Origin of the sequence: Proteus sp. PR00208 (assembly GCF_016238545.1) — a bacterium.
Lineage (GTDB): Bacteria > Pseudomonadota > Gammaproteobacteria > Enterobacterales > Enterobacteriaceae > Proteus.
The window spans coordinates 115,344-230,686 of the sequence record NZ_JAEHQE010000001.1 but is presented as its reverse complement, the minus strand read 5'-3'; the positions used below and the strand labels follow the sequence as shown (position 1 = coordinate 230,686).

Here is a 115,343-nt window from a genome sequence, read left to right as displayed (position 1 = left end):
AGAATTAAAAACACAACACCAGAAATAGAAGCCATCACAAAATTATAATTAGGATCGATGTTTATATTGTGTCCTGCAATAAATGTTGCAGATGCCCAACCTAGCGATCCCCACATTCTCGCCCTACCGTATTCAAAACCACGAATACGACTAACACGCTCTGTATATGACTCTAATACACCAATCCCCGCATTAAATGTCATACCTACATATAAACCTCCCAAAATGGAGCCAACAAAAATATTCCAGCGAAGTATTGATGCGAAACCTAGAAAAAATGGTCCAGAAAGAATAAGTAATACTGCAATCACTAATAATAAATTCTTTCTTAGTCCTAATTTATCTTGAATAAAGCCATATAGAGGTTGAGCACATAACGCAATCAGAGAAATTGCAGAGAATATCAATCCAGTATCTGTCGCTTTTAATCCTACATACTGATTTAACCAAATAGAAACTAATGAAAAGGATGAAGACCAGGTAAAAAAGAAGAAAAACAACAGCGCACTTAAGATCGCATAGTATTTTTTTGAGTCTTTGTTCATTGGTTGAGCGCCTTATAAAGTCATTTCACCCTTAAATGTTAACGTTAACTTTTAAGTTCACAAACAATTATATCGTTTTAATGTGACATAAGGCACATAAGTTAACGTTAACAACTTGAGTTATGTGCTCTAGATCTACCTTTATCTTTTATTGCCATTACTGACAGTAAAACGCACGAAAAGGCATCATATAATCCCTTTTCTTTAATCTCCTTTGTTAAAATAACAATGTCCTCCATAATTCGCTTAAAACTATCTAAGACAATACTATGGATATACTTGGTTTTATTATTACGTTACTGCCGATAATTATCTCACCGGGTGCAAGTTTTACAATTGCTTTAGATAACACCTTAACCTATGGCATAAAAGGGTTATTGATCACTATTATAGGCACCGCATTAGGCATTATTACTCACGGGCTTTTGGTCGGATTAGGAATAACAAAATTATTAGTTTCGTCCCCTTCTGCTTTTATGGTATTAACTATTCTTGGTAACTTGTATTTAATTTATCTTGGAATTTCTTTGATACGTTCTGGATTAAAAGCCTCCAAAAACACCACAATTATTCATCAAAAAGTCTCTATCAAAACAGCTTATATTGCTAATGTGCTTAATCCTAAAGCAATTATGTTATATCTTGTGGTTGTTTCTAGTTATGCTGGTGCGACGCCAACACTAGGTAATTATCTTGCTTTATCTTCTATTCATATTTTCATGATGAGTATCTGGCTAATTGCTTGCTGTAGTTTTATTTTATTGTCATCACAAAAAATCAATATTGTTACTATGAAAAAAGTAATCAATATTAGCGGGGGTACGCTCCTACTTATTCTCACAGCAACACCTTATATTAAACACTACATAAGCACGCTTTGATCTGACATTTCACGTTTACCGCATTATGGTTTACCATGGTCTTAATTAAACCCAATACAACTCATTGAGTAATGATTTAAAAAAAATCATCAATAACTTTACGGTAGGAAACCTTGTCTAATTCAGCGAAAACGCCCACATTTTACGTTCATGACTACGAAACCTTTGGCACGCACCCAGCACTTGATCGCCCTGCGCAATTTGCGGGTGTAAGAACCGATATGGATTTCAATATTATTGAAGATCCTCTCGTTATTTATTGCAAGCCTAATGATGATTATCTGCCTCACCCAGAAGCAGTGATGATCACAGGAATAACGCCACAAGTTGCGGCAAAAAATGGGGTGATTGAAGCCGAATTTACTCGTCAAATTCATCAAGCTTTTAGCCAACCTAATAGTTGTATTATGGGCTATAACAACCTTCGATTTGATGATGAAGTCACACGAAATATCCTTTATCGTAATTTTTATGATCCTTATGCTTATAGTTGGCAAAAAGGAAATTCACGTTGGGATTTACTTGATGTTTTACGTGCCTGTTATGCACTGCGCCCTGAAGGTATTGTTTGGCCTGAAAATGAAGACGGTTTTCCAAGCTTCCGTTTGGAGTTATTAACCAAAGCAAATGGTATTTCTCATGAGAATGCGCATGATGCGATGTCTGATGTTTATGCCACCATTGCGATGGCAAAAAAATTAAAACAAGCTCAACCGCGCATGTTTGATTATTTCTTTAATTTACGCGATAAACGCAAAGTACAGGCGCTAATTGATATTCCAGCAATGACACCGATTGTGCATGTTTCAGGTATGTTTGGTGCCGCACGTTCTAATTTAAGCCTTGTTGCACCATTAGCGTGGCATCCTGATAATCGCAATGCAGTTATTGTTTGCGACTTAGCCGCAGATATATCGCCTTTATTAACACTCGATTCAGACCAATTGCGTGAACGTTTATATACACCACGTAGTGAATTATCAGTCGATGAGCCACCAGTTCCAATTAAATTACTGCATATTAATAAATGCCCCATTGTGGCACCGCAAAATACATTAAGACAGCAAGATGCAGATAGAATTGGTTTAGATGTTGATACTTGTTTAAAAAACCAAGCACTATTGTTTTCTCATCCTGAAATACGCAATAAAGTCGTGGAAATATTTGCACAACAAACACCTTTTGTTGTCTCTGATAATGTTGATTCACAAATTTATAATGGTTTTTTCAGTGAAAATGATCGTAGTGCGATGGAGATTATTCGCTCAACGCAACCACAGAATTTACCCGCTTTAGACTTAACATTTGAAGATGCGAGAATGGAACCTCTGTTTTTCCGTTATCGTGCAAGAAATTATCCTTCAACGCTTAATTATGACGAACAACAACGTTGGTTGGCGCATAGAAAAGAGATGTTAACGCCAGAAAAACTAACCGAATATATTAATACTATTCAGTTATTAGCTGAAGAACATGCCGATAACGAGGAAAAATTAAAACAGCTACAAGAGCTTTATTTATATGCTCAAGAGATTGCGAGCTAATTGATAAAATAAAAGGCAGGTTTTATCCTGCCTTTATTCTTTAATTTAATAAACACAATCTACAACAATTATTTTTTATTCTCTGTATTAGCATCATTATGAGCATGTCCACAGCCACACTCTTCTCCCCAATATTTTAGTTTTGAGGTTTTACCAATACCCGGGTTCATGCTATTGGTTGGATCGTTATGCTTATAGAATGCTTTTAATTGAGGTTTAGCATAATACATATGACCCACGTTATGCTCTGCGGGATATTCAGCTCCACGCTGATCTAATAGCGCCAGCATTTCTGCTTTTAATGCTTTAGCATCAACACCTTTTTTAATAATATAATCTTGATGCATAACGTGACACATAAAATGCCCACAATAGAGTTTATAAAGTAATTTACTCTCTATTTCAGGTGGTAGCTTTTCAAACCAATCTTTGTCATTACGGCGCAATGCAATATCTAATGGCAACACATCTTCTACATCATTAACATGAACGGCATGATAACGCACAGCAGCACCTGCGGCAGCAAAACGATGCAAAAAGGCTTTATTTCCCTCTTCTTCAGTACATTCAAAATAATCGCCTGATGCTAGCTTAAAGTATTCTTTTAAATAAGTTGCGGCTTCTTCAATTCCATCATCTGCCATTCTTAACATAAGATGATGTTCATATTTGTCACGAAAATCAGTCATACGCTCTGGTAAATGAGCTGGCCATAGTTTGCTCATAAACTGCATGGTTCTGTCCACCATGTTTTTAGGTAAGAAAGGCACTTTATTTAATACCGCATCTACTCGCCCTTTTACGGCAAATAATATTGGCATTTTATCTGTACCTAATTTATCAATCACCAAAAATGTGTCTTTTCCATACACTTCAGCCATTTTGTAATAGCTTCTATGCATATATTCCCCAGCAACAGGCAACTTTTTAAAATGGCTTAAAATATGACGACGAATATCTTCAAGTTCGTCCGGATTATTAGTACCAATATAAAAAACCTGAGTGCGATGATCTGCTGGGAAAGTATCTAATCTCACAGCAAATACCGATAATTTTCCTGCACTCCCTGCTGCTTCATATAAACGCCGTTCATCATTGTTAAAACGAGAAGGTGTATTAGCATCGACATCACGTATACGCTCATGATATTCATGATCAGAGGCTAGTTTTTCTGTCGTTTGTATCTGTTTCTCATGATAATGACGATTATCTAAATTAGTTAATATTTCTTCTGGTGTTTCACCTAAATCAATACCTAAATGGTTAACTAATTCAGCTTCACCTTTTTCATTAACGCGAGCATAAAGCGATAATTCGGTATAAGCAGGCCCACGGCGAACTAAAGCACCGCCCGAGTTATTACAAATTCCCCCTATCACCGACGCACCAATACAAGAAGATCCAATAACAGAATGAGGTTCTCGCCCTAATGGCTTTAATACTTTTTCTAAATGCCATAACGTACTACCAGGAAAAGCAATAACTTGATTATGCTCTGAAAGAACCTGTATTTTATCTTGGCGTAATGTACTAATAATCACGATATCTCTATCATAATCATCACCATTAGGCGTTGAGCCCTCTGTTAATCCAGTATTCGCCGCTTGCATAATAATAATTTTATCGGCTTCGACACAGGTTTTAAAAACTCGCCACTGTTCTAATAGATTAGCGGGAAAGACAACAGCCAACGCCTTACCTTGCCCTGAACGAAAACCTTTGCGATAACGTTCTGTTTTATGTGCTTGTGTTAATACTTGTTTTTTACCAACGATACCTTCAAGTTTGCGAATAAAATGTTGATTTACAGAACTATTACTCTCATTCATTTTCCCTATCCTATTCCTGTCTTGTCTGATTAATCTTTTATTTGCCCATTTTTATTATTACTCATAAGGCTATGTGCAAAATATAAACTTATCATTTATATAACTGCTTTTATACTGCTATCCGCATTTCTTAAAAAATAACATTTATTGATTTATAATCACTTTTATTATTTATAAGATAATTGCGATATTTATTTCTTAAATAGAATATAAATAAGTATTATTTTAATATTTTATTCTATTGTTAGCTTTTCTCTTGCTAACTGATTCCATGCTTGGCAACTTCGGCTTTTATAGCCATTTTTATTATTTGCTAGTGCTACTTGATATGACAATGTAGGTTCCACTACAGGAAGAACAACCAAATCATCAATAGGATTTTTATTACACATACTGTTGGGTAAAAGTGTTACTCCTACACCAGCTTTCACCATGGCAATAATTAAATCTAAATGGTTACTACGTCCCGCAATAATAGGCACTGTATTGTAAATACCACAAGCACTATAAATTAAATCATTAATACGAAAATCTTCAGAAAAGAAGATAAAAGGTTCATTAATCAACTCTTTGAAGTGAATTTCCTTTTTTATAGCTAAAGAATGAGATGGTGACATTAATAGCATTAAGTGATCTTCTGAAAAAGGTGTTAATTCAAAAATATCTTCATTAAAAGGCAATACGACGGCGGCAGTTTCAACTCTGCCTTCTCTCATGGCATCAGCCATTTGCTTAGTACCCAATTCAAATATTTTTAGTTCAACCAGAGGATGGCGAGAGCTAAATTCCATAATAATATCAGCAAAATACGTCGAAGCTATTACAGGAGGTAATCCAACATTTAATGTCCCTGTTAATGGCCCAGACTTGTCCTGTAATGCTTTATTTATATTATTAAATTGTGCAAGTATTTGTTTTGCATGTTCAAACAATATTGCACCATCATCTGTTAATCTAACGCCATCAATTTCTCTCACTAATAAAGTAACACCCAATTCATCTTCTAATTTTTTAATACTACGACTAATTGCAGGTTGAGTGATAAATAGCGCATCAGCGGCTCGGCTAAAACCATTTAATTGAACAACCTCAACAAAATAGCGCAATGTGCGAATATCCATTAGCAATGCTTACCTTATTACATTTAGTTATACCCTCAATGATAATAAACCATTTCATATCAGATAATATCCACGATAAAACATTAAGCATAATGTAAAAGCATTCCTCTACTTTCACAGACTATTATTCGGTTTTTTTGGAGATGATATGAGTAAGACTGTCGTTGAGTATATGTTAACCCGCTTATATGACTTAGGAATAAGTGATGTTTTTGGTGTTGCGGGTGATTATGCGTTTCCCATAGAAGATACTATTTGTAATAGCAATCATATGCGCTGGATTGGTAACTGCAATGAATTAAATGCAGCTTACGCTGCTGATGGTTATGCCCGAATTAAAGGTATGGCAGCATTATCGACAACATTTGGTGTTGGTGAGTTAAGTGCAATTAATGCTATTGCTGGGTCTTATGCAGAAAACCTACCTATTTTCCATTTAGTTGGTATGCCAGCAAGTGGTGTACAAAAAAGTAAGCGCCTTGTTCATCACACATTAGGTAATGGTGATTTTGATATTTTTTATCAATTAGGCCAACGCCTTGCTTGTGCTCACGCAATATTAACACCTGAAAATTGCATTACAGAAATGGAACGTTTAATTGCTACTGCATTAAAAGAACGTCGCCCAGTTTATATTGGCCTACCTTCTGATAATGCCACTATGCAAGTGATAGAACATTCACCTGTTACCTCCCCGAAAAAACCAGTGAGTGATAAAGAAATACTAGAAAAAGTGGTATCACTCATTATTGAAAAGCTTATACACAGCAATAATATCTGCGTATTACCAGGTGTTTTATCCGCACGTTTAGGGTTATCAGATAATGTCCAAGCTTTTATCGATAAAACGGGCTTACCTTATGCCACTATGTTTATGGATAAAAGTATTTTGAGTGAATCTCATCCCCAATATGTTGGTATGTATGATGGCAAATTAATGACACCTGAAGTCAGAGAATTTGTAGAAAATAGTGAGTACGTATTAGGAATTGGTGCAATGATGACCGACTTCAATACAGGAAGTTTCACTGCCAATATTAAACCAAAACAATTTATCAACATCATGCCCGAATATGTTGAGATTGATTCCGTTATCTACACATCGATTTATATGGAGGACGTACTCTCTGCACTGACTCAACGATTACCGAAAAGAAGTTATCATCAGATAAAAGCCAAAGGATTAGGCGAAGCTGTGTTATCTGATAATGGTAAAATTACTGCTCAATATCTATATCCTCATTTAGAAAAATTCTTTAAACCTAATGATATTATTATTGCAGAGACAGGGACATCATCAATGGGATTAGGTTTTGCCCTATTACCAGAAGGTGCACAATTCCATAACCAAACATTATGGGGTTCTATTGGTTGGGCTACACCAGCATCATTTGGTGCTGCACTTGCAGCGCCTAACAAACGAGTTATTTTAATTACAGGTGAAGGCTCACATCAATTAACCGTACAAGAGATTAGTCAATTTGTTCGCTTCGGATTAAAACCGATCATCCTTGTTTTAAATAATGATGGTTATTTAATTGAACGATTATTATGTGATTACCCTGAAGCTTATTATAACGATCTCGCTCAATGGAATTATCATCAATTACCTAGAGCTTTTGGCGCAAGAGATTGGCATTGTGAGAAAGTCACAACGATAGATGAATTAAATAAAGCGCTTAAAGTGGCAGAATCAACAGAAAATGCCTCTTATATAGAAATAGTAACCGAACGATATGAAGCTTCTGAATTAGCACAAAAATTAAAAGAGTCTAAAGATTCGCTTTATTCATTTTAAGTTATAAGTACGATTTAAATAACAAAACCTAGCTTATGCTGACTTAGCTTAGGCTAGGTTTTTATCAATATAACCATTTGATATAAAATGTATTAATTTAATAAATTTCTCAAGAGAAAGAGTGCGATTTTCATAATCACCAAGAAAAAAACAGCTTCATTAAATTCTGTTAGATCAATCATATCTTAATATTTTATTTATAACGATACGATTATTTATTTTTTAATGTAATTCTTATTATCAGAAAATGTGTCCCCCCTATTTATCATTTATTGTTCAATTTCCTATTTGATACAGCTAATTTAATACTGATAATTTATTGTAGGCAAAAAAAAATGGCTTCATTACTGAAGCCATTTCTACACTGATTTTTATGACAATTTTTATAGTATTACTTTTCTGGCATTTGTGGCATTGGTCGACGGAATCGACGAGTGATCCACACCATATAAAGAATACCAATTGCGCCCCAAACAAGTCCTAACTCCATAGAACCTGGTTCAAGGTTTATCCACAAGACTCCCATTGTCGCAGCACCAATGATAGGCAATATCAGGTAATTAATGTGATCCATTAATCCTTTATTACGACGCTCACGAATATAGAACTGTGAAATAACAGACAGATTCACGAAAGTAAACGCAACTAACGCACCAAAGTTAATTAATGCAGTTGCAGTCACTAAATCAAAGAACACGGCACCTAATGCTAAGAAACCAACTAATAGCACGTTAAATGCAGGTGTACGCCATTTTGGATGTACATAACCAAATGTCTTCTCAGGGAATACGCCATCACGTCCCATTACATAAAGTAAACGTGCAACACCTGCGTGAGCCGCCATACCTGATGCTAATACCGTCACACAAGAGAACACTAAAATAATAGACTGGAATAAAGCACCCGCAACATACAGCATTATTTCAGGTTGTGACTCTTCTGGATTTTTGAATCGTGAAATATCTGGGAAATACAATTGTAAAAAATAAGAAACCGCAATAAAGATGAGTCCACCAATCAGCGCCGTTAAGAAAATCGCTTTAGGGATAACTTTACCTGCATTTGGTGTCTCTTCTGATAATGTACTGATACCGTCGAAACCTAAGAATGAGAAGCAGAGTATTGTCGCTCCGGTTATCATTGGTATGACTTCAGCATCAACAGACGCAAACGGTCTAAAGGTCCATAACTCCCCTGCACCTTCTCCGTTATAAACACCGTGGATAAGCAGCCCAACAAAGACAACCATGACTGCAACCTGAACAATAACGATCGCTGTATTTAAGTTAGCAACAACGTTAATACCACGTAGGTTAAAGAACGTCATTAAAGCCACTAAAGCAAATACAAAGATCCACGGTTCAACGCCTGGGAATATTGCTTGTAAATAGATTTTCGCCAATAGAATATTGATCATTGGCATAAATAAATAGTCAAGTAAAGATGACCAACCCACCATAAAGCCAACATAAGGGCTCATGGATTTTTGAGCATAAGTATACGCAGAGCCTGCTGAAGGAAAACGCTTAACTAATTTTCCATAACTGACCGCTGTAAATAAAATTGCAATCAACGCAATCGCATACGAGGTTGCTACGTGACCATTCGTAATGCCAGAAACGATACCAAATGTATCGAAAATAGTCATAGGCTGTAAAAAAGCAAGCCCCATCATGACTACCTGCATTAGAGTCAAGGTTTTACGTAATTGTACTCGATTGTTAGCACCAGTTTGGTTAGTGCCGATAGAGGAGATGACGTTATCTGACATTAGCGAACCCTCCCATAACTTCGGTTTGAGTATTAGATAAACTCAACCGACAGTTACTGGGAAGACTTCGCATCTGCCTATAAACAGAATAGAATGAAGTTTTTAAGGATGTGTATGTGTTTAGGAGACGCCGTGCTCCGTAGTCATCATTGCCCGCAGTGCCGTTAGGCCCGACTGCGAAAGAGAATAATTGTACCATATTAGCATTCCTCTATCATGACAACCCTTTCTCTAAGGGGCTGGCTGCTAATCAAATTATGTTATCTATTCAGACTCAAATGAATCTGACCTCTTGGTGTAGTAATAAGTAAAAATGCAAAAAAAAACCGATGCACTTTAAACGCATCAGTCATATTTTTAGTGGGCGCATTTTGCACGTCTCAGACTTAAATAGCAATACATTTTCATCAAAAAGCCCCCTTTTTTTACGATCTTTTCAATTCGCAAACTAAGTCAACATATAACGCCACATTTTATTAACAATAATTGTGTTTTTATCACAACTTTTAAGTTTTAAATATTTCAAATAGTCATTACTGCAACGAAAGGAAATAAAACACAATACATTGATAAATAAGAATTAAACTTTAGATTAAAATTAATATCATTACCAAACCATCAAAATAAAGCATTTAAAATACATTAATAAGATTAATGCTAAGATTTTGTTAACTCATGCTTCTTTTATCCCCAAAAATAGACTTTTAATAAAAAGTGCCTATTTTTTAATAACCTGTTTTATATAAATAAAAAGTAAGAGAATAATTTGAGAAAAAAATGACTGGTAATAAGTAGAAATAACACTCTGATAGTCAGAATAAAACGATAGATAAGATGATTTATTGAGCTAAATATAGACCTCAATATTTAAATTTTCCAGTATTTATTTTAACCAAAAGAATGATAAAAAAAGACTCCACAAGTGGAGTCTTAATGACACAAACTGAGGGTGAAAAATTAGAAGTTATAGTTCAAACCAATGTTGTAACGACGACCTTCTAATGTGGTATTAAAGTTTTCATAATTAATGCGACGATCAAACACGTTATAAACACCACCAATCACATTAAGTTGTTTGGTTAAGCTGTAACTTGTACCAATATCAACAAACGCATAAGAAGGCGTACCCGTTGCCATACTCGTGCGTGATAAATAATCTGATGTTTTACCTCGGAAATTAATACGCGCCCATGTTTCCATTTCTGGCGTGGTTTCCCAGTTTAAGGTCGCATTTGCTATATGACGAGGCTGTTTATTAAGTGGTTTACCACTAAATGCACCACTCTTCTGCTCTGAATCAGTGAAGGTGTAGTTAGCTGCTAAGTTCCACGCAGGTGAAATCGTCCAGTTACCTGTAACTTCAATACCACGCATATTCGCTTTATCTACGTTTTCACGCGTACTGATAAAGTCATATTGGTGACCGTATCCTTGCTCTTTAGTACATGTAGGTAACACACCTTTATCATCACAAATACGACGTTCAGTAATTTTATCTTTGAAATCAGTATTATAAATAGTAACACTTGCGGTTAAGTTATCACGATTATCCCAAATAATACCAATCTCTTCGGTTACTGACTTTTCAGGTTTCAGATCTGGATTACCATAAATGACGGCATTACCACCTGAACCCCCTGTTGCCTGTCCCCATGTTTTAGTGGCTTGACGTAGATCTGGTGAACGATAGCCAGTAGAAACGCCCCCTTTTAAGGTCCACTCATCCGCCATATGCCAAACACCATAAACACGAGGTGTCCAATGTGTACCGTAGTTTTCGTCTTTATCCATACGTAAACCACCGGTTAAAGCGAAATCATTTGTTAGTGCCCATTCGTCTTCAGCAAATAGCGCCCAACTATAACGATCTAATTTATTACCGTTGTCTAAACGGTTGTTGTTATCTTTTAATTCTTCAAAACGGTACTGAGCACCAACACTTAACGTATGCGCATCTAACATAAATACTGTTTGATTACGTACTGTTGTATCGTTGTATTCCATTTTACGACTTGGGTTATTATTTTCATCACGCTGAACATAAGTATTCATCGTACCAAAGTCATAAACACCATCATGAGTCAGGGCATATTGCGTTAGCTCATATTTACTGAAATCACTGCTCTTAGATTTACGAGAACGTTCAGAGGCTGAATATTCCCAACGTGCATCTCGGTGCTGGCTGTCTTTTTTAAATTCAAAATCAATCGTATTTTTATCATCTGGTGTCCAGCTTAATGTCCCACCACCGCTTGCGGTAATCTGACGATTATAACCATTCGCAAATTTATCTTCGCTACGATGCGAATATTGTCCTTGAACTTTTAAACTTAGCAAATTATCAACTAATGGGCCCGCTGCGTAGAAACTACCTTGTTCTGTATTACCTGAATTTTGGCGTTCCGTTAATGTACTGTCTGCTCGTAAGCTAACATTCCACTCTTTTTGCGCTTTACGGGTAATAATATTGATAACCCCACCCATTGCATCTGAACCATATAAAGAAGACATTGGACCACGTACAACTTCGATACGTTCAATAGCAGGTAAAGGCGGTAACCAACCTTGTTCAATACCAGAGTTATCACTATTAGGACGCGTTTCACGCGACGCAACACGCTTACCATCAACTAAGATCATGGTATATTTTGCATCCATACCACGAATACTGATATCAGAACTACTTCCACCGCCTGTTACTAATACGCCGGGAACATCTTTTAATGCGTCAGTCACATCACGGTAAGATTTGGTTTCTAATTGTTCACGAGTGACAACAGAAACCGATGCAGGTGCATCTTCAACGGTTTGCTTAAACCCAGAAGCGGTTGTTACAAGCAATTTTTCTGCATTTTCTGCTGAAGCAGTCATTACAAAACTTGATGCAATAGCAGCAACAACGCCAAGCGCGATTTTATTTTTATTTAACACTACCATTCCCGATTCTCCAAGAATATATATTCTTTAAGTTTTATATAGATGGATATGTCGACAGTTGCTCAGAAATTAGGGTAATAAATAAACTTAATTACCCTTAGTTATTTTAATATTATTTTTATATCCCTATTTACTGCGTTCCTATATTTACTTCTTTTCTCTTTCTTTTTTACTTCTCTATATTTTATCCACTAAACCATCAATAATGATTTGAGGTATTCCTTGTGAACAATATTCCAATCGACCTTGAACACCATAAACATCGGCAAGGCTTTGTGCCGTGATAACCTTATCTGGCGTGCCTTGTGCAATTAACTGTCCTTGTTTCAACATTAATACATGTTCGCCATGTCGTAAGGCGATATTAATATCGTGGACAACGACGACAGTAATAATATTTCTACGGTGTGTTTCTTTAGCAACTAAATCCATTACATGATATTGGTAATTAAGATCTAGTGCGCTTAATGGCTCGTCCAATAATAATAAAGAGGGTTGTCTAATTAATGATTGAGCAAGCCCCACTAATTGTTTTTGACCACCCGATAATTCATCTAAATAACGTAATGCTAAATGCTCAATACCTAATTGGCGTAATAAGTGCATTACCTGAGCTTCACTATGTTCATTATGTAACCCACCTGAAGCACGCTGCGCCACAATAATGGACTCTAAAACATGTAAATGAACACCAGCAGGTAATGTTTGTGGCAAATAGACTACATTTTGAGCACGTTGTGCAAAATTCATCGATGCTAGATCGTTGCCATCTAAACTGACAACACCTGATGATTTATTTAATCCAGCTAACGCTCTTAATAATGTTGATTTTCCGCTACCGTTCGGCCCCAATAATACGGTGACCTTTCCTTTTGGCAAAGGCTCAACATCCAGTGCCTTAATGATAAGATGTTTAGCATATCCAGCACTAAAATCTCGGATCTTTAATCCTTCCATCATTAGATATTCCCCCTATGACGTAAAATCATACTGAGGAAAAATGGCACGCCCACCAGCGATGTCACAATACCGACTGGAATAATGACACCTGGTATTAAATTTTTAGAAGCAATAGATGCCAATGATAAAACTAAAGCACCAATTAATGCGCTTGCTGGCAGATAGAATCGATGGTCTTCGCCAAACATCATGCGAGCAATATGAGGGGCAACTAAACCAATAAAAGCAATTGGTCCAACAAAAGCGACTGCGAGCGCGGTTAAAATACTGATGCGCAGTAATGAGCCTAATCTTAAACGCTTTACATCAATACCAAAGCTAATCGCTCTATCTTCACCTAATCGCAATGCAGTTAACTTCCATGAACTCATCCATGAAATCGCCATAATGACAGCAAAAGCACCCGCCATAACACCGAGTTTTACCCATGTTGCACGCGTTAAACTTCCCATAGTCCAGAAAACCAAACCTTGGAGAGTGTCTTCTGTTGCAATAAATTGCATCATTGAGACTAGTGCATTAAAGGTAAACACCATGGCAATACCAAAAAGCACTACTCCAGATGTAGGAACTCGAGTCCAACGAGTTATTCCGTCTAATAATAAAGCTGATAATAATGCAAAGAGAAACGCATTCGCCGAAATAAACCATTGGTCAGGAATACCCGGAATACCAATACCTAAAACAATCGCTAATGCAGCACCAAATGAAGCCGCATTTGATAAACCTAATGTGAATGGACTTGCTAACGGGTTATTTAGAATAGTTTGCATTTCTGCACCCGCTAATCCTAGTGACATCCCTACCACAACCGCCATTAGGGCATAAGGTAAGCGGATATCCCATACAATCACTCGAGAACCTGCATCAACAAGCTCAGGTTGAAAAAGGGTTGTTAATAATTTATCAAGCGATAAACCAGAAGGTCCCATGGTGAAATCTAACACCACTGAACCACAAATAATCAAAACGATAACTCCCAACCATAACATGCGTTTATTCATCATTTTTCGATAATGGACTTTCACATTATCTGATGGATCTCTTTCATGCTCTTGTGTGGCGAGTCTATCTGACATAATGCTCATATCAATTGTTGTACCTAGTTTTTTTTCTACGTTTTTCTGCTTCTGCCAACACATTCAATAGGCAAAAACATACCGTACAACTCATCAACTGTTTCTTATGTACCAAAAGCCAGTTATTAATTTGAGACAATTCATTCAACAAAGAAGTGAGTCGCAAAATTATTATACGGTGAAACATATCCGCTGTGTAACTTATTATATGACGATAAATTGTTGGTTGGCTGTATTGAACACTAGAATGGCTAATTGTTATCAGACTCATTACATTAAGCATATTATTTACAACCAATAGCGCCATCATTTTATTTTTCAGTAAATAAATTATGCGCTAACAATAAAGCAAATAATAATTATTATCAATGCGATTACTAATATAATTAGAATTTTTGTATATTTTTTATAATTGACTGGTTAAAAAAATAAAAAAACGCCCGTTTTATAGTGATTTTGATCACAAAACGGGCGTTTTAATAACTTAATTTAGAGGTTATTTTTTATTCGCAATATGTGTTGGAAATTCCATTTCGTTATAACGAATAAAGCGGGTTTTCTTCACAATCTTATAAGTAAACCAAATTAATAAAAATAATGGGATACCAATATAGGTTGCAATGGCACCATACCAATCAATCGTATCTTCTAAGAAAGCTTGGTAATTTTGGCCTAATGTAATAATTAAACACAATATAAAGGCAAAAATAGGACCAATTGGGAAGAAGCCAGAGCGATAAGGTAAGTCATTTAAATCACGACCTTGTGCAACATACCCTTTACGGAAACGGTAGTGGCTAATCGCAATACCTAACCATGCAATAAAACCCGTCATTCCCGAGGTATTTAATAACCACAAGTAGACAGTTTGGTTTCCGTACATTGAGCTTAAGAAGCATAGACCAGCAACAACCGTTGTTGCATAAAGCGCATTGCGTGGTACACCATTTTTAGACAATTTACCAAAGCATTTTGGTGCTTTGCCTTCTCTTGCTAATGTAAACAGCATACGCGTTGATGCATACATGCCTGAGTTACCAGCAGAAAGTACCGCTGTTAAGATAACCGCATTCATGATGGCAGCCGCAGATAATAATCCCGCATTTTTAAAGACTAATGTGAATGGACTAACGCTAATATCACCTACATCATTACGCAGTAAATTAGGATCAGTGTAAGGGATAATTAAGCTAATAATTAAAATCGCGAAGATATAAAATAATAAGATACGCCAGAAGACTTTACGCACAGCTTTTGGAATATTTTTAGCTGGATCTTTAGATTCACCCGCCGCAATACCAATTAATTCTGTGCCTTGGAATGAGAAACCAACAATCATGGCAACACCAATCATGGCGGCAAATCCACCCGCAAAAGGTGCATCACCAATTTCCCAATTATGCCAACCTGCGTTTTCGGCACCTCTCATAATGCCAGTGATCATCGCAATACCCACAATAATAAAGATAATTACTGTGGAAACTTTGATTAAGGAGAACCAATATTCTGCCTCACCAAATCCTTTTACAGAAATATAGTTGAGTAAGAAAATAACGCCAAGGAATAGAGCACTCCAGATCCAACCATCAACATCAGGGAACCAATAGAGCATCACCAATTGTGCAGCAACAAGGTCAACAGCAATTGTAACTGCCCAGTTATACCAATAGTTCCAGCCTAATGCGAAACCAAAACCTTCTTCTACATACTTAGAACCGTATGTTGAGAATGAGCCGGAAACAGGCATAAATGCGGCTAATTCCCCAAGGCTGGTCATTAGAAAATAGACCATTAATCCAATTAAAGCATAAGAGAGTAATGCCCCACCTGGCCCTGCTTGAGCAACAGTTGCACCAGATGCGACAAAAAGCCCTGTACCAATTGAACCACCAATAGCGATCATCGCTAAATGTCGCGCTTTTAACTCTCGGCGCAAAGTGCGTACTGCGCCCGAATCAGCAGTACTATTTTGTTGTTCTGACATAACATTCCACTTTTATATTCACTTTTCTAACGAGGATTGTAGCAAATCTGTCGTTTGTGAATAGCAAGGATCTGGGATTATAAGATACCTTCATGATCGGGCGTCAATTATTAGCAATTTATGAAAAATTGCCGATTAAGTGTTCAGCATTACAATACGTCAGAAGTTTTTTCAATGCATCAGAGACATGTTTTTGACGATGATATACAAGATATAGAGTACGTTGTAAGGCCAGCCCTTCTACTTTTATCTCTTTTAATGAGCCATTATTGATCTGCTCTTCAATGACTCGGCGAGATAAACAGCTGATCCCCATTTCATACATCACAGCGTGTTTTATTGCTTCTGAGTTACCTAATTCCATTTCAATGCGGTAGCCCGGTAAAGAAGCAAATAGAAGATGGTTAAGTACATCTCGAGTTCCCGAACCATTTTCTCGTAAAATCCAAGGAGCCGACTGTAAATCAGTTAAAGTCACTTTTGGTGCTTTAGCTAACGGATGATCGGGTGAGCAAAAAATAACCATTTCATCTAAAAGCCATTTCTGGCTAATGAGTTCAGAGCTTTGACAAGCACCTTCAATTAACCCTAAATCAACACGGAATTCGCTCACTAATTTAACGACTTCTTCGGTATTTCCAATACTCATTTCTAGCGGAATATCAGGATAGTTACGATGAAAATTCCCCAACATTTGAGGTAAAATATAATTACCTATTGTTGTACTTGCAGCGATGCGCAAAGCACCATTTCCAGCTTGGAATAACTGCTCCACTTCCGTTGCTCGTTCAAGTAAAGATAATGCTCTGGGATAAAGTAATCGCCCATGTTCATTTGTGACAAGCCGTTTTCCCACTCTGTCAAAAAGCTGTACGCCTAGTTGGCTTTCGAGATCAGTTAAAGATGCACTGACAGCAGATTGAGATAAAGCAAGCTGTTGTGATGCTTGCGTTGTAGAACCACTCTTGAGAACTTCAGTAAAGACTTCCAGTTGCCGCAACGTAATTCGCATATCCATTCCACCTTTGAGCTGTCATTGTAATAACATACTATCCACAAACCAGTAACATACCAAGTACATTTAAGAAAATACACCTATATTAGTTTTACTGGTTATTATTATAAAAATAATGAGTTTAATAAATAAGATTGCTTGTTATATGCTTATGCAAAATTCATATAAGCAAGGTTTTTCTATGTCAGAGCAAAGTCAACCTATTACATTGGCGAAAAAATGTTTTACTCCAGTCTATCGCTGGCTTCCTGGTTTATTACTAACAGGTGTATTAACTGCGCTTGCTATTTATATTGGTGATATTCCTTGGTTTTCTAGCATGGGTTTAGGTGCATTAACACTGGCTATCCTATTCGGTATTATTGTGGGTAATACCTTTTATCCTGTTGCCAAACCTTATAGTGACGAAGGTGTCAAATTCGCCAAACACTATTTATTACGTACAGGTATTATTTTGTACGGTTTTAGACTGACTTTTCAGCAAATTGCAGATGTAGGTGCAACAGGTTTAATTATAGATGCCATTATGCTGATATCGACTTTTCTTATTGCTATGTGGATTGGTCGCAAATATTTCGGTTTAGATGAACAAACTGTCATCTTAATTGGTGCAGGTAGTAGTATTTGTGGTGCTGCGGCTGTTATGGCGACAGAGCCTGTTGTTAAAGCACAAGCAAGCCAAGTCGCTGTTGCGGTTTCTACTGTTGTGATTTTCGGGACTATTGGTATTTTTCTTTACCCTTGGTTCTATCACTTAAATGCATTTGCAGGCTGGCTACCATTTACAGAAGAAACCTTTGGTATTTTCTCAGGTTCAACAATTCACGAAGTGGCTCAAGTTGTCGCCGTCGGGCACTCAATTAGTCTTGATGCTGAAAATGCAGCGGTTATTAGTAAAATGATCCGTGTAATGATGCTAGCACCATTCTTAATTATTCTTTCAGCTTATTTAAGTAAAAAGAAAAGCAAGGCAAACAATGGCGCGCAATCTACTGAGAAAAGCCCAATTACTATTCCTTGGTTTGCCGTATTCTTTATTTTAATGGCGGGTTTTAACTCTTTGAATTTAATTCCAGCGTCTATTGTTAGTTATATTGTAACTATCGATACCATTTTATTAGCAATGGCTATGGTGGCATTAGGTTTAACAACACATATCAGTGCTATCCGACAAGCGGGCGTCAAACCGTTATTGTTAGCATTATTCTTATTTTTCTGGTTAACCCTTGGTGGGGCAATGATTAATATCTTTATTCAAACTGTGTTGATGTCTTAATAGGAATATCGATAAAAATTAATTCCCTTTAAAATTTCGCCTTGAGAAGTACTTTTCAATTGCGCAACTATTTTTAGTTGCGCTTTTTTGCTTTTATCATCTCAATATGATGTTATACGCTGTATGTTTGTTATCATGGTGTGAAATAAATCTAAGGAGAGAAAGAATGAAATTTGTTGGCGCACATGTCAGTGCTGCTGGTGGCGTCGATCAGGCGGTATTACGCGCACATGAAATAAAAGCGACTGCGTTTGCCCTTTTTACTAAGAATCAGCGCCAGTGGAAAGCTGCACCATTATCCACAGAAGTTATTGATAAATTTAAAAAGAACTGCGAACTTTATAGTTATAGCCCCTCTCAAATTTTACCCCATGACAGCTATCTCATTAATTTAGGTCACCCTGAAGAAGATGCTCTCGAAAAATCGAGAGATGCATTTTTAGATGAAATGCAGCGTTGTGAACAACTGGGTATTGAGTTACTGAATTTCCATCCAGGAAGTCATTTAAATAAGATTGATGTTGATAAGTGTCTACAAAAAATTGCCCAATCAATTAACATCACTTTAGAAAAAACTAAAAATGTCACTGCCGTAATTGAAAATACAGCAGGGCAAGGAACAAATCTAGGTTATCGTTTTGAACATCTAGCCGCCATTATTGATGGCGTAGAAGATAAATCTCGTGTAGGCGTTTGTATTGATACTTGCCACACTTTCGCCGCAGGTTATGATCTAAGAACAATTGAAGATTGCGAAAAAACATTCGCTGAATTTGAAAGGATTGTCGGCTTTCAATACCTAAAAGCGATGCACCTTAATGATGCAAAAAGTGAATTAGCCAGTCGTGTAGATCGCCACCATAGTTTAGGTGAAGGTAATATTGGTAAAGTGCCTTTTAGTTATATTATGCAAGATAAACGTTTTGATGGTATTCCGCTGATTTTAGAAACCATTAATCCTGATATTTGGCCTGCCGAAATTGCTTGGTTGAAATCACAACAATACTAATAACAGCACTAACAGTAATGAGTTTTGCGGTTTATACAATTTTCGCTTTATAACAATAAACCGCAAATTACTTTATTTAATAGGTGTTAACTCAATCTTAGTCATCATTTCAGCAAGCTGGCTTCTGTCTTTTATTCCTACATCAGGCTGACTGACTGATAACGCAGAAATAGCGGTTGCAAGGCGCAATGTATGCTCACTCGTTTGGCTCATTAATAAGCCATAGACTAATCCAGCAACCATTGAATCCCCAGCACCAACGGTACTTATCACATCACAATGTGGTGGCTTTGCAAGCCATGCTCCAGATGCATTTACCCATAAAGCTCCTCTTTCACCCAGTGAAATAACGACATGCGCAATGCCTTTATCTCGCAATTGATGAGCAGCTTTAATAATATCTGCCATTTCAGTTAATGAATGTCCAACCCACGCTTCTAATTCACGATGATTAGGTTTTATCAACCAAGGTGCCGCTTTTAACCCTGCGACTAAAGCATCACGACTGCTGTCAAAAATAATGCATGGGCATAATATTCTTAACTTAATCATCCATTGGGTAAAAGCTTCAGGATCAACACCATTAGGTAAACTTCCACTGACAACCACCATATCGAAATGACCAAGCCAATTAAGCGAATCTGTTGCAAAACGCTGCCAATCTTGTGGTGATACTGTAAATCCTGAAAAATTAAAGTCGGTGACTTGCCCTTTTCCTTCAGTTAGCTTTACATTTATGCGTGTTCGTCCCGACACTAGATAAAAACGGTTCGCCATACCATTTTCACTAAAGAAATGCTGAAACTCTTCTTGATTTTCGCGTCCCATAAACCCGCTAACAGTAATATCGATACCTAAATCACGTAAGACTTTCGCGACATTATTGCCTTTACCCGCAGGATTAAGTCCAGCAGTTCGGACTAAATTAACACCACCTACATCAATAGCTGGACAAGCACCAACAAGATCATAAGCAGGGTTTAAGGTGATCGTAGCGACACGGCGACTCATGCCTTCACTCCCCAATCATTTTTTATTATGAATATTTAGGGTGTTATTTATAGCATCAATTAACCTTTTATTCAGTGAAATCGAGCTGGTTCTCCTTGCACTCTATTCATCCTCAATGGAGAATATCACCCGTAAAAAGCGACTTATTTTATACATTAACTATATAAAAAAGAAAAAAGGAGTCTCAAATGTCAGTCGTAGTCGGCGTTGGTGTAATTATCACTAATGAAAATGGTGAAGTATTATTAGGAAAACGTTGTGGAAAACATGCCCCTTATTGGTCAATTTTTGGTGGGCATGTTGATGAAGGTGAAACTTTTGAGCAATGTGCAATTCGAGAAATAGAAGAAGAAATTGGTATTGCGATCACTGAGCCACAAGTGATTGGTATTAGCAATAATCTAGAAACTTATCAATTAGAAGGTAAACACACAGTTTCTATTTGTATGATCGCACAACATCAAGGTGACGAACCTAAATTGATGGAACCAGATAAATGTTCTGAACTTCGCTGGTGTTCACCTGATGATTTACCTGAGCCACACTTTGAAGCCAGTCGCAATTCTATTGCATTATGGAAAAGTAAGCAGTTTTATCAAGGCTAATTAAAAACGCCCTATCACTTTCATTATTCTGGATCTTTTTTGTTCAGAATAATGTTTGAATTATCTATTTCTGCGCAAATTTTCACTTTTTTATAGCGATATTTCTTTATCATTTCTAATAATTCTCACTCTAATCTATTGATTTATATAATTACCTTCTCCTATTGTATTATTTTTACTCACTTTTTTCTTTTATAAAGCACAATAACCTCTATTTACACCTTTATAGCAAAAGTGTATTCTTTACACCATCAAGCTAGTACATTGAGTCAATTTTATAAGGACATCCTATGTCAGAAGTCACATCAATAACAAAGCGCCCATCCATACTTGGTGGTGCAATGATCATTGCTGGCACCGCTGTGGGTGCAGGCATGTTTTCCATTCCTATTGTGACTTCCGGTGTCTGGTTTACCGGTTCTATTTTTCTTCTGATCTACACTTGGTTTTGTTTATTTATGTCGGGGTTAATGATTTTAGAAGTAAACCTTCATTATCCTTTAGGCTCAAGCTTTCATACCATTACCAAAGACTTATTAGGAAAAGGTTGGAGCACCATTAATGGACTATCTATTGCGTTTGTTCTTTATATTTTAACTTACGCTTATATTTCTGCGGGTAGCTCCATTATTGTGCAAAACTTTGCAAATGTGATAAGCGTCCCTCAAGCTATTGCTGGTTTAGTCTTTGCATTAATTGTTGCTTTCTTTGTTTGGTTATCAACACGCGCAGTAGATAGATTAAGCACCATTTTAATTGGTGGTATGGTAATTGCCTTTGTGTTAGCTATTGGCGGTCTATTTACGGAAGTAAAAATGCCAGTGTTATTTAACACTAACGAAAACAATGCAAGCTACTTGCCTTATGCTTTAGCCGCATTACCTTATTTACTGACCTCATTTGGTTATCACGGCAATATTCCAGGCTTAGTGACGTATTACCGTAAAGATGGTAAAGCTGTTATGAAAAGCTTGCTTATTGGTACATTGATTTCACTGGCAATTTATATTTTATGGCAGTTTGTTGTACAAGGTAATATTCCTCGCGAAGATTTCAAACAAGTAATTGCTGATGGTGGGAATATTGGTAACTTATTAGCACAAATGCGTTCAACAACCGCCAATGCCTCTGTATCAATGTTATTAGACTTTTTCTCTTATATGGCACTAGCAAGTTCATTCTTAGGAGTGTCATTAGGATTATTCGATTACTTAGCAGACTTTTTTAAGTTTTCAAATACAAGAAGTGGTCGATTTAAATCTGCATTAGTAACGTTTATACCACCGACTATTTTGGCAATTATTTTTCCTGATGGTTTCTTATATGCCATTGGTTTTGCAGGACTGGCAGCAACCATTTGGGCTGCAATTATTCCAGCATTAATGGCAAAAGCGAGTCGTGAACGTAATCAAAGTCAAAGCTTTAAAGCGCCCGGTGGTATGTTTATGATTGGATTCGTCATTTTGTTTGGTGTTATCAATGCCAGCGCACATATTTTAGCGAACTTTAATCTTCTGCCTATCTACCGTTAATTTCTTTTCTAAAAGCCTGTATCTAAAGCCAGCTCCACTTCAGCTGGCTTTGTTTTTTCATCAAATCTTATAAAAAAATGTGCGAATAACTTGCCAAGTTTCTGCACTGCGAGTAATTTTGTCGCCATTATCGTCAATGTTATTTAATGGAAGGTTTTATATGGCAAAAGCCAATGAAATTAAACGTGGTATGGCTGTTAGTTATAACAACAAGTTATTACTGGTAAAAGATATCGACATCCAAGCACCAAGTGCTCGTGGTGCAAGTACACTGTACAAAATGCGTTTTACTGATATCCGTACAGGCCAAAAAGTAGAAGAGCGTTTTAAAGGCGATGATATGATTGATACCATCAGCTTAACACGTCGTGCTGTGAGCTTTTCTTACATTGATGGTGATGAATATATCTTTATGGATAATGAAGATTACACACCGTATACCTTCAAAAAAGATCAAATTGAAGATGAATTACTGTTTATTCCTGAGGAAGGCTTAGCAGGAATGCAAGTATTAACAATGGATGGTCAAGTTTTAGCATTAGAACTGCCACAAACTGTTGATATGGAAATTGTTGAAACTGTTCCAGGTATTAAAGGCGCTTCTGCAAGTGCTCGTACTAAACCTGCAACATTGCCAACAGGGTTAGTTATTCAGGTTCCTGAATACCTTTCTACTGGCGATAAAGTTCGTATTCATATTGCTGAACGTCGCTATATGGGCCGAGCTGACTAATCAACAGTCAGAAACCCTACTCATTAGCGTATAGCTAATGTTGCTTTAAATAGGTCAGATAATCGTAAGAAACCCAATGTGACAAACGATTATTTGACTTGTTTATCTTTTGCAACCTACCTCTGTCTACCCACAGACACCTTAAAAATAGTGAACGTCAATAACACCATTCTTTTGGATATCATCCATCCAACGGATCTCAGCCTTGCCCATATCTTGAGGCAAAATAATAGTTTGTTGGGATTTATCAAAAGACGCAGGAACAATAGATTGAGTAGATGTAAACACTTTGTTGTGTTTGTAACATTGGTATTCAGCTTTATCAAATGTGAAATTCATCTCACATGCAGGATCCACAATCGCACCCCGCAGATAAATCTGCCCTGTTGTTTGCATAGGATCAGATGCCCAAGCTAATGATATCGAACTGGAAACGAGAAGACTGCATACTACGGTCAGATATTTTCTCATAACGACCTCACTTCTTGTTTGCGCTAGCAGGTATGAGGATCACACCTACCCGACATATTTTCATCATAGCAATAAAATATGACATTCATATAGACATAAGAGGAATATTTGATGTCTATCAAATATAAGTGTTCGATGTTTATAAATAAGAAATCAACGTTGATTAAACTTAAGTCAAATATTTTTAACTTTAATAACAATTCTATAAAAGCATTAAAATTTTATTTAATTAATACAATTATTTTTATTATTAGGTCTATGGGAAACTAATTATAAACAATGTTCATTACAGCTAAATTATCATTAATCCATTTAATATCCATAGAGCCTTTGTTGTTAATCAATTTAGAATTAAAGTGCTTATTCCTTTCTAACTGATATTGAGATTCTTGCATTTCAGTTCCATTCCAACAGCTTGTTTTAAAAGTGTTTTTCTCTGTATCCATTAGGCAATTGCCCTCAACAATTGCACCAACAAAAGTTATAGTTCCGGAACCAATGACTTTATTTTCCTTAGCAAAAGTAGGTGTACTTAATAATAAAGTTAAGCACGTAGCAGCAATACATAACTTATTCAAAACTAGCCTCCTATGATTATTGGGGTGTGTAAATTCCACAAGCCAATATGTTATTAAAGTCCTAACTAATATCGGCTTGTTACTTTATTTATTTAACTTTTATCTTTAATTAAAGAATAGAAAAAAATTATATAATACTCAAATTACGAGTATCAAGAAAAAATATTCTAAATTTGAGTTAAGTGAGTATGAAAAAATCCAACAGAAATGAAACTAAAGTATAACATTTACACAAACAGCAAATTGCAAAGATCTATTTTTTTATTTTGGTTATAGTTCTATAATTAAACTCAAACTTTTTGTGATCAAGATCACCAAACACACGCAAAATTTGTCATTTTATTATTATGAAACTTTCTTATTTTCACCAAAAAGCACTCGCTATTTTTCTACTTAATCTTGCAGGTCTAATTATTTTTTTCTCTTGGTATCTTCCAGCACAACATGGATTTTGGCTATCAATTGACACTCATATTTTTTATTTTTTTAATCAGCACATTTTACCTGATACTTTTTTTGCCTCTTTTGTGGCTTATACCAATAATAGGAAGTTTGATTTAGTTATTTTGCTGGCGATGGGTGCACTTTATTACAATACATTCCGTAAAAAAGATTATATGGGTAAACGCCATCTTGTCATTGTGGGATTAGTGATGGTAATAAGTGCAGTGCTGATTAATCAATTGGGACAAAATATTCCCATTGAAAGACCAAGCCCAACACTTCATTTTCAAGATGTGCATAGAGTGGGCGTTGTGACTGGTATTCCTACAAAAGATGCCTCAGGTGATAGCTTCCCTGGCGATCATGGTTTGATGCTACTTATCTTCTGTAGCTTTATATTACGTTATCTCTCGTTTCGTTCTTTCTTATGTGCTCTTCTTATTACTGTCGTATTTTCATTACCAAGAGTTATGGCCGGTGCACACTGGGCATCAGATATATTAGTTGGTTCTATTTCTTTAACTTTAATCACAACAAGTTGGTTATTAATTACACCATTATCAGATATTATTGTCAGACAATTAGAAAAATATCTTCCTTTTAAAAAATAAAAGGGAAAACACATTTAATTTATTAAAAGAGAATAAGTGTAATATTGCACTTATTCTTTTGGTCATTTTTTTGACAATTAAATGATATTATTATGACAAAATGAGATCTATTTTAAGTATTAGCACTTTATTATCTAATGTTTTGTAAATTAAGCTCCTTTTCTCTCGCCATTTAGCCCCTCTTTCTGTACACTTTTCTGGTTTCTTCATTATTTATTGTTTAATGTGGATATTTACGTGCTTTAGAGCACGTTTTTCGCGAAATAGGGTTGCCAGAGTTAAATTACACTATATTCTCTGGTTATTTGGTGAATAATTCATGTGCGCTTCTGCACGTAAGGATGTAAGGGAAATCTGTCACAATGAGAACAAAACCGTATATGAGAATGCTTAAGCTCATACCGGCGTTCATTGTTGTAGCTACGCTATCAGCATGTAGCTCACAGAACGCAAATTCACGCTTAGCGAATTCAAGCACTACCCCACTTAATACATCATCAAGCACATCTATTTCCCAAGCATCACAAGATGAATTTGAATCATTGGTGAAGAATCTCGATATAAAATCTAAGATACTTGACCAATATGCAGACTGGAAAGGCGTCGCTTATCGTTTAGGTGGAGATACTAAAAAAGGCATCGACTGTTCTGCCTTTGTACAAAGAACCTTTCTTGACCAATTCGGTGTAGAACTTCCTCGCTCGACCTCAGACCAGCAGTTCTCTGGTACCCAGGTTAATAAATCAAAATTACAAGCAGGCGATCTCGTTCTATTCAAAACAGGCCGTACTATGCGCCATGTTGGAATTTACATCGGTAATGATAAATTTGTACATGCATCCACCAGCAATGGTGTAACAGTGTCAGAAATGTCTAATGTCTACTGGAACAAACGTTTTTATGCAGCAAGACGTGTTATTGACAAAAATGACGCAGCGCTTGTTGAAAACAACCTTTCGCAAAATGTATTAAGATAATTAATTCCCTTATATCTTATTGCAATAAAAAAGCCTCATTAAAATAAATAATGAGGCTTTTTTTATATTCTTGGCCATGCTTAAACCGCACAGTAACTACATTGGTTTTATAACATTAACTAGGTGTTATAAATAAGAATATGCCGTTGGGAATGGCTCTGCAATAGCGACACCCGCGTTTTTTAAGCAACATAATGCAGCACATTCATCGTCGCTATGAAGGAAAAGGCAAGGAGCTCCATCCCACTCAATCACAACGCTATCAATATGGAGATTACTCAGATACTGACGCAAATTCTGTATTGCTTCATCCAGTGTCATACCATCATGACTTAATAATTTTAAGCCAATTAGCGTATTTTGCTTTCCAGCATCATTTTCAGGCAGTATTTCTACTCTTGTGCCTGCAAAGCCTGCTAGCCACCGATAACTCAGCGGCAGCTTATGAACTACCGAAAGTTGTACATTATCCACAAATCAATCCTGTTTCATCAACACGTTAATTTAATACATCATCAATACGAGTTTGAACTGACTTGCTCACACGCATATTAGAACTTTGTTAATCATAGAACATAAATATTACAATTGCTTTACAAAAAAGCGAAGAGACGTATCAAACCATTCTTTTAGCTTAGCGTTTGCAGATATTCATGCCTACAATGCTTAATCTCTTCAATTATTCTTCCATTTATTTAACATTTTATCAACCATATAAAATAATTGCATAAAATATTACGCATTCATGTAAAACAATCCATCAATTTTTATCACGATACTTCATATCAACAAAACAATAATAGATGATTATTAAAATAAATTTTACTTAATTTAACAAAAAAACAACATCAGGTATTGATTCAAATCAAAAAATCACACTAATTTGAAACGATTCATGAAATACAGCAGAGGAAAATGTGGTGTTTTTAGAGGAAATAGAGACAGGAAAAGAGGAGCACGCTATAAATTTCTGTTATTTATAGCGTGATGTTCTTATTTATAACGACGAGCAAGCAAAATAAACCCCATAGCAAACAGTACACAGAATGCCATAGAGCTTACCATTGGCCATTCTGATTTTGCTGGTAGCATAGCAATAGCCGTTCCAACTAACGCACCAACACCAAAACGCACTGTTCCTGCGAGAGAAGAAACCGTTCCTGCCATATGGGGATAGTCATCAAGAATAACGGCCATCGCATTCGATGTGATCATTGCGATCCCGCCCACATACATTGCTACACCCACAACAAGGAAATAGAAATGTAAATTAAGAGCGACCACCAGCAATAAAAAGATCCCCATAATACATTGAATAGTTAATCCTAGGCGTAACATATTCAACGCACCAAATCGACGAACATATCGCCCATTAATGCTTGTCATCACAATTAAGAAGATGATATTAAAGCCAAAATATAATCCAAATTGATCAAAGGGAATACCATGCAATTCGATATAGACAAAAGGGCCAGCACTAAGAAATGAAAACATGCCAGCAAAAGAAAAACCTGAAGCCAAAATATAGCAAAGGACACGACGTGTTCTAAACAGACTAATAAATTGGCTAAATGTCACTCTTAAGCTAAAGCGTTGGCGACGCTCTTTTGGTAATGTTTCTGGAATATAAAAAGCAATTAATGCAGATGCAATCACGGCGGCTATCGCGATACTCCAGAAAATAGCATGCCATGAAAACCAATTCATCACCCAAGCACCTAATAGTGGCGCTAATAAAGGTGCGATAGTCATAACAAGTGCAACAAAAGACATACTTCTAGAGAAGTCATCTCTAGAGAACATATCTCTCATCAATGCATTAATAACAACACTTGCCGCAGCTGCTGCAAAACCATGTAAAAAGCGCATACCAATTAGCACATCTATTGATTCAGATAATGCACATGCACTAGAGGCAAAAGCAAAAACAATTACGCCGCCCAAAATGACAGGCTTACGTCCCAAGCTATCAGCCATAGGACCATAGACTAATTGCCCAATAGCAAAACCAAAAATATAGATACTTAATGTCATTTGTACTTTGCCACTTGGCACACCAAAATCTTGCGCAATAGTAGGTAAACTTGGCAAATACATATCTATAGCCAATGGCATAAGCATGGAAATAAGTCCCAGTATTAAAATGAGACTAAAGTACGACGAACGTTGCTGTTGCACGCAGATAAACTCCCAAAAACGACAGGATAAATAATAATTATTGAGGTAAGTGAATGCTGTTGATCTCTTCTTCTGTTAATGGACGATATTCGCCCTCAGCTAAAGTCTCATCTAATGTAATATCACCAATACGCTCACGATGTAATGCACTTACATGATTACCCACTGCTGCAAACATACGTTTTACTTGGTGATATTTGCCTTCACTAATAGTAAGTTTGACTTCTGTTGGCGTAATAATTTCTAACGTGGCGGGTTTTGTTAGGTCTTTTTCACCGTTGAGTTGAACACCCTTTTGGAATTGTTCAGCAACACCCTCTCCAATCGGCTCTTCTAACGTAACCAGATAGGTTTTCTCACAATGATGTTTTGGTGCCGTAATACGATGTGACCATTGACCATTATCCGTTAATAAAACAAGTCCTGTTGTATCAATATCTAAACGCCCAGCAGCATGTAATTTATGAGCCAAAGGTTCATCAATAAAATAGAGGATAGTTGGATTAACTGGATCGTCTGTTGAACATACATAGCCAATTGGCTTATTCAACATAAAGTAGCGAGGCCCTAAAATTTGAGTTAAGACATTACCGTCGTAAGCTACTTCTTGCTCTGGTGCAATTTTGGTTGAACCGCTTTTCACCATTTCGCCATCAATTGTTACAAGCCCTGCTCTTAATTCACGAAGGATCAAGCTACGGCTAATACCCAATTGCTGGGATAAAAATTTATCTAATCGCATGAATTTCTCTGAAAAATGGAAGAATACCATCTGATATGAGGTATCTATTAAAAATGAATATTAACAATAAAACAACTAATTAATTTATAAATAAACTATCACGCTCTTTACTCCTCCCTTATTCGCGCTACCTATAAAAAAATGTTACGCTGACGCCCCGTTTGATTTCTTATATAGAGTTATGGCTTTTACACTCAGACCTTATCAACTTGACGCTGTTAACGCGACAATCTCTTATTTTCGCCAACACAATACACCTGCGGTAATTGTATTACCTACTGGCGCAGGGAAAAGTTTAGTGATTGCAGAACTCGCTAAAAGAGCACGCGGACGTGTATTGGTGTTAGCACACGTAAAAGAATTAGTAGAACAGAACCATAGCAAATATGAGGCTTATGGTCTATCTGCAGATATTTTTGCTGCTGGCTTACAACAAAAAGAGAGTAGCGGGAAAGTTGTTTTTGGTAGTGTGCAATCTGTTGCCCGTAATTTATCGCGGTTTAGTGATACTTTTTCTCTTCTTATTATTGATGAATGCCATCGCATTAGTTTGTCTGAAGATAGCCAATATCAGCAAGTCATTAAACAATTGCAATCCATTAATCCACAATTACGTATCTTAGGATTAACTGCAACACCTTATCGTTTACCTACGGGTTGGATTTATCAATATCATTATCACGGTATGATCAGAGGTGATGAAAACTGCTTTTTCCGCGATTGTATCTATGAATTGCCTTTACGCTATATGATAAGCAATCATTTTTTAGTTCCACCAACTCGCCTAGATATGCCTATATTGCAATACGACTTTAACCAAGTAAGAACAAGTCAAAATGGGATATTTAATGAGGAAGATCTAAACCGTGAAATAAAGAGACAAAAACGTATTACGCCTCATATTGTCGCTCAAATTATTGAATATGCGCAAAATTGCCGAGGAGTAATGATATTTGCGGCGACAGTTGAACATGCAAAAGAGATCCTTTCTCTTTTACCACAAGATGAAGCAGCATTAGTCAGTGCGGATACCCCCTCTTATGAACGTGATGATCTTATTTCCCGTTTTAAACAGCAACAATTACGTTATATGGTCAATGTTGCCGTACTAACAACAGGTTTTGATGCACCTCATGTTGATTTAATTGCTATCTTACGCCCCACTGAGTCTGTGAGTTTATACCAGCAAATTGTAGGACGGGGATTAAGATTATTTGCAGGAAAAACAGAATGCCTGATTTTAGATTATGCAGGTAATCCTCATGATCTCTATCTACCCGAAGTTGGTACTAAAAAACCCAATCCAAATAGTCAGCCGGTACAAGTTTTTTGTCCTATTTGCCAATTTGCCAATACCTTTTGGGGAATTGTAGATGCTGATGGGGATATCATTGAACACTATGGTCGCCGTTGCCAAGGTTGGGAACTCAATGAACAAGGGCAAAAACAGCAATGTGAATTTCGTTTCCGCTTTAAATTGTGTCCTCATTGTAATGAAGAAAATGATATTGCAGCACGTCGCTGTGTTCATTGCGATGATATCTTGGTTGATCCTGATGATATGCTCAAAGCGGCATTAAAACTCAAAGGGGCATTAGTTCTACGCTGTGGTGGAATGCAATTTAAGTCAGGAAATGATGTTAAAGGTGAATGGTTAGAAATTAATTATTACGATGAAGAAGGCACGTCTGTCTCTGAACGTTTTCGATTAACCACCCCAGCTCAACGAAAAGTATTTGAATTAAAATTTTTACGTGAACATCAACGCGCACCAGGTGTTCCTTTTGTTTGGCATGATGCCAACGACATTATTAAACAGTTTGATTTGTTACGTCACCCCGACTTTATTGTCGCCCATAAAGGCAAAAAAGAGCGCTTCTGGAAGATAAGAAATAAGATTTTTGACTATGCAGGCCGCTACCGAAAAGCAGATACCTTATATTAATCTGGATTTATATTTGCTGTTAGAGGACTTTTTCGTTAAAATGCGCCCCGCTTTATCTATTTTTAGATAAACCAAATCTCGAGCTTGTTGCTGGGTCGCCTGTAACAAGTATGTATTTTCTTTCTTTTTTATAAGAGAAAAAAGATGTTAACTATCAAAGCAACTGTACGTAAAGAGCAGGGTAAGGGTGCGAGCCGCCGCCTGCGTGTGGCTAACCGTTTTCCTGCTATCGTTTATGGCGGAAATGAAGAGCCAATCGCTATCGATTTAGATCACAACGAAGTTATCAACCAAGAACACAAATCAGAATTCTATTCAGATTTCGTAAACCTGGTTATCGATGGCAAAGAAACTAAAGTTAAAGTTAAAGCAGTGCAACGTCACGAGTATAAACCAAAAATTACTCATATCGACTTCCTGCGCGCTTAATAAGCCACCCTTCGAGCTTTATTTTTCGGGACGCCGAGCATATAACGCCACTTAATGTGGCGTTATTTGTTTCTACTATTTAATTATTTTTCTGATGCTCTACGTTGTAGCTGATCACGTAAATTAGGCGGTGTACCTTTAATGGTGAGCGTATCTGTTGCTGGATCCCAGAATATTCTCTCCCCTAATAATTTCGCATCAAAATTCACTGTTAATCCACCACCACTTCCTGAGTACTTCATCAGTTGACGTAACGTACTGCGATCTGCGGGGAATGTTTCAGCTAACTCATAGCCTTTTTCTTCAGTAAATTGAGCAAAGTTTTGATCACCCAAAGACGGTAATTCTTCGGCAAGCTCTGTTAAGGCAATTTCTTCGCCCGATTGTAATTGCTCGTTACAATAGCTATATACTTGCTCACGACAAGTTTGACGCTCTTGCTTGCCCATTTCTGAGGCTTCACAAAAATCGTCAACCGCTTGTAATAAGCCTTTATTTTGAACTTTAGCGTTTAAACCTTCTTGAGCACCTAAAAAGTCCATAAAGAAGTCAGAGACTTTACGTCCAACACGACCTTTTAAAAACGTTAAATAACGTAAAGAGTCGGGCGCCGTTTCCCATTCAGTTAAATCGATACGAGCAATAATGTCTGCATGAGGAATATCTAAATAGCGCGTTGATGACACATCAAGGCTGTCATTTACCCACATACTGTTACAACTACTAAGTACAGCAATTAAAAGGTAATCCACCGCTAAATAGCGATAGTGGCAAAATAGAACGGTGCCACCTTCTGCAAAAGGATATTTTGCTAATTCATCTTTTAGTCTCACGGTTGCTGCTCGTGAAAAACCTAAAAAGTTTTCTTCGCCTTTACGCTGTAAGCGCAGCGCTTCTGCTAATTCACTTTCTTCATTAAACAGACCATAAGCTTTACTTTTTGCACTGTATACACGATGTAACTCTTCAATCATCTCCTGAACAACGGGTTCAATTTCTAAGAGTGAATCACGTAGCACAACTTCTAATGTCTGCTCATCTCGCTTAATAAGTTGATGCAAAACTAATTGGTTAATATCTAGACTCATGGTCGTCCTCTTCTATTGCGTCTCTTTCTCGTGCGCGTATTCAAACACTCCCTACTTTCAGTATCAAGGGAAAATTAATTAATTTAATAGCGGAAAAAGACCTAGTAATACGGTAATATATAGCGTTTTATTCATTTAGTAGGAATTCAGATTTTATGCCACAAAAATCCCGTTATAGTGATGAACAAGTTGAGCAATTACTTGCAGAACTTGTCAGCGTTCTTGAAAAACATCATACTCCTACAGATCTTTCTTTGATGGTGTTGGGGAACATGGTGACAAACTTAATCAATACAAGCATTGCCCCTGCTCAACGAATGCTGATTGCTGATTCTTTTGTTCACGCATTGCGTGCTTCAATTGATGAAGGCAATATTCACTAATAAACATAGAAAAATTATTTATAGACATGGTAACGAGACCTCAGTCCTATCGTGAAAAAGTATCCCAAATGATCAGTTGGGGTCACTGGTTTGCGCTATTTAATATTATTCTAAGCTTACTGCTTGGGAGCCGTTACCTGTTTATTTCTGATTGGCCTGCAACTTTTGCTGGTCGTTTTTACGCTATTGTGAGTTGGATGGGACATTTTAGTTTTATTGTCTTTGCTATCTATATACTCATCCTTTTCCCTCTCACCTTCGTAGCGGTTTCTCAACGGCTACTTAGAGTCATTTCCTGTGCCCTTGCCAGTGCTGGATTAACTATCCTTATTTTTGATATCGCCGTTTACCAGCAATTTCAACTCCATTTGACTCAACTTGTTTGGGATCTCGTGATTAATCCAGATGAAGGTGAAATGGCGCGTGAATGGCAACTTATCTTTATTGGCATTCCCATCATCTTTCTTATTGAAATGCTTTTTGCAACGTGGAGTTGGCAAAAATTACGCAGCTTAAATCGCCAACGTTGGGGTAAACCATTAGCGGGTGTCTTTATTACTTGCTTTATATTATCTCACTCTATGTCAATTTGGGCTGATGCTAACTTCTATCGCCCAATCACCATGCAACGAGCTAATTTACCGCTATCGTATCCAATGACGGCGCGTAAATTCCTTGAACGTCATGGTTTTATTAATCAATCAGAATATGAGCAACGTGTTATCAGTGAGGGTAACCCAGCAGCACAAGGGATCACCTATCCTCTTGCTCCATTAATCTATGCCAAGAATACCTATTCTTATAACTTGCTGGTGGTTGTCATCGATGGTTTAGGTAACGAAGAAGTGCCTGAATTACCAAGTCTGCAACAATTCGCAAAAAATAATCTTTATTTTTCAAAGCATTACTCATCAGGCATTAATAATGACACTGCATTATTTGGCCTATTTTATGGTATTTCACCTTCTTATTTAGACAGTGTATTAAGTAGCAGAAAAAACTCTGCACTTTTCGATGCGCTAAGTTATCGGAACTACCAATTAGCAATGTTTTCAACTAATGGTTTCCAAACGCCACTGTTTAAACAAGCTGTGCTATCAGATTTTTCCCTCCCAACATCACGCAGTGGTGATAACAATGCCACAATTGATAGTTGGAGCAATTGGCTGGTCAAAAACAGCCAAACAACCCCTTGGTTCTCTTTCTTACAAATTAATGGTCACACCAATAATGCGTCTCAACGCACCACATTAAATGATCAACTTGAGACAATATTTAAGACATTACAAGAAACCAAAGTGCTAGATAATACTGTTGTAGTTGTCACTTCTAGCTATCATCAAGACAACAATAAGAAGCAGATTAATCAATGGCTTTCAAATAAGACTACCTTTAATTTAAGCCAGTCACAAGTGCCATTGATGATACATTGGCCAAATATGACGCCACAGGTTATTGATCGAATGACAAGCCATCAAGATATTATGACAACCTTAATGCAGCATGTTTTACATGTCATAAGCCCAGCTGATAACTATTCACAAGGTGAAGATTTATTCGCAAGCACCCGTAATCATCCATGGATTTTTACAGGTGATGAAGAGGCATTTGTCGTCTTTTTACAAGATAATACTTTGTTGATAGATAAGAATGGCCGGTATGCTTTATTTGATAAATCAGGACAAGAGATCAGCTCTGCAAAACCTGATTTAAAATTATTACTGCAAGTTCTGGCTGAGCAGAAGCGTTTTATTGAACGCTAGCACTATTAAGTGACGTATAAAATTACGTCACTTAATTAGCAAAGGGTTGCTTTAGCAGTCAAAAACAGTAATATACAGAGCACAAACGGCATGTAGCGCAGCCTGGTAGCGCACTGTCATGGGGTGTCAGGGGTCGTAGGTTCAAATCCTATCATGCCGACCAAAATTCCTTAGAAAAACCAACCGCTTATGGTTGGTTTTTTTATGCCTGAAATTTGCCACTGGTAAAACTCTGGTAAAACGACGACAAATCATCTCTCAAAATCACCCTTTCTTTAGCTCATAAAATTGCCCTTTTCTCCTTGCTATTCTATTCGTTACCTTATATAAATTACTGTATAAAAATACAGTAAAATAGGTGATACCATGATTAAACTCGAAATCAATAATGCGGAATATATTGCTCAGTTAGAAGAGGCTCGTTTATCTGCAGATAACCCGTATGGCTATCTGTTTATGGATATTATCTTTTCTGATCCAAAGTTTGATGAGAATACATTTGAAATGAAGAATGTTAAGCGAGAACCGATGAGAACCTATATGACGGAGGATGTGGCTAGGGATTTGCTTGAGCAATTGGAGCGATTTTTATATAGTAAAAATACTGTGTATAATTTTTAAAAAGATAAATATTCAGTTAAACACAATTAATTTATATAAAGATTTATTTTGGAATACAGCAATGGATAGTTATGACTACACTAGTTACAGATTTTTAAAGCAATGTTTATCTGTCGAAGTGATTAAATCCAATGATAAAAAGTTTTCATGGCGTAGAGCCATGTTAAGAAGTTATAAGTGCCATGATAGGCGTTTTATTTTTTGGTGGAGGATTGCCAGTTTCTTACATCATAAAACTCATTCAAAACTCGCAAATTATATAAATCGAAAGATATCTTTAAAATATGGAGCTGAAATTAATTTAAATGCAAAAATAAAACCAGGGATATCATTTGCCCATTTATCTGGCGTCATTATCACAGGTCTAGCTACAATTGGTGAAAACTGTCACATTAGACAAAACACTACAATAGGTGTTGGTGGTTCTCGATATTCTGAAATCAAAAATAAGAGATTCATTATTATTGGTGATAACGTTGAAATCGGTGCCCATTCATGCATTATTGGTAATACACTTACCATTGGTAATAATGTTATCATTGGTGCTATGTCTTTTATAAACAAAAATATTCCAGATAATTGCACTTGTTATACAAAAAAAGAAAACATACTAATTACCAATAACGCATAACTTATTATAAGAAAGATGATACTCCATAGAAAAGCATCATCTTTCTAAATTGAATAAATTTAGTTTTAATCAAATATAGTTTCTTAATCGTCAGTGTGGTTGCAACAATATGTATTCTTGTTCCATTCTCTGTTGTTTTCATTCTAGTCCATTTATCACCATTATTTATAGTGACAAGAAGATTATCCGCAGGTATACGGATCTCTGTTAATCCAATGTCATTCCTATCCGATAACATATATAAAGAACGGCCTCGAACACCATAATGACCTTAACTGAATTTCCTTCATTTAAGGCACCGTTATAAATCTCACCAACCCAATTTTTAGGTATGTATCGACTATCGCTCTCAGCTTTTGTGTAACTACTCCCCGCAGTTGCATAACTCCCTTTAGGCTGATACTTATTATCTGACTCTGATTTTGAATAACTGTAACCGGATGGTGTGTAATTGCCTAAAGGTTGAAAACGTTGATCTGATTCTGTTTTAGAATAAGCGCCTACATCACTCGCTGTGGCATCGGCTTTTAACTCTGCTAACTCTGCCCATGCATTACCGGCAACCGGCTCGATATTGTTATTCTCAACTTTAGACTGCCAGACTTTATTTTTATGGTACACAATGGCGCGTATCGCATACGGCTTACCAGCTTCATCCCATTTTGGAAAACCAAAAGATTGAATTTCGCCAATCGCTTCCGTGATATCGTGAAATATCCCGTTCATTTTTTCACGTTCAATATCTTTCGCAGCAGGATCTGTGACTTGGTCACGTTCATAATCGTAACCATAACCTTGTGTATAGGATTACCAGCACGAAAATCACGGCCTTTGTGGTTAGCAATATCAAACTCGTCAGAATTACATTTAACTGCAATGCCGTTCTCAAACTTGTTATCTAACTCGCTTTTAGAAAATAACACACGATATTTATCGGACATCATTATTCGCTGAACATCGGTGTTCATATCACTAACGAGATCTGATGAATACGATAATGCACCAACACACATATTTAGGTATTTACCAAAGAAATAGGCTAGCAAATGGCGAGAAACAATATCAGACTTACCATGCTAAGGTGGCGCACTTAAGATTAACTTAGGGCGCTTACCATCCATCATGTCTAACAAAAATTGCTCTAACGCATTACACACCGTTTCTGAAAAGTGGCTTGTAATATATTCCGGGTTTATATACTGAATAAATTCATGCAAACTACGCCTAGCTATCTCTCTCCTGACCTCTTCAGTAAACAAATCGAAATTGACATTCATAGAGATACCTAAAGTAATAAAACAGCCCTTTCACTACCACATAATAATGAAATGAAAAATGAGTTTTCAATAATAAATTAGCTACAAATAAAAAAGCCTAAATTCAATATTTAAAGATATAGACCCAATTATATTCAGAAATCGAGATTTACACTGTTATAAAAGGATCTTCCCCTATTATGGTGGATAGTACATAATATATTTTTAAACACTACACAGCCCTTTATGCTCTTTCTCTTCTAATTAGATGGAAGTTCTTATGAGTGTACCGCAAACAAAAGTTGAACTACTTTTAGCTATTGATAAAAATTTCAATAAATTAATTAGTTATCTTGATGCAATCCCGATAGAAACTACTTCGGAGCGCTCAATGGATGGGCACGCCAAAGGAACCAAGATGAGTGTTCGTGATCTTGTTTCGTATTTGCTCGGATGGAATTCTCTTGTTGTAAAATGGATCACATCTGATGCCAAAGGTTTACCTATCGATTTTCCAGACACTGGTTATAAATGGAACCAACTTGGTCTTCTTGCTCAAAAATTTTACTCAGATTACAGTGAGTTAAATTATGACTCGTTAATAGCTGAACTTCGGGCTGTAAAAAATGAAATTGTGGCACTTATTGATGAGCGAACTGATGATATTTTGTATGGTAAACCATGGTACACAAAATGGACGATGGGTCGAATGATCTCATTTAACACATCTTCACCTTATGCCAACGCTAATGGGAGATTAAAAAAGTGGGCAAGAAATAATAATATCAATTTAAAGTAAGTATTAGCGTCAAAATTACACGCAGTATTTAAGAACAGATTGCCCTTATAACTATAAGGAAGGTTTTCTCTAATTATGATTAAGCACTAATACTCAACATTCACGCCCATGATCTTATCTATCGTCTCATTTTACACTTTCTCCTCAAATCGATATATAATAAATTATATATCGATAACAAAATAAAAAGTTGGAAAAGCAATGAAGTTATTTATGTTCTACATTGGTGGTAATGCCGGTAAGTCAAATATTGAAGTTCACGATATCCAATTTGTTGTGGCAGAAAAACCTACAGATGCTTGGCCTGCGTTAAGAGAAGCATGGTTTGGAGATAAAGACAAAGTACATATTGATGGTTATGCAGAAATCACTTGGGTTGATGGGTTTAATATCACTCTTAGTGATAAACCTAGCGATAGTAACGATAATTTATATTTTGTTAATGTGGGAGGCTATCATCCATCAAATCTAGCTGAATTGCATGAATTTGATTTATTTGTTGCTAAATCAGCGAATGAAGCTAAAGAGAAGGCTATTGCGACCCTTTTAGTAAATAGTCTGCAACAACATAAAGACAATTTAAAAGATGTTGATGATTGCACTTTATTAAGCAAAATCGGTAATTTTTACATTCATCTAATACCAAATAATTCGGGTGAACATTTCAAACCTTTATGGCAAGGTTATCAACCTATTGGTATTGAAAAGACTCAATAATAATTTTTACTGCGCTGTTATTTTTCAGCGTAGTAAATTTCATAAGTTACGCAATCATCAACTTGTTTTTAAATATATATCAATTTAAAAAATATTGATATCTACATTTAAAATGATCACATATTACTTGCTTATTATTGCTATTATTTAAAATTCATTAATTTCTTAAAATAAAAACCTTTTTTAGTTTTTGGGAATTTATTTCCATAATATATTTTCCGCTCATAATCTCGGCCAGCATAGTGATTATCACCATAAAATTGACCATATAATGCAGTTTTAGGGCACACTTCGTCAGAAAAAAATCTATGATTATTATCCACTTCAATTTTCCTTCTTTAAATTAAACTTAAGACCTCTTGAAATTAATTATAAATATTTATCATTTATAATTTTTAGTAGTTATTTAATAACTACCATACTACTTTTATAAAATAGATCCAGTTTATAATAAAGTTATTATTTAAATTGAAGGAAAAACATAATTAGACAAAATAAAAATTGAGTGTATGCTATATATCAGACACTCAATAATTAAATACTTATTATTTATTATCTATTTTTCTATTTGCTATTCCAAAAGGAATATGGACAGAAGGTAATTCAGATGATGATTTTAAATGCAGTTTTTGATCATCAAAGAATATATGAGGTTTTAGAATTCTCAAAACATTGGCTTTCTCTACTCCCCCCATAAAAAAGGCTTCATTAACAGAAATTCCCCACGTTCTCATCGTATTAATAACACGTTTATGAGATGGTGCATTACGCGCAGTAACAATAGAGATCTTAAGCAATGGAATATATGTAGGATCTTGTTTTACTTTTTCTAATTCTAATTTTTGAATATCAGAAATACGCAGTAAAAATTTCTTTAATGGTCCAGGGTTATGAGGAACATCAACCATTTTAGCTTCATGCTTGTGAAATTGAGACAACTCCCCTGAAGTTTTATAAATAACTTCTGCTTCATCATCAGCGATCACACCATCAAAGTCGAACGCAATTCTTAATTCATCGGCATCATCATCATTAACATGGCCTTCTAATATCTGTCCTGCTGGATAATTTGCATTAATTGCTTGTAAAACATCATCATGATCAGCAGATAAAAATAACTCAATATCAAATGCTGGAATATAAATATGAGGTGATTTTCCTTGAAGAAATACGGCTCGGGTGATCCCTAGATTATAATGTTCAATAGAATTCATCACTCTTAATCCAGTATCGGGATCATTTCTAGATAACAAAATAACTTCAACGAGTGGATCGTCAGGTCTAATATTATTTAGCTTCAAAAGCCGGCTAATAAAAGGAAATGCAACACCTTTATTTAGAGGTACATCCTGCATTTTATGTTGATATTTTCGATAAGCTTCCTCTCCTTGTGTGCGAAAAATATTATCTGATTCTTCTAAATCAAATAATGCACTAGAGGAAAGCCCTATGACTAATCGCTTCGTTAAATCATATGCCATCGCCAAAATCCTCTGTTAGTTCCTTTTATTATTCATAATATCACTCTTTTAAGAGAGCAAAGATAAGAAAACTTATACAAAGAAGCAGATAAAATCGTAGTATTTACCTGAACATAAGCACTTTACCATCAAATCACACACTCTAAATAATATTGATTATCATTTGCATTTAAATAATATCCTTATTATTGTTATGACTACAATTCATAAGGAGAAAATTCATGGTTAAGAAAACGATACATTTACGCTCTCAACATTTTAAAGATTTAGTCAATAAAATGAAAAAAATGAATGCTGTTAAGAATACGATAAACACTAAATCAGAAAGTAGTGATCTTGTTGTTATTAATAATAAAATTCCAACTTTAGTTTCTATAAAGTAAGATAATTTATTGACTTTTAGTGTGAATAAATAATAACCGCAACTTTCTTAGGGTTGACACATTAAATGATAATGATTATCTTTTACCTCGTGAATAGTTGAGTATTTTGCTCAGTTTCTCACAACGACATTGCTCACATTGCTTCTAGTATTTATTGACCAACTCTCCTAGCGTTGGTCTTTTTTTTATCTGTATTATTCCATAACCCATTTAACCCTAAATGGAGAACATACTTTCCTTCAAAATACTATTATCTTGTTAAAACTAAAATAGCTTATAGTGAATCTAACGCAAGATAGTAATATTGTATTTAGTTATCACTATCTAAAAAGGATCATGAAATCACCACGTTATAATTAAACCATATCATCAATAGGGATTTTAAATTATGGGTTTTATTTCCACCATCATTGGAAAAAATGAAGAGCTAACAGCAGAGCAGCAATGGGAACAACTTAATAAAAAATATGCAGATAATCCTATCGAGCGTATCCGTAAGAAATTAGTACTAGCAACTAGTATTGATCATGAATATAAGGAGTTTGGTGCTGACAATCATAAATATCAACTAAGCTCTCCACTCTCAATAGAGAAAGTTAACCAGCTACAAGCAAAGGCTGGATGTGAATTTCCCGAAGATTATATCGCCTTTGTAACTCAAATTGGCAATGGTGGTACAGGCTCTTATGGTGGTGCAGGCCCTTACTATGGCCTATATGCTTTTGATGACGCAATAGATAGAAATGGTGTACAAAATTGTGCATTACCCTGCTTACTTAAACCTAAAATGAATATTGATGAGTGGAAAGCACTTTGTCATGTCCCCGAAGACTGTAGTGATGAAGACTTTGATATTATTTACGATAGAGTTCATCAAGGTACACTTTATTTAGGTACTTGTGGATGTGAATACGATCTTTTATTAGTGGTCAATGGTAAATATAAAGGTCATATTTTATATACATCTGATTGGGTTAATTCAGATACTCCTTACATATTTTCCTATGAAACTTCATTTACACAGTGGTACGAACGTTGGTTAGATGAAGTGATTTTAGGCTATGATACAAGCTGGTTTGGTCATCGAATGGGAGGTAATGAAGAAACGTTACTTCATTTTGCCAAAAATAATAAAGATATTACGAAAAAAATTAGTGCTATCAACTCATTAACTAAGTTACCTGAATTATCCAACAGCAGTTTATATTTTCTAGAACAACAACTGCAAACTGAAGATATTGAGTTATATAAAGTTTCGTTAAATGTTTTAGCCTCTTATTTTAAAGAACAAGCATTGCCCTATATTCAGCAAGCTTTAGTTGCTCCATTTGATGAAAAAACAGACATTGTTATTCCTATTATTTACTTTAAATATAGAGATCAATGTTCTCTTTTCAAAGATAACCTTTTCCCAATTCTTAAAGTAACGAATAGCGAAGATACATTGCGTTTTATCGGTTACTCTTTGGCCGAATTAAAAGCTGTTTTAGTTGAAGATTTCCAACCCTTCTTTACTCACTCAAGCGTAGAAATAATAAGAAGTGCAATTTATGCAGCTTCTCATGATATTAATTTAAAAGATAAAACATCAGCATTTTATGAACTCGCAATCTCTGAAAATGAAGAGATCTGCTTAGGTGCAATTCAGGCATTATCGAGCTCAAATTACATCGATAGTGAGTTGTTACCTTATTTACAACAAGCTTGGAAAATGTATCCCAAAGAAAAAAATCCTTATATACGCAACAATATCTCTTCTTATATTGCGAAGGCATATCAGAACAATGAAATTGATGTAACAAAATGGTAACTAACAGATAAATATACATTTTTCTTTAATTTTTTTAAATAGACAATAATAAAATCTTATTATTGTCTATTTTTAATTCCAATCTCATTATAAATAAGCATATTGTTATTCTAACCAACGAAGTAAATTATCAAAATTTTCAACTAAATGTATGTAAACTTTATAGTTAAACCAAGATGGTTTTAGTTTATATCATTTAGCCTCACTGTTAAGTGAAAATTAAAATTAAATAAAATAAAATAATTAAATAGAAAAAATCAAAAAAAATTTATTTTTTCAGAAAATTATTTCAATTCTGCACTTTATTCTTATTATTTCTTTTTAAAGTTTTTTACAGATTGATATCTTTTTTTCCCTTACTATTGGTTTCAGTATTTCATCACTGATAGATATTTAATTTTTCCCCCGCCTCGTGCGGGGATTTTTTTATCTCAATTATCCTCTTAAGATGCTCAATCGCTAAACTCTCACTATTTTCAAACTAAACGTGCTTTCCTGTTTTTTCCCCATAGCGCAAACATATTATGCCTGTTATATTTTTTGCAATGGACAATTACCTATAATTTGCTTCCCTTCAATATCAAGTTCTATCTTATCTATTTAAAAGCCATCGAATAAAGATAGTTTTTTATTCTTAATAACCATTTCTTTGTAATGCTTTGACAAATATTTTTGAACTCTGAAATTACTCATTTTATAAGTTTTCTATTTTAACGACAAAATGTATCACTAAAAAATTAAGTAAATTAACTAATGTCAAAAAAAGTTAACTTATTAACAAAAATAATCAAAAATAAATTTTACCCTTAAATTTCAAGTAATTACATAAATAACAATCAATTTATATTAATGATTATGTGCTGAGAAAATCATAAATTCATTCATAAATCTTTATTTACCTGTCATTAACTATCAAGATTTTTTACAGATTGATATATTTTTTTCCTCTAATATTTCTTCCATCAACTCGATACGAAAAGATATTTATTCATCGTACACAGAAAAACAAATCAAGAATTAACCAAAGAAAGAATATTTGAGGAATATAAAATGAAAAAGAATTTTATTATCGGAACTTGTTTAGCACTTTTATTATCAGCTCCAACTATGGCAAATAATAATAAAGTAATCGGTTCAGGAACAATTACATTTACAGGTTCAATTGTAGAGGGGAATTGTATGACCGACTCAGTAGGAAATACTTTTAAAGCAAATTGTTGGAATGGAACTGAAATGGAAGAAACTTTACATAAAATCGAACCCAATAAAATGTTTAATGCTCAATTAGGTGAAAATAAAGGTTCAATGAGCATAAATTGGATCAAAGAAAATGTAGGAATAATGGATATCGTATACAATTAATATAGTAAATTTAAAATCCTATATTTTTAATAAACATTAAATTCTATCAAATAGAAATAATATTTATTATTAAATAACGAGTATATATTTTCCAAGAGTTAGAATTCATTATTATATAAATGGTATTCTCTATTATGGTTATAATATATTAGGCAGATATAGTTTATTTCTATATCTGCTAACTCTGTTTTAACTTATTTATAAAAATTTTTATCTTCTTATCTTTGCTTTGTATCCCCTATCTTTATCTTCCAAATCCATACAAATATTGGGGTTGACAACTAAAATGATAATGATTATCTTTTACCTTGTGAATAGTTGAGTATTTTACTTGGTTTTTCACAACGACATTGCTCACATTGCTTCCAGTATTTACTGTGACCAACACATCATGTGTTGGTCTTTTTTTATATAATATATTCATAATTAATTATAAAAACTGGCTTCACCTGCTGGTCGAGTTTTAAAACGGCGGTGAGCCCATAAATATTGATCTGGTGCTCGCATAATTTCGGTTTCAATCAACTTATTCATTCTATCTGTGTCATTTTGAATATCTTCAGAAGGATAATTAATCAATTCTTTACCAATGATTAAACTGTATTTTTTACCTTTCTGATTTTCATTTCTGACCAAAGTAACAGTTAAAGAAGGTGCCCCTGATAGTTTTGCTAATATAGCAACTCCTTTTGAAGTTGATGTTTTTTCAACAGAAAAGAATGGAGAAAATGTTGTACCTTTTAAACCAAAATCTTGGTCAGGAGCAAACCAAATTGCCTTCCCTTTTTTTAACTCCATAACCATAAACTTTAAGTTGCGTCTATCTATCATGCCCTTATCTGAACGGCATCTTGCTTTAGTTTGAATAAACTCCATCGCTTTATTATTATGTGGTCTATACATCGCATTCACAGGAAAACAAAGCCCCATAATGCGCCCACCCAGCTCTAGAGACATAGAGTGGATACCAATTAATAAAATTCCAGCTTTTTTATCATTTGCATCAGTAAAATTGGAGATCCCTTGTACTTCAAAGAGATTTTTTAATCGGCGGTCACTCCAAAACCACGCCATGCCCGTTTCAAATAATGCGACACCTAGTGACGATAAATTATCCATAACAAGCTTGTTAATTTCATTTTCATCTTTATTAGGGAAACATAATTCTAAATTTTTCTTTATGATCGAGACTCTTCTTTTGACAAAGAAACGAGATAACACCCCAAGATGTTTACCTAAAAAAAGTAACCAAGCATAAGGAAGTTGTACTAATAAAAAAAGAATAAAGACACCAAACCAAGTTAAGATATATTTTGGATGTAATAGATGCAATGAGAAAACATTTTTAGCGTACACAAGTTTGTCCTTTAGGAACTAAAAAGCATTTAAGCCACATTAAATTAGACAGCAATTGTTTAAGATAAGTCACTAAATATTAATTTAATTTTATCTTAAATTATTTTTATGATTTATCTGATATTTTTTATTCTAATAAAGTTTTTTTCTTTCTTTTGATTGAGAAGGCAATGTCTTAATGCCTTTATTTTGCCATTATAAGAATTAATTTCTCCATTAATTTATTTATCTGTAAAAATTATTAGGCATTAAAGTAAATAACTTTATAGAATTTTAAATAATTTACATTAAATACTTACATAACTTTAATAAAACTATTTTTTATACGCTTTAATAAATATACTTCAAATTTAAATAATACTATAAATTGATATAAAAAAACCCCACCGAAGTGAGGTTTTTTAGATCTTACTTGTATCCATATTGCATTAAGCAATATATACAGTAAATTACAGAGCGATTACGTTCGCTGCAGCTGGGCCTTTAGCGCCATTTTCGATAGAAAATGAAACTTCTTGACCTTCTTTCAGAGATTTGAAGCTATCGCTTTGGATCGCTGAAAAGTGTACGAATACGTCTTTGCTACCGTCTTTAGGAGTGATAAAGCCAAAACCTTTATCATCGTTAAACCATTTTACTGTACCAGTCATTGTATTAGACATAAGATTTCCTTTAATTAATTATTTTGCCATAAGGCATTGTTTGCGGTTTGATTTCGGATTTTTACTTATGGTCACTATTTGAAGGAATTCGCAACGAAGAGGTATCAGGGATAACGCTAAACGGTGAACTACTTAAAACTGCACTAACATAAATAGGTCTGTACTTCCAAACCAGTGGCGCTATTAAGTCATATAATTCGTTTTATAGCAAATTATTTTCATCTTTATTTTAAAAAAACTTTTCACCCGTCAAATTAGAAAATAATTATAAGATAAAAATAATTATCTATTTTACCTATCTCATTATTTTAATTTAAGAACATAAATAAAAAAGTAGATACTGTTATTTTTTTAAGATAACCAGTATCTACTCTATCATTAATGTACTACATCACCTTAATCAGCTAGTTCTAATAAAATTTCTTCTGTTTTCGTCCATAGAAGTGAACCGCCTTCTTCTGGCCATAAATGCCGCTCAGCATTAGGAAAACGTTGAAATAATAAATCCCCAAAGTCTGGAGAATGAACTGTACTGGTATCTTTCATACCATACCATAAGGTTGTTGGTGTCTTTATTTCTTCAGGTGAAAATCCCCAAGGTTGCATAGTAATCAGCAAATCTTGAGTATATCCATCATTGCCTTGTTTAAAGGCTTTTACCATACATTCTTGATAAACTGGGAGAAAATCAATTGATTTATAAATAGCCAAATCAACATCGGCACTGTTATTTAGAATAAAATCCATTAACCACTTGGCTGTTATATTTTGCTTAATCCAACTAGTTAACGAATCTGGTGATCCAACAGCTTGACGTTGCATATTAACAACATCATCTGTTAGCTTATTTTGTGTATCTAGATAGTCAAATTGATCTTGTCCTGCGACAATAAGTAATTTATCAACATGACAATAAACACAAAGAGCCATAGCAAAAACAGCACCTTGTGAAAACCCCATTACATTAATATTTTTAATACGAAGATGATCTAATAAAAATAAAATATCTTTAGAAAAAGATTTTAACGACTTTTGAGGATCAAAGGTGGAATCGCCTAATCCAGGGCGAGTGGGTGTAATCAACCGAATATTAAGCTTATTTAAAAGGTCAACTTCGACTCCTAATAAACCACTCATACCTGCACCGGTACAAAATAATACTGGCTTACCTTGCTCTGGACCTGATTCATACCACGTTAAAATTCTATTATCTGGCAATGATACATTATATTTTCTTGAGTTTTTAATTTTCATTAAATTTTGTCTTTTATTAATTTTTGATAACACATTACCTGCCAATTTGCACAGCAATGTCTATTTTTAAGTTTTGCTTTTAAAAATTAATGTTGAGACTAGCTAAGGGTAAGATTTCATATAAACTCGCAATAAATTTTGTTTCGTTGCAGATAAGTGGATAAACCTAAATTTATTTTTCGTTTTAAAAAAAATAAAAATGAGTAGATTTCATACTACTCTCTATTAGTATAATCAAATTAGCCGTAATAGGTAAGAGTCCTACCATTGATCACCACAGCGAAAATCACAATAAGACTATCTTTATAACTGATTTATTTCCTATGACCAATTTATTTGTGTGATAAAAAATGCGTTATTATTTTATCGATACTAATCGTTTTTATTTTCAATTTTTACTATATTTATTTAATCTTTTTCTTATAAAAAAAGAGAACAATAAAATTGTTCTCTTTTTATTTATGACTCATTTCTACGTTATTTTACTAATTTACAAGTACGTCCTTTATCTTCAGCAACACGTCCATTAACTGCATCATCTTCTGAAATCGTTGCTAAATTAAACTCACCTTTGCCTTTACCCCAAATTTGGAAATTTTCACCAACATAACGAGCACCACTAGCCGCAATAGCTTCTTTTAAAACAATAATTTCATCGCTGTAATACATAACAGCTAGCTGTTCAGTAGGGAAAGAAACCCTGATTTTTTGGCCTTCACAGTTATAAGTATCCGTTTTAGCTGCCAAAGCAGGAGCTGTTATTAATGAAGAAACTAATGCAATAGCAGAAATAGAAAACAACTTATTCATTTACATCTCCTAAAATAACCAAGTAAGACTTTGCTAATGAATTTAGGCTAGGCTTTATCTTTTAAATATAAAATAGGATACCTCCGCATTTTTTTAAGACTAAAAATATATATGAATATTTTAATTTAAGATTAACTTTAATAAAAAGTCATCAATCATTGATGAGTGAGTTAAAATGCAACCTTTTAATTAAAATTAATTTTAATTAAAACAAATTACAATACATAACTTTACATTAATATCTGTCTATTTTACTTTATTCAGTGTAATTATCACTATACGATATGCTACTATCCTAGAACATATAAATTTATTGTAGTTCAATAAATTAAGTCGATCTTATTGAAAAATATCGATAGAGAAAAAGAATAGGAATATTCATGCTTCAAGAGAATGTTGTTAAAGATATTATTGTTTGGATTGAGCAAAATCTTGATTCAAGCTTGTCACTGGATATTGTTGCTGAAAAATCAGGTTATACAAAATGGCATTTTCAGCGTTTATTTAAAGCATATACAGGAATATCTTTAGGAAAATACATACTCGCCCGCCGCTTATCTTGCGGTGCTTATGCTTTACGCATAACGCGTTGTAGCCTGCTTGATATTTCATTGAAATATCGGTTTGACTCTCAACAAACATTTTGTCGCGCATTTAAAAAACAGTTTAATATTACGCCTTCCGAATACAGAAAAAAGCCGGGTTGGGATATTAGTGAGCTGATTTTCCCTGCACTAGAAACTGTTGAACTTAGCGCTAAATATGAAGTCGTTACCTTTCCTTCACTAAAATTAGTAGGTATGTCTCACCAATACAACAAACCTGTTTCAACGTGGAATTCAGACAAGAAAAAATTTAGAAAAGAATTTTGGCGTAAATTTTTAAAGGACGTACATACAATACCCACAGAGCTATATGCAATGCATCGAGCATCTGCGAGTACATTAGAAGATACGATGTACATTTATAGTACCGCTGTTGATAAAGAAAAATTATCAACAACATCTAATCTATCGTCAATGTCACAATTAGAATTACCTAGTGGTAATTACTTGGCAATTACTTTTGATATGGGTGAAATTTTAGACTCATTAACAGGTTACGATGATATTATTTACACGGTATATACTAAAGTATTACCAAAAATGAATTTATTACGTAGGCCTGGCCCTGATATTGAACAATATACGCTGAAAAAATCTATGAGTTACGATAAATTACTTGAACAAAGTGAACAATACTTACAAAAAATTAGCTACTATATTCCTGTTCTTTAATAAGTTTTATCTACAAAAAAGATCCCAATAAAATTGGGGTCTTTCTATTAAAATAGATATCTAAAATACTTCTCTTCTATCAATCTTTCTTAGACTTATTAGCAAAGAAAATATCGTCTTGAATATCTTTTGTTCTTACTGTAAACAATTCATTCATTAAGTTTTCAGTTAATTTTTCAGCATCTGCCATGACTCGTAGATTAAATTCATTAAGCATTTTATCTGCACCAGCTTTATCTGTTTTCACCATAGTGAGATATTTAGCTTCCATTTCTTTTTGCTCTAATGCAGTTTTTGCTTCCCACTCTTGATAAGCTTTTTTCACTATTGGTGCGAGTTTTGGATAATCTGTCATTACTAATGTTTGTAACTTACGATATTTCCAGTAAATAGAATCATTGTCTGCTTGATTGCTTCCTATTCCATAATGTTGCGGATAAGCTTTTAATCCACTGTAATACGGAACAAATGCAGTTAAATCCGCCATACCTAATCCTACATAAGTGACTTCTCCTATTTCTTGAGGAAGTTCTGGACGGACTTGCATGACATGCGCTTCATAAGTTCTAAATACACTAATTGGGCGCCATGGCTCTTTACCATTTAATCCATTGGTATATGGGTCGTGCTCTGTTCCTTCAAAGTGATTACGTAACATCGCTTTAGCTTCTTCAACAGATACTTTTTTCTCTGGTGTTAATAAAGGTGCGAAATTACGACCATCATCCACAGCTTGTTTTAATGATGGATTAAATTGTTGCTGGATAATCCATACTCGCGGATCATTATAAGTACGATCTCGTTCGTCATCTCGTGTATAAGCTTTTGAAAAATTAAATGCCCCTTCTTTTTCAGGATTATAAAGCCCTTTTTCAACAGCAAATTCCACGAGATTTTTAGAACCTAAAACATCATTACTATTAATATCATAGTGTTGTAATCGACCTTGGTTTCCTGTTGCAAAGTATTTATCTTTAGGTAATTTTTGTGCGATCCAATGATGTCCAGTTCCAGTTTCTAAATACCAAAGCTCATTTTTATCAACAACAGCAACACCAAATCCTTCGCCAGCACCTTGCTTTTCAATAATACTACCTAATAATTCCACGGCTTCACGAGCTGTTTTTGCTCTTGAAAGCAGGACATCTGGAATATCATCTTCAGTTATCCCAGTTTCTTCAACATAGGGATCAAAAGAGAGTGCTTTAGGTGAAGCAAAAATAGATTCAGTACCACTGACACCCACCCCCAGTTCATTAAATCCTGTTGCACCGTGAAGTTGTGTTTTCCAATTCGGTACAGTGGTATAGCGTAATGAATTCTTAGGTAATGGATATGTAAAATTATTAGCACCGTTATGTTCTTTGGTACTGTAAATACCCGTTTGATTCGTTTTAGCAGGATGAATAACAAAATGTTGTGCTTTTAATGCATCACTATCTGCGCTACGAGCAATAATCAACGAACCATCATTTGTTGCTTCACTTCCTGCTAACAACGTTGTACAGGCTAAAGCTGAAGAAACTAATGCAATATTAACGGATAAGGCAATAATACCCTTTTTGAATAAAGACATAAAACTCCCCATTTGCTTGTTATTTATAATTTGTAGATCAATTAAGTATCTTTTTAGAGTCAAAATAAAAAACCAGATAGATAATTTGATGCAAAATATTAACAATGAAAAAGCGTGGGTTTCCGTGATTTATATCTCAATGACCATTATATTTTAAAATAAAAACATTAATTATATGCATCATATTAATATTAATAAGATTTATTAAAAGATTCATTTAAAATACAAATAAAAAGAAAAATAATTTGTTATTAACAACCTTTTATTATGTGATTAAAAATTACGTTATTTATAAAAACAGTTTTTGATATTAAAGATAATAACGATATATTGCATACCATAACAACCTTTGTTAATTGTTTTATATTGCGATAAATAAAAGCATCTGTAATACCCTAACAAGAGGTTTTATATGAGTTATCCTTATCTTTTTGCTCTATAAATTTTCTATCATCGCTATTATTTAATAATCAACTTATTAACTGTATAATCTAACACAAGATAAACTGACTAAAACAAAAAACACAATGGCAATTAATATAAAAAGAACTTCTTGGTCAGGAGGATGGGCAACTTTACGTGACCTTGAAATTATACAAACCGTGATTGATCAGGGAAGTGTCACTAATGCAGCTGAGCAGCTAGGTATTTCTCAACCAGCGGTAAGCCAGACATTAAATCAGATCGAGAAACGTTGTGGTAAAAAGTTATTCACTCGTGAAAATAATAAATTAATACCAAACTCTGATGCCTTATTGCTTTATGAAGAAATCGCCAATATCGCTGAATCTTTCAGCCGATTAAGCCATTTTCATCATCAAGAAAAAAAACGGAGTCTAAGAATTCTAGTTCCACCAACATTAGCCTATGGTTTTATCAATCAGGTCACTGCTCTGTTTATCAAAACATATCAAATTAATGTCCACTTAGAAATATCTAGAAGTGAGCAACTACTTTCTTTAATTGCAAAAGAACAAGCTGATATTGTTATTACTGATAATATGACCATTAATAGCAATTATAATTTGATTCAAATTCCGATGAGAGAAACTCAAATTATTTGTGCAATCCCTAAAGCACATGAGCTATGCACAAAAAATATCATTACACCTGATGATTTACATGAACAATCTTTTATTGCTTTAGTTAAAAATAATATTGGCCGTACAGTTATTGATCGAGCACTCAATAAATCAAAATCTAAGCCCAATATTATTGCTGAAGTTTCTGATCAAAACACAGCAATGACATTTGTAAAAAATGGGTTAGGAGTGAGTTTAATTAATTCATTTCCTATTATTGAAACAGAAGATATTGTTTATCGAGAATTCACACCCACTATTACGAGTAATATCTTTTTTTTCACCTCGAAAAAAACCGAGCATGAGACACAGCTCTATATTGAGTTTATTAAAGAGCATCAACCAGAAGCCTCTTTATTTTCAACTCCAATTAAATAAACATTAAGGTCTTATTCTATGTAATATAGGTAAATAGAATAGACCTTCTTATTATTTTTACATATTAAGGATAGAGAGGATACCTTCAGTAAAAAGTGTTAAGCCGATGGAAAGTGCTTCTTCATCGATATCAAATTTTTCTTTATGATGCCCATCACTTTGGTCGGCACCCACCAAAAAGAATATCGCTTTTCCCCCTTTCTCTTGTACTCTTCTTACCATTAATGAAACATCCTCACTTCCCCCTAAAGGTAATGTGATATTGACTAATTCTGGGTGTGAATTAATAGCACCTTGCATGATGTTTATCATTTCAGGATCATTTCTGAAGTTTGTTGCTTCACCAGTAATTTCTATTTTTGTGTCTAATTGATAAGCAACTGCGGCAGCATCGACATATCTTTTTATATTATCAAACAAATATTGCGTTATTTCGGCATCTTGTCCTCGAACTTCTAATTGCATTTTCGCGGAACTGGGAATAAGGCTACGATTTTCACCCGCAATTAAAGTGCCAACATTCACTCTTGTCATACCTTTACCATGTCTTGGTATGGCTAATATTTCATTAACTAAAAAACATGCCCCAGCTAAAGCATTATTTCCTTTTTCAGGCTCATCCGTGGCATCAGAGGCTTTACCTTTTAAAGAAATATCTAATTTAGTAGTACAAAGGAAATCAAAAGGATCGAGTGCTATTTCACCTTTTTTCAAATTACATCCAATATGCATCCCCATAAAATAATCGGTATCATCTAATATTCCACTATCACTGATTGCTCTTGCACCTCTCACTCCTTCTTCTGCGGGTTGGAATATTAATTTATATTTCCCACGTAAAGCGTGAATATTCTGTTTTAACCAATGTGCTAAGCCAAGTCCTACCGCAGTGTGCCCATCATGACCACATGCATGCATTAATCCAGAGCGACATGAAGCAAATCCCTGCTTATTAGGTAGATGAGAATCATCATTTGACTCTTGGACATAAACACAATCAATATCGAAACGAAAAGTAAATGTAGGCCCCGGAATTTCTGTATCAATAATTGCTATACACCCTGTTAAACCATCCATTTCAACTAATAACTCGGTGCTGATCCCTTTTTCTTCAGCTATTTTAATAGCTTCATTAACTAATTTTTCATCTCTACCTAAAATGCTTTCTCGACAAATAATATGAGGCCCCGTTTTTACCTCAATATTCATCTCTCTCAATATGCTGATGATCGTGCCTGTCGTTACAAATTCAGTCCAGCCAATTTCTGGAAACTGGTGAAACGTTCTACGCCATTCTATTAATTTATTGGTTTGGATCGACTTCATTATTTTTCCCTTACGAAAGATAAATATCTTATGAAAAATGCAGCATTCAATAATTTTTTTATTATGATAATAATAACCTAATGATTATGGGTATATGTGTGATCACATCGCTATTTTGTTCATTTATATAGCATGGTAGTTTTAGAAATTAGAGAAGGCCAAGGAGGGAAAATAATTATTAAAATCAATAAATAAAGTGTTTTAAAGTAGTGAGTTAACAATAAAACTGTGGCATAAAAATAGCCACTAAAAATCTTTAACTCATTTAGTGGCTATTTTATTGATCTTTATTCATTTATAAAACGCATTAACTGCTGACGTAATTGCTTATTTTCTTGTTTTAACTGTTCATTTTCATCTAATAAAGTCAGTGCTATGGCGATACCATGCCAATCTAATGCGAGTTCTTTATGAAGTTTTAATGCACGATGTGTCACCACAATAGCATTATCATCGAAAAACCACTCCTGAGTTTCAATTTCTAGCGGTTCGATCACACCAAGTGCTACAAACTCTTTGAGCTCATCATTTGATATTCCCGTATGATGACAAAACTCAGTGACAGTAAATACTGTTGTTGTTAATTGACCCATTATTTATTCTCCCAGTCTTTACGTGGATTATAATCGGTCTGGCTATCTGCAATTTGTTGCCATAATTCGCGTATCTTTTCATCGGGTTTAGGTGGCATCACAATTTTTAAAATTGCATATAAATCACCGCTGACCTTTTTGCTAACTAACCCTTTTCCCTTAATACGTAGCTTTTGTCCTGCCTGACTTCCCGCCGGAATAGTTAACAAGATTTTTTCTTTTATTGTAGGTATAGGAATTTTTGCACCTAATGCAGCTTCCCAAGGGGCTACAGGAACAACTATTTCTAAATCATGGCCTTTAATATCAAATAGAGGATGAGGTGCAATACGAATAGTTAACCATAAATCACCATTTTCGCCTCCATTTTCACCCGAAGTACCTTGCCCTTTTAAGCGTATACGTTGCCCATCAATAACACCTGCGGGAATTTTAACATTCAGTGTTTTAGGAATTTCTTTTTCCAAAATACCAAAGACATTATAAACAGGTAAGTGGTAATTTATTGTGCGCTTATGCTCTTCCTGTGATTCTTCCAGAAAAACAGCTAATTCTATTTCTAAATCATGCCCACGCTGTTTAGGCGCCTGTTGAGCTCGACGCCCTTCAAAGGGAGAATGTTGACCAAAAAATGAAGCATAAAAATCGTCAAAATCTTCTTGGTTAAAACGTTCTTGATTTGTATTTGATTGCTGTTGCGTAAATTGTCTAAATTTAGGATCGTTGCGATGTGCCCAAAGTTCATCGTATTCTGCTCTACGTTGCTCATCACCTAATATTTCCCATGCTTGAGCAATTTCTTTAAAACGCTCTTCTGCATCAGGTTCTTTACTCACGTCAGGATGATATTTTTTTGCTAAACGACGATAAGCTGTCTTAATCGTTTTAATATCATCCGTAGATTTAACACCCATAATGGCGTAATAATCCTTTAATTCCATAGTGATATCTCAATTATGTTAAATAATGAATTAAATATTAATATCCTAGACTTGATCAATTATAGAACAAAGAAACTATGTTGATGAGTAAATTCCCACGAAAAACCGTGTTTGCAGCCTAAAAAATAGGCTTAAAATAAAAAATAGTTTAAATATTAAAAATTAATTTAACAAAATAAAACAATATCTTAGATAAAAAATGAATAATATCGTTGTATATTCTTATTAAATTGCATTTGAAATACCTCATTATAAGAGGTAGATTTTATTTAACGCATAATAATTTACTACGTTATCAACTGCGATTTTTCTTTTTAATCAAGATAAAAAGTATAAAAATCAATCTATTCACGTTTTCTAGGGCGGTAAAATGGAAAGAATTATTATCCCTACTCACTATATTCATGTACGTGCTACGCCACTTTGGACGAAAGACACTGCCCCTAAATCAATTTGGGAAAGACATTTAGATAAAGGAACTCGCCAAGGGGTTTATCCTAAATTATCGGTCATGCAAGGTACGATTATTTATTACGCCTATGCAGATGAATTCAGCTCTGAGCCAACAGAAACTCTAGTGATTAATGCCGGTGAATTTGGTGTATTTCCACCAGAGACGTGGCACAAAATAGAAGCTAAAACTCAAGATACTGTTTTTAACGTCGATTTTTATGTCGATCCTAAAATACTTGCTGAAGGTTAAAAGGTTGATTATGGAAAATGAAAACAAAGGCTATTTATTAGAATTGATTAGTGCTGATGGCCGAAATAAATCCCAAAAAATCTTTCTTAATCCTAAAATTCTGTATATTCCAGATGTTGCAACTCAAGAAGTTTTACTCTTAGTTGATGAGTTAAAAAGTAAAGTAAATATTGATTCGCAAGAACTTACCTTAGCATTAACAAATAAAAATAATGGTGTTTCTGTCAATAAAGAAAGCTTTTGGGCTGATTTATTAGATGCCGAGATGTCGAGCCTAATGGTAAAAGATCTTATCAATATTGTACGTGGTTATGATATGGATGAAGAAACAAATGTCTGTGGTTGGTAAGTCAATATTATTAAGATAATAATGAACTAATATCACCTTCATTATTGCTAATGAAGGTGATTGATTCCCTAATTTTTATCGAGAAGATTGAATATTATTTTTCAACAATTTATCAATCATCCAATATCCTGCTTTTCCTGGTGGATTATTTCTCGACCAAACTAAATCGATATCTATTTTTTTCGGAAACTGGTCATAATTCAGACTGACTAGTAAGTCATGCCCAAATTGCTCAACTAACCAAGTGGGTAATATTGCCCATCCCATTTCTTGCTCTGCCATTTCAAGTATCAATAAATAGTTAGGTGCCAGCCAATTTTTTTCACTATTGATGACAAATTGAGCACGACTACTTAGCCGTAATTGACGATGCATGGTTAAATGTTGATAGCTAATTTGCTTTTCTTTCGCAAGTGGGTGAGTTTTATGTGCATATAATCCTAACTCACCACTTACGGGTAAACGGGCAAAAGCAATATCGGCTGGATATTCTATTCGTGATTCCATCATACCGATATGTGCCTGATTATTTTGTAGCATATTAATGACATCATCATTTTCAGCGACAAGAAACTCAAACTCAATATGAGGAAATTCTTTATCTAGAATTTTTAAGAGTTGCTCAGAATAAGGGGGTTGATACATATCAGAAAAAACGCAACTTAAACGAGGCTCCATTTCTGGTGATAGCTCTATTCTTAATGCCTGTAATCGTTCATCTGCCGCTAATATATCTTCAACTAAGCTTAGTACTTTTTTCCCTGCAAAGGTTAGCGTTGATTCTCTCCCCTTTCGTTCAAATAATTCAAAGCCCATATCATCTTCAAATCCTGTAATTGTGCTACTCACTGTAGACTGACTTTTATTTAATTTTCGAGCAGCAGCAGAAAATGATTTCAGTGATGCGGCTTCAACAAATGTACGCAAAGTTTCTATGGAATAGTTCATTATGGTATCGGTTTTTTCGATGGCTCCTATTTTGTATATATACAAAAAATCACTAATAATTGCATCTGTTTTTTTGCTAAACAATTAATTTGAGGTGGGATATGAGCCAATATCAAAAAACATTTACTGAGCGCGTTTTTCACGCTGTTTCATTTGAAGTGATAGCCATCACAATAACAGCGCCACTTAGTGCATGGATTTTGGGTCGCTCAATTTTTCAAATGGGAACCGTTGCTATTGTTTTATCAACATTAGCTATGTTATTGAATTTATTTTATAACATGATTTTTGACCGCTATTGGCCTTTAATCAAAGGCTCAAGACCAACAAAAATACGAGTCATGCATGCCATTGGATTTGAATTAAGTTTTGTGATCATTGGTTTACCAATATTGGCATTTTTATTAAATATGTCACTGTGGAACGCATTCTTATTGGAAGTCGGCTTCTTTGCCTTTTTCCTTTTTTATACATATGCATTTAATCTTAGTTACGATAAATTGCGTGAAAATTGGTTTAATCGTAAAGAGAAACGCATTACTGCACGTCAATAATTACTCGAAAACACCTTTTGAGCTATCATTAGGTGTTTTTTATCACGAATCAAAAGTAGATACTCTGATTGTTCGAAATGTAAATGAAGATAGAAAGCCCTTAAAAAAAGGGCTATAACTTGAATTTTTATTTATCTGCTTTTGCTGCCCAAAGAAATTCAGCGTTGGGTAATGTGGTATATTTTTCTATTATCTCTTTATAAGTATTTTCTGGCTTTAATTCAGCAAATTGTTCAGGATAAATAAAGGTTGCTAAATACTCTAAGCCAACGATGTTATATGGATGATTATAGAAATTATGATATATACCATATAATCGTTCATTTTTAACCGCAGTGATTTGATTAAATCCAATTCGACTCTTCAATCGTTTGAAACCTTCTTGAGCCTCTTTGTTAGATACCCCATAACCAAATGGTGCAGAAATATTATTTTTATTAATCCAGCGAGATCCCGTTACAATATATACATCAGGTTTAGTGCTAATAACTTGTTCTAAAGAAATAACACCCGAGGCTCCTGGTAAGAAATGACTACCAATATTGTCACCACCAACAGCTTGAATCAAACCACCCCAACCTGCATTATTATGTGTAAAGCAGCACCCATCACCATTAGCTCCAGCCTTTGCTTCTACAAATACACTTGGTTTATTTTTAATTTCTTGAGTTTTATTTTTAATATTATCTAGGTGTTGTTGATAAAAATCTGTATATTCTTTAGCTTCATTCTCTTTATTTAAAATGATACCAAGAAGTTCAACACTTTCTTTCGTATTTTTGACTGGCTCTAAGAAAGTATCAACATAAATAATAGGAATATTGGCCTCTTTTAAAATACTGACAACACCTGATCCTTCTAATGCGGGTTTTGCTCTTAGTTGAGCAATCAGAACATCAGGCTGTTGCGCAATAACTTGCTCTGCATTAACCTCACCTTTGTCATTAAACCCCATATCAGGGATTGCATTTATATTAGATTTCCATTTCTGTTCTAATAAAGAAACTGTCTGTGGGTCCGATTTTTTTAGATTATTATTCCATGCTACAACCCTTTCAAACGGATTATTTCTATCAAGCAAAGCTAGCGTTAAAATATCTCTACCATCTTGTAATATAATGCGTTTTGGTTCATGTTTTAACGTTATTTTTTGCCCATCTGTATCAGTAATAGTAACTGGATATGTTGTAGCTGATGCGGTAAAAGGAAGTAATGCTGAAAGAGATATTGCTAGCAGGTGATATTTATTTTTCATAGTATACTCTCCATAATAGAGAGTTAATGCTAACAATTATCATTAACATCATCAATAAGAAATCATCTTTATCTGACTATTAAATGAATTAGCCTTAATAGAGCGGCATCTAAGTTTGTTATAAAACAAAGGTCACGGAACATTATAATAAGGGTAGCAAGTGATGAATGATATATCATACACGCAGAAATTTAGCTGACTATTTCAGTTAGATCTTCTAAAGCTTTTAGCATCTTATTACCCATTTTGGTTTTACCAACAATGGTGGTTCTTTCAAGAGACTTCAGGAGACAATGATTTAGTACGAAGGTTTGATTTTACTGGAATTGGGAGACTTCAGGAGACGCTAGGAGATGTTGAGATGGCAGGAGGAGAGATTCGAACTCTCGGATAGTTTCCCATCGGCGGTTTTCAAGACCGCTGCCTTCAGCCGCTCGGCCACCCCTCCGCAATGGGGAGCAATATAAACACCTAGGCTTATGTTGTAAAGCCCTTATTGTACTGTTTGCCGTAAAATTAAACGCATTACAAGTCAATGGCTTAATTTATCAACGATTTATGGGTTCTACTTGGGTATTTTCCTTATTTTTGCTAAATTAGCGGTATTATTTTTGATTGGTTGCTACGCACATGTTTGTATTTAACGGAAAAGAAATCGAGACAGATAGTCACGGTTATTTAAAAAATAGCAATGAGTGGAATGAAGATATGGTTCCAACATTAGCTGAACTAGAGGAAATTGAGCTTACAGAACAACATTGGGAGATTATCCGTTTTGTTCGCCAGTTTTATTTAGAATTTAATACCTCCCCTGCTATTCGGATGTTAGTAAAAGCGCTTGCACAAAAATATGGCGATGAAAAAGGAAATAGCCGTTATCTTTATCGTTTGTTTCCTAAAGGCCCTGCAAAACAAGCGACAAAACTTGCTGGTTTACCAAAACCCGTTAAATGTATTTAATATTATCTTTCGATAAAAGATCATTAAAATAGTATTACTCATAATGGCGGATTGAAAAGTCTGCCATTGGTTCATATTCACAAGATGTCGCTGACCAAAATGTAATTTTGGCACTTCTTGGGCCACCAGCTTCTAACCAATCTTCAAATTCTTTTAATACATTTTCTTCCGCAAAAACCTTTACTCCCACGCTACCATCATCACGATTCCAAACATACCCTGTTATTGGCTGTTTTTTCATCCACTGATAAGTAAAAAAACGAAAACCAACACCTTGAACACGCCCTTGAATAATATATTCTCTACCGATTTTCATATACCCTTCTAGTAACCCTCTTCAAATAAAAATTCTGTCTAGGTTATTGTCTTTTCTTTATACAATAGATAATCTGATTTTGTGAGGTTTTTTATTCATAATGAAAGCAAAGGATTATATTTTTTCAAACCCTTGAAATTTCACTTTGTGACCTCATATATGTAACCAATAAGCAAGGCTATATGGAGGTGATACTATGATGACCGCCAGCAAATTTGGGATAGGACAGCAGGTTAGACATAAATTACTCGGCTACTTAGGCGTTGTTGTCGATGTGGATGCTGAATATTCCCTTGATCAACCTAATGAGGATGATATTGCATCTAATGTGACCTTGCGAGCAGCACCTTGGTACCATGTTGTGATGGAAGATGATGAAGGACAACCTGTTCATACTTATCTTGCTGAAGCGCAGATAACCTATGAAGTTTCAGATGAACACTTAGATAATGACTCATTAGATGAGTTATCACAGTCAATTCGTAGCCAATTACAGGCACCACGATTAAGAAATTAACCCAATTAATCTACATAACCAGTAATCTGAATGAAATGATAATCGCCGAATTTGTTTTCGGCGATTTTATTTTAGCGTATTACCAAGGAAGACCATGTGCTTCAATTTCTTTTTTAGGACAACGATCCATTACCACACGTAACCCTGCATCTTCGGCTAAATTTTTAGCATCTTCATTAATAACACCAATCTGTAACCATAATACTTTGGCATTAATTTCAATGGCTTCTTGCGCAATTTCTAATGCTACGTCAGATTGACGAAAAACATCAACCATATCAATAGCAACAGGAATATCTTTTAATGAGGCATAGCATGGTTGCCCCAATAAGGTCTGCCCTGACATACCTGGATTGACAGGAATAACATCATAGCCTTGTTCTAATAGGAATTTCATGACTTTATAGCTTGGGCGATCTTCTTTATTACTCGCACCAACAAGCGCAATGGTTTTAACGCTTCTTAAAATGTCATAAATGTCTGAATCCACCATTTATCTACTCCGTTCATCATGAAGATTGAAAATATTATGATACATCATAGTATCTTGATCTGTTCATAGCTTCTAAGATAAAAAAAAGGTATTTTGAAAACTGGAATAATTACTATATTTATTTTTAAAGGTATCAAATGGAACAAATTGACCGCACGCTCTTAAAAGAAAAAAATATCGCGCTTGTTGCCCATGATCACTGTAAAAGCTCATTACTGGAATGGGTTGAAAATAATCGTGAACAACTGTCTCTACACAAGTTATTTGCAACAGGAACTACCGGTAATTTAATTAATCACCACACTGGCCTTACTGTTACTCAAATGCTAAGTGGTCCTATGGGTGGCGACCAACAAATAGGTGCAATGATCGCTGAAAAGAAAATTGATATTATGATTTTCTTTTGGGATCCATTAAATGCTGTTCCGCACGATCCCGATGTTAAAGCTCTTCTACGCTTAGCTACAGTTTGGAACATCCCAGTTGCAACAAATCGTGCAACTGCGAATTTTTTAATTTCATCACCTCTCTTTTCACAAGAATCTACAATTAAAATTCCAGATTATGAGGGTTATTTAAAAGAGAGATTAAAATAATCCTAAGGTTTTCGCTGTATAGGCACACCTTGAGATTTTAGTTCTGAAACAAAACAAGATGGCTGTTGTTTATTAAATAATAGCCATACTTGTTTTTTTGCTCTTGTTAAAGCGACATACATTAAGCGTCGCTCCTCTGCATTAGGATAATCTTCAACACTAGGCAGTAATGCCAATTCAATAATCGATTCTCTTGCTGGTGCTGGAAAAGCATCTTTGCCTTCTTGTAAACCTAAAATAATAACGTAATCCGCTTGTTGCCCTTTTGAAGCATGAAAAGTCATAAACTGTAGATCTAATTTAGGCCAACGTGTTTTCGCTTTTTTTAATAATTCTGGTTTTAAATAGTGATAACGAGCGAGTAAAAGGATAGTTTCATTTTCTTCTACATAACCACTCATTTTATTTAATAGATTTTCAAGTTGATCATCAGATAACAGCACAACTGACTTTTTATTACCTTTCACTAAACTATTTAAAGGCTTAGATAATTGAGCTGGATTTTGTTGAATAAACGTATTGGCAACATTTCCTATCGTGTCATTAAAACGATAAGTCGTATCTAATGCACATTCAGCACCTTCACCAAAAGAGTGATGGAAAGAAGTCGTTAATAATAATTCTGCGCCACTAAAACGATAAATGGCTTGCCAATCGTCTCCTACTGCAAATAGAGATGTTTGTTTATTTTGCTGTTTTAATGCAGTTAATAATGAAGCTCTTAATGGAGAAATATCTTGGAATTCATCAACGAGAATATGTTTCCAAGGACTAATAAAACGCCCTTTTTCAATAAGATTGATAGCTTGATGTAATAAGCCCGAAAAATCGATCGCATCTTCCTCTTTTAATGCAGTTTTCCAAGCTTTTAATAATGGAGATAATAATTTTAAATACTTTTTAAAGGCTTCTGTATATTCGGGTTGTACACTTTCAATCAGAGATTTTTGGCTACCGCCTTGCATCCTTAATAAACCAATCCAACGCTCTAATCTTACGGCAACTTGGTTTTCTAATTTTTTATCATGCCAAAACTCACCATCAGGAATATCCCACTCTAACTCCTGAGATAACCACTCTCGCCACCCTTTTGCTTGTGCTTTTTTCTGTTGGCACTGCTCTCGCCACTCACCTAATAATAGCGCTCTTCTTTTTTCACTATTTATTTCAAGCTCACTAATTTTGGGTTGTTTTTTAGTCGCTTGTTGAATAACGGATAATGCCAGTGCATGGAACGTTTTTGCCATAATATCGGCATTTAAACGACTAGAAAGTCTTTCATTCATTTCTTGTGCGGCTTTACGACCGAAAGCAAGTAATAAGATTTGATCTGGCTGTGCTAATTGACGACGTAATAACCAGCCTGCTCTTGCGACTAATACTGATGTTTTACCACTGCCCGCACCAGCAAGAACAAGAGTATTTTCTTCACCATTAATCACAGCACGACACTGCGATTCATTTAATGGCGATGATTCAATCGTATTAAAAAATTCCGCATACTCATTTAATATTTGAGTTACCCATGCAGAATTTTCTTTATTAATAAGTGCGTCACCTTGCTTTAACCATTCTAAACATTGCTGATAAAGAGTATGGCAATTATCAAATTGAGTAAGGCGTTCAAGAGGAAGGGGAATAGCAGAAAAGCTTTCTTTGATAGATTGTTGGATCTCAACAAGCTTAGACTTTTTTATCCATCTATTTGATTGAGTGATTTCATTAATATTATGGAGTTGCTTTTCAAGCACCTGAGCACTTATTTCGCTCATTTCTTTACTCCAATTTTGCCATGATTGATAAAGATAACGATAAAACTGCTGAGTTTCTTCCCAGTCTGTTCCATGCAATCGAACAACTTTATCTTCAGGCAATAAAAATTCTAATTCCCCCCACACAATTCCTTTTTTACAGAGAATATTAATCAATTCGTTAAAAGGAATTAAATACTGATGTTTTTCACCACTGACTTCAATACCAGCATTTAACAATTTGACTCTATTATAAGGATGCTGTGCTAAACGTTGTCCCATCGGGGTGGATTTCAGTTCCATACGTAATTCCTGCAATAAATAACAAATAGTCTGTTGTTAAGCTCTTTTTAATCGGTGATAAACCCTATATTCTAAGAGGTAATTATCTTCATCTTGTTTATTTAAGGGCTTTTTGTGTTCACTTTGCTAAATGGCGCCCGCCGATTTATCTATAATAGCCACTTTTTATATTATATTCGCATAATAATCGCGCTTACAGGAACGACTTTGTTTCCTTGGATCTTAGGGCAAGAGCCTAAATACACAATTCCGCTAACTTTAGGGGTAGTTGCGGCAGCATTAACTGACTTAGATGATAGGCTTGTTGGCCGTTTAAAAAACCTTGTTATCACTTTATGCTGTTTTCTTCTTGCTTCAGCATCAATAGGATTACTTTACCCATATCCTATTTTATTCTTTTGTGGTTTAGCCATTTCTACTTGGGGATTTATTTTATTAGGCGCTTTAGGCCAACGGTACGCAACCATTGCGTTTGGTGCTTTATTAATCGCAATTTATACTATGCTCGGTATGCCTATTTTCCCTGAATGGTATGAACAACCCGTTTTACTACTGTTAGGCGCTATTTGGTATAACTCATTAACATTAGTTGGTCACTTATTATTCCCAATTCGCCCAGTTCAGGACAATTTAACTCGTTGCTACCAACAACTTGCCACTTACCTCGAAGCTAAAGCGACATTATTTGATCCTGATATCGAAGATGACTATCAACATTCGCTTTATAATTTAGCAATGGCAAATAGCCAATTAATTGACACGATGAACCAAACTAAAGTTACATTATTAAGTCGATTAAAAGGTGATAGAGGCCAACGTAGTAGCCGTTTCACTCTTCATTACTATTTTGTTGCTCAAGATATTCATGAGCGAGCAAGTTCGTCGCATGTTCAATACCAACTATTAAGTAATGAATTGCGACATAGCGATGTGTTATTTCGTTTTCAACGTTTGCTTTCTATGCAGGCACGAGCTTGTGAACAAGTTGCACAATCTATTCTTTGGCATAAAAAATATCAGCATAACCCTTCATTAGAACGTGCTATAAATTATTTAGAGAATGCACTAAATCATTTAAAAAATACGACTTCAGAGCCACAATTAATAACGCCTTTAAATAATTTACTGCAAAATCTTCAAGGTATTGATGCGCTTTTACGAAGTATTAGTACAGAGCAATACCAAATATCCCACGACCAAAAGGAAGAAACGCAACTTTCTGATGATGGTTTAACTGGATGGCGCGATATTGCACTAAGAATAAAAGAACACCTTACACCTAAATCGGCGCTTTTTAGACATGCCGTTAGGATGTCACTCGTTTTATGCATTGGCTATGCCATTATTCAATTCTTCCAATTAGACAGAGGTTATTGGATATTACTCACCAGTCTGTTTGTTTGCCAACCTAACTACAATGCCACTCGCCGACGTCTTACCTTACGAGTAAGTGGTACTATTATTGGTATTTTAATTGGCTTCCCTATTTTATATTTTGTTCCTTCAATTGAAGGGCAACTTGTTTTAATTGTGATAACGGGTACGCTCTTTTTCGCATTTAGAACCATACAATATGCACATGCCACACTATTTATTACTTTATTGGTTTTATTAAGCTTCAATTTGCTTGGTGAAGGTTATGATGTTGCCCTTCCTCGTATTATCGATACCTTAATTGGCTGTGCCATAGCATGGTTTGCTGTTAGCTTTATTTGGCCTGATTGGAAATTCCGTCAACTGCCCGTTGTTATTCAAAAAACAATGACGAATAACTGCTATTATCTTGACGCCATCCTTATTCAATATTACCAAGGAAAAAATAATAGCTTGAGTTATCGAATTGCTCGTCGAAATGCTCATAGCAGTGATGGTGAATTAGCATCATTGATCTCAAACATGTCATCAGAGCCAAAAAGTTATCAAGCATCCCAAGAAGTGGCTTTCCAGTTGCTTTGCTTAAATCACACTTTACTCAGTTATATTTCTGCACTTGGCGTTCATCGTTCAAAAATAGAAGATGAGAATGTACTTACATTGCTTAATGATACGGTTTGTTATATCGATTCTGCTTTACGTCGCAAAACGCCACAAGACGAAGGATTTAAGCAATCTCATGTAGAATTAATTGAAAGGATCAACCTATTACCTAATGCAGATAATCCTCGCATTCAATTAGTACTCACTCAAATCCGATTACTATTGGATTTGCTGCCACAAATTATTAGTTGTATCCAAATTATTGAGCAAAGCGAATCAAACAGCCTACCTAAACCCCAAGTTTAGTCCCATATTGACGTTATTTTCTCTAATTGCCATAAGTACATTAGAGAAAATAACGGTCATTACTTTTATCTTATTGAAAAGATAATTCGTTGTACCAATCTAATAACTCCATTTTAAGTTGACTAGGTAATACAGAACGATGGCACCCAACGATAGCTCCTGCCAATGAAAGTAAAAGTTCACTATTTCTCAAATTGTGGCTATGCATTAATTTTAGATAACACGCTTTAGCACCGATTAAACGCAGTTCTTCAACTTGATTAATGCCAATTTGATTCAACCTTTTTTCTAATATCACACCTAGATTAGGTAAGTCTTTTATTCTGCAAGGCTTTTTTCGTTGTCCTAAATATTCTTGAATGCTGTAGTGATATGACATATCAATATATTGATCTAATTTTTGCTGATTTTTCCATAGTGAATCCGTTATATGGTAATAACGCAATATGATAGGAATTCCTTTTTTCAAATAAGTATAGGAACTCATTTTTGTTGCCTTATAAAGAGTTTCTAAAAAGCCACTTCCTTTTAAATAAAACTCATTATCTGACGTGATAGCAAACATAACATCATCAATCATTAAGCTAACACCACCAAATTGAGACTTTGTTGTTAACTCTCCATATTGCGCAATACGCGATAATAAATGAGCCTTCCTTTGCTCAGGTAAAAATAACATTGAAACTCCAACACATACTTTAAGATTAAATTTTATCTTTGAATTCAAAAACATGCATAAACATAACAAGAAGGACAATAAAGAATTTCCTTTATATTGCCAATAGTTGACGACTTAAAAATAGAGATTTACATAAAATTTGAGAGGAACTTTCAAAAAAATGAGCTTGATTTAAGCGAAATATAGAGATACTGTATATTCATACAGTACATATGGAACGAGGTAAATATGAAACTCTCAACATCATCTCCGACAAGACAGAACGCCATTCTCCAAGAGATCTCAAATGAGGTATTACCTCTATCTATCCCTTCAACAGTGGCGACTTACGATAGTAATAATAAACAAGGTATGGTGAGTGAACTTCTCTACCAAAACCCGCTCGTCATTAATCACATCCTTTTGCCATTACTGAAACAGTATAGCAATGAATCGCGTTGGTTATTGTGGCTAAACCCACAACAAAAACTAAATCGTACTTGGTTAAAAAACGCAGGATTACCACTTAACAAAATAATCCAGTTAAATCATATAAATATGATAACTACTGTTGATTTAATGGAAAAAGCACTGATGAGTGGTAATTACAGTGTAGTACTCGGTTGGTTACCAGAAATATCGTCAGAAGAGATGAAACGATTAGAATCTGCTGCAAGTAAAGGAAAAACCCTTGGGTTTATTATGCGACAGCAAGTTAATTCAAATATCCATTTAGAAAGTACTAATACATCTAAACGACATTTGAATTCCGTAAAAATTCATTCAATTCACTACCATTAGTGAAATTTAAGAGTTTTCCTAATACTCAAAACACCCTTGTGTCATTTAAGATAAGTCAAAAGTATTTATAACCTAAATCATATAGTTACAAGAAATTCAACAAAAATACAGAATCTTTCCCATTGTGGAATAAGACGGATCTTTTTAAAATTTTAAGTCGAATTTTAAAGGATTACTTGTAACTTTTTAAGTTCATTGTAGACTTTATGTCGTTAAGGTTATGCTTTAAATCCCATTTTTCGGGATCATCATTTGATGAAAGCATTGGATTCCTAACAATAATTTAACCAAGGGCAAATAATAAGGCTTAAAGCCAAATGCCTAACTTGGATGATAACGAGGCGTAAAAATGAAAAAGACAGCTATCGCATTAGCAGTGGCAGTGGCAGCTTTCGCAACTGCAGCGCAAGCAGCTCCAAAAGACAATACCTGGTATACCGGTGGTAAATTAGGTTGGTCTCAATACCAAGGTACTAGCAACCATTTCGATGGTACTTCTATCGGTAATGGTAACACTCACCGTGATCAATTAGGTGCAGGTGCATTTGCTGGTTATCAATACAACCAATACTTAGGTTTTGAACTGGGTTACGATTGGTTAGGTCGTATGACTTATAAAGGTTCATATGACAACGGTGCATTCCGTGCTCAAGGTATCCAATTAACCACTAAATTAAGTTATCCAGTAATGGAAGACTTAGACGTTTATACTCGTTTAGGTGGTATGGTATGGCGTGCAGATTCTTCTGCAACTAAAAATGCTACTTCAGCATCTCCAGTTCAAGAACGTTTCTCTAATAACGATACTGGCGTTTCTCCAGTATTCGCATTAGGTACTGAATACGCGATCACTCCAAACATCGCTACCCGTGTTGAATATCAATGGATCAACAACATCGGTGATAAAGGTACTCTGAATGCACGTCCAGACAACGGCATGCTGAGTGTTGGTGTTGCTTACCGCTTCAACCAAGAAACTCCAGCTCCAGTTGTAGCTCCAGCACCAGTTGTAGCTCCAGCTCCAGTTGTTGAGAACAAAACCTTTACTCTGCGTTCAGACGTTCTGTTCAACTTCAACAAATCTACTCTGAAAGCTGAAGGTCAAGAAGCTCTGAATGGTCTGTACGCTGAACTGGCTAACATCGACCCAACTCAAGGTCGTGTAGTAGTTATCGGTTACACTGACCGTATCGGTTCACAAAACTACAACCTGCCTCTGTCAGAAAAACGTGCTCAATCTGTAGTTGATTACCTGGTTTCTAAAGGTATCCCTGCAAACAGCATCTCTGCAGAAGGTCGTGGTAAAGAAAACCCAGTTACTGGCAACACATGTGACAACGTTAAAGCTCGTTCAGCTCTGATCGATTGCTTAGCGCCAGACCGTCGTGTTGAGATCGAAATCCAAGGTACAACTGAAGTTGTTGTTCCTGCTGGTAAATAATTCAGATAGTAGAATAATCTACTGTTGATGAATTCAAAACCCTGCCATTGGCAGGGTTTTTCTTTTATGGAGATAAAATTAGATCAAAATATAAAGACAAGAACGTTTTCAGGCCAGTATGAAATATCACAATAAAAACAAATAAATTGTCGAAGCCAGTAAGCTAAGAATAATGTAACTTATTTTTCTTTATCGCGTTCTAATAACTCAATGAGTCCATCTTTTAAACTATGCACTTTTAATGCATATTGTTCTTTTCGTTCAGCGTCTTCAATTAATTGCACGATCGTTTCTGATAATGTGATCCCTCTTCGTTGTGACAATGCAGATAAGCGTTGCCAAACTTTAAACGTTAAATCGATTGATTTCTTGCGCGTATGCTGATGCTCAGCATTAAAATAACGTTTTCTGCGAGCTCTAATCGTTTGCTTCATCCTATTAGATAAATCAGGATTCATATGCAAATCTATCCACTCTAAAACTTTTAATGGTTGTGATTCAAGAAGCAACAATTGCTCGACAACCTCATCAGCGGCACTTTTTTCTATATAACGGGTAATTAATTCACCTTCACGGTGTTTTTTTACTAGATAGGCCCACTTCCAGCCACATTCTAGGTTCTCTAATTGTTGATATTTCATACAAATCCCCGTGACAACGTAACTATATAGTAGCATATCAACAATTTTACAAAAATACTGCCACTGAACCGAAATTTTTTGACTATTTTATAGGCAAAGTTATTTTAGATAATCTTTCTTATCAATTAATAACAAGCCTTGATAAGGGATAGTTTTCTGAGCACGTTATGATAGAATCGAGCGTCGCTATCATAAAACCTTAATGACCAATTATTAACCCGTCATTATAAGGTCGTAGCGGTACATATTCCCTGCCTATGCAGTTGATGACAGTTAAAGAACCGTCTTATTGCAGGATAGGTATCGACTTATACGATATCTAATTATCTCTTTTCACTAATCAATAATAAAAACGGTAACCTTGAAAAACAACGAATTAGAATGGCAGGCGTTACGTCCTGATTACGCCTCCTACCAAACTTTCTTTCAAACAGCATCTCAATTACCTGCATCTCTACTTCGTGAGGTTCAACCTCGCCTGTATGAAAGCCTGCAATGGTTAAACAATGCAGATTCAGGGCAGTTTATGCTGTTAAAAGCGGATGATTCTACTGCTTACTTTGATATGCTGACAGACACATTAACGCAATCAGGGATCAAAACTGATCCTGTTGTTGGCAGTTATCAAGCAGAAACCAATAAAATCGATTGGCAAGAAAATGTACAAGGTGCATTTTCATCATCAGAATCTATTACTTGTTGCCAATGGATAGAGCCAGAACAACTCTTTGGTTCATTCTATTGCCATAAAGACGAAGTTACCCTCAGCCCAGGTTTATTGCATAAAGTAAATGGAGGCATTTTAGTCCTCTCTATAAAATCTTTACTTGCACAACCACTAATGTGGTTCCGCCTTAAAAAAATGGTTGAAGAGCAGCGTTTTGAATGGCTTGTTTGGAATGACAATCAATCCCTGCCTTTGCCTATTGAAAGCATGCCTCTCAATTTACGGGTTATTTTAGTCGGTGATAGATTAAGCCTTGAAGAGCTTGAATTTATGGAGCCTGAGCTAAGTAGCACTGCTTTATATGGTGAATATGAATACGATATGTATTTAGAAGACGAAACCGCTCTTTCTCAATGGTGTGGCTTTGTAAATTCATTGTGCCAAAAATATAGCCTCCCTTCTCTATCTGCGGATGCTTGGGAAGTCTTGCTAACACAAGCAGCAAGACAACATGAAGATCAGCTAATGCTGAGCCTAGATTTAGAATGGATCTTACGCCAGCTTCGTTATGCAATTCGTTTTAATCATGGTCCTTCTCTAAATGCTGATGCATTGAAAAAAGCAGAAGAAAATCGCCTATGGCGACACAGTTATTTATTAGAACGTAGTCGTGATGAGATTTTACAAGACCAAGTAATGATACAAACAGAAGGTGAAGCTGTTGGTCAAATCAATGGACTTTCTGTCTTGGATTACCCTGGATATCCTGATTTAATCGGAGAACCGACTCGCATTACCTGCGTTGCACATATAGGTGATGGTGAGTTTACAGATGTTGAGCGAAAAGCTGAGCTTGGTGGCAATCTTCATGCTAAAGGAATGATGATTATGCAAGCTTACTTAAACTCAGAATTACGTTTAGACCAACCACAGCCATTTAGCACCTCGATTGTTTTTGAACAATCATATGGTGAGGTGGATGGTGATAGCGCCTCTCTGGCTGAATTATGTGCTTTTATTAGCACTCTGGCACAACAACCCATTGATCAACAAATTGCTGTTACAGGTGCCGTTGATCAATTTGGTCAAGTCCAACCGATTGGCGGCGTAAACCAGAAAATCGAAGGCTTCTTTGATATCTGCCAACAAAGAGGGCTAACTGGTGCACAAGGCGTAATTATTCCTCTTGCCAATATTCGCCATCTTGTACTCAACGAAAATGTGCAACAAGCGGTAAAAGAAGAAAAATTTCATATTTGGCCTGTCACTCATGTAGCGGAAGCGATAACGTTACTGACGCGTCAGCCATATTATGAAGAGCAATGTGAACCAGAACAATCAGACTCACACTTGTTAGCTGTTATTCATGATCGTATAACACTTGCAAATAATCAGGATAGACCTAAATTACCTTGGTTCTTACGTCTATTCAGATAATTCTGTTTCAAGTGATCGGAGTTGTTCAGCGTACAAGTGTAAGCTATTCTGTTGTCTTACACTTGATAAAGGCTATATAGACAATGGTTGATAAACGCGAATCTTATTCTAAAGAAGACCTCATTGCTTCAGGCCGTGGTGAATTATTTGGCCAAGATGGCCCACCACTGCCATCTGGTAATATGCTAATGATGGATCGCATCGTTAAAATGACAGAAGATGGCGGCACCCATAATAAAGGCTTTATCGAAGCAGAATTCGATATCAAGCCAGATTTATGGTTCTTTGATTGCCACTTCGTGAATGATCCTGTTATGCCAGGTTGCTTAGGCCTAGATGCTATGTGGCAACTTGTTGGCTTCTATCTTGGCTGGCTTGGTGGTGAAGGTAAAGGCCGTGCGCTTGGTGTTGGTGAAGTTAAATTCACTGGGCAAATATTACCAACAGCAAAGAAAGTTACCTATAAAATTGATTTCAAACGTGTTATCAATCGTAAACTGATCATGGGTATTGCCGATGGTGAAGTGTATGTTGATGGTAAGCTAATTTATGAAGCAAAAGACTTAAAAGTTGGCTTATTTAAAGATACAACTGCATTCTAAGATAGATAACCACCCGAATCTATTATAGAAATACCGTGTAACATAAAGTACACGGTATTTTTTTATCTATGCTAACAACGTATTTATTTTTTTATAAAAAACAGATCATATTCAACTCAGTTTTTATCAATACATGCTGTCGATTGTTTATCTTTTAGATACTGAAAATATTGTTTAATTTTAAGAGAGAAAAATAAGCTGTATGTAAGATAAACAAGTAATCCTACTAAAAATAAGCTCCCTAATACTTCACCTGAATTTTCTGCTTGATTACTACCACTTGTATTATCCAATGTATTTTGCATACCTACGACTATTGCAATAGTGATAGGAAGCATTGATATACTCCAGAATATTTTTAGCATCATCGATGCTATTTCTTTATTCATAAAGATAACAAAAAGAGTAATAACATATAAAGTTGGGAGAGTAAAAGTTTGTATCAAACTCCACAATATAGAAAGATAAGCTATTAAATTTAAATTTTCGCTATCTTTTATAGATATGCCCACTAAAGTAGAAACACTAGTAAATGAAGATATTAATTGCCCTAAAGTAAAGAAAATAAAAACAATTAATATTATCCATAATGATATTGGTTTTTTCATTGAAATCTTCCTTGTAAATAAAAGTCGCTATCATAAATTAATCGATGTATAGTGTCATTATATTAATAAATAAAGTTTATATATAAAGATAAATTTAAGTTAAGTGAACTTTTTTATTCCAAACAAATACTAAACTTAAAATTTATATCCACTTAGTATAAGTAGATTACGTCAAGGAATAATCGTATGGATATGATTATAAACGCAATAGTAAACTGTTTAGCTTTCTGATTGATCTTATCTTTTTTCTTTGCAAAGCAATTGGCTATAAGATCACAGTTTTATTGATTATATTTATTTGTATGTATGCTAATCAATTCAATATAAAATGGATCTTAGGTTTTTCTATAACCTCATTATGTTTATATAGTCCAAATTTATATAAGTTATTTAAAAAATCAAAAGGAAATCTTTAAGTTAAATTAATCGTCATAAAAATAATTTAAGGAAAATAAGTGATTAATAAAGGAAAAGTATCTAAAAAAAATGCAGACTTTATGTTTTATTGTGGCATATTTCTGATATTTACATCTTCTATACCTTGGTTTACTTCAGAAAAAATTGATTGGCTCTATAATTCTGTTAATACAATACTTGCTATTTTTCTTACTATTTATGGGTTTCGTTTACGTAGAAATTCTCATAGATCAGAATAAAAAAATAATGACAATATAACGTAAAAAGGCTTACAAAAATGTAAGCCTTTTTTATATCCAAATTGATTGTTTGTTATTTATACTCAAATTGTCCTATGCTCAATATGTACATAGGAATATATATAAATAACCCTCGTTTTGATTGTCGGTAAAATCTTAGTGATAATATTCAATAGGACTCAAAATTAGCCATGACATATTTCACTACGACGGGTTATTTATTTTACCAGACTAGGGCGATCTTCCATCGCCTGTCGCCAGCCTCCAAGCCAATGTGAACGCGCATCAATGGCGAAATAAGGGCAAAGTTCTTTTGAACGACCTTGCATACCAGCTTGATAACCTTTCGATAATGCTCTTGCTAAACGATCTCGTTTCTGTCTTTTCATATCTAGACAACCCTCACGTTCTAAGTTTAAGCGGAAAGATAATGATTGTTTTTTCAACAACCACTATAAATTGATACGCTTTATTGCGCATTTAAGCAAGTAAAGAAGTTAATACAAATGTCATATTTGTGATGTTGAGCCAGCTAAAAATGTAATACCAAATGTTATTATTTATTTTATTTAATGATTTAATTTAAATATTATCTAATTCTTTTAATGGGTTATACCCAAACAAAAACATAACCAATTGATATTTAATGGGTATTATTAATTAAAAACAATTTTCTTTATTTTTATCTTAGAAAATCAATAAATTAAATAAGATATAATAATGTTTGTTTTTATGTTTATGTCAATATAAGACTTAGTTTATAAATATAACTTTTTGCTCTATTTTTATTTTTTCGTAGAAAACTCTTTTTAATTACCTTTGCTTTATTAAGGAATTAGCCATCATTGGAGGTAAAATAAGCTATTAATACCTCTTACATACTTCTATTAATTCAAACTCTTCAAATACAAGTTACATATCTTCTAAAAAAAATGCTATGCAATACGCCAAGCTTAACTATTCTTCATCTTTTCTCTTTTAGATATAAACAAAAACCCAATATTCAACTTAAATACAATTTAAAAGAATATTGGGTTTAAATAAACATAATGCTAAATCAGTTAGTATTGAGCTTGAATTGCTTTCGCTATCTCAGAAACAACTTGCTCCCATCCCTGCCCTAATGTACGCACTAAAGCAGGATAACCATCTTCCGTTTGTGTTAAAACTAAAGAAAATGGCTGATTAATAACCTTATTATTTTCAGCGTAGATCCAGTCACCTGAAATAATCACTTGCCCATCATAACGGCCTTGGAAGTAATTAACGGTAACGGTTAATTTCGCAAGATTATCTTCAACTGGTTGATTAGCAACAACTGTATCCGGCAATGCTTTTGTTAAACCTGAAATAAGGTTCTGTTGTAATTGCTGATCAAGTGGATTAATCCATAAATGTTGATTAGCCACGGTATAGTTAATATCCGTCGTTTGATAAACAATTCCTGCATTAACTAGCATATTAGACAAACGGATCGGCTGAACCCAAATTTGGGGCTTCTTGGCTGACTGTGTTGTCGAGACTTGTTCTGACACGCCACCTTGATAAACATCGGGCAACTGATAATACGTTTTATCAATCTGACTTGAACATGCCGTTAGCATCAATACAAATACCCCAATGATGTATTTCATTATTTTTCAGCCCTCTTCGGTTCTGGATCTTTACCTTCCTTCGCTTCAAAAATTAATGCGTTGCTCTTATTGTTCAATGTTTTCAATAAAGGCTGCATCTCTCTTAAAACCTGATCAAGCTGCTGCATATTATCAATCATTTTTCCGTATGCAGGAGAGCCCGGTTGGAAGCCTTGCATACTGCGATTAATCTCTTTCAATGACTGTTGAATATCATTAGGAAGATTTCTAAATTCATCACTACCAATCATGGCATTCAATGCTTTTAGTGTCTCTTTCGCTTCAGCAACTGCTTTTTGGCTTTCAGCTAACGTTGCCGTCATCTCTTTAAGCATTGGCTCAACAGGAAGATTGTTGATCTTATCAAGAGATGTCATGACTTTTTGCTGAATTTGCGCTAAACCTGAACTTGTAGTCGGTATTTGTTGGAAACCAGCAACTTCTTGAGGGCCTTCCCATTTTGTTGCATCAGGGTAGAAATCAAGGTCAATATAAAGCGCACCAGTTAAAAGATTTCCCGATTTTAAAGAAGCTCTTAGCCCATTATTAGAGGCTGAAGTGATCTCTTTGACGAAGTCAAAACTTTCACCAACATCATTAGCAAAACGCTCTGGTTCAACATGAATTAGCACTGGAATACGAAAATCTTTATCCAGTGATTGTTGCATGCCTTTAGTGTAATAAGGTACTTGAACAACAGTACCCATGCGAATTCCACGGAATTCAACAGGTGCCCCCGCCTGTAATCCCCTTACAGAATCAGAGAAAAACATAATGTAACTGCGATAATCAGTATATAGCGAGTTTTGAATGCTCTTCTCATTATCGTAAAGTTTAAATTCTGTTTTAGGTGCAATTTGATCGCCTGGTAACCATCCGTTTGGAACATCAAAACTAACGCCACCACTAAACAATGTGGAAAGTGATGCCATTTCAACACGAACACCCGATGAAGACATATCAAAGGCGATACCTGAATCTTTCCAGAATCTCACATTAGATGTCACCATTTTGTCATAAGGTGCTTTGATAAAGAGTTGATAATGCATATCTCTTGTATCAATATTGAATTCACTGGTTTCAACTGAACCAACTTGGTAACCTCTAAATAAAACTGGGTCGCCTGCATTTAATTGACCTGCTTTTTCACTCACTAAATTAATGCGAATACCTTTTGCATCAGGCGAAGCGAGTGGCGATGAATCAAGAAGGTTAAACTCATCTTCTTCTTTACCCGTTAATCCCGGTTGTAGCTCAATATATGCGCCTGAAAGCAAGGTGCCTAAACCCGTTACACCCTCTTTACCTATTTGCGGTCTTACAACCCAGAATGCGGTATCTGCACGTAATAACTCTTTCATGCCAGTATCAAGGCGCGCTGTGATGATAACGCGACTAAAATTGCTATCGAGTGTGACACTTTCAACTAAACCGATATCCACACTGCGGCTTTTAATTTTGGTTTTACCTGCTTCAATGCCATCTGCATTATAGGTAATTAATGTAACTTCTGGACCCTGATGGCTGAAATGATAATAAAGTATCCATGCACCTATCAGTAAGGTGACAAGTGGTATGATCCAAACTGGAGACCAGCTTTTTAGTTTGTTAATTTTTGCTTCAGTTAAAGCAGTTTCATTCTTTTCAGTCACCCTTAGGCTCCTTAATCGTGGGTTTATCATCATCGGTTGTACACTTATCCCACGTCAACCGAGGATCAAACATCATTGCAGAGAACATAGTTAGCACTACAACCAATGCAAATAGCACCACACCAAAATCAGGATAGATGCTCATCAGACGTCCCATTCTGACTAATGAAGCTAAAACAGCAATTACAAAGACGTCAATCATCGACCAACGCCCTACATATTCAACAACTTCGTAGAGAAAATGCATTCTAGCAGGATCTCTTTTCCCATTAGATTTGTGTGCATCCCAACACAACCAAGCTATTGCTACCATTTTTAAACTTGGCACCATAATACTGGCAATAAATATCACCATTGCAACAGGATAAGAACCATCTTCCCAGAGCAAAATAACCCCTGCCATAATGGTTGAATAAAGGTTATTACCCAATGACTCAGTCACCATAATCGGCAATAAATTCGCGGGGATATAGAGGATCAACGAAGTAATCAACAGTGATACTGTCCATTGCAAGCTTTTCGGCCTTCTTGCATGTCCTTTGACTTCACAACGACTACATTCATATTGGTCGGCAGGTAAAATTGCCGTACATGAACGACATAATCTTACACCTTGTTTTAATCCCGGCTTACCCGATTCTATGTCAGGATAAGCAGGACGAGGCTCTAATTTTTCCCATAAAGTATGCCTATCAAGACATTGGAAAGCACGAATTTGAAATAAGCAATAAAGCACATAAGGTGGGAAACTCAACCCCAGCCCAATATCACCATAAGCCATTAATTTTACAAAGCTAACTAAAATTCCTGCAAGAAAAATTTCTGCCATACACCACGATTTTAGTTGAAATAAAATACGCGATAACCAAATTTGTAGCTTTCTTGGTAATTTAACGGGTGTGCAAAGAAGCAAGATTGCGATCATGCAAAAAGCGGGCACAATCTGCACAAACAATAGGAAAAAGGCACCTAGTTCAACGTAGTTTTCACTAAACATCACCGTTGGAATTTGCATCAGTGTGACATTATTAGCAATACCTGCCACTTCCATACTAACAAAAGTAAATTGGCTCGCCATTAACAGCATAAACAATGCGCTGATTGCTAACGCAACAGGTTGATAAAAAGGTTGGCGCCAACGTGCAGTTAGCACAGTATGGCAGCGAGGACATGTTGCTTTTGTTCCTTGTACTAATTCAGGAACACTGACCACCAGATCGCACTGAGGACATAATATTTGCTCATGTTTATGTTCATGACGATGTTGTTGACCAGAGCACACAGCGACACCTCTTATTTAGAATAATCAATAAAAGAATATTTAATCCAGAAAGTAAAACGGGGCGTGATGCCCCGTTTTCGGTTGGCTATTCGCCGTTTTGCATCAATTCTAGCTCTTGCCATCTGTCAAAAGCCGTTTCAAGTTCTTGTTCTTTGTCAGCAAGCGCCTTTAAGACTTTTTCTGTCTCTTCATGAGGACGAGTAAAGAAATCCGCCCCACTTACTTCTTCTTGTAATTCACTTAACTGCGTTTCTAAGCTTTCTAATTTAGCGGGAAGTTGCTCAAGCTCTCGTGTCAAATGATAACTTAACTTATTAGTACGAGTGTTCTTTTTAGAGCTATCTTTTACTTTTGCTTCTTTTTCAGCTTTTTCTGGTGCGTTGCGTGATTTATTTGTCTCACTCTTTAGTGAAACCGACTGTGCTCGTTGTTGCTGAGCATCGTAATATCCACCAACGTAGCTGTTAATAACACCATCACCTTCAAAGATCCAACACTCAGTAACACTATTATCAACAAATTCACGGTCATGGCTAACCAGTAAAACAGTGCCTTGGTAAGCATCAACGAGCTCTTCTAGTAATTCCAATGTTTCAACATCGAGATCATTGGTTGGCTCATCGAGAATAAGTAAATTACTAGGTTTTAAGAATAAACGTGCCAATAATAGACGGTTTCTCTCCCCCCCTGAAAGGGCGCGAACAGGAGTCATCGCACGTTTAGGTGGGAATAAGAAATCTTGCAAATAACCAAGTACATGGCGAGGACGGCCATTTACCATCACCTCTTGCTTACCTTCTGCAAGGTTATCCATGACTGTTTTATCAGGATCAAGTGTCGCACGGTGCTGATCAAAGTAAGCGACTTCAAGCTTAGTACCACAATGAACTCGTCCGCTGTCTGCTTTTAAATCGCCTAACATGAGTTTCAATAAAGTGGTTTTACCGCAACCATTTGGCCCCACCAGCGCAATTTTATCACCACGTTGTACTTTGGCAGAAAAGTCACGAACTAATTTACGCATTCCAATGCTGTAATTAACATCTTCAAGTTCAAATACAATTTTACCAGAGCGAGTTGCTTCTTCGACCTGCATACGAGCACTGCCTAACACTTCACGGCGTTCGCTACGCTCAACACGCAGTGCTTTTAATGCTCTTACACGACCTTCGTTACGAGTGCGTCGTGCTTTAATGCCTTGGCGTATCCACGCTTCTTCTTGCGCTAATTTGCGATCAAATTCTGCGTTTTGTTGCTCTTCAACACGCAATGCTTCTTCTTTGCTTTCAAGATACTTATCGTAATTTCCCGGCCATGAAGAAAGTTTTCCACGATCAAGATCGATAATACGCGTTGCCATATTACGGATAAATGAACGGTCATGGGAAATAAACACGATACTTCCTTGGAAATCTTTTAAGAATTTCTCAAGCCAAAGGATCGTTTCAATATCAAGGTGGTTTGTTGGTTCATCTAAAAATAGTACTCTTGGTGCGCTGACTAGTGCGCGCCCTAATGCTGCTTTTCTTAACCAACCACCTGATAAAGAAGAAAGCTCTGCTTCACCCTCTAAACCGAGTTTTTCTAGTACTTCTGCAATTCGGCTATCAAGCAACCACAAGTTACGACTATCAAGTACTTCTTGTAGCTCTGCCATTTTATTGAGATTTTTATCAGAAGGATCTGTCTCAATCAGTTTAGAAATATGGTGATAATCCGTTAGATATTTAGCATCTTCTTCAACGCCTTCTGCAACAAAGTCAAAAATAGTGCCTTCAATATCTCTTGGGGGATCTTGCTGTAAGCGAGCAGTTACAAGATCTTGCTCATAAACAACTTGACCATCATCTAAAGGTTGCTCTTTAGATAACACTCTTAATAGTGTTGATTTACCCGCACCATTGCGCCCAACTAAACAAACGCGTTCATTTTCTTCAATAAATAAATCGGTGCTATCTAATAGTGGGGCATCACTGAAAGATAAGTAAGCCCCAGTCAAACTAATTAACGGCATTGTAAATTATTCCTCACCAGCATGAGTTAACAGCCAGCAATTGTGAATTTGACGGTTACGTGCAAAGTCTTGTGATAATGTTTTCTGTGTTATCTCTTTTGCACACAACCCAATTTTTGCTAACTCGTCATGTTCCATTTTGAATCCACGTTTATTATTTGAGAACATAATTGTTCCGCCTTTTCTCAACAAACGTTTTAAATGTTTCATTAGTTCAATGTGATCACGCTGTACATCAAAGGTATTTTCCATTCGTTTTGAGTTAGAAAACGTAGGCGGATCGATAAAGATCACATCAAATTGTTCGTTGCTCTGCATTAACCATTGAATGCAATCTGCTTGCATTAAACGGTGTTGTCTACCTGATAAGCCATTCGCTTGGAAGTTTTTCTCAGCCCATTCAAGATAAGTACGGGACATATCAACGGTTGTTGTGCTTTTTGCACCACCAATTCCTGCATGAACAGAAGCCGTACCGGTATAAGCAAAAAGATTTAAGAAGTCTTTTCCATTACTCATTTCACCCAGCATTTTTCGTGCAATACGGTGATCTAAGAACAATCCTGTATCGAGGTAATCGGTTAGATTTACCCAGAATTTTGCACCAAACTCGTCAACTAAGAAGAAATCACCTTTTTCGGCCATTTTTTCATACTGCTGCTTACCTTTTTGGCGTTGGCGTGTTTTTAAAATCAGTTGATCAGAACGTAATGCCAGTACTTCCATTGTTGCGCTAATTACATCAAATAAACGCTGGCGGGCTTTGTGTTCATTAACTGTTTTAGGTGGTGCATACTCTTGAATAACCACTTTATCGCCGTAACGGTCTACAGCAACATTATATTCAGGTAAATCAGCATCGTATAAGCGATAACATTCAATTTGCTGTTGTTTTGCCCATTTCGCGAGTTTTTTCTCATTTTTACGTAAACGGTTTGCAAAATCTTCCGCAAGTCCAGTGTTAATCGTGGATGGTGTATCAGAAAGTAAATAGTTCTTTTGTACACAATCAAGAGGACCATTTTTTGCTTTGAACTCTCGTTCAGCACGTAATTGAATGCAACTTAACAGTTCAGGTGATGCACTAAATAGTGACAATCTCCAACCTGGGAAGTGTGCTTTTATCGCTCTTCCTAATTGGCTATGCAGTGCAATTAATGCAGGCTCACTTTCTAAACGCTCACCATAAGGTGGATTGCTGATAATTGTCCCTTTTATTTCTGTTGAAACAGGGTTTGTCAGTTTAGCTGCATCACCGTGAGCAAATGTAATCAGTTCAGCCACATCCGCTCTGCGGGCATTGGCTCTCGCCATATCCAACACACGTTTATCAACATCAAAGCCATAAAAACGCGCTGTTGTATTCTTTTTGCCTTCACGGAAACGGGCAAAAGCTTCATGAGTCACTTCTTTCCATAGCGCTTCATCGTGGCCTAACCAATGACGGAATCCCCAATGCACTCGATTTAATGCTGGCGCACAATCAGTCGCCATCATAGCTGCTTCAATTAATAATGTACCAGAGCCACACATTGGATCGATTAATGGTGTGTCAGTTTTCCAACCTGAACGCATAATAATTGCAGCAGCTAAATTTTCTTTTAAAGGCGCTTGACCTGTTAAATCACGATAACCACGTTGATGTAAACCATCGCCACTTAAGTCTAAAGATAGCGAGGCTTTTTCTTTATGAAGATGGATAGTTAAGCGGATATCAGGAGATTGTTTAGCGACATCTGGACGTTGCCCTATTTTACGTTGGAATGAGTCAACGATGGCATCTTTCGCTTTTAATGCGCCATATTGGCTATTACGAATAATGTCATTCGTGCCATTAAAATGAATAGCAAAAGTCTGATCAACAGTAAAAATCTCACTCCAATCAATTGCCTGCACACCAAGATATAAGTCTAGATCACTATAAACATTGAATTCATTTAACGGCAACATAATACGCGACGCTAAACGGCTCCAAAGTAAAGACTGATACATGGTTTTATTATCAGCACGGAAATAAACACCGCCTTGTGTTATCTGGCAAGCCTGAGCACCTAAGTGTTCAAGTTCAGATTTTAATAGTTCTTCCAGACCTCGGCCTGTGCTGGCAAACAGAGAGCGCATAATATTGTTACCACCTAAAATAAAATTGTTGGGCATTATAGCTAATTGTATTACGTTGTCATAAAGTTACTGGCTATAAAAAATAATAATGTCTTTTTGGGAGCACTGATGATCAACGTTTCACGCCTTTATATACACCCAGTTAAATCAATGAAGGGAATTCGACTTTCTCATGCATTTGCTCGTGAGAGCGGATTCACGTTTGATCGCGATTTTATGATAACCACCCCTGAAGGGACTTTTATCACGGCACGAAAATTTCCCGTTTTGCTGTGTTTTATTCCCACAGTCATGGCAAATGGTATTTATATTCAAGCTCCTGATGGTGAAGGCATTGCTATCACCTATCAAGATTTTGAAACCACATTGCAACCGACAGAAGTTTGGGGCAACCATTTTACCGCGTATGTGGCTCCAGATGAAATAAATCAGTGGTTCAGTCGTTATTTAAAAATGGATGTTCAACTTCGTTGGACTGGCGAAAAATCGACACGCCGAGTGAAAAAGAATCCAGAAACCGCTGTTTCTTTCGCTGATGGTTACCCTTACTTATTAATTAATGAAGCCTCATTTCAATACTTACAACAGCGTTGCCCCGCTTCAATTAATATTGAGCAATTTCGAGGTAATATCCTCATAACAGGTGCAAAGCCTTTTGAAGAAGATACTTGGCAGACTATTCGTGTTGGCTCTGTTGTGATGGACCTGATGAAACCTTGTAGCCGTTGCATCATGACCACTATAAGTATAGATAAAGGTGTTAAACATCCTAACACAGAACCACTCGCAACACTGCAAACATTCCGTAGCGATGAAACAGGTGATGTCGATTTTGGTCAAAATGTCATCATTCGTCAAACTGGCATAATTCGTGTGGGAGATACTGTTGAGGTATTAGCTTATAAAGAAGCGAAACAATATCTTGTAACGGCACCTGTTGAAACACAATCAACACCTATTGTTGAACACGCACAAGAGCAAACTGTCAGCATTGAATTTAACGGTGAAATTTTTGAGGGTAATAACCAAGAAGTCCTGTTAGAACAGCTTGAAAATAATGGTTATGCTATTCCTTATAGTTGCCGAGCTGGCCTTTGTGGCTCTTGTGTTATCCAATTAGATGAAGGCGATGTTAATGCATTAAAAGCCGGAGCAATTAAACGCTCAGGTAAGATTTTAGCCTGTAGTTGCATTCCTAAAGGTAATGTGAAACTTTCACTTAAAGATAATAAAAATCAAATAGATATAAACAAAAAAATGAAATAAAGAACTCAATATAAACACAGTTATGTATGATATATATCGTTATCAGTAAATATTAAATTGATTAATTTTACCCCAATCATATATAACTGAGTTTATTGATGCACCCTCGATACCATTGCATTGGCAGTATTATGATTTTCCAGAACTGCATCACCTTATTAAGTACAAAGGTAATGAAAAAAATTTATTGGGAATGAGCAAGTTAGTTTATTAACCAACTGATTTTTCTATGATATCTCCAGTGCAAAAAAAAGTCTCCGTTAAGAGACTTTCAAAATGATGTAAGTGAATATTATATGCGCTTGTTCATTACCATTTATCACGGTAATCGAAAGAAATTTGGTAAATATACTTATTCAATTCAATTTTATGTGTAACATGCTTTTGAATAGCTTTAACCCAATCTTCATGTAAATCAAAAACCCCATTATTAATGATATTTTCATCTTTCGGATCAATTGTTTCATCAATCAAAAAATCATCATCACCAAAATCTTTTGAGTATTCCTCGCCTATAATTTCTTCTGTTTTTTTATCAAACCATTGAGTATGTAATTTCAATCCCATAATCTTATCTACCTTATAGAAATTTTTTGATATTGCGTTTAGGATCTGCTGGTTTTAACTGATTACCCGTTTTTGGATCAAATGCCCCAATATGCTGTCCATCACTAGCGCGATATCCTTCCAGCTCACCATGCTGTTAATCCCACTCATAGATCCTTCGCCCTTTATCACCTTTCCAGCGATTACGTTTGCCTGCTCCACCTTGTTTAGGTGTTTTACCTTGGACAGGCTTAAGGATACCCAATCCTTTAATATCTTCAGTTTTTGGTGCTGGATGATAACTATGACCACGCTCTTTTACGCCTTGGCGGGGTTTATCTTTTTTCCCTGTCGATAAATAAATTGGTTTTATTCCCAATTCCCATGGAAACACCAAAATTATAGGCTCTTTCAGCGAAGACTGTTCTTTCTCACTTTCTGTAAAAAAAGTGGGGGCATCTAAAGGTAAGTTATTAAACCTAGGAATATCATATACCTTACCAAGTAGATATCTATGTCTTTCTGGCTGAGGTAATTCAGTACCCGTTAAGATCTCCGCACTACCAATCTGAACAATTCTTTCTTGTTTCTCATTTGGTAAAGTATAAGCAAAAATACCTTTCTCAACAGTTTTTCTCGCTTCAACTACTCGAGTTTTAACTGGTACATTCGTTTTCACTAACTCAATTTGTTTTGTTCCATTAACTGCCTGTTCAATAACAGTAGCCGAGGTATTAATTATCCCTTTTTGCTTTGCAATATCTCTTAATTGCGCTTCTTTAGGAATATTTAATCTCTGACCTGCCGCAGTAAGCGCAGTTTCTTTATTTTGGGGAAATTCTTGATAAATCATCGAAGGGTATCTATCACTCCCTACTCCAACTGGAGGAGAATACAGCATGAGGCCTGCACCTAAACCTAATGCACGACCTAAAATAGCCCCCAACGTTTCTGATGCAACCGTTGCATTTGTCGTTGTTACCACTGAAGTAAAAATAGCCACTGGGGCTAAATTAGCTTTATTGATACTCTTTCCTGGGATTAACGTAGATTGAGCAGATGTTATTGCTGTATTTAACTCAGCAGAAATACTGATTTACTGCTTAGGTGCCGAAGTTAACATTTGAACAATAGAATCATATGATCCAACCGCTTTCTTTAAACTACCACTCATCATCCCCGCATACTGTAGATAACGCTGAGAATAAATTTTTATCGCTTTGGTTATATCACCTTCCCTGAAAGCATCCATCATCTCTTTACAATGCTTATCTTTTGTTAAAAAGATGCAATCTATTTTTGCACATACAGGGCAAATATTACGCTTCATGACCTCGATCGGTTTGACACGTTCACTCATATAAATTCCTTTTTATATTCAATCATACAATGACGATAGTGATCTAATATGACCAACACACCATTATTTGACTATTCTGTTTTTTGATACGAGTGTTATAAACCTCCTGATCTATAGCTCACATTTGACATAAAGAAGATAATTTTCCCTTACCTTCTTTTTTATTTTAAATAAAACAGTTTATTTAATAAGAATTATCTTATTAAGAACTCAATAATGAATTATCAATAAACTCATTTTATTTTTTAGAAAAAGATTACAGAAAGAGAGTAATGAAGATTTGATTTTAGGGAGTATTATTTGGGGTGAATTTGTTTTTAGAATGTTATAAATAATGAGTGACGATAAAAAGAGTAAGTCCTTTTTACTCTTTTTGTTAAATAACTTTCTCGTACAAAAATGATCCTGACTCTGACTCTTTATGGTAATTGCTTAACCTATCATTCATAATTTTTATTGGGTCACAAAAATTAAGAGTTCTATCAAATAATGTTAACTGAGGTTGAGCTAATAAACATAAACAAGCTTGAGCCCCCACTTCAGTCACTAAAAAAAGAGCGGTTTCGCCTTCTTCTTTTAATGAGGCTTCTACCACTTGAGATAAATAAGGGTTGATTTGATTATTGTTAACTTCAAAATACCAACTCTTAGGCATCAGTGGCTTTAAAAAGCGATGGGCTATTAATGCATTTAAAGCTAATTCAGCTCTTGATTCTGATGGCATATCTATTTGTCGAATTTGCTCATCGTATCCATAATAAAGAGCTGCATCATCGACGGTAAAAGATGCTGATTGTCGAGCACTCTCACTCAACATTTTGCTTGGAAAGCGGGAACGAAAAACCATACCATTTGCTAAATCAAGCATTAATTTTTGTTGCTCAACATCAAAATACCAACGCCAGCGATCATCGGGTTTTATTATCACTAATTAATCCCCCTTCGATTCATTCCCTGTTTTATACTCTGATAAACAATCAAAATTAAATGACCTAAATAAAATATTTAATATCACCTAACAAAAACAGGATTCATTTTACTATTAATTAAGCACAATCAGTGCAATTTAATAAAAAATAACCAACTAGGGGCAATATAAACGAGTTAGGGGCAGAAGAAAAGCCCCTAACTCATTATTAAATGTATTTAGATATGATTAATTATAGATTTGATAAGTGCAGGACCTTGATAAATGAATCCTGAATAGACTTGAATTAGAGAAGCACCAGCATCCATTTTTTCTCTAGCTGCCGTTAGTGAATCAATTCCACCTACACCAATAATAGGTAATGCACCTTTTAATTCTTCATTTAATTGACGGATTATTTGTGTACTTTTTGATTGTACCGGACGACCACTTAATCCACCCGCTTCATTACAATGATTTAATCCACTCACTAATGATTTATCTAATGTGGTATTTGTCGCAATAACACCATCAATATGATGACGCACTAAGCTATCTGCAACTTGAATTAATTCTTCATGTGTTAAATCAGGCGCAATTTTAACTGCAACAGGAACATATTTTTGATATTTTCCTTGCAACTCTAATTGTTTATTTTTAATTGCTGATAGCAGATCGTCTAATGCTTCACCATATTGTAATGTACGCAAACCTGGGGTATTTGGTGATGAGATATTAATTGCGATATAACCAGCATGAGCATAGACTTTTTCCATACAAATCAGATAGTCATCTTTACCTTGCTCTACTGGGGTATCTTTATTTTTACCGATATTAATGCCCAGTACACCGCCATAACGGGATTGTTTTACATTTTCAATTAGGTTATCAACACCGAGATTATTAAATCCCATACGGTTAATTAAGCCTTCGGCTTCCACTAAGCGGAATAAACGAGGTTTATCATTTCCCACTTGAGGACGTGGTGTCACCGTGCCAACTTCAATAAAACCAAATCCCATTGCACCCAGTGCATCTATACAATCACCGTTTTTATCAAGACCGGCGGCAAGACCAAGTGGATTTTTAAATGAGAGTCCCATACAGGAAACAGGTTTAGAAGGAAGTGACTGCTGAATAAGAAATTGAAATGGGGAATGAGATAAACGTTTTAACTGACGGAAGGTAAAATCATGGGCACGTTCAGGATCTAGCCGAAACAATGCCTTCCTTACTAAGGAATAATACATACGATCTCCATTGAGAATATCGGGTATTAGGAATGATATGTCTACGACAATTTAAGCGTCGAGCATCATATAGATAAAAGCATGAAAAGTAAACGTTTCAATTTCACAATTCGCCATAAAAAATCCCCAGACTATGCTGGGGATCTGATTATCTTGCTGATTTTATACTATTTCTTCACTCATAAAGTGATATAAGACATGATATTAATCAGCTAATGCTTTGGTGATTTTCTCATATAAATCGCCAGACAAATTCTCAAGCGCTTTCAGTTTTAATAACTCAGCACGCATTTTATCTTGGCGAGTTGCATCATAACGTTTTAAACGAATAAACGGCTCAATAAGGCGTGAAGCAACTTGTGGGTTGCGACTATTTAAGTCAGTCAGAATTTCTGTCAATAATAAATAACCAGAGCCATCTTCAGCATGGAATGCCACAGGGTTATTATTCACAAATGCACCAATTAACGCCCGAGTACGATTAGGGTTTGCAAGTGTAAATGAGCGATGAGATAACAGACTACGTACTTTCTGTAACCCCCCTTTTTCTGGGCTCATGGCTTGTAAACTAAACCATTTGTCCATCACTAAACCATCTTGATGCCATTTGTCATCGAACTCTTGTAGCAATGCATCTTTACAAGGTAACTGTGCCATCACTGCTGCATTCAATGCGGCAAGTGCATCCGTCATATTGTCACTGTTGCGATATTGCGCGTCGACAAGTTGATTACCTGTTTGCTCATTTTCAACTGCTAAATAAGCTAGACACACATTACGTAAATCACGTTTTGCAATATCATCATGATTAACACGATAAGCACCGATATGCATTGAATGATAAACAGCAGAGAACTCATCTGCCATTTCAGTTGCTAATGTTTTACGAATAAAACCAAGCGCTTTATGGATAGCAACTGGATCAATAATACTAAATGATTCACCCGCTTCGACATCTGTTGGTAATGTCAGAATAAGTGCAGCTAATGCAGGATCGATATCTTTATCAAGTAATACTGCACGGAAAGCATCAACCACCATTTCAGGCAGAATGCAGATTTCACCCTTTTGAACTCGAGCCACGTTTTCTTTTATATAGCGACCCAATAATGCTTGAGCAGCATCCCAACGTGAAAATGCATTACGTGCATATTTCATTAAGAAAGAGAGTTGCTCATCCGTAAATGGATAATCAAGTTTTACAGGCGCAGAGAACTCACGTAATAAAGATGGGATTGGTTGTTCTGGCACATCGTCAAAGACAAACTGCTGCTCTTCACGTACCACATTCAATACATTAGAAACAGTTTGACCTTGTGAACGCAGTGGGATCACATCGCCTTTGGTATCATATAATTCAATATCTAATGGAATATGTAATGGCTGCTTTTCAGTTTGATCGGCTGTCGGTGGCGTCATTTGACTAACAGTTAAAGTGTATTGCTTTTTATTAGCATTATAACTATCACGAACTGTCAGTTGTGGTGTACCTGATTGGCTATACCAACGACGGAATAAAGTAAGATCAACATTAGAAGCATCTTCCATTGCTTGAATAAAATCGTCGCAAGTTGCAGCACTGCCATCGTGACGATGAATATACATCTGCATGCCAGCTTGGAATTGCTCTTCGCCTAATAAAGTGTGGATCATTCGGATCACTTCTGAACCTTTTTCATATACTGTTAAAGTATAGAAGTTGTTCATTTCGATCACACTATCAGGACGAATTGGGTGCGCCATTGGGCTTGCATCTTCTGCAAACTGAGCGGTACGCATCACGCGTACATTATTGATACGATTAACAGAACGAGAGCCTAAGTCAGAGCTAAATTCTTGATCACGGAAAACGGTTAAACCTTCTTTCAAGCTTAACTGGAACCAATCACGGCAAGTAATACGGTTACCTGTCCAGTTATGGAAATATTCATGACCAATAACAGACTCAATACCTAAGTAATCTTTGTCAGTTGCCGTTTCACTTTTCGCTAGCACATATTTAGAGTTAAAGACATTCAGCCCTTTATTCTCCATTGCCCCCATATTAAAGAAATCAACAGCAACTATCATATAGATGTCGAGATCATATTCTAAATTAAAGCGAGCTTGATCCCATGCCATCGCATTTTTCAATGATGTCATTGCCCAATCTGCACGATCTAAATTACCTTTATCAACAAAAAGCTCTAAAGCAACTTCACGACCGCTTTTGGTGATAAAAGTATCTCGTAACACATCAAAATCACCCGCTACCACAGCAAATAAATAACTTGGTTTTGGATGTGGATCTTCCCATGTTACCCAATGACGACCATCATCCAGTTCACCTTGTGCAATACGGTTACCATTGGACAACAAATAAGGATACTGTTTTTTGTCTGCCGTGATTGTTGTGGTGTAACGAGCTAATACATCAGGTCTATCTAAATAGTAAGTAATATGGCGGAAGCCTTCAGCTTCACACTGTGTACATAATGCATCACCAGAAACATACAACCCTTCCAATGCGGTATTAGCTGATGGGTTAATCTCATTAACAATTTTTAATGTAAATTGTTCGGGCAGTTGTTCAATGATGAGTTTGCCGTTTTCTTCTTTATAGTGTGTCCAAGCAACATCATTCACTGCGATTGATTTTAATGTTAAATCTTCACCATCTAACACTAATGCTGTCGCCTCTGAGTTTAAGCGTTTACATTGGCTTATCGCTGTAACCTGGGTGTTTTCTTTGTCTAAGATAAAATCAAGATGTAAATCGGTGATTGTGTAGTCAGGGGCACGATAATCTTTGCGAAATTTCGCGATTCTTTGTTGTGTCATAGAAAAAACCTTTTAGTTAACACGACTATTTAACGGTTATATTGCCAAAGCTTACTCGTCAAAAATCTGTTTAGCCAGTCGAATATTCAATTGAAACCATTAAAAGTCAACAGAATGTTAATAGTTTATTAATACATGTAATCAATTTATTTGGTAAATGATGCTAATATACTCCCAAATTATGTTTAACGTGGTAAACTCATCTAAGTTTTACAGCTTGTTTTTATGTCGCAGAGAAATATTGTTGAATAGTGACGCTTTGTCGTCATATTCGGGTATACTCTCCAACCTTAACGATTTAGCAGACATAAAAACGCTCCGTGAGGATGCTTGACGCGCTATGATTTTAGACGCTACACCGATTATTACATCACTGTTGGATACCGATGCATATAAGCTCCACATGCAACAAGCGGTTTACCACCATTATAGTGATATTCCTGTCGTTGCTGAGTTCCGCTGTCGGAGTGATGAACGTCTAGGTGAATATGCAACAACCTTACGCCATCAAGTTAATATGATGGCAGACTTGTCATTAACGAATGAAGAATTTGACTATCTTCAGAGCCTCCCCTTTTTCAAAAATGACTATCTGCAATGGTTTAAGCATTTTCGCTTTAAACCAGAACAAGTCCAAATTTCAACAATACCTGAAAACCAACTGTCGATAAGAATAACGGGGCCTTGGCGCGAAGTTATTCTATGGGAAGTTCCTTTGTTGGCTTTAGTGAGTGAAATTGTACATCGTGCTCGTTCTCCTCAAATCACGCCTGATGATGCAGTTAATCAACTACGTAAATTAATTGACATCTTCTACCGTGATGCGGCTGAACAACAGATTGACTTAGCTGATTTTAAATTAATGGATTTTGGTACTCGCCGCCGTTTCTCTTATGATGTGCAGTGTGCGATTGTGGATGAGCTGAAAAATCATTTCCCTTATCTTATTGGTACAAGTAACTATCATTTAGCTGAGCGTATGCATTTAGCTCCTGTGGGAACACAAGCTCACGAGTGGTTTCAAGCTCATCAGCAGATTAGCCCTGAACTAGCAAATAGCCAACGTGCAGCCTTGCAATCTTGGTTAGATGAATATCCAGATCAATTAGGTATTGCATTAACAGATTGCATTACAATGGATGCGTTTTTGCGTGATTTTGATAAAGCCTTTGCAGAAAGCTACCAAGGTTTACGTCATGACTCAGGCGATCCGATTGAATGGGGTGAAAAAGCGATCGCGCATTATGAAAAATTGGGCATTGATCCCATGAATAAAGTATTAGTCTTTTCTGATAGCCTCGATTTTCAAAAAGCACTCGTACTTTATAAGCATTTCCATAAGCGTATTCGTCTAATCTTTGGTATTGGTACTCGACTCACTTGTAACATTCCTGAAATAACGCCTCTTAATATTGTGATTAAGCTGGTGGAGTGTAATGGTAAGCCAGTGGCTAAATTATCAGATAGCCCAGGTAAAACAATTTGTGACGATAATGACTTTGTTGACAAGCTACGCAAAGCCTTTGACGTTCCTCTTGTTAAACAGGCCTGTTAATTAGCTAAAAATCTTCATTAATAAAAGAAAGGGTAATAATTGCCCTTTCTTTTGTCATAACACCTGCCTTTATCAATATTTCACCTATTTTTATCAATTTATTTTATACAAAAGCTTTTCTCTTCTTTATTGACTCTTTAAACTAAAATTTCCTACTTGTTTCCTGCGCTATTGCAAGTAACATAGAAAAACTGTCCGACAGGGGCAGAGTGAATTAACCAAACAATTATTTTAATTAAACGAAGAGAGATTTATTTATGATCGTTGCGCCTGTAGTCGACGTACTGCAAGGCCGTATCGCGGTTGGCGAAGACGTCACCGTTCGCGGTTGGGTACGTACAAGAAGAGATTCAAAAGCTGGTATCTCATTCCTTACCGTCTATGACGGTTCCTGCTTTAATCCAGTACAGGCCATCATTAATAATAATTTACCGAATTATCAAGATGAAGTGCTGCACTTAACCACAGGCTGTTCTGTGGAAGTCACCGGTAAAATTGTTGAATCTCCGGGCCAGGGACAGAACTTTGAAATTCAAGCCACTCATGTTGTTGTGGTAGGAATGGTCGATGATCCGGAAACTTATCCGATGGCCGCCAAACGTCATAGTATTGAGTACCTACGTGAAGTTGCTCACCTTCGTCCTCGTACTAACTTAATTGGTGCGGTTGCTCGTGTTCGTCACACATTAGCACAAGCACTACATCGTTTCTTCGATGAACAAGGCTTCTTCTGGGTTTCTACGCCACTGATTACGGCGGCAGATACAGAAGGTGCAGGTGAAATGTTCCGCGTCTCTACATTAGATATGAACAACCTGCCACGCACAGATAAAGGCGAAGTCGATTTCAGTGAAGACTTTTTTGGCCGTGAAGCGTTTTTAACTGTTTCTGGTCAGCTAAATGGTGAAACTTACGCCTCTGCATTAAGCAAAGTGTACACCTTCGGCCCAACATTCCGTGCTGAAAACTCAAATACCAGTCGTCACCTCGCTGAATTCTGGATGGTAGAGCCTGAAGTAGCATTTGCTGATCTTAACGATATTGCAGCCCTTGCTGAAAAAATGCTGAAATACACCTTTGCAGCTGTATTAGCAGAGCGTAAAGATGATATGGAGTTCTTTGCACAACGTGTCGATAAAGACGCTATCACACGCTTAGAGAACTTTATTACCTCTGATTTTGCTCAAATTGACTATACCGATGCGGTCACTGTGCTTGAAAACTGTGGTGAGAAATTTGAAAACCCAGTTTACTGGGGTGTTGATCTCTCTTCTGAGCATGAGCGCTATCTTGCAGAGAAACACTTTAAAGCGCCTGTGGTTGTGAAAAACTATCCGAAAGATATCAAAGCATTCTATATGCGCATGAATGAAGATGGTAAAACAGTTGCAGCAATGGACGTGTTAGCGCCAGGAATTGGTGAAATCATCGGTGGTTCTCAACGTGAAGAGCGTTTAGATATGTTTGATAAACGTTTAGACGAAATGGGAATGAGCAAAGAAGACTACTGGTGGTATCGCGACCTGCGTCGTTATGGCACCGTACCTCACTCAGGATTTGGTTTAGGCTTTGAACGTTTAGTTGCTTATGTGACGGGTGTCGCAAACGTTCGTGAAGTTATTCCATTCCCTCGTACACCAAGAAATGCTGATTTCTAATTTAGTGATTAATTAGTATTCAGCTAAAAATTTGCACTGCTGTTTTATTGCACAAGTTTAACTTAAGTGAAGAAGCCAACCACAAGGTTGGCTTTTTTTATGCATGGCTGTTATTTGATTCAAAAGTTCCCCGAAATACACACTTTGAAATACATAGTTACAATTTGTTACACTTTTTTCGTTTTTGTAGCAAATTGGGGGTAGATAAAATTTTTTACCAATGGAACACTGTCTCCCGACACAGACGACACTTAACTCTCATAAATAGTTCCATAAAAATTAAGAAACTATTTCTGGCAGTGGCAAAGGTGTCTGAATAACACCAATGAGGGTAATAATAATGATGAAGCGCAATCTTCTTGCAGTGGTAATCCCAGCTTTAATGTTTGCTGGTGCAGCAAACGCAGCTGAAATGTATAACAAAGACGGCAACAAAGTAGACATCTACGGTAAAGTTGACGTTCGTCATTACTTCGCTGATAAAGATTCAGGTGAAGACGGTGATGCATCTCGTGCACGTATCGGCTTCAAAGGCGAAACTCAAATCAATAAAGATTTAGTTGGTTTTGGTCGTTTCGAATATGAAATCCGCACAAGCAATACTGAAGGTGATACTGATTCACGTGCTCGTTTTGCTTACGCTGGTTTTAAATTTGCAGATTACGGTTCACTGGACTACGGTCGTAACTACGGTGTAATTTACGACACCAACGCATGGACAGACGTTCTGCCTTTATGGGGCGGCGACTCCATGGCACAAACTGACGTTTACATGACTAGCCGTACTACCGGTGTTTTAACTTATCGTAACACTGATATGTTTGGTTATGTTGATGGCCTGAACTTTGCTCTGCAATATCAAGGTAAAAACAACGAAAATACTATCAACAAACGTGATGGTAAAAAAGCTAATGGTGACGGCTTTGGTTTCTCTACAGCTTATAATTTAGGCTGGGGCGTAACTCTGGGTGGTGGTTATTCAAGCTCTGCTCGTACTTCTTGGCAACAAGATAACAGCACTGCTAAAGGTTCTCGTGCAGAAGCATGGAACGTTGGTGCTAAATTTGCAGCTAACAATGTTTACTTAGCAGCTATGTACGGTGAAACCCGTAACATGACTAGCTTCAATAAAGGCATTGCTAACAAAACTCAAAACATCGAGTTAACTGCACAGTATGACTTTGCTGACTTAGGTCTGAAACCATCTTTAGGTTATGTTCAATCTAAAGGTAAAAATCTGAACCAAACAACAGACACTGGTATTGCTTATGTTGGTGATGAAGATTTAGTTAAATATATCTCTGTAGGTTCTTTCTACAAATTTAACAAAAACATGACTGCAGTTGTTGACTATAAAATCAACCTGCTGAAATCTGATAACAAACTGGGCATCAACGACGACAACGTAGTTGGTTTAGGTCTGACTTATCAGTTCTAATTACCGCTTATAGGTAATTAAACAGTCAAGTTAATTGATTTGAAAAGCAACACTTCGGTGTTGCTTTTTTATTTATACAATTTAACCATCACAACACGCCATTTATTTATTCGCTTAAAAATATCCCCCCTTTTCTTTATTTTTCAAATTATCAAAAAGTTTATCATACTAAACAATTAGGTGTTTTTAGTGATAATTTTTATATGTTAATGTAATCACAGGATATTCACTTATTTACATCTTGATTTGCTATTTATTCTCACTTAGTTCACAACTTCTTGTTAATTTCACTACAAACAGTTGGCAAAAAGGCCTCATAGCGTTACTCTTGATACTCATATTTCGGCTTCGTTTTGAGCTTAGGGAACAATTACACTATGTTTGAGAAAATCATTGCTGCACCAGCCGATCCTATTCTGGGTTTAGCTGATAGTTTCCGTTCTGATCCTCGTGAAAACAAAATTAATTTAGGAATTGGTGTTTACAAGGATGAGACAGGCAAAACTCCTGTTTTAACCACTGTTAAGAAAGCAGAAAAATACCTGTTAGAAAACGAAACCACTAAAAACTACCTTCCTATTAGCGGTATCCCTGAATTTGGCAATGTGACCCAAGCACTTCTGTTTGGTGAACAACATCCTATTATCTCTGAAAAGCGCGCACGCACAGCTCAAGCACCGGGTGGTACTGGCGCTTTACGTATCGCCGCTGATTTCATTGCTCAGCAAACAACAGCAAAACGTGTCTGGATCAGTAATCCAACTTGGCCTAACCATAATAATATTTTCCAAACTGCAGGTCTTGAGATCTGTAATTATGATTATTATGATGCTGAAAATCGCGGGTTAGATTTTGAAGGCATGCTGGCAAGCCTTGCTAATGCACAGGCTGGCGACGTAGTGTTATTCCACGGATGCTGTCATAACCCAAGCGGTATTGATCCAACAGAAGAACAATGGCGCCAATTAGCAGCCTTATCAGCAGAAAAAGGCTGGCTACCTGTCTTTGACTTTGCATACCAAGGTTTTGCGCGTGGTCTTGAAGAAGATGCCCAAGGCTTACGCCTCTTTACAGAAAAAAATCCTGAGCTTATTGTCGCAAGTTCGTACTCTAAAAATTTCGGCCTTTATAATGAGCGTGTAGGCGCATGTACTATTGTCACAAAAGACAGTGAGACTGCGGAAAAAGCCTTTAGCCAAGCAAAAGCCATTATTCGTGCAAACTACTCTAACCCACCAGCACACGGCGCTTCAGTGGTAACGACGATTCTTTCTAACCCAGAGTTAAAAGAAGAGTGGATTGAAGAACTCACAACCATGCGTGAACGTATTCAGCGTATGCGTCAATTGTTAGTAACAACGCTACAAGAAAAAGGCGCCAAGCAAGACTTTAGCTTTATTATTGACCAAAATGGGATGTTCTCATTTAGTGGTTTAAATAAAGAGCAAGTTGAGCGTTTACGTGCTGAATATGGTATTTATATCGTGGGTTCAGGCCGTATTAACGTTGCAGGTTTAACCCTTGAGAATATGGTTCCACTGTGCGAAGCCATTGTAGCTGTACTCTAATTGCCTTCTAAAGTGTAATTAAGATAAATGCCATGTTATTAAATAACATGGCATTTTTATTGATATAAAAGAAAGATAAACCACACTTTTTTTATTCATAAAAAAAGCCCTTTATAATAAAGAGCTTTTCGTTAATTAATGGATATTATCAGTATTACCAGATTGGCATTTCATCTTGTAAAAAAGGATTATATTGGCGTTCATGCCCTAAATTAGACATAGGACCATGTCCCGGAATAAACAGATAATCATCGCCTAAAGGTAATACTTTATTTTTGATTGAAGCAATAAGATCGGCATGGTTTCCACGAGGGAAATCAGTACGACCAATGCTTTCTTTGAATAACACATCTCCCATAGAGATAAGTTTATTCTGATGATTAACAAAAATAACATGTCCTGGAGTATGACCAGGGCAATGTAAGACAGATAACGAAATTGTTTTACCTATCGTGACGGTATCACCTTCATTTAACCAACTATCTGGTGTAAATGATTTTCCGCAAGGGAAATTAAACATACGGCACTGTTGTTCTAATTCTTCTAATAAGAAATTATCATCTTTATGAGGACCGTAAACAGGGACATTGAAGTGCTCAACAATTTGTGAGGTGCCTGCAATATGATCAAAGTGTCCGTGTGTTAATAATACTTTGGTCAATGTTAATTGGCGTTCTTCTATTTCTGCAATTAACGTTTCAACATCACCACCGGGATCAACAATTGCTGCTTCCTTCGTTTCATCACACCAAATAAGGGTGCAATTTTGCATATAGTTTGTCACAGGTACAATGTGATACATCATGAATCACTCCACTCTTTATTATCTAATTCTCAATAGATTACCATGAGCGGACAGGCCCTGTATCAATATGTACAAAATTACTTTTTGGATAATAGCCTACACCACCTGCTTTCATTCTTAATGCAACTTGACGCACTTTAGAAAGATCAGTGCCGACTAAACGAAAATCCATTGCTTGACCACGCGTGTGATAGCTCTTCTTTGCCACTCCGCTACTACTATGACGTAGATTATTATTTGTCACTAAAGAACGATAACCTGAAATAAGCTCAACGGGTTTATTGTTATTAAGCATTACTTGCAATAAGTAGATTTGGTCAAACAGTGCAGGATCTATCGTTTTTATTTTGTTTTGACGGTAATCTCTAAAGAGATGATTTAGTTTAGCAAGCTCATGTTTATTATAACGTTTTCCATCAAAAAACTCGGCTTTAATAGTTTCACCTGTATTTAAATTATTAAAGCGAAGGATTTTTGGACGAGGTGTCGCTAGTGAAGCAAATGCATGAGAAGGTAATAACCCTAACCCCACTGCGGCCATACCAAGCCCCAGCCATTTACGGCGATGTGAATCAATAATATCCATAGTATATGCACTCAAAAAATTATTTCCGGAAGAAGAACCTTTATTATGACAATATTTTTCTCGAATTGTTTCTTACAGTTTGTATAGTATTGTAAATAACACTTCATTTCAATTTAATGCCATTAGTAATTTTATAAGTTTAGTTATTTATACTAAATTCCATTTTTATCATTCTATTTTTAATGGAAATTTTAAAAATATTTTATAATTTATTATATTTTTAATTACCCTATTAATAATCATAAGAGAATAATTTCATCTTATTGATTTATATAAAAATAAAGGATAGCCAAATTAGCTACCCTTTATTCAATTTATATTTATTTATATCACAAGTATTTCTTAATATTCTCTAAATAAGGTTGTGCATTAGTCGTGGCTTTGTCATAACCATAAATATCTGCACGATATTGAGGTGCATTTTCCTGAGCCACCCATGCTGTTTGATAATATAAATAAACCGGAATACGTTCAGGAATTGGCGCATATTGTGTTGAACCACGTTTTAGTGCCGCATCAATTCTATCTTGTTTCCATCCCGCATCGCCCAATAAAATTGAAGCAAGTTCAGAGGCTTTATTAACACGAATACAGCCTGAACTGATTGCCCTCATATTTTTTGAAAACAGTGAATGATTTGGTGTGTCGTGCAGATATATCGCATCTGAATTTGGCATATTAAATTTATAACGGCCTAATGAGTTTGTTGGTCCCGGAGCCTGCCAAATTCGGTAAGGGAAGTTATTAGCACTCATATTTTGCCAATCAATATCGTAAGGGTTAATAGGATAAGCATCATTTCCCCACCCTGAATAAATGGTATATCCCTTACGACTAAAGTAACTAGGATCTGCTTTACCTCTAGGCACAATATCTTTACGAGTCATGCTTGTTGGCACATTCCAAGGTGGGTTAACCACTACATTATTTAGTGCACTACTCATAATCGGTGTTTTTCTATCTGGGCGACCGACAATGACTTTTGAGTCGAGAATAAGCTCGTTATTGGCATAAAAATAGAGCGAGAAATCAGGAATATTAACCCAAATTCCAGTATCACCAATGGCTGGCGTCAGGCGAAGACGTTGAATATTTAATGCCATAATGCTAGCGCGCTGTGCTGGTGTTATATTTAACCACACTCGCGTTTGTCGCCCAATAACACCATCCGGCTCTAATCCATGAGCAGTTTGAAATAATTTAACAGCCGCAACTAAAGGCGCATCATAAACGGTTGTCACAATTTCCTGCTCATTCGCTGCCAACTCAGGAATTAATTTTAAATTACGTAAAATCTGTCTCAGCGGTACAACTTCTTGTGATGATTGATTTGGCTTTAATGATGTTGTTCCTTTCATTTCTGGCCAAACAACTGAACTATGTAACTGCTTTCGCACTTCCTCTTTCATTAAGGCGTAATAAGGATGAGACGGTGCATAAGAAATAACAAAGCTACCTAAGGTGTTATTTTGAATATTTTGCTGTAATTCCACGACTGACTTATCAGTTGGTGATGGTAATGTTTGCATCACATCTCGATACAGTAAAGATATACCTGATTTATTTACTTGCTCAACAAAACTGATATAGCCTAAAAAAGCATCTGATAAAATAAGGTCGCGTGCTTCTTTTGTTAATTCAGGCGACTCTAGTTGTATTAACCATTGCCCAAATTGAGGTTGGGTTCCCGACATCGCCACTTCAGCAATTTGTTGCTGTAATTGCTGTACTGTTTTTTCATCTTGCCAGATTAATGCTAAATCACTTGCTTGGTAAACTTTCACTAACTGATTTAAATATAACGGTTTATATCCCGTTGAGCTCCATGATTGTAGTTTTGTTCTTACTGCTAACTCAGTCAATTGTGGAACCTTCATAACTACAATTGCAGGTGCTGGCATAACTTCACTAGTGACAGGAACCAATGTTGCGTTTTCTGTTTCGGGTGTAGATAAAGTCACCGACTCTGTTTCTGTGGCTATTGCATAATGACCAGAAAGGAGTGTACCTATAACAACTGAATATGCGATTGCTCTTTTAATTGGTTGATGCGCCATAAATCCTCTACCCTCATTCCTTATTATTATTTTGGTATCCTAGAATATTAGATGAGCTAGGCAAAGAGTTTTATAGGAATAAACTAATATTTTTAAAGTTTTGTAAGCCCCTGATAGAAATTTGGTTTTATTTAATCAAAAAAAGACTATCTAGCTACTTTTATATTCAAATATATAATTTAAATTAAAGATACAATAAAAGAACAAAAAATAGACATATTGAAAATAAGCATTCAGGAAATAATAAAGAATTGTGAATAGATAAATAAGATTATTTAAATGGAAGGTATTTTAAAATAGAAAAAGACGCAGTTTCCTACGCCTTACAAATAAAGGTAAACAAAGGGTAAAGATTAATACTCTGAATTGATAACAACTTCTTCACCAAACTGGCCTGCTTTTGGCAGTGGTTGGTAAGAAGAGTTAGCCGCACGCAGAATACGAATACCACGGATATTCAGTTCATCTGCTGCTGCGATATCAGCATCAGCATCACCGTAGTAAATTTTCAGTTTATGATCACGCATCCAGCTTACTTTGTTATTTGCGCCAGGTTGGTCACCAGCAAAAATAACCGGCTGCATTTTATCAGCAGGAATGTTTAAGCCTTCTTGTACATATTTGGTCACAGTCTCAGTTTTAGTTTGAGTACGACCAGTAATGAAATAAACAGTATCCCCACGTTTTAGGTGCATCTGAACAAGATCGATACCGACTTGTTTAGGCATACTGAATTTATCCCACTCATTATTCATTTTGTTCCAGAATTCTGGGTTTTTCAGGTAGCTGAAATCGTTTGGAGAGTATTCTAGTTTACCACGGTAGAAACCAGGGCTTGAGAACAGAACGGTGTCATCAATATCAAAACCAACCGCCATCGGCGCTTGACCTGCAAGGCTTTTTTCAATATCAGCAACAGAAACCCAATGAATTGGTTGTTGTTGTGCAAGTTGTGCAACAGTAACACCTGGGCTAACAACTTCTGGTAGATGTACTTTTGCCATTGCTGCGCCGTTTAAGCTTAACGCTAAAGCAATTGCACTAAAAGCTAACGTGACTTTACGCATTCTTTTTCCTTTAAATTTTTATATTAATCACATACGGGAACAATCATAAACATCATGATTACATTTAAATGAGATATGGCGCACGTTATACCACTTAAAATTTCATTTTTTTGTTAATTTGCTTTCATTTTTTGATCTATGTAACACTTTGAAAAAAGAAGGCGCTATAAGCATAAGCCCGCAGCGCCTTTATTCTTGCCCTTTTGAGGCTAATAATGGGATAAAATTATTCTGTTATTTCAGCAACATTTGATGATCCGATTTTATCTTTTTCAGCCTGTTGACCAAAACCTTTTAAGCCAACAACATGTACATGTTCAGTGCCGTTGAACACTTTACGCACTAATTTATAGGTTGTTCCTTTTTCTGGGCTGATATTTTCTGGTGCCGCAATAATTAACTGCATATCAAGACGGTCGCAAAGCTCAAATAACGTTGCAATAGATTTCGCATCTAAACGCGCAGCTTCATCGAGGAAGAGTAAACGACAAGGAGAGATATCTTTTCCTCTTAAACGTCGCGATTCTTCTTCCCAGCTTTGTACCACCATAACCAGAATTGACATCCCCGTACCAATCGCTTCACCTGTTGATAAAGCACCACTTTCTGCTTTTAACCAACCTTCTGGTCCACGATTAACTTCAACATCCATTTCAAGGTAATTACGGTAATCTAACAGCTCTTCACCCACGGTTTGTGGCATACGTTGACCAATGTCCACTTGAGGGTTTAAACGCTGATAAAGCTTCGCCATTGCTTCAGAGAAAGTAAGGTTTTGGTTTTTAAATAGATCTTGATACTGGTTATCTTCTTCAGATAACACATCCAATAACACTTGATGACTTTCACGAATATTGACGTTGAGTCGGACACCTCGCACCTGACCAAATGAAACTGCTTGTAAACCTTGGTTTAACATACGGATACGATTTTGCTCACGCTGAATAGTTTTACGAATAATATTCGCGACACTTCGTGAACTAATCGCTAATTTTTGCTCACGACTAGTTAACTCTTCAGTTAAGCGAGCAAGTTCGATTTCCATCTGTTCAATTGCATCAACCGGATCATCAGTTTTAATGATGTCTTGACGAATACGTTCCCTTAAATGCTGGTATACCGCAATAAAGAACTGAACTTTACGATCTGGATATTTCGCATCTTCTGAGCGACGTAACGCATCACGTAAATATTCATTATCAGCAACCGCTTGGCGTAAAGCACCTAACGCTTTATCCGACATTGAACGTAGCTCATCAGCAGAAAGATAAGCAAAGTCTCGTCGATGTAAGCGACGCTCCATACCATTTTCTTTCACTAATCGCATAACCGCGCACCAACCCGCTTTTGCACTCACAACATGCTCACGAATTTGAACGTAATCACGCTCAAGTTTACGAATTTTCTTGGTGAGATTATCTCGCTCTGCTTCACTCAATGCGATATCACGCTCAAGTTGACTAATACGAGTACGGTTTGCACTTACCGCAGAATAGCGCTGGTCACGTAGCTCTTTTGCTCTTGTTTCAGCACCAACATCAATCTGGATACCCGTATCACTCATCTCTTGCTCAAGCTCTCTGAGCAATTCAGATTTAGTGTCAAAAGAGCTTTTTAATGAGGCAAGTACTTGATTAAATTGAGCACATTGAGCTTGTTGCTGACGATAAAGTTCTCTTGCCGTAGCACGTTCTGTTTCTGCCATCTCTAAACGGTGACGTAGCTTCTCGTTAAGATCACTATTTTCACTGACAATCTCAACGGCATCACTATAACTAAAGTGTGGGCGACGCTGTACCACTTCCACCAGTAAGAAAGCTTGTTGCTGATAACGTTGTTGCTCTGCTTTTGCTTGCTCGTAATCTTGCGCTAATTGTTCATGCGCTTGTGGATCACTTTGCAAGATTGAAGCGATAGGCTCTAATGCTGCTAATGCTTTTTCGTGACGCTGTAAGTAACGCATTGACTCTTCAGCGGCATACAGCTCTTCGCGTAACTCTTCAACACGATCAATCAGAGTTTCATCCATCAAGATATTAACTTGAGGAATAAGTTTATTAAGAAGATTCAGCGATTCTTTAGTACGTGCATAATGTTGACGCTGTTGTTGAGTACTCTCTTCGTATTGCGCTAACGCTCTTTCTAGCTCGTTACGTCGTTGATTAAGCTGGCGAATATTCTCTTCAGGATCAGCCTCAAATGCCACAGAAATATGTTGTCCCACAAACTGACTAAAGGCATGGTGGGCACGTTGGATCTTCTGTACATCAAAAGCTTGTGTTGCGTAAAGCTCAGAAAGTTCATCACGCTGACGCGATAAAATTTCTAATTGATTTTCACGCGCAGCACGACCAAAAAGCGGAATTTCAGGGTAGCGAGAATAACGCCATTGTCTATCAGTACTTTTGATAAGAACCGCTTTATCCATCTCTTGAGCATTAAATACACTATCATCGAAAGATTGTGGGTCACCTTCGATAAAATAGAGATCTTCAGGGCAATCTTCTAATGTTTCTAATTGTTCCTGAATCAACGAGAGATCTTGCACAACAATTGCGTGACGTGCAGGGCCATATAATGCAGAGAAATAAGGCGCATCGTCTAACGTAATATCATCATAAATTTCTGATAATAAAACACCATTAAAACGTTCCGCTAATGTAATTAAACGTCCGTCTTCTGCACCACTTGGCTGACTTAAACGTTCAATTTGTGCTTCAATCTGCTGTTTACGAGTTGCAGTTTCATCACGTAATACGGTTGCTTCACGCTCTTTCTCAAGTAACTGTTGCATATATTCCGTTACTTGATGACCCGTTTCAAAAGATTGACGAGTCTGTTCACATAATTGTGTTAACGCATCTTGTGCAGCAAGCCATGCGGGTGCTTGTTTTTTCAGCTTTTCAATTTGTTGTTTAAGTTGATCCAACTCTTGGCGCATTTGCATGCGGTGTTCGCCAGACTCATTAACATAATCGCTAAGCTCTTCAATTTTGGCTTCTAACTCATCTTGAAGAATTAACAAATCATCAGGCTCCATCGACTTGCCATGATGTTTGTTAAACTCTTCAAGCTGGCGCTCTGCACTATTTCGTTGATGCAGGCGTTGCTCTAATTCTGCCAACTGCATGCGAATAGGATGAACCCTATCCGCTTGATGTCGATGAGAAGACCATTCACGTAATGCTGTTTTTGCCGCATCCCATGCATTTTGACGTTCAACCTCACCTACAATTGAACTTACCAGTTTATAGGCTTGATCAAATTGCGTTTTAGCCGCTTCAGAAACATTGAGTTTCTGTTCCATAGAGAGTAATGAATGCGTAATGTTTTGAATTTTGGCTTGAATACGTTCAGCCCATTGTTCAGCATTTTTCTCGTCTAAATCCGCAATATCACACTGTGCTTTAGCGCGCTCTAACGCTTGTACAGCTTGACGATATTGAATAGCACGCGTCTGTTGTACGTCTAATGCTTGTTGATAATCTGCCAACTGATTTTTCAGTTCATCAACTTCTTCTTCAGCAGACTCCACGCGCGCTTCAAGCTCTTCTTTCTTAGAAGCTGCTTCTTCAACAACTTCACTTTGTTCTTCTAAGCGAAAAGTGATTTCTTCGACATCGGCAACATAGCGGTCAATTTTTTCTTGTTGGCGAACCGCATTTTGCACTAAGTTTAGTCGGTCGCTTGCCGCTTGATAATCGGCTTCAAGATCAGAAGATAACGCTTGTTGCTCTTCTAGCTCTTTCCCCATTTCAACAAAACGATACGCTTCGTTATTAATGGATTTACGCTGACTCCATAATTCACGACGTACTTCTAAAGCTTCATCTAGGTGAACACGTCGTTCGTTAGCATGGCGCATATAGTCAGCTGCAACATAAGATGTCGCTTCTGTAATTAAATGCTTAAATAAGTCACGATCAGATTGAGTGACTCGAATAGCTTCAAGCGTCATTCGGTTTTCACGTAATGCGCCTTCCATATCTTGGAAAGCTTTTCTTACACCACTATTCTCAGGTAGTAAATAATCACGTAAAGAGCGTGTAATCGCACTTGAAATACCGCCATACAATGAGGCTTCAATTAAACGATAGAATTTGGCACGATCACTTGCTGAGCGTAAACGTTTAGGAATAACCCCTAAATCAAACATCACCGCGTGGAAATCAGTGATAGAGTTAAATTGTCTAAAAACAACCCCATCAATGGCTTCAACTTTTTCTTTTAATTCATTAAGCGGTAAAACACGGGCTTGGCGATCTGCAACAGCTTGCGTTAAAATTTCTGTTGGATTTTCTGCCATTGGCAGCCCTTGGATCATAAAGGGTTTGATATCAACTTTCTTATCACGTCCTGCAATTTGCTGTAAGCGAACACCGACCACAGCACGTAAGTGACGCGAGTTGATCACATCTAATACGGCATAACACACACCAGGGCGCAATTTCCCGTATAACCCTTTATCACGAGATCCACTTGTCGATCCTGCTTCTGTGGTATTACGGAAATGAAGCAAAGTAAGATCAGGGATCATAGCTGTGATAAATGCAGCCATAGTGGTTGATTTACCCGCACCATTACCACCTGATAACGTAGTCACCAACTCATCTAAATCAAAAGTACGAGCAAAGAACCCATTCCAGTTGATAAGTGTTAATGAGCGAAATTTTCCCCGTTCAATCATTTATTTTCTCCCTCCGCATCATCTTCACTGGATTGTAATTGCTCATCTTCATTTTCTTCATCGTCGTTAAGTGTTTCTGAGCTATCTTCAAGCGCCATTGCTTCACCATCACGGATCATGCGCATTTGAGCCTCAAGCGGATTATCACCACTACGCACATCTGCACCAAAACGGAAAACAGATTCTGTGATCGAGAAACGCTGCATATCATTTAATAAGAATGAAATCATGCCTAAACGACGTAAACGATTTAACGAGGTTCTTATTTTTTCTTGTAATTTTTGCAAATCAAGATCAGAACCTGTTGAGCGTTGATTCACTAAACGTAAAAGTTTGGTTTCATCTGCTAATGTTCTTAATTCATCGAACAGCTCTTGAACGGTGAATATTCCCTGATTGGCTAACCGCTCAGGGCTAAGGTAAAGATAACAAAGAATTTTCCCCACCAGCATATCCATTTCAGAGAGGACAGAACGTGGAATAAGTGTGGTTGAACGCGGTCGCAAATAGAAGAATCCTTCTGGCGCTCGGATTAATTCGACGTTATAACGCGCATAAAAGTCTGATAACTCATCTTGAAAATCCATCAAAAAAGCATGATTATCCAGAGAGTCTATACCGATATGTCGACCTGCACGTAACTGGCTATCCAGTTCAGGAAAAAGTGAGTTCGCTAATGCCTGCGCCAGTTTTGCTGGCATAAATTGTTCAGTATGTATCGATGACATGCGCTTGTACCTTAGCTCCATATTCGTTAATTTCTGACCATTTTGCAGGTAATCCTGCGAGCTCAGCTTTCGCTACACCTAATCGTACTGCTTGATCAATGACAATACGTGCAACATCGAAATGTTTCTGTTGCGGATAACGATTAAGATATTCAACTAACACTGAACTGAGATCTAATGCTCTTTGTTCTAATTTGTAAGAAGCAAGCTCTTGCTCTACCCATTGCGCTATCTGTTCGTTCACTTCACTGAACATTTGATATTCAAGCTCTTCGGGTAACTCACCCGTGACTTCTTCATCACGTAGAACCAGTTCTTCATCACGCATATCAAACAACCGATCAGCATTAGCGTAAGTTAATGCCCACGGGTTGTCGAAATAGGTTTGTACGGATTGACGTAAACGGCGAGAGAAAATACGATTTTTATCCATATCAATCGCTGTACGAATAAATTTATGGATATGTCTGTCGTATCCAATCCATAAATCAATAGATTGCTGACCCCAACTAATAATGCGGTCTAACTTACTTTGAAGTTCAAATACTAATGTATCTATTTGCTCAACATGGCCCGTATTCATGTTTGCTTCCTGAATACGTAAGAGATTGGCTTGAAGTTTGTCGCCAGCTGCTTCAAGCGTATCTTGTAGCTCTCTTAATGTACCAGATGTTTCAGATAACAGCTGTTCACAGCTTGAAATAGCCGCTTGCCAATCTTGGTTTAATAACGCAGCAATATCTTCTTTTACTGTATTTTGCTGCTCATCCATAATTCGCTGAGATAAATCAATGCTATCGAAAATTTCCGCCACTGAATATTTTAGAGGCGCGAAAACATTACGATGCCAATGATATTCATCACCGCCGTCTTCAGCAGAGCTTGCCGCTGAATCAAGCTCACCCGCCACAATAGAAAGTTGCATAGATAAGCGCAATGATGAAAATTCGCGTTGGCGAATATAGTAATCACTAATTCCAATACCCAACGGGGTTAAACGGTATATTGCATTACCTTCTACCAATTCACTGGTAAAACGGTTAAAAAGCCGCTGCTTTACCATGTCATTAATGGCATTATTCGCGCGAACTTGTATTGATTCTGCTGGTTGTTCGAAGCCTTTACACACTTCCCTAAAGGCATCAATTAACTCCCCTTCACTGATTTCGCCATCAAGGCGCTCGCTGTTTAATACAGCGACAGCCATCAAAAAAGCTAATCTTTCTGGTGGCAGTGAGATTGAGAAATCATTTTTTCTCGCCCAAGACACTAACTCAGGAACGGTCTGGGTAAAATCACTCATAGTACATCCTTAATTTACACGCTTTTGTGCCATGACATGAATGTAACGCCCCAGACTGATATAGGGCTCTTGCCGACAATATCGTTGCTCTAATGCAAGCAACGATGGAAAATCTTTATTTTGTAACTGACGACTTTGCAAATAATCATGGAAAACACGAACACCCGTTTTTCCCAATATTGTCATCGAAAACTCATCTAACCATTGATAAACATCTTCTGGTTGTAATGGATTTTGAGGTGATAGCGATTTTTTTCTTCTACGTGGGATCTCAGGATTTGCCAGATGAAAATTCCCTAAAATCGCATTTCTCATGACAATACCATTCGCATTGTAAAACATTAGCGATAAGATACCATTAGGTAGCAACATATCGGTAAGAACATTTACTGCGTCTTTCTGATCCGTGATCCATTCCAATACTGCATGAAATAGAATTAAGTCAACCCCTTCATCTATATGCTCTTTAATCTCTTGAGCCGCACAACAAATAAACATCATGTTCTCGATGACACCCTCTTCAATCGCAGCTTCTTGTGCGCGATTAAGCATCTCTTGTGATAAATCACATAAGATAATTTGGTGTCCTAATTTAGCAAGCTGACGAGAGAAATAACCTTCACCTCCACCTGCATCTAAAATACGCAAACTTCGGTTAGGTAAAAGGGTCAATAATTGTTGTAAATCTTCCCAAATCACCGCTTGACGTATTTTACCCTTTGTTGTGCCATAGATATTGCGGGAGAATTTATCTGCAATATCGTCAAAATTACGATCTGACATTAAAACGCCTCATGATAACAACTTACTACTTGCGCTCTCTGCGTTCTGATAAATTCAAAAATATGAGACACTGTACATTAATAAAGACGGCAATTTTACCAGTGTTCTATGATACTGACTGTTTTCTCTAAAGAAATAAGTCATGAATCAGACTATTCGCAAAGCGCAGTACAAATATAACGCTTATTAATGAAAAAATTAACGTTCAAACGTTTATCGTTTTATAAATAATTAAACGGTTCTTTATTTCTATTGATGAAAACTTAGTGAATCGTTGTTGTGTTAGCTATTTTGACACAACGTCTTGGAATTCCCCTAGTTTTCACTAAACTTTCGCTATCAATTGCATGTATTTCACTCAATCTAGGATGATTTATGCTGTTTTTGCTCAAAAAATATGTTGCAGGCTTTCTGATGCCCTTGCCTTTGCTCTTATTAATCGCCTTTTTTGCATTAGCACTACTTTGGTTTACACGTTGGCAAAAAACCGGAAAAAGCCTACTCACTGTTGCGCTTGTTCTGTTAACTATTCTAGGCATACAACCTGTTGCCGATACACTATTAATGCCAAGTGAAAAAGAGTATCAAGCTCGTTATGAATTACGAGAAAATTCGCAACAAGATGTGAACTACATTGTTGTTTTAGGTGGTGGATTTACTTATAACCCAGAATGGGCACCAAGTTCTAATCTTCTTAACAATAGTTTGTTTCGTGTTGCTGAAGGTGTAAGACTTTATTATCGCAATCCCAATTCGACACTGATTTTTACAGGGGGAGCAGGTGTTAATCAGATAAGTAGTGCAGAGGTAGCGGCTCAGGTGGCACAATCTTTAGGTGTACCTGCGGATAAAACTATCGCACTATCAACACCGAAAGATACAGAAGAAGAAGCCTATGAAGTTGATAAATTAATTGGAAAGAAACCATTTTTGCTTGTGACGTCTGCCAACCATTTAGCACGCGCTGAACGTTTCTTTTTAGCACGAGGCATGAACCCTATCGTTGCGCCAGCTAACCAATTGGCTATCACTTCACCATTACATCCTTGGGAGAAATATTTTCCCTCCGCCACTTATTTTCAACACAGTGAACGTGCATGGTATGAGTTTTTAGGATCGATGTGGCAATCAATAAAACCGACTGGACAACCCGCCACTATTCCTGAAAATGAAGATCATCAATCTGATAAAGAAAAAAGCTAATAATTAAAAATATCTTTGCTGACTGAGACAAAAACGGCACTTAATTAAAATTAAGTGCCGTTGATATTATTTGTTGTCGCTCAAAGACTAAAATTCTTGGTTAAGCGCTCGATATGCCGCTCTTGCTGCGACAAGATCATCTTGTGTATCTACACCCACACCAGGAACTTCTAATGCTTTTGCAACATGGATTTTTTCACCATACCACAGCACACGCAGTTGCTCTAACATTTCAATAGATTCTAATGGGCTTGGTTCCCAAGTAATATATCGACGTATAAAGCCCGCACGGTAAGCATAGATGCCAATATGGCGAAGATAATGCTCACCAATTTCATCATGTGATAAATTAAAACGGTCTCTTTCCCAAGGAATGGTTGCACGAGAGAAATAAAGTGCAAAACCTTTTGCATCCATCACGACTTTCACCGCGTTAGGATTAAAAGCTTCTTTTGAGTCAACAATAGGCACCGCTAATGTTGCCATTCCTGCACCACAATTTGCTAAGTTTTCAGCAACTTGGGTAATAATAGCGGGTGGAATAAGAGGCTCATCACCTTGTACGTTAACGATTATTTCATCATCTGCAAATTGATATTTTTCAATGACTTCTGCTAAACGTTCTGTACCTGAATGGTGATCTTCGCGAGTCATACACGCTTCCCCGCCCGCTTTTTCAACTGCTGCAACAACATCTAAGTTATCGGTTGCAACAATGACGCGGTTTGCACCAGAGCGCATAGCCTGTTCCATCACGCGAACAATCATAGGTTTGCCATGAATATCCGCGAGGGGTTTACCCGGTAAACGGGTCGATGCATATCGACCTGGGATAATGACCGTGAACATGAAGTTACTTTTCCTCTTCTAGTGATAATTCTCTTGCTTCATTCTCCAGAAGAACGGGGATATTGTCACGAACAGGATAAGCTAAATGATCAATTTTGCAGATAAGCTCTGAGTTTTCTTTATCAAAGATAAGTTTGCCGTGGCAAACTGGGCAAGCAATAATTTCAAGTAAGCGGTGATCCATTTTGTCCCTCTCAAGGGTTAATCATTTTATATGGCAAAAGGATATCATAAGGAAGGATCAGCGTTAATACTCAAAACCTCTCGTTTAGTGATAATTCGAAAATTATTTTATTTATTAATAAATTTATTATTTTCTCTTTTACTATAAGCAACAAAAAAGCCACATTAGTGTGGCTTTTTATCGTTGAGTCTGCAACATCATTAATAAAGAATTACATTCAGCTTTTATTGATAATAATTTAACCTTTTTATTATCTTTATTGCATTCTAATTAACGAAATGACTCTTTTATATTACTTATTCAGCTTGGTGGTAAACTATTTCTGCCTACCTACCTAAAAATAGGCATAAACGATAATTTAATCTCAATGTTAAACTACCGTTTTATCTACAACTTTAACAAGACTAAACCTTATTTAAAATCCAATAACATCAGCGGCTTCTAAACCTGCTGCTGTTCTGATTACAGAAAACTCAACGTCTTGACCTTCTGTTAATGCTTTATTTTTTGTATTGGCAATCGCTTTTTTATTGACATAAACTTCTTGTTCAATATCTCTTGCAACAATAAGACCATAACCCTTGTTATTGTCAAACCATTTTACGCGACCCATTCTTAATTGTAATGTCATGATAGATAAACTCCTTTTGTTCTTTGTATAGTTTTATTTTCCTATACAAATGCATCCTACTTTTTATTAAGTCTTCTTATATAAAACCCCAATTAAATTCTGAACACATTAATTTAAGTAGTGCATTTTATTATTCAATATAAATGTTCAAAATCGTGATAGCTAAGCTTAATAAATATCTTAAAGCACAATAAATATTTACAGTATCAATATGACAAAAAGATGACATATTGATATTTATTGAGCACTGATAAAAAAGATAACCGAATATAGAGATAACTAGTCACCATCAAAAATGGTTTTTATTATTCATAGTGCACAAAAGCCAACGCTATTCACTGCACAAAATATTAACCCTACATTCAAGATCCACAAACTCTCCACACAAGGCTTTTGAGTAGATAGGGTAATTGCGAGTTAAATTGAACTACGACAAAAGCGATATGCAACTGTAGGTAGGTAATCTTTTATGTAACGCTATCCTGATTTCCACTATAAATATCATTGTTTCAGATCAGATACAAGTTTTTTTCGAGCCGTAAATTAAATTGCTGACTTGTTTTAGCACAGATTGACTATTTAATTCAGCGCTAACGGGTAAATACCACCAATTATCTTGCGCAAAATGCTGACATTTAACGGCATCTTTTTCTGTCATAATAAGGGGTTCTAAATCTGGCGTTAGATCCTGTAATTCTTGAGCGCTATAATCACTATGATCACTAAATGCTTTTGTTGTGATTAACTCTATCCCTTTTTCATGTAAAGAGTTAAAGAATCGAGGTGGATGACCAATTCCAGCAATAGCAACAGCCTTCTTAATTTGCTGAACAGGTTTCTTTTCTCCCGTTTTAAGATTAACAGCAATATCACCTTCCAGTACCATGCTTATCTCGTTACCTTGGCTTACTCCGCCATTAACGATAATTGCATCTACTGAATTTAAGCGCCCTGCACGCTCCCGCATAGGTCCTGCTGGTAACCACCAACCATTGCCAAACCGACGTTGGCCATCAATAACAACAATTTCATAATCACGCTGTAATGCATAATGCTGTAAACCATCATCAGTGATGATCACATCAAGCTCATATTGAGCTAATAACGCTTTTACTGCATCTCGTCGATTAGGTGCAACCGCAACGGGAGAACCTGTTCGATGATGAATCAATACAGGTTCATCACCTGCCATAGAAGGTGATGTATCGGATGTCAAAAGTAATGGATAATGGTCTGATTTCCCGCCGTAACCACGAGACACAACACCTGGTTTAAATCCCTGCTGTATTAATTGCTCAACAAGCCATATCACAACAGGTGTTTTACCATTCCCACCTGCAGTTAAGTTGCCAACAACCACAACAGGAACAGGGGCTTTCCATGATGCTAACCACCCTTTTTGATATGCAAAACGCCTTAGCAGTGTGATCGCACCATACAACCATGAGAATGGAAGCAACAGGATATAAAACCAAGATTTACCAGACCAAATCCGTTCAATCATTTGCCAAATTGCATCCTATGAAGTTGAGCATAAATACCTTTTTTCTCAATCAAATCAAGGTGTGCGCCGCGTTCAATAATTTCACCGTCTTCAATAACTAATATTTCATCCGCTTTCTCAATCGTTGATAAACGGTGAGCAATCACTAAAGAAGTTCTATTCTTCTGTAGTTCATCAAGTGCTGACTGGATAGCACGCTCTGATTCTGTATCTAGTGCTGATGTTGCCTCATCAAGAATAAGAATTGGTGAATCTCGCAATAACGCTCTTGCAATTGCAATACGCTGACGTTGTCCGCCTGAAAGTAGCACTCCATTTTCACCAATTTCAGTATCTAAGCCTTTATCCATTTTTTGGATAAAATCCATCGCATGTGCCATTTTCGCCGCTTTTTCAATATCTTCACGGGTATACTGATCTTCACAAGCATAGACAATATTGTTTGCTACAGTTTCATTAAAAAGATGCACATTTTGAGAAACCAGAGCCACTTGATTACGCAAAGATTTCAATGTGTATTCACGAATATCATGACCATTAATCAATATCTCACCTTCATTAATGTCATAAAAACGTGTGATCAGGTTTGCAATCGTAGATTTACCCGAACCTGAGCGTCCAACTAATGCAACAGTTTTCCCAGCTGGAATAGTAAATGACATATTTTTTAAAGCTGGTGTATCTTTCGTCACATATTGGAAAGTGACATTGCGAAACTCAATATCACCAGTCGGTTTCTTCAGCTCTAATTTACCTGTGTCTTTTTCTTGCTCCATATCGAGGATAGCAAATAGCGTCTGACAAGCAGCCATACCACGCTGAAATTGAGCATTCACATTAGTCAGCGATTTCAATGGACGCATTAATGCAACCATTGAGGAGAAAACAACCGTTATTGTACCAGCTGTTAATGTATCCATAATTTCAGGGAAACTTGCTGCATATAGGACAAATGCTAATGCGAAAGAAGCAATCAATTGAATAATAGGATCTGAAATTGACGACGCAACAACCATACGCATACCTTGACGGCGAATATGATTGCTCACATGGTTAAAGCGTTTATTTTCAACTTCTTGACCATTGAAAATCAGAACTTCTTTATGCCCTTTTAGCATTTGTTCTGCACTAGTTGTCACTTGCCCCATGCTATTTTGAATTCGTTTGCTGATCGTTCTAAAGCGAGTCGATACTAAACGAATAACAAAAGCAACAATAGGCGCGATAACGATAAGGATCAGAGACAATTGCCAGCTATAGTAAAACATCAAACAGAATAGCCCGATGATATAGGCACCTTCACGTACAACAGTAATTAATGCACCTGATGATGAAGAGGCAACTTGTTCTGAATCATATGTGATACGGGAGAGTAAAGTCCCTGTTGATTGCTGATCGAAAAAGCTCACCGGCATTCCCATAATATGGGAAAACAGTCGGCGACGCATATTCATTACCACTTTTCCTGATACCCAAGAAAGACAGTAACTTGAAATAAAGTTAGATATACCACGCAGAACTATCAGTCCAATAACGGCAAAAGGCATCCATTTTAATACGTCATTACTCGCTTTACCAAAACCTTCATCAAGAAGCGGTTTTAATAAAGAAATCATAAATGCATCCACGCCCGCATTGATAATTAATGCAATTGCAGCAGTGATTAAACCCGCTTTGAAAAGTCGGATCATTGGCCATAGGCGGCGGAATGTTTGCCACGTTGATAGATCTATATCATTCATATATATTACCAAACTTTTAATAATTAGCCGGACATTCTACTCGGGAAACG

100 protein-coding genes, 2 tRNA genes and 3 pseudogenes (2 of these 105 cut by a window edge) are annotated in these 115,343 nt (G+C 36.2%); 41 read left to right on the top strand and 64 right to left on the bottom strand.

What is annotated here, in order from left to right:
- Positions 1–545, bottom strand: the 5' end (the start) of a protein-coding gene (locus JEP36_RS00980; RefSeq protein WP_196533121.1) for an MFS transporter. 718 nt of this gene lie to the left of the window's left edge; only the first 545 of its 1,263 coding nucleotides appear in the window; the start codon lies at positions 543–545; its stop codon lies beyond the left edge, outside the window.
- Positions 546–814: 269 nt separating this feature from the next.
- On the opposite strand from JEP36_RS00980, the gene JEP36_RS00975 reads away from it, so the two are divergent.
- Together JEP36_RS00975 and sbcB are read left to right on the top strand one after the other, a co-directional pair.
- Positions 815–1,426, top strand: coding sequence for a LysE family translocator (locus JEP36_RS00975; protein ID WP_198620651.1), 612 nt, complete (start codon positions 815–817; stop codon positions 1,424–1,426).
- A gap of 113 nt (positions 1,427–1,539) precedes the next feature.
- Positions 1,540–2,970 (top strand): exodeoxyribonuclease I, encoded by a 1,431-nt coding sequence (gene sbcB, locus JEP36_RS00970; RefSeq protein WP_109372871.1) that lies wholly within the window; start codon positions 1,540–1,542, stop codon positions 2,968–2,970.
- Between the two features lie 68 nt (positions 2,971–3,038).
- Here the strand turns inward: sbcB and dld are convergent, their stop codons facing one another.
- A complete protein-coding gene (gene dld, locus JEP36_RS00965; RefSeq protein WP_198620653.1) occupies positions 3,039–4,799 on the bottom strand; it encodes a D-lactate dehydrogenase in 1,761 nt (586 codons plus the stop codon).
- A gap of 233 nt (positions 4,800–5,032) precedes the next feature.
- Positions 5,033–5,920: a LysR family transcriptional regulator gene (locus tag JEP36_RS00960; RefSeq protein ID WP_198629769.1), complete on the bottom strand. Its 888-nt coding sequence runs from the start codon at positions 5,918–5,920 to the stop codon at positions 5,033–5,035.
- 148 nt (positions 5,921–6,068) lie between these two features.
- On the opposite strand from JEP36_RS00960, the gene JEP36_RS00955 reads away from it, so the two are divergent.
- Positions 6,069–7,718 carry an alpha-keto acid decarboxylase family protein gene (locus JEP36_RS00955; protein ID WP_198629768.1) on the top strand — a complete coding sequence of 550 codons (1,650 nt, stop codon included), beginning with the start codon at positions 6,069–6,071 and terminating at the stop codon, positions 7,716–7,718.
- Positions 7,719–8,109: 391 nt separating this feature from the next.
- On the opposite strand, the gene JEP36_RS00950 is transcribed toward JEP36_RS00955, so the two are convergent.
- The 7 genes from JEP36_RS00950 to yieE form a co-directional block, all read right to left on the bottom strand.
- On the bottom strand, positions 8,110–9,489 hold the full coding sequence (locus tag JEP36_RS00950; protein ID WP_198620656.1) for an APC family permease: 1,380 nt from the start codon (positions 9,487–9,489) through the stop codon (positions 8,110–8,112).
- Complete coding sequence (locus JEP36_RS17895) at positions 9,479–9,688, bottom strand: hypothetical protein (protein ID WP_100157911.1); 210 nt, start codon at positions 9,686–9,688, stop codon at positions 9,479–9,481. Before JEP36_RS17895 ends, JEP36_RS00950 begins: the two co-directional genes overlap by 11 nt.
- 758 nt (positions 9,689–10,446) lie before the next feature.
- Entirely contained in the window at positions 10,447–12,426 is a 1,980-nt protein-coding gene (locus tag JEP36_RS00945) for a ligand-gated channel protein (RefSeq protein WP_198629767.1), read from the bottom strand.
- A 177-nt stretch (positions 12,427–12,603) separates the two neighbouring features.
- On the bottom strand, positions 12,604–13,386 hold the full coding sequence (locus JEP36_RS00940) for an ABC transporter ATP-binding protein (protein ID WP_198620658.1): 783 nt from the start codon (positions 13,384–13,386) through the stop codon (positions 12,604–12,606).
- Positions 13,386–14,465, bottom strand: coding sequence for a FecCD family ABC transporter permease (locus JEP36_RS00935; protein WP_409339353.1), 1,080 nt, complete (start codon positions 14,463–14,465; stop codon positions 13,386–13,388). Before JEP36_RS00935 ends, JEP36_RS00940 begins: the two co-directional genes overlap by 1 nt.
- Positions 14,466–14,961: 496 nt before the next feature.
- Positions 14,962–16,449, bottom strand: a complete 1,488-nt coding sequence (locus JEP36_RS00930; protein ID WP_160230198.1) for an amino acid permease — start codon at positions 16,447–16,449, stop codon at positions 14,962–14,964.
- Between the two features lie 118 nt (positions 16,450–16,567).
- The gene (gene yieE, locus JEP36_RS00925) at positions 16,568–17,461 is read right to left on the bottom strand and encodes a DNA-binding transcriptional regulator YeiE (RefSeq protein ID WP_100157915.1); all 894 of its coding nucleotides are present in this window, start codon (positions 17,459–17,461) and stop codon (positions 16,568–16,570) included.
- Between the two features lie 184 nt (positions 17,462–17,645).
- On the opposite strand from yieE, the gene JEP36_RS00920 reads away from it, so the two are divergent.
- Together JEP36_RS00920 and nfo are read left to right on the top strand one after the other, a co-directional pair.
- On the top strand, positions 17,646–18,740 hold the full coding sequence (locus tag JEP36_RS00920; RefSeq protein ID WP_198620659.1) for a YeiH family protein: 1,095 nt from the start codon (positions 17,646–17,648) through the stop codon (positions 18,738–18,740).
- Positions 18,741–18,906: 166 nt separating this feature from the next.
- The gene (gene nfo / locus JEP36_RS00915) at positions 18,907–19,749 is read left to right on the top strand and encodes a deoxyribonuclease IV (RefSeq protein ID WP_198629766.1); all 843 of its coding nucleotides are present in this window, start codon (positions 18,907–18,909) and stop codon (positions 19,747–19,749) included.
- A gap of 72 nt (positions 19,750–19,821) precedes the next feature.
- On the opposite strand, the gene fruK is transcribed toward nfo, so the two are convergent.
- Positions 19,822–20,760: a 1-phosphofructokinase gene (gene fruK / locus JEP36_RS00910; RefSeq protein WP_196533111.1), complete on the bottom strand. Its 939-nt coding sequence runs from the start codon at positions 20,758–20,760 to the stop codon at positions 19,822–19,824.
- Between the two features lie 188 nt (positions 20,761–20,948).
- Between fruK and JEP36_RS00905 the strand changes: the two genes are divergently transcribed.
- From JEP36_RS00905 to yeiP, 3 genes are all read left to right on the top strand, one after another.
- On the top strand, positions 20,949–21,365 hold the full coding sequence (locus tag JEP36_RS00905) for a nucleotide triphosphate diphosphatase NUDT15 (protein WP_198629765.1): 417 nt from the start codon (positions 20,949–20,951) through the stop codon (positions 21,363–21,365).
- A 290-nt stretch (positions 21,366–21,655) separates the two neighbouring features.
- Positions 21,656–22,897: a tryptophan permease gene (gene mtr, locus JEP36_RS00900; RefSeq protein WP_196533110.1), complete on the top strand. Its 1,242-nt coding sequence runs from the start codon at positions 21,656–21,658 to the stop codon at positions 22,895–22,897.
- A gap of 160 nt (positions 22,898–23,057) precedes the next feature.
- Entirely contained in the window at positions 23,058–23,630 is a 573-nt protein-coding gene (gene yeiP, locus JEP36_RS00895) for an elongation factor P-like protein YeiP (protein ID WP_088493223.1), read from the top strand.
- Between the two features lie 141 nt (positions 23,631–23,771).
- Here the strand turns inward: yeiP and JEP36_RS00890 are convergent, their stop codons facing one another.
- A complete protein-coding gene (locus JEP36_RS00890) occupies positions 23,772–24,101 on the bottom strand; it encodes a hypothetical protein (protein ID WP_198620664.1) in 330 nt (109 codons plus the stop codon).
- A gap of 266 nt (positions 24,102–24,367) precedes the next feature.
- A complete protein-coding gene (locus JEP36_RS00885) occupies positions 24,368–24,679 on the bottom strand; it encodes a hypothetical protein (RefSeq protein WP_109372856.1) in 312 nt (103 codons plus the stop codon).
- A 347-nt stretch (positions 24,680–25,026) separates the two neighbouring features.
- Here JEP36_RS00885 and JEP36_RS00880 point away from each other — a divergent pair, with 347 nt between their 5' ends.
- Both JEP36_RS00880 and mepS read left to right on the top strand, forming a co-directional pair.
- Positions 25,027–25,734: a phosphatase PAP2 family protein gene (locus JEP36_RS00880; RefSeq protein WP_196533108.1), complete on the top strand. Its 708-nt coding sequence runs from the start codon at positions 25,027–25,029 to the stop codon at positions 25,732–25,734.
- A 362-nt stretch (positions 25,735–26,096) separates the two neighbouring features.
- On the top strand, positions 26,097–26,711 hold the full coding sequence (gene mepS / locus JEP36_RS00875) for a bifunctional murein DD-endopeptidase/murein LD-carboxypeptidase (RefSeq protein ID WP_100157924.1): 615 nt from the start codon (positions 26,097–26,099) through the stop codon (positions 26,709–26,711).
- A 126-nt stretch (positions 26,712–26,837) separates the two neighbouring features.
- Here mepS and JEP36_RS00870 read toward each other — a convergent pair whose 3' ends face one another.
- The 3 genes from JEP36_RS00870 to rsuA all read right to left on the bottom strand — a co-directional run bounded on the left by JEP36_RS00870 (position 26,838) and on the right by rsuA (position 29,631).
- A complete protein-coding gene (locus tag JEP36_RS00870) occupies positions 26,838–27,185 on the bottom strand; it encodes a YejG family protein (protein ID WP_072062745.1) in 348 nt (115 codons plus the stop codon).
- A gap of 519 nt (positions 27,186–27,704) precedes the next feature.
- Complete coding sequence (locus JEP36_RS00865) at positions 27,705–28,889, bottom strand: Bcr/CflA family multidrug efflux MFS transporter (protein ID WP_198629764.1); 1,185 nt, start codon at positions 28,887–28,889, stop codon at positions 27,705–27,707.
- Between the two features lie 37 nt (positions 28,890–28,926).
- Positions 28,927–29,631, bottom strand: a complete 705-nt coding sequence (gene rsuA, locus JEP36_RS00860) for a 16S rRNA pseudouridine(516) synthase RsuA (protein WP_100157926.1) — start codon at positions 29,629–29,631, stop codon at positions 28,927–28,929.
- Positions 29,632–29,812: 181 nt separating this feature from the next.
- On the opposite strand from rsuA, the gene JEP36_RS00855 reads away from it, so the two are divergent.
- Both JEP36_RS00855 and rplY read left to right on the top strand, forming a co-directional pair.
- The gene (locus JEP36_RS00855; protein WP_198629763.1) at positions 29,813–31,576 is read left to right on the top strand and encodes a DEAD/DEAH box helicase; all 1,764 of its coding nucleotides are present in this window, start codon (positions 29,813–29,815) and stop codon (positions 31,574–31,576) included.
- A gap of 144 nt (positions 31,577–31,720) precedes the next feature.
- A complete protein-coding gene (rplY, locus tag JEP36_RS00850) occupies positions 31,721–32,005 on the top strand; it encodes a 50S ribosomal protein L25 (RefSeq protein WP_023581385.1) in 285 nt (94 codons plus the stop codon).
- Between the two features lie 83 nt (positions 32,006–32,088).
- Here the strand turns inward: rplY and yejK are convergent, their stop codons facing one another.
- Complete coding sequence (yejK, locus tag JEP36_RS00845) at positions 32,089–33,093, bottom strand: nucleoid-associated protein YejK (protein WP_099074944.1); 1,005 nt, start codon at positions 33,091–33,093, stop codon at positions 32,089–32,091.
- Between the two features lie 155 nt (positions 33,094–33,248).
- Here yejK and JEP36_RS00840 point away from each other — a divergent pair, with 155 nt between their 5' ends.
- From JEP36_RS00840 to JEP36_RS00820, 5 genes are all read left to right on the top strand, one after another.
- Positions 33,249–33,476 (top strand): YejL family protein, encoded by a 228-nt coding sequence (locus JEP36_RS00840; RefSeq protein WP_004247042.1) that lies wholly within the window; start codon positions 33,249–33,251, stop codon positions 33,474–33,476.
- Between the two features lie 26 nt (positions 33,477–33,502).
- Positions 33,503–35,239, top strand: coding sequence for an LPS biosynthesis-modulating metalloenzyme YejM (yejM, locus tag JEP36_RS00835; RefSeq protein WP_198620667.1), 1,737 nt, complete (start codon positions 33,503–33,505; stop codon positions 35,237–35,239).
- Between the two features lie 86 nt (positions 35,240–35,325).
- Positions 35,326–35,402 (top strand) — tRNA-Pro (locus JEP36_RS00830).
- Between the two features lie 203 nt (positions 35,403–35,605).
- The gene (locus JEP36_RS00825) at positions 35,606–35,860 is read left to right on the top strand and encodes a hypothetical protein (RefSeq protein ID WP_198629762.1); all 255 of its coding nucleotides are present in this window, start codon (positions 35,606–35,608) and stop codon (positions 35,858–35,860) included.
- A gap of 61 nt (positions 35,861–35,921) precedes the next feature.
- Positions 35,922–36,491 carry a serine acetyltransferase gene (locus JEP36_RS00820; protein WP_198629761.1) on the top strand — a complete coding sequence of 190 codons (570 nt, stop codon included), beginning with the start codon at positions 35,922–35,924 and terminating at the stop codon, positions 36,489–36,491.
- Between the two features lie 324 nt (positions 36,492–36,815).
- Here JEP36_RS00820 and JEP36_RS00815 read toward each other — a convergent pair.
- Together JEP36_RS00815 and JEP36_RS17870 are read right to left on the bottom strand one after the other, a co-directional pair.
- Positions 36,816–37,298 (bottom strand): annotated as a pseudogene (locus JEP36_RS00815) (hypothetical protein); the annotation flags it as partial.
- A 2-nt stretch (positions 37,299–37,300) separates the two neighbouring features.
- A pseudogene (locus JEP36_RS17870) lies at positions 37,301–37,768 on the bottom strand (phage terminase large subunit); the annotation flags it as partial.
- A gap of 259 nt (positions 37,769–38,027) precedes the next feature.
- On the opposite strand from JEP36_RS17870, the gene JEP36_RS00810 reads away from it, so the two are divergent.
- Positions 38,028–38,546 carry a ClbS/DfsB family four-helix bundle protein gene (locus JEP36_RS00810; RefSeq protein WP_198620672.1) on the top strand — a complete coding sequence of 173 codons (519 nt, stop codon included), beginning with the start codon at positions 38,028–38,030 and terminating at the stop codon, positions 38,544–38,546.
- A gap of 201 nt (positions 38,547–38,747) precedes the next feature.
- Complete coding sequence (locus JEP36_RS00805; protein ID WP_198620673.1) at positions 38,748–39,263, top strand: DUF1543 domain-containing protein; 516 nt, start codon at positions 38,748–38,750, stop codon at positions 39,261–39,263.
- A gap of 143 nt (positions 39,264–39,406) precedes the next feature.
- Here the strand turns inward: JEP36_RS00805 and JEP36_RS00800 are convergent, their stop codons facing one another.
- The gene (locus tag JEP36_RS00800; RefSeq protein WP_088493237.1) at positions 39,407–39,586 is read right to left on the bottom strand and encodes a hypothetical protein; all 180 of its coding nucleotides are present in this window, start codon (positions 39,584–39,586) and stop codon (positions 39,407–39,409) included.
- A 222-nt stretch (positions 39,587–39,808) separates the two neighbouring features.
- Positions 39,809–40,744 (bottom strand): 5'-nucleotidase, encoded by a 936-nt coding sequence (locus tag JEP36_RS00795; protein ID WP_198626523.1) that lies wholly within the window; start codon positions 40,742–40,744, stop codon positions 39,809–39,811.
- 221 nt (positions 40,745–40,965) lie between these two features.
- Between JEP36_RS00795 and JEP36_RS00790 the strand changes: the two genes are divergently transcribed.
- The 3 genes from JEP36_RS00790 to JEP36_RS00780 all read left to right on the top strand — a co-directional run bounded on the left by JEP36_RS00790 (position 40,966) and on the right by JEP36_RS00780 (position 44,299).
- Complete coding sequence (locus JEP36_RS00790; RefSeq protein WP_167392491.1) at positions 40,966–41,127, top strand: hypothetical protein; 162 nt, start codon at positions 40,966–40,968, stop codon at positions 41,125–41,127.
- A 388-nt stretch (positions 41,128–41,515) separates the two neighbouring features.
- On the top strand, positions 41,516–42,937 hold the full coding sequence (locus JEP36_RS00785; protein WP_198629760.1) for an SMI1/KNR4 family protein: 1,422 nt from the start codon (positions 41,516–41,518) through the stop codon (positions 42,935–42,937).
- Positions 42,938–43,987: 1,050 nt separating this feature from the next.
- Positions 43,988–44,299, top strand: coding sequence for a hypothetical protein (locus JEP36_RS00780; protein WP_196533092.1), 312 nt, complete (start codon positions 43,988–43,990; stop codon positions 44,297–44,299).
- Between the two features lie 426 nt (positions 44,300–44,725).
- Here JEP36_RS00780 and lpxL read toward each other — a convergent pair whose 3' ends face one another.
- From lpxL to JEP36_RS00760, 4 genes are all read right to left on the bottom strand, one after another.
- Positions 44,726–45,655, bottom strand: coding sequence for an LpxL/LpxP family Kdo(2)-lipid IV(A) lauroyl/palmitoleoyl acyltransferase (lpxL, locus tag JEP36_RS00775; protein WP_198626520.1), 930 nt, complete (start codon positions 45,653–45,655; stop codon positions 44,726–44,728).
- A gap of 449 nt (positions 45,656–46,104) precedes the next feature.
- Positions 46,105–46,317: a transcription antiterminator/RNA stability regulator CspE gene (cspE, locus tag JEP36_RS00770; RefSeq protein WP_006537332.1), complete on the bottom strand. Its 213-nt coding sequence runs from the start codon at positions 46,315–46,317 to the stop codon at positions 46,105–46,107.
- A 396-nt stretch (positions 46,318–46,713) separates the two neighbouring features.
- Entirely contained in the window at positions 46,714–47,571 is an 858-nt protein-coding gene (locus JEP36_RS00765) for an alpha/beta fold hydrolase (RefSeq protein ID WP_198626547.1), read from the bottom strand.
- 477 nt (positions 47,572–48,048) lie between these two features.
- The gene (locus tag JEP36_RS00760; protein WP_196573675.1) at positions 48,049–48,381 is read right to left on the bottom strand and encodes an MliC family protein; all 333 of its coding nucleotides are present in this window, start codon (positions 48,379–48,381) and stop codon (positions 48,049–48,051) included.
- Positions 48,382–48,761: 380 nt separating this feature from the next.
- Between JEP36_RS00760 and JEP36_RS00755 the strand changes: the two genes are divergently transcribed.
- On the top strand, positions 48,762–49,658 hold the full coding sequence (locus JEP36_RS00755; RefSeq protein ID WP_198629759.1) for an AraC family transcriptional regulator: 897 nt from the start codon (positions 48,762–48,764) through the stop codon (positions 49,656–49,658).
- Positions 49,659–49,737: 79 nt separating this feature from the next.
- On the opposite strand, the gene JEP36_RS00750 is transcribed toward JEP36_RS00755, so the two are convergent.
- Positions 49,738–51,234 (bottom strand): C69 family dipeptidase, encoded by a 1,497-nt coding sequence (locus JEP36_RS00750; protein ID WP_198620679.1) that lies wholly within the window; start codon positions 51,232–51,234, stop codon positions 49,738–49,740.
- A gap of 527 nt (positions 51,235–51,761) precedes the next feature.
- Between JEP36_RS00750 and JEP36_RS00745 the strand changes: the two genes are divergently transcribed.
- On the top strand, positions 51,762–52,694 hold the full coding sequence (locus JEP36_RS00745) for a LysR family transcriptional regulator (protein ID WP_198626518.1): 933 nt from the start codon (positions 51,762–51,764) through the stop codon (positions 52,692–52,694).
- 57 nt (positions 52,695–52,751) lie between these two features.
- On the opposite strand, the gene JEP36_RS00740 is transcribed toward JEP36_RS00745, so the two are convergent.
- From JEP36_RS00740 to cbpA, 3 genes are all read right to left on the bottom strand, one after another.
- A complete protein-coding gene (locus tag JEP36_RS00740) occupies positions 52,752–54,020 on the bottom strand; it encodes an amidohydrolase (protein WP_198629758.1) in 1,269 nt (422 codons plus the stop codon).
- A gap of 287 nt (positions 54,021–54,307) precedes the next feature.
- On the bottom strand, positions 54,308–54,613 hold the full coding sequence (gene cbpM / locus JEP36_RS00735) for a chaperone modulator CbpM (protein ID WP_023581369.1): 306 nt from the start codon (positions 54,611–54,613) through the stop codon (positions 54,308–54,310).
- Positions 54,613–55,554 carry a curved DNA-binding protein gene (cbpA, locus tag JEP36_RS00730; RefSeq protein WP_198629757.1) on the bottom strand — a complete coding sequence of 314 codons (942 nt, stop codon included), beginning with the start codon at positions 55,552–55,554 and terminating at the stop codon, positions 54,613–54,615. The genes cbpM and cbpA overlap by 1 nt, the downstream gene beginning before the upstream one ends.
- A 370-nt stretch (positions 55,555–55,924) precedes the next feature.
- Between cbpA and JEP36_RS00725 the strand changes: the two genes are divergently transcribed.
- Entirely contained in the window at positions 55,925–56,257 is a 333-nt protein-coding gene (locus JEP36_RS00725) for a DUF1971 domain-containing protein (protein ID WP_198629756.1), read from the top strand.
- 10 nt (positions 56,258–56,267) lie between these two features.
- Positions 56,268–56,606 carry a DUF1869 domain-containing protein gene (locus JEP36_RS00720; protein WP_198626516.1) on the top strand — a complete coding sequence of 113 codons (339 nt, stop codon included), beginning with the start codon at positions 56,268–56,270 and terminating at the stop codon, positions 56,604–56,606.
- A gap of 75 nt (positions 56,607–56,681) precedes the next feature.
- Here the strand turns inward: JEP36_RS00720 and JEP36_RS00715 are convergent, their stop codons facing one another.
- Positions 56,682–57,554, bottom strand: coding sequence for a LysR family transcriptional regulator (locus tag JEP36_RS00715; protein ID WP_198626515.1), 873 nt, complete (start codon positions 57,552–57,554; stop codon positions 56,682–56,684).
- A 101-nt stretch (positions 57,555–57,655) separates the two neighbouring features.
- Here JEP36_RS00715 and JEP36_RS00710 point away from each other — a divergent pair, with 101 nt between their 5' ends.
- The gene (locus tag JEP36_RS00710; RefSeq protein WP_198620684.1) at positions 57,656–58,108 is read left to right on the top strand and encodes a multidrug/biocide efflux PACE transporter; all 453 of its coding nucleotides are present in this window, start codon (positions 57,656–57,658) and stop codon (positions 58,106–58,108) included.
- A gap of 127 nt (positions 58,109–58,235) precedes the next feature.
- Here JEP36_RS00710 and JEP36_RS00705 read toward each other — a convergent pair whose 3' ends face one another.
- Both JEP36_RS00705 and JEP36_RS00700 read right to left on the bottom strand, forming a co-directional pair.
- Positions 58,236–59,363, bottom strand: coding sequence for an ABC transporter substrate-binding protein (locus JEP36_RS00705; RefSeq protein ID WP_198620685.1), 1,128 nt, complete (start codon positions 59,361–59,363; stop codon positions 58,236–58,238).
- Positions 59,364–59,725: 362 nt separating this feature from the next.
- Positions 59,726–59,811, bottom strand: a tRNA-Ser gene (locus tag JEP36_RS00700).
- Positions 59,812–59,993: 182 nt separating this feature from the next.
- Here JEP36_RS00700 and tusE point away from each other — a divergent pair.
- Positions 59,994–60,323, top strand: a complete 330-nt coding sequence (gene tusE / locus JEP36_RS00695; protein ID WP_023581360.1) for a sulfurtransferase TusE — start codon at positions 59,994–59,996, stop codon at positions 60,321–60,323.
- A gap of 34 nt (positions 60,324–60,357) precedes the next feature.
- Here the strand turns inward: tusE and JEP36_RS00690 are convergent, their stop codons facing one another.
- Positions 60,358–60,639, bottom strand: a complete 282-nt coding sequence (locus tag JEP36_RS00690; RefSeq protein ID WP_198629755.1) for an acylphosphatase — start codon at positions 60,637–60,639, stop codon at positions 60,358–60,360.
- Positions 60,640–60,835: 196 nt separating this feature from the next.
- On the opposite strand from JEP36_RS00690, the gene hspQ reads away from it, so the two are divergent.
- A complete protein-coding gene (gene hspQ / locus JEP36_RS00685; protein ID WP_006537351.1) occupies positions 60,836–61,156 on the top strand; it encodes a heat shock protein HspQ in 321 nt (106 codons plus the stop codon).
- Positions 61,157–61,235: 79 nt separating this feature from the next.
- Here the strand turns inward: hspQ and JEP36_RS00680 are convergent, their stop codons facing one another.
- The gene (locus JEP36_RS00680) at positions 61,236–61,649 is read right to left on the bottom strand and encodes a CoA-binding protein (RefSeq protein ID WP_198629754.1); all 414 of its coding nucleotides are present in this window, start codon (positions 61,647–61,649) and stop codon (positions 61,236–61,238) included.
- Positions 61,650–61,786: 137 nt separating this feature from the next.
- On the opposite strand from JEP36_RS00680, the gene JEP36_RS00675 reads away from it, so the two are divergent.
- Complete coding sequence (locus tag JEP36_RS00675; RefSeq protein WP_075673145.1) at positions 61,787–62,245, top strand: methylglyoxal synthase; 459 nt, start codon at positions 61,787–61,789, stop codon at positions 62,243–62,245.
- A 2-nt stretch (positions 62,246–62,247) separates the two neighbouring features.
- On the opposite strand, the gene helD is transcribed toward JEP36_RS00675, so the two are convergent.
- Entirely contained in the window at positions 62,248–64,299 is a 2,052-nt protein-coding gene (gene helD / locus JEP36_RS00670; protein ID WP_198629753.1) for a DNA helicase IV, read from the bottom strand.
- Between the two features lie 114 nt (positions 64,300–64,413).
- Between helD and yccS the strand changes: the two genes are divergently transcribed.
- The gene (yccS, locus tag JEP36_RS00665) at positions 64,414–66,582 is read left to right on the top strand and encodes a YccS family putative transporter (RefSeq protein WP_198620523.1); all 2,169 of its coding nucleotides are present in this window, start codon (positions 64,414–64,416) and stop codon (positions 66,580–66,582) included.
- 70 nt (positions 66,583–66,652) lie between these two features.
- Here the strand turns inward: yccS and JEP36_RS00660 are convergent, their stop codons facing one another.
- Positions 66,653–67,261, bottom strand: coding sequence for a TfoX/Sxy family DNA transformation protein (locus JEP36_RS00660; RefSeq protein ID WP_109373553.1), 609 nt, complete (start codon positions 67,259–67,261; stop codon positions 66,653–66,655).
- Between the two features lie 228 nt (positions 67,262–67,489).
- On the opposite strand from JEP36_RS00660, the gene sulA reads away from it, so the two are divergent.
- Positions 67,490–68,041 (top strand): SOS-induced cell division inhibitor SulA, encoded by a 552-nt coding sequence (gene sulA, locus JEP36_RS00655; protein WP_198629752.1) that lies wholly within the window; start codon positions 67,490–67,492, stop codon positions 68,039–68,041.
- Between the two features lie 349 nt (positions 68,042–68,390).
- Positions 68,391–69,482 carry a porin OmpA gene (gene ompA, locus JEP36_RS00650; RefSeq protein WP_198620521.1) on the top strand — a complete coding sequence of 364 codons (1,092 nt, stop codon included), beginning with the start codon at positions 68,391–68,393 and terminating at the stop codon, positions 69,480–69,482.
- A 179-nt stretch (positions 69,483–69,661) separates the two neighbouring features.
- Here the strand turns inward: ompA and matP are convergent, their stop codons facing one another.
- A complete protein-coding gene (gene matP / locus JEP36_RS00645; RefSeq protein WP_088493264.1) occupies positions 69,662–70,123 on the bottom strand; it encodes a macrodomain Ter protein MatP in 462 nt (153 codons plus the stop codon).
- 361 nt (positions 70,124–70,484) lie between these two features.
- Between matP and JEP36_RS00640 the strand changes: the two genes are divergently transcribed.
- Both JEP36_RS00640 and fabA read left to right on the top strand, forming a co-directional pair.
- Positions 70,485–72,227, top strand: a complete 1,743-nt coding sequence (locus JEP36_RS00640; RefSeq protein ID WP_198620520.1) for an AAA family ATPase — start codon at positions 70,485–70,487, stop codon at positions 72,225–72,227.
- A gap of 83 nt (positions 72,228–72,310) precedes the next feature.
- The gene (fabA, locus tag JEP36_RS00635; protein WP_198629751.1) at positions 72,311–72,829 is read left to right on the top strand and encodes a bifunctional 3-hydroxydecanoyl-ACP dehydratase/trans-2-decenoyl-ACP isomerase; all 519 of its coding nucleotides are present in this window, start codon (positions 72,311–72,313) and stop codon (positions 72,827–72,829) included.
- Between the two features lie 116 nt (positions 72,830–72,945).
- Here the strand turns inward: fabA and JEP36_RS00630 are convergent, their stop codons facing one another.
- From JEP36_RS00630 to rlmKL, 7 genes are all read right to left on the bottom strand, one after another.
- Positions 72,946–73,437, bottom strand: a complete 492-nt coding sequence (locus tag JEP36_RS00630) for a hypothetical protein (RefSeq protein ID WP_198629750.1) — start codon at positions 73,435–73,437, stop codon at positions 72,946–72,948.
- Positions 73,438–74,311: 874 nt separating this feature from the next.
- Positions 74,312–74,482: a ribosome modulation factor gene (rmf, locus tag JEP36_RS00625; protein WP_023581348.1), complete on the bottom strand. Its 171-nt coding sequence runs from the start codon at positions 74,480–74,482 to the stop codon at positions 74,312–74,314.
- Between the two features lie 672 nt (positions 74,483–75,154).
- Entirely contained in the window at positions 75,155–75,727 is a 573-nt protein-coding gene (gene pqiC, locus JEP36_RS00620) for a membrane integrity-associated transporter subunit PqiC (RefSeq protein WP_109373548.1), read from the bottom strand.
- Positions 75,727–77,379: an intermembrane transport protein PqiB gene (gene pqiB / locus JEP36_RS00615; RefSeq protein WP_198629749.1), complete on the bottom strand. Its 1,653-nt coding sequence runs from the start codon at positions 77,377–77,379 to the stop codon at positions 75,727–75,729. The genes pqiC and pqiB overlap by 1 nt, the downstream gene beginning before the upstream one ends.
- Positions 77,372–78,661, bottom strand: coding sequence for a membrane integrity-associated transporter subunit PqiA (pqiA, locus tag JEP36_RS00610; RefSeq protein WP_109373546.1), 1,290 nt, complete (start codon positions 78,659–78,661; stop codon positions 77,372–77,374). Before pqiA ends, pqiB begins: the two co-directional genes overlap by 8 nt.
- Positions 78,662–78,746: 85 nt before the next feature.
- Entirely contained in the window at positions 78,747–80,675 is a 1,929-nt protein-coding gene (locus tag JEP36_RS00605; RefSeq protein WP_198620516.1) for an ABC transporter ATP-binding protein, read from the bottom strand.
- A 6-nt stretch (positions 80,676–80,681) separates the two neighbouring features.
- Positions 80,682–82,796, bottom strand: coding sequence for a bifunctional 23S rRNA (guanine(2069)-N(7))-methyltransferase RlmK/23S rRNA (guanine(2445)-N(2))-methyltransferase RlmL (rlmKL, locus tag JEP36_RS00600; RefSeq protein WP_198629748.1), 2,115 nt, complete (start codon positions 82,794–82,796; stop codon positions 80,682–80,684).
- 108 nt (positions 82,797–82,904) lie between these two features.
- Between rlmKL and JEP36_RS00595 the strand changes: the two genes are divergently transcribed.
- On the top strand, positions 82,905–84,062 hold the full coding sequence (locus JEP36_RS00595; RefSeq protein WP_198620514.1) for a YcbX family protein: 1,158 nt from the start codon (positions 82,905–82,907) through the stop codon (positions 84,060–84,062).
- A 309-nt stretch (positions 84,063–84,371) separates the two neighbouring features.
- On the opposite strand, the gene JEP36_RS00590 is transcribed toward JEP36_RS00595, so the two are convergent.
- From JEP36_RS00590 to pepN, 6 genes and pseudogenes are all read right to left on the bottom strand, one after another.
- Positions 84,372–84,629 carry a colicin E3-like toxin immunity protein gene (locus tag JEP36_RS00590; RefSeq protein ID WP_160230123.1) on the bottom strand — a complete coding sequence of 86 codons (258 nt, stop codon included), beginning with the start codon at positions 84,627–84,629 and terminating at the stop codon, positions 84,372–84,374.
- A gap of 13 nt (positions 84,630–84,642) precedes the next feature.
- Positions 84,643–84,954, bottom strand: a pseudogene (locus JEP36_RS17690) (colicin E3/pyocin S6 family cytotoxin); the annotation flags it as partial.
- A 750-nt stretch (positions 84,955–85,704) separates the two neighbouring features.
- Positions 85,705–85,968 (bottom strand): hypothetical protein, encoded by a 264-nt coding sequence (locus JEP36_RS00580; RefSeq protein WP_198629747.1) that lies wholly within the window; start codon positions 85,966–85,968, stop codon positions 85,705–85,707.
- A 376-nt stretch (positions 85,969–86,344) separates the two neighbouring features.
- Complete coding sequence (locus JEP36_RS00575) at positions 86,345–86,896, bottom strand: cell division protein ZapC (RefSeq protein WP_196533064.1); 552 nt, start codon at positions 86,894–86,896, stop codon at positions 86,345–86,347.
- A gap of 218 nt (positions 86,897–87,114) precedes the next feature.
- Positions 87,115–88,125 (bottom strand): quinone-dependent dihydroorotate dehydrogenase, encoded by a 1,011-nt coding sequence (pyrD, locus tag JEP36_RS00570; protein WP_099074980.1) that lies wholly within the window; start codon positions 88,123–88,125, stop codon positions 87,115–87,117.
- A 204-nt stretch (positions 88,126–88,329) separates the two neighbouring features.
- Positions 88,330–90,945 (bottom strand): aminopeptidase N, encoded by a 2,616-nt coding sequence (gene pepN / locus JEP36_RS00565; RefSeq protein ID WP_198629746.1) that lies wholly within the window; start codon positions 90,943–90,945, stop codon positions 88,330–88,332.
- Between the two features lie 340 nt (positions 90,946–91,285).
- Here pepN and pncB point away from each other — a divergent pair, with 340 nt between their 5' ends.
- From pncB to JEP36_RS00545, 4 genes are all read left to right on the top strand, one after another.
- Entirely contained in the window at positions 91,286–92,500 is a 1,215-nt protein-coding gene (gene pncB, locus JEP36_RS00560; protein ID WP_198629745.1) for a nicotinate phosphoribosyltransferase, read from the top strand.
- 257 nt (positions 92,501–92,757) lie between these two features.
- Positions 92,758–94,158 (top strand): asparagine--tRNA ligase, encoded by a 1,401-nt coding sequence (gene asnS, locus JEP36_RS00555; RefSeq protein ID WP_160230120.1) that lies wholly within the window; start codon positions 92,758–92,760, stop codon positions 94,156–94,158.
- Between the two features lie 340 nt (positions 94,159–94,498).
- Entirely contained in the window at positions 94,499–95,596 is a 1,098-nt protein-coding gene (locus JEP36_RS00550) for a porin (protein ID WP_109373537.1), read from the top strand.
- A gap of 377 nt (positions 95,597–95,973) precedes the next feature.
- Positions 95,974–97,164: an amino acid aminotransferase gene (locus JEP36_RS00545; protein WP_198620511.1), complete on the top strand. Its 1,191-nt coding sequence runs from the start codon at positions 95,974–95,976 to the stop codon at positions 97,162–97,164.
- A 154-nt stretch (positions 97,165–97,318) separates the two neighbouring features.
- On the opposite strand, the gene JEP36_RS00540 is transcribed toward JEP36_RS00545, so the two are convergent.
- The 8 genes from JEP36_RS00540 to cmoM form a co-directional block, all read right to left on the bottom strand.
- On the bottom strand, positions 97,319–97,969 hold the full coding sequence (locus tag JEP36_RS00540) for an MBL fold metallo-hydrolase (protein ID WP_196533060.1): 651 nt from the start codon (positions 97,967–97,969) through the stop codon (positions 97,319–97,321).
- Between the two features lie 37 nt (positions 97,970–98,006).
- Positions 98,007–98,555, bottom strand: coding sequence for a DUF882 domain-containing protein (locus tag JEP36_RS00535; RefSeq protein WP_198620510.1), 549 nt, complete (start codon positions 98,553–98,555; stop codon positions 98,007–98,009).
- 329 nt (positions 98,556–98,884) lie between these two features.
- Positions 98,885–100,612, bottom strand: a complete 1,728-nt coding sequence (gene ldtD / locus JEP36_RS00530) for a L,D-transpeptidase (protein WP_198620509.1) — start codon at positions 100,610–100,612, stop codon at positions 98,885–98,887.
- Between the two features lie 353 nt (positions 100,613–100,965).
- Positions 100,966–101,679 (bottom strand): acid phosphatase AphA, encoded by a 714-nt coding sequence (gene aphA / locus JEP36_RS00525; RefSeq protein ID WP_109373533.1) that lies wholly within the window; start codon positions 101,677–101,679, stop codon positions 100,966–100,968.
- Positions 101,680–101,905: 226 nt separating this feature from the next.
- On the bottom strand, positions 101,906–106,366 hold the full coding sequence (mukB, locus tag JEP36_RS00520; RefSeq protein ID WP_198620508.1) for a chromosome partition protein MukB: 4,461 nt from the start codon (positions 106,364–106,366) through the stop codon (positions 101,906–101,908).
- The gene (gene mukE, locus JEP36_RS00515) at positions 106,363–107,094 is read right to left on the bottom strand and encodes a chromosome partition protein MukE (RefSeq protein WP_109373531.1); all 732 of its coding nucleotides are present in this window, start codon (positions 107,092–107,094) and stop codon (positions 106,363–106,365) included. The genes mukB and mukE overlap by 4 nt, the downstream gene beginning before the upstream one ends.
- Positions 107,075–108,397 carry a chromosome partition protein MukF gene (gene mukF / locus JEP36_RS00510; RefSeq protein ID WP_198629744.1) on the bottom strand — a complete coding sequence of 441 codons (1,323 nt, stop codon included), beginning with the start codon at positions 108,395–108,397 and terminating at the stop codon, positions 107,075–107,077. The genes mukE and mukF overlap by 20 nt, the downstream gene beginning before the upstream one ends.
- 9 nt (positions 108,398–108,406) lie before the next feature.
- The gene (cmoM, locus tag JEP36_RS00505; RefSeq protein WP_198620506.1) at positions 108,407–109,180 is read right to left on the bottom strand and encodes a tRNA uridine 5-oxyacetic acid(34) methyltransferase CmoM; all 774 of its coding nucleotides are present in this window, start codon (positions 109,178–109,180) and stop codon (positions 108,407–108,409) included.
- Between the two features lie 375 nt (positions 109,181–109,555).
- On the opposite strand from cmoM, the gene elyC reads away from it, so the two are divergent.
- Positions 109,556–110,383 (top strand): envelope biogenesis factor ElyC, encoded by an 828-nt coding sequence (elyC, locus tag JEP36_RS00500; RefSeq protein WP_198620505.1) that lies wholly within the window; start codon positions 109,556–109,558, stop codon positions 110,381–110,383.
- 87 nt (positions 110,384–110,470) lie between these two features.
- Here the strand turns inward: elyC and kdsB are convergent, their stop codons facing one another.
- The 6 genes from kdsB to JEP36_RS00470 form a co-directional block, all read right to left on the bottom strand.
- Positions 110,471–111,232: a 3-deoxy-manno-octulosonate cytidylyltransferase gene (kdsB, locus tag JEP36_RS00495; RefSeq protein ID WP_072069670.1), complete on the bottom strand. Its 762-nt coding sequence runs from the start codon at positions 111,230–111,232 to the stop codon at positions 110,471–110,473.
- Positions 111,233–111,236: 4 nt separating this feature from the next.
- On the bottom strand, positions 111,237–111,416 hold the full coding sequence (locus JEP36_RS00490) for a Trm112 family protein (RefSeq protein ID WP_004244593.1): 180 nt from the start codon (positions 111,414–111,416) through the stop codon (positions 111,237–111,239).
- Between the two features lie 415 nt (positions 111,417–111,831).
- Positions 111,832–112,047 (bottom strand): cold-shock protein, encoded by a 216-nt coding sequence (locus JEP36_RS00485; RefSeq protein WP_023581324.1) that lies wholly within the window; start codon positions 112,045–112,047, stop codon positions 111,832–111,834.
- A 514-nt stretch (positions 112,048–112,561) separates the two neighbouring features.
- Entirely contained in the window at positions 112,562–113,551 is a 990-nt protein-coding gene (lpxK, locus tag JEP36_RS00480; RefSeq protein ID WP_198629743.1) for a tetraacyldisaccharide 4'-kinase, read from the bottom strand.
- Entirely contained in the window at positions 113,548–115,293 is a 1,746-nt protein-coding gene (msbA, locus tag JEP36_RS00475; protein WP_109373525.1) for a lipid A ABC transporter ATP-binding protein/permease MsbA, read from the bottom strand. The genes lpxK and msbA overlap by 4 nt, the downstream gene beginning before the upstream one ends.
- Positions 115,294–115,329: 36 nt before the next feature.
- Positions 115,330–115,343: the 3' portion of a DNA internalization-related competence protein ComEC/Rec2 gene (locus tag JEP36_RS00470; protein WP_198629742.1), read on the bottom strand. It continues 2,356 nt past the right edge of the window; 14 of the gene's 2,370 nt are visible here — the last part of the coding sequence; its start codon lies off the right edge, out of view; the stop codon is at positions 115,330–115,332.

Excerpts from the sequence above, each read along its gene's own strand:
- JEP36_RS00975 (WP_198620651.1), top strand. The coding sequence starts at position 815 with ATGGATATACTTGGTTTTATTATTACGTTACTGCCGATAATTATCTCA.
- dld (WP_198620653.1), bottom strand. The coding sequence starts at position 4,799 with ATGAATGAGAGTAATAGTTCTGTAAATCAACATTTTATTCGCAAACTT.
- JEP36_RS00960 (WP_198629769.1), bottom strand. The coding sequence starts at position 5,920 with ATGGATATTCGCACATTGCGCTATTTTGTTGAGGTTGTTCAATTAAAT.
- JEP36_RS00955 (WP_198629768.1), top strand. The coding sequence starts at position 6,069 with ATGAGTAAGACTGTCGTTGAGTATATGTTAACCCGCTTATATGACTTA.
- JEP36_RS00950 (WP_198620656.1), bottom strand. The coding sequence starts at position 9,489 with ATGTCAGATAACGTCATCTCCTCTATCGGCACTAACCAAACTGGTGCT.
- JEP36_RS17895 (WP_100157911.1), bottom strand. The coding sequence starts at position 9,688 with ATGGTACAATTATTCTCTTTCGCAGTCGGGCCTAACGGCACTGCGGGC.
- JEP36_RS00945 (WP_198629767.1), bottom strand. The coding sequence starts at position 12,426 with ATGGTAGTGTTAAATAAAAATAAAATCGCGCTTGGCGTTGTTGCTGCT.
- JEP36_RS00940 (WP_198620658.1), bottom strand. The coding sequence starts at position 13,386 with ATGATGGAAGGATTAAAGATCCGAGATTTTAGTGCTGGATATGCTAAA.
- JEP36_RS00935 (WP_409339353.1), bottom strand. The coding sequence starts at position 14,465 with ATGTCAGATAGACTCGCCACACAAGAGCATGAAAGAGATCCATCAGAT.
- JEP36_RS00930 (WP_160230198.1), bottom strand. The coding sequence starts at position 16,449 with ATGTCAGAACAACAAAATAGTACTGCTGATTCGGGCGCAGTACGCACT.
- yieE (WP_100157915.1), bottom strand. The coding sequence starts at position 17,461 with ATGCGAATTACGTTGCGGCAACTGGAAGTCTTTACTGAAGTTCTCAAG.
- JEP36_RS00920 (WP_198620659.1), top strand. The coding sequence starts at position 17,646 with ATGTCAGAGCAAAGTCAACCTATTACATTGGCGAAAAAATGTTTTACT.
- nfo (WP_198629766.1), top strand. The coding sequence starts at position 18,907 with ATGAAATTTGTTGGCGCACATGTCAGTGCTGCTGGTGGCGTCGATCAG.
- fruK (WP_196533111.1), bottom strand. The coding sequence starts at position 20,760 with ATGAGTCGCCGTGTCGCTACGATCACCTTAAACCCTGCTTATGATCTT.
- JEP36_RS00905 (WP_198629765.1), top strand. The coding sequence starts at position 20,949 with ATGTCAGTCGTAGTCGGCGTTGGTGTAATTATCACTAATGAAAATGGT.
- mtr (WP_196533110.1), top strand. The coding sequence starts at position 21,656 with ATGTCAGAAGTCACATCAATAACAAAGCGCCCATCCATACTTGGTGGT.
- yeiP (WP_088493223.1), top strand. The coding sequence starts at position 23,058 with ATGGCAAAAGCCAATGAAATTAAACGTGGTATGGCTGTTAGTTATAAC.
- JEP36_RS00890 (WP_198620664.1), bottom strand. The coding sequence starts at position 24,101 with ATGAGAAAATATCTGACCGTAGTATGCAGTCTTCTCGTTTCCAGTTCG.
- JEP36_RS00880 (WP_196533108.1), top strand. The coding sequence starts at position 25,027 with ATGAAACTTTCTTATTTTCACCAAAAAGCACTCGCTATTTTTCTACTT.
- mepS (WP_100157924.1), top strand. The coding sequence starts at position 26,097 with ATGAGAACAAAACCGTATATGAGAATGCTTAAGCTCATACCGGCGTTC.
- rsuA (WP_100157926.1), bottom strand. The coding sequence starts at position 29,631 with ATGCGATTAGATAAATTTTTATCCCAGCAATTGGGTATTAGCCGTAGC.
- JEP36_RS00855 (WP_198629763.1), top strand. The coding sequence starts at position 29,813 with ATGGCTTTTACACTCAGACCTTATCAACTTGACGCTGTTAACGCGACA.
- rplY (WP_023581385.1), top strand. The coding sequence starts at position 31,721 with ATGTTAACTATCAAAGCAACTGTACGTAAAGAGCAGGGTAAGGGTGCG.
- yejK (WP_099074944.1), bottom strand. The coding sequence starts at position 33,093 with ATGAGTCTAGATATTAACCAATTAGTTTTGCATCAACTTATTAAGCGA.
- JEP36_RS00840 (WP_004247042.1), top strand. The coding sequence starts at position 33,249 with ATGCCACAAAAATCCCGTTATAGTGATGAACAAGTTGAGCAATTACTT.
- yejM (WP_198620667.1), top strand. The coding sequence starts at position 33,503 with ATGGTAACGAGACCTCAGTCCTATCGTGAAAAAGTATCCCAAATGATC.
- JEP36_RS00825 (WP_198629762.1), top strand. The coding sequence starts at position 35,606 with ATGATTAAACTCGAAATCAATAATGCGGAATATATTGCTCAGTTAGAA.
- JEP36_RS00820 (WP_198629761.1), top strand. The coding sequence starts at position 35,922 with ATGGATAGTTATGACTACACTAGTTACAGATTTTTAAAGCAATGTTTA.
- JEP36_RS00810 (WP_198620672.1), top strand. The coding sequence starts at position 38,028 with ATGAGTGTACCGCAAACAAAAGTTGAACTACTTTTAGCTATTGATAAA.
- JEP36_RS00805 (WP_198620673.1), top strand. The coding sequence starts at position 38,748 with ATGAAGTTATTTATGTTCTACATTGGTGGTAATGCCGGTAAGTCAAAT.
- JEP36_RS00795 (WP_198626523.1), bottom strand. The coding sequence starts at position 40,744 with ATGGCATATGATTTAACGAAGCGATTAGTCATAGGGCTTTCCTCTAGT.
- JEP36_RS00790 (WP_167392491.1), top strand. The coding sequence starts at position 40,966 with ATGGTTAAGAAAACGATACATTTACGCTCTCAACATTTTAAAGATTTA.
- JEP36_RS00785 (WP_198629760.1), top strand. The coding sequence starts at position 41,516 with ATGGGTTTTATTTCCACCATCATTGGAAAAAATGAAGAGCTAACAGCA.
- JEP36_RS00780 (WP_196533092.1), top strand. The coding sequence starts at position 43,988 with ATGAAAAAGAATTTTATTATCGGAACTTGTTTAGCACTTTTATTATCA.
- cspE (WP_006537332.1), bottom strand. The coding sequence starts at position 46,317 with ATGTCTAATACAATGACTGGTACAGTAAAATGGTTTAACGATGATAAA.
- JEP36_RS00765 (WP_198626547.1), bottom strand. The coding sequence starts at position 47,571 with ATGAAAATTAAAAACTCAAGAAAATATAATGTATCATTGCCAGATAAT.
- JEP36_RS00760 (WP_196573675.1), bottom strand. The coding sequence starts at position 48,381 with ATGAATAAGTTGTTTTCTATTTCTGCTATTGCATTAGTTTCTTCATTA.
- JEP36_RS00755 (WP_198629759.1), top strand. The coding sequence starts at position 48,762 with ATGCTTCAAGAGAATGTTGTTAAAGATATTATTGTTTGGATTGAGCAA.
- JEP36_RS00750 (WP_198620679.1), bottom strand. The coding sequence starts at position 51,234 with ATGTCTTTATTCAAAAAGGGTATTATTGCCTTATCCGTTAATATTGCA.
- JEP36_RS00745 (WP_198626518.1), top strand. The coding sequence starts at position 51,762 with ATGGCAATTAATATAAAAAGAACTTCTTGGTCAGGAGGATGGGCAACT.
- JEP36_RS00740 (WP_198629758.1), bottom strand. The coding sequence starts at position 54,020 with ATGAAGTCGATCCAAACCAATAAATTAATAGAATGGCGTAGAACGTTT.
- cbpM (WP_023581369.1), bottom strand. The coding sequence starts at position 54,613 with ATGGGTCAATTAACAACAACAGTATTTACTGTCACTGAGTTTTGTCAT.
- cbpA (WP_198629757.1), bottom strand. The coding sequence starts at position 55,554 with ATGGAATTAAAGGATTATTACGCCATTATGGGTGTTAAATCTACGGAT.
- JEP36_RS00725 (WP_198629756.1), top strand. The coding sequence starts at position 55,925 with ATGGAAAGAATTATTATCCCTACTCACTATATTCATGTACGTGCTACG.
- JEP36_RS00720 (WP_198626516.1), top strand. The coding sequence starts at position 56,268 with ATGGAAAATGAAAACAAAGGCTATTTATTAGAATTGATTAGTGCTGAT.
- JEP36_RS00715 (WP_198626515.1), bottom strand. The coding sequence starts at position 57,554 with ATGAACTATTCCATAGAAACTTTGCGTACATTTGTTGAAGCCGCATCA.
- JEP36_RS00710 (WP_198620684.1), top strand. The coding sequence starts at position 57,656 with ATGAGCCAATATCAAAAAACATTTACTGAGCGCGTTTTTCACGCTGTT.
- JEP36_RS00705 (WP_198620685.1), bottom strand. The coding sequence starts at position 59,363 with ATGAAAAATAAATATCACCTGCTAGCAATATCTCTTTCAGCATTACTT.
- tusE (WP_023581360.1), top strand. The coding sequence starts at position 59,994 with ATGTTTGTATTTAACGGAAAAGAAATCGAGACAGATAGTCACGGTTAT.
- JEP36_RS00690 (WP_198629755.1), bottom strand. The coding sequence starts at position 60,639 with ATGAAAATCGGTAGAGAATATATTATTCAAGGGCGTGTTCAAGGTGTT.
- hspQ (WP_006537351.1), top strand. The coding sequence starts at position 60,836 with ATGATGACCGCCAGCAAATTTGGGATAGGACAGCAGGTTAGACATAAA.
- JEP36_RS00680 (WP_198629754.1), bottom strand. The coding sequence starts at position 61,649 with ATGGTGGATTCAGACATTTATGACATTTTAAGAAGCGTTAAAACCATT.
- JEP36_RS00675 (WP_075673145.1), top strand. The coding sequence starts at position 61,787 with ATGGAACAAATTGACCGCACGCTCTTAAAAGAAAAAAATATCGCGCTT.
- helD (WP_198629753.1), bottom strand. The coding sequence starts at position 64,299 with ATGGAACTGAAATCCACCCCGATGGGACAACGTTTAGCACAGCATCCT.
- JEP36_RS00660 (WP_109373553.1), bottom strand. The coding sequence starts at position 67,261 with ATGTTATTTTTACCTGAGCAAAGGAAGGCTCATTTATTATCGCGTATT.
- sulA (WP_198629752.1), top strand. The coding sequence starts at position 67,490 with ATGAAACTCTCAACATCATCTCCGACAAGACAGAACGCCATTCTCCAA.
- ompA (WP_198620521.1), top strand. The coding sequence starts at position 68,391 with ATGAAAAAGACAGCTATCGCATTAGCAGTGGCAGTGGCAGCTTTCGCA.
- matP (WP_088493264.1), bottom strand. The coding sequence starts at position 70,123 with ATGAAATATCAACAATTAGAGAACCTAGAATGTGGCTGGAAGTGGGCC.
- fabA (WP_198629751.1), top strand. The coding sequence starts at position 72,311 with ATGGTTGATAAACGCGAATCTTATTCTAAAGAAGACCTCATTGCTTCA.
- JEP36_RS00630 (WP_198629750.1), bottom strand. The coding sequence starts at position 73,437 with ATGAAAAAACCAATATCATTATGGATAATATTAATTGTTTTTATTTTC.
- rmf (WP_023581348.1), bottom strand. The coding sequence starts at position 74,482 with ATGAAAAGACAGAAACGAGATCGTTTAGCAAGAGCATTATCGAAAGGT.
- pqiC (WP_109373548.1), bottom strand. The coding sequence starts at position 75,727 with ATGAAATACATCATTGGGGTATTTGTATTGATGCTAACGGCATGTTCA.
- JEP36_RS00605 (WP_198620516.1), bottom strand. The coding sequence starts at position 80,675 with ATGCCGTTAATTAGTTTGACTGGGGCTTACTTATCTTTCAGTGATGCC.
- rlmKL (WP_198629748.1), bottom strand. The coding sequence starts at position 82,796 with ATGCGCTCTCTGTTTGCCAGCACAGGCCGAGGTCTGGAAGAACTATTA.
- JEP36_RS00595 (WP_198620514.1), top strand. The coding sequence starts at position 82,905 with ATGATCAACGTTTCACGCCTTTATATACACCCAGTTAAATCAATGAAG.
- JEP36_RS00590 (WP_160230123.1), bottom strand. The coding sequence starts at position 84,629 with ATGGGATTGAAATTACATACTCAATGGTTTGATAAAAAAACAGAAGAA.
- JEP36_RS00580 (WP_198629747.1), bottom strand. The coding sequence starts at position 85,968 with ATGAGTGAACGTGTCAAACCGATCGAGGTCATGAAGCGTAATATTTGC.
- pyrD (WP_099074980.1), bottom strand. The coding sequence starts at position 88,125 with ATGTATTATTCCTTAGTAAGGAAGGCATTGTTTCGGCTAGATCCTGAA.
- pepN (WP_198629746.1), bottom strand. The coding sequence starts at position 90,945 with ATGACACAACAAAGAATCGCGAAATTTCGCAAAGATTATCGTGCCCCT.
- pncB (WP_198629745.1), top strand. The coding sequence starts at position 91,286 with ATGATTTTAGACGCTACACCGATTATTACATCACTGTTGGATACCGAT.
- asnS (WP_160230120.1), top strand. The coding sequence starts at position 92,758 with ATGATCGTTGCGCCTGTAGTCGACGTACTGCAAGGCCGTATCGCGGTT.
- JEP36_RS00550 (WP_109373537.1), top strand. The coding sequence starts at position 94,499 with ATGATGAAGCGCAATCTTCTTGCAGTGGTAATCCCAGCTTTAATGTTT.
- JEP36_RS00545 (WP_198620511.1), top strand. The coding sequence starts at position 95,974 with ATGTTTGAGAAAATCATTGCTGCACCAGCCGATCCTATTCTGGGTTTA.
- JEP36_RS00540 (WP_196533060.1), bottom strand. The coding sequence starts at position 97,969 with ATGATGTATCACATTGTACCTGTGACAAACTATATGCAAAATTGCACC.
- JEP36_RS00535 (WP_198620510.1), bottom strand. The coding sequence starts at position 98,555 with ATGGATATTATTGATTCACATCGCCGTAAATGGCTGGGGCTTGGTATG.
- ldtD (WP_198620509.1), bottom strand. The coding sequence starts at position 100,612 with ATGGCGCATCAACCAATTAAAAGAGCAATCGCATATTCAGTTGTTATA.
- aphA (WP_109373533.1), bottom strand. The coding sequence starts at position 101,679 with ATGCGTAAAGTCACGTTAGCTTTTAGTGCAATTGCTTTAGCGTTAAGC.
- mukB (WP_198620508.1), bottom strand. The coding sequence starts at position 106,366 with ATGATTGAACGGGGAAAATTTCGCTCATTAACACTTATCAACTGGAAT.
- mukE (WP_109373531.1), bottom strand. The coding sequence starts at position 107,094 with ATGTCATCGATACATACTGAACAATTTATGCCAGCAAAACTGGCGCAG.
- mukF (WP_198629744.1), bottom strand. The coding sequence starts at position 108,397 with ATGAGTGATTTTACCCAGACCGTTCCTGAGTTAGTGTCTTGGGCGAGA.
- cmoM (WP_198620506.1), bottom strand. The coding sequence starts at position 109,180 with ATGTCAGATCGTAATTTTGACGATATTGCAGATAAATTCTCCCGCAAT.
- elyC (WP_198620505.1), top strand. The coding sequence starts at position 109,556 with ATGCTGTTTTTGCTCAAAAAATATGTTGCAGGCTTTCTGATGCCCTTG.
- kdsB (WP_072069670.1), bottom strand. The coding sequence starts at position 111,232 with ATGTTCACGGTCATTATCCCAGGTCGATATGCATCGACCCGTTTACCG.
- JEP36_RS00490 (WP_004244593.1), bottom strand. The coding sequence starts at position 111,416 with ATGGATCACCGCTTACTTGAAATTATTGCTTGCCCAGTTTGCCACGGC.
- JEP36_RS00485 (WP_023581324.1), bottom strand. The coding sequence starts at position 112,047 with ATGACATTACAATTAAGAATGGGTCGCGTAAAATGGTTTGACAATAAC.
- lpxK (WP_198629743.1), bottom strand. The coding sequence starts at position 113,551 with ATGATTGAACGGATTTGGTCTGGTAAATCTTGGTTTTATATCCTGTTG.
- msbA (WP_109373525.1), bottom strand. The coding sequence starts at position 115,293 with ATGAATGATATAGATCTATCAACGTGGCAAACATTCCGCCGCCTATGG.